Source organism: Pedobacter hiemivivus, from assembly GCF_004331685.1.
GTDB lineage: Bacteria > Bacteroidota > Bacteroidia > Sphingobacteriales > Sphingobacteriaceae > Pedobacter > Pedobacter hiemivivus.
In genome coordinates this window covers 1-115,343 of record NZ_SJSM01000013.1, presented here as the reverse complement: position 1 = coordinate 115,343, position 115,343 = coordinate 1, and the positions used below count along the sequence as shown (strand labels likewise).

General features: G+C 37.0%; 107 protein-coding genes and 1 tRNA gene (1 of these 108 running past the window's edge). 42 read left to right on the top strand and 66 right to left on the bottom strand.

The genetic code is table 11. The features are described from left to right. The 3 genes from EZ444_RS18690 to EZ444_RS18680 form a co-directional block, all read right to left on the bottom strand. Positions 1–702: the 5' portion of an efflux RND transporter permease subunit gene (locus EZ444_RS18690; RefSeq protein WP_131610666.1), read on the bottom strand. The gene continues 2,490 nt to the left of window position 1, outside the view; only the first 702 of its 3,192 coding nucleotides appear in the window; the start codon lies at positions 700–702; its stop codon lies beyond the left edge, outside the window. Positions 703–707: 5 nt separating this feature from the next. Continuing rightward, positions 708–1,910: an efflux RND transporter periplasmic adaptor subunit gene (locus EZ444_RS18685; protein WP_131610665.1), complete on the bottom strand. Its 1,203-nt coding sequence runs from the start codon at positions 1,908–1,910 to the stop codon at positions 708–710. Positions 1,911–2,013: 103 nt separating this feature from the next. Next, positions 2,014–2,616 (bottom strand): TetR/AcrR family transcriptional regulator, encoded by a 603-nt coding sequence (locus tag EZ444_RS18680; RefSeq protein ID WP_131610664.1) that lies wholly within the window; start codon positions 2,614–2,616, stop codon positions 2,014–2,016. Positions 2,617–2,780: 164 nt separating this feature from the next. Between EZ444_RS18680 and EZ444_RS18675 the strand changes: the two genes are divergently transcribed. Then, positions 2,781–3,815 carry a LacI family DNA-binding transcriptional regulator gene (locus tag EZ444_RS18675; RefSeq protein WP_131610663.1) on the top strand — a complete coding sequence of 345 codons (1,035 nt, stop codon included), beginning with the start codon at positions 2,781–2,783 and terminating at the stop codon, positions 3,813–3,815. Here the strand turns inward: EZ444_RS18675 and uxuA are convergent. Both uxuA and EZ444_RS18665 read right to left on the bottom strand, forming a co-directional pair. Beyond that, positions 3,812–4,987 carry a mannonate dehydratase gene (gene uxuA / locus EZ444_RS18670; RefSeq protein ID WP_131610662.1) on the bottom strand — a complete coding sequence of 392 codons (1,176 nt, stop codon included), beginning with the start codon at positions 4,985–4,987 and terminating at the stop codon, positions 3,812–3,814. The two genes, EZ444_RS18675 and uxuA, sit on opposite strands and share 4 nt — an antisense overlap. 21 nt (positions 4,988–5,008) lie before the next feature. Next, positions 5,009–5,830, bottom strand: a complete 822-nt coding sequence (locus EZ444_RS18665; RefSeq protein WP_131610661.1) for an SDR family oxidoreductase — start codon at positions 5,828–5,830, stop codon at positions 5,009–5,011. Positions 5,831–6,004: 174 nt separating this feature from the next. Here EZ444_RS18665 and EZ444_RS18660 point away from each other — a divergent pair, with 174 nt between their 5' ends. Both EZ444_RS18660 and EZ444_RS18655 read left to right on the top strand, forming a co-directional pair. Further along, on the top strand, positions 6,005–7,000 hold the full coding sequence (locus EZ444_RS18660; protein WP_131610660.1) for a sugar kinase: 996 nt from the start codon (positions 6,005–6,007) through the stop codon (positions 6,998–7,000). 43 nt (positions 7,001–7,043) lie between these two features. Continuing rightward, a complete protein-coding gene (locus EZ444_RS18655; protein WP_131610659.1) occupies positions 7,044–7,694 on the top strand; it encodes a beta/alpha barrel domain-containing protein in 651 nt (216 codons plus the stop codon). A gap of 74 nt (positions 7,695–7,768) precedes the next feature. Here the strand turns inward: EZ444_RS18655 and EZ444_RS18650 are convergent, their stop codons facing one another. Together EZ444_RS18650 and EZ444_RS18645 are read right to left on the bottom strand one after the other, a co-directional pair. After that, the gene (locus EZ444_RS18650; protein WP_131610658.1) at positions 7,769–8,098 is read right to left on the bottom strand and encodes a helix-turn-helix domain-containing protein; all 330 of its coding nucleotides are present in this window, start codon (positions 8,096–8,098) and stop codon (positions 7,769–7,771) included. A gap of 541 nt (positions 8,099–8,639) precedes the next feature. Next, on the bottom strand, positions 8,640–9,995 hold the full coding sequence (locus tag EZ444_RS18645) for a Gfo/Idh/MocA family protein (RefSeq protein WP_131610657.1): 1,356 nt from the start codon (positions 9,993–9,995) through the stop codon (positions 8,640–8,642). A gap of 212 nt (positions 9,996–10,207) precedes the next feature. Here EZ444_RS18645 and EZ444_RS18640 point away from each other — a divergent pair, with 212 nt between their 5' ends. Together EZ444_RS18640 and EZ444_RS18635 are read left to right on the top strand one after the other, a co-directional pair. After that, positions 10,208–11,230 (top strand): LacI family DNA-binding transcriptional regulator, encoded by a 1,023-nt coding sequence (locus EZ444_RS18640; RefSeq protein ID WP_131610656.1) that lies wholly within the window; start codon positions 10,208–10,210, stop codon positions 11,228–11,230. A 76-nt stretch (positions 11,231–11,306) separates the two neighbouring features. Then, positions 11,307–12,335 (top strand): phosphotransferase enzyme family protein, encoded by a 1,029-nt coding sequence (locus tag EZ444_RS18635; protein WP_131610655.1) that lies wholly within the window; start codon positions 11,307–11,309, stop codon positions 12,333–12,335. 66 nt (positions 12,336–12,401) lie between these two features. Here the strand turns inward: EZ444_RS18635 and EZ444_RS18630 are convergent, their stop codons facing one another. The 4 genes from EZ444_RS18630 to EZ444_RS18615 form a co-directional block, all read right to left on the bottom strand. Next, positions 12,402–14,000, bottom strand: coding sequence for a SusD/RagB family nutrient-binding outer membrane lipoprotein (locus EZ444_RS18630; protein WP_131610654.1), 1,599 nt, complete (start codon positions 13,998–14,000; stop codon positions 12,402–12,404). An 18-nt stretch (positions 14,001–14,018) separates the two neighbouring features. Further along, positions 14,019–17,297, bottom strand: coding sequence for a SusC/RagA family TonB-linked outer membrane protein (locus EZ444_RS18625; protein WP_225874769.1), 3,279 nt, complete (start codon positions 17,295–17,297; stop codon positions 14,019–14,021). A gap of 181 nt (positions 17,298–17,478) precedes the next feature. Continuing rightward, the gene (locus EZ444_RS18620; protein WP_131610653.1) at positions 17,479–18,546 is read right to left on the bottom strand and encodes a FecR family protein; all 1,068 of its coding nucleotides are present in this window, start codon (positions 18,544–18,546) and stop codon (positions 17,479–17,481) included. Between the two features lie 130 nt (positions 18,547–18,676). Next, the gene (locus EZ444_RS18615; protein ID WP_131610652.1) at positions 18,677–19,231 is read right to left on the bottom strand and encodes an RNA polymerase sigma factor; all 555 of its coding nucleotides are present in this window, start codon (positions 19,229–19,231) and stop codon (positions 18,677–18,679) included. Positions 19,232–19,365: 134 nt separating this feature from the next. Between EZ444_RS18615 and EZ444_RS18610 the strand changes: the two genes are divergently transcribed. Then, positions 19,366–19,833 carry a hypothetical protein gene (locus EZ444_RS18610; protein ID WP_131610651.1) on the top strand — a complete coding sequence of 156 codons (468 nt, stop codon included), beginning with the start codon at positions 19,366–19,368 and terminating at the stop codon, positions 19,831–19,833. A gap of 108 nt (positions 19,834–19,941) precedes the next feature. Here the strand turns inward: EZ444_RS18610 and EZ444_RS18605 are convergent, their stop codons facing one another. Next, positions 19,942–21,567, bottom strand: coding sequence for an NADP-dependent glyceraldehyde-3-phosphate dehydrogenase (locus EZ444_RS18605; protein WP_131610650.1), 1,626 nt, complete (start codon positions 21,565–21,567; stop codon positions 19,942–19,944). Positions 21,568–21,599: 32 nt separating this feature from the next. Beyond that, positions 21,600–23,039: an MFS transporter gene (locus tag EZ444_RS18600; RefSeq protein ID WP_131610649.1), complete on the bottom strand. Its 1,440-nt coding sequence runs from the start codon at positions 23,037–23,039 to the stop codon at positions 21,600–21,602. Positions 23,040–23,399: 360 nt separating this feature from the next. Here EZ444_RS18600 and EZ444_RS18595 point away from each other — a divergent pair, with 360 nt between their 5' ends. Then, the gene (locus EZ444_RS18595; protein WP_131610648.1) at positions 23,400–24,203 is read left to right on the top strand and encodes a DUF4350 domain-containing protein; all 804 of its coding nucleotides are present in this window, start codon (positions 23,400–23,402) and stop codon (positions 24,201–24,203) included. 20 nt (positions 24,204–24,223) lie between these two features. Here EZ444_RS18595 and EZ444_RS18590 read toward each other — a convergent pair whose 3' ends face one another. The 5 genes from EZ444_RS18590 to EZ444_RS18570 all read right to left on the bottom strand — a co-directional run bounded on the left by EZ444_RS18590 (position 24,224) and on the right by EZ444_RS18570 (position 30,714). Beyond that, complete coding sequence (locus EZ444_RS18590; RefSeq protein WP_131610647.1) at positions 24,224–27,667, bottom strand: pyruvate carboxylase; 3,444 nt, start codon at positions 27,665–27,667, stop codon at positions 24,224–24,226. A gap of 118 nt (positions 27,668–27,785) precedes the next feature. After that, entirely contained in the window at positions 27,786–28,973 is a 1,188-nt protein-coding gene (fabV, locus tag EZ444_RS18585; protein ID WP_131610646.1) for an enoyl-ACP reductase FabV, read from the bottom strand. A gap of 16 nt (positions 28,974–28,989) precedes the next feature. Then, positions 28,990–29,517, bottom strand: coding sequence for an isopentenyl-diphosphate Delta-isomerase (gene idi / locus EZ444_RS18580; protein ID WP_131610645.1), 528 nt, complete (start codon positions 29,515–29,517; stop codon positions 28,990–28,992). Between the two features lie 38 nt (positions 29,518–29,555). Further along, positions 29,556–29,939 (bottom strand): DUF3037 domain-containing protein, encoded by a 384-nt coding sequence (locus tag EZ444_RS18575; protein ID WP_131610644.1) that lies wholly within the window; start codon positions 29,937–29,939, stop codon positions 29,556–29,558. Further along, a complete protein-coding gene (locus EZ444_RS18570; RefSeq protein ID WP_131610643.1) occupies positions 29,917–30,714 on the bottom strand; it encodes a HipA family kinase in 798 nt (265 codons plus the stop codon). The genes EZ444_RS18575 and EZ444_RS18570 overlap by 23 nt, the downstream gene beginning before the upstream one ends. Before the next feature lie 133 nt (positions 30,715–30,847). On the opposite strand from EZ444_RS18570, the gene EZ444_RS18565 reads away from it, so the two are divergent. Continuing rightward, complete coding sequence (locus EZ444_RS18565; RefSeq protein WP_225874768.1) at positions 30,848–31,189, top strand: DUF488 domain-containing protein; 342 nt, start codon at positions 30,848–30,850, stop codon at positions 31,187–31,189. A gap of 108 nt (positions 31,190–31,297) precedes the next feature. Next, the gene (gene efp / locus EZ444_RS18560) at positions 31,298–31,858 is read left to right on the top strand and encodes an elongation factor P (protein WP_131610641.1); all 561 of its coding nucleotides are present in this window, start codon (positions 31,298–31,300) and stop codon (positions 31,856–31,858) included. Positions 31,859–31,913: 55 nt separating this feature from the next. On the opposite strand, the gene EZ444_RS18555 is transcribed toward efp, so the two are convergent. After that, a complete protein-coding gene (locus EZ444_RS18555) occupies positions 31,914–32,291 on the bottom strand; it encodes a DoxX family membrane protein (RefSeq protein WP_131610640.1) in 378 nt (125 codons plus the stop codon). Between the two features lie 228 nt (positions 32,292–32,519). Here EZ444_RS18555 and EZ444_RS27290 point away from each other — a divergent pair, with 228 nt between their 5' ends. Further along, entirely contained in the window at positions 32,520–32,690 is a 171-nt protein-coding gene (locus EZ444_RS27290; protein ID WP_165503660.1) for a hypothetical protein, read from the top strand. Between the two features lie 22 nt (positions 32,691–32,712). Then, a complete protein-coding gene (locus EZ444_RS18550) occupies positions 32,713–33,153 on the top strand; it encodes a response regulator (protein ID WP_131610639.1) in 441 nt (146 codons plus the stop codon). Between the two features lie 23 nt (positions 33,154–33,176). Here the strand turns inward: EZ444_RS18550 and EZ444_RS18545 are convergent, their stop codons facing one another. The 4 genes from EZ444_RS18545 to EZ444_RS18530 form a co-directional block, all read right to left on the bottom strand. Further along, positions 33,177–34,022, bottom strand: coding sequence for a chemotaxis protein CheB (locus tag EZ444_RS18545; protein WP_131610638.1), 846 nt, complete (start codon positions 34,020–34,022; stop codon positions 33,177–33,179). Between the two features lie 7 nt (positions 34,023–34,029). Further along, the gene (locus tag EZ444_RS18540; protein ID WP_165503659.1) at positions 34,030–35,664 is read right to left on the bottom strand and encodes a PAS domain-containing sensor histidine kinase; all 1,635 of its coding nucleotides are present in this window, start codon (positions 35,662–35,664) and stop codon (positions 34,030–34,032) included. After that, entirely contained in the window at positions 35,609–38,602 is a 2,994-nt protein-coding gene (locus EZ444_RS18535; RefSeq protein ID WP_131610636.1) for a CheR family methyltransferase, read from the bottom strand. The genes EZ444_RS18540 and EZ444_RS18535 overlap by 56 nt, the downstream gene beginning before the upstream one ends. A gap of 64 nt (positions 38,603–38,666) precedes the next feature. Further along, entirely contained in the window at positions 38,667–39,188 is a 522-nt protein-coding gene (locus EZ444_RS18530; protein ID WP_131610635.1) for an RNA polymerase sigma factor, read from the bottom strand. Between the two features lie 337 nt (positions 39,189–39,525). Between EZ444_RS18530 and EZ444_RS18525 the strand changes: the two genes are divergently transcribed. Then, positions 39,526–40,173 carry a response regulator transcription factor gene (locus EZ444_RS18525; protein ID WP_131610634.1) on the top strand — a complete coding sequence of 216 codons (648 nt, stop codon included), beginning with the start codon at positions 39,526–39,528 and terminating at the stop codon, positions 40,171–40,173. Between the two features lie 223 nt (positions 40,174–40,396). Continuing rightward, positions 40,397–42,757 (top strand): mechanosensitive ion channel family protein, encoded by a 2,361-nt coding sequence (locus tag EZ444_RS18520; protein WP_225874767.1) that lies wholly within the window; start codon positions 40,397–40,399, stop codon positions 42,755–42,757. Here EZ444_RS18520 and EZ444_RS18515 read toward each other — a convergent pair. From EZ444_RS18515 to EZ444_RS27280, 3 genes are read right to left on the bottom strand one after another with little or no spacing between them, the layout of a single operon-like run. Further along, a complete protein-coding gene (locus tag EZ444_RS18515) occupies positions 42,705–42,932 on the bottom strand; it encodes a hypothetical protein (protein WP_131610633.1) in 228 nt (75 codons plus the stop codon). The two genes, EZ444_RS18520 and EZ444_RS18515, sit on opposite strands and share 53 nt — an antisense overlap. Continuing rightward, positions 42,913–43,071: a hypothetical protein gene (locus EZ444_RS27285; RefSeq protein ID WP_165503658.1), complete on the bottom strand. Its 159-nt coding sequence runs from the start codon at positions 43,069–43,071 to the stop codon at positions 42,913–42,915. Before EZ444_RS27285 ends, EZ444_RS18515 begins: the two co-directional genes overlap by 20 nt. Before the next feature lie 3 nt (positions 43,072–43,074). Beyond that, positions 43,075–43,248 carry a hypothetical protein gene (locus EZ444_RS27280; protein ID WP_165503657.1) on the bottom strand — a complete coding sequence of 58 codons (174 nt, stop codon included), beginning with the start codon at positions 43,246–43,248 and terminating at the stop codon, positions 43,075–43,077. Between the two features lie 543 nt (positions 43,249–43,791). On the opposite strand from EZ444_RS27280, the gene EZ444_RS18510 reads away from it, so the two are divergent. After that, positions 43,792–44,046 carry a hypothetical protein gene (locus tag EZ444_RS18510; protein ID WP_131610632.1) on the top strand — a complete coding sequence of 85 codons (255 nt, stop codon included), beginning with the start codon at positions 43,792–43,794 and terminating at the stop codon, positions 44,044–44,046. After that, on the top strand, positions 44,012–44,239 hold the full coding sequence (locus EZ444_RS18505) for a hypothetical protein (protein WP_131610631.1): 228 nt from the start codon (positions 44,012–44,014) through the stop codon (positions 44,237–44,239). Before EZ444_RS18510 ends, EZ444_RS18505 begins: the two co-directional genes overlap by 35 nt. 102 nt (positions 44,240–44,341) lie before the next feature. On the opposite strand, the gene EZ444_RS18500 is transcribed toward EZ444_RS18505, so the two are convergent. Then, complete coding sequence (locus EZ444_RS18500) at positions 44,342–46,897, bottom strand: adenosylcobalamin-dependent ribonucleoside-diphosphate reductase (RefSeq protein WP_131610630.1); 2,556 nt, start codon at positions 46,895–46,897, stop codon at positions 44,342–44,344. A 546-nt stretch (positions 46,898–47,443) separates the two neighbouring features. Between EZ444_RS18500 and EZ444_RS18495 the strand changes: the two genes are divergently transcribed. The 3 genes from EZ444_RS18495 to EZ444_RS18485 all read left to right on the top strand — a co-directional run bounded on the left by EZ444_RS18495 (position 47,444) and on the right by EZ444_RS18485 (position 49,007). Beyond that, positions 47,444–47,893 (top strand): SRPBCC family protein, encoded by a 450-nt coding sequence (locus tag EZ444_RS18495; RefSeq protein WP_131610629.1) that lies wholly within the window; start codon positions 47,444–47,446, stop codon positions 47,891–47,893. Between the two features lie 112 nt (positions 47,894–48,005). After that, complete coding sequence (locus tag EZ444_RS18490) at positions 48,006–48,671, top strand: class I SAM-dependent methyltransferase (protein ID WP_131610628.1); 666 nt, start codon at positions 48,006–48,008, stop codon at positions 48,669–48,671. Between the two features lie 129 nt (positions 48,672–48,800). Then, positions 48,801–49,007, top strand: a complete 207-nt coding sequence (locus EZ444_RS18485) for a hypothetical protein (protein WP_131610627.1) — start codon at positions 48,801–48,803, stop codon at positions 49,005–49,007. A gap of 28 nt (positions 49,008–49,035) precedes the next feature. Here the strand turns inward: EZ444_RS18485 and EZ444_RS18480 are convergent, their stop codons facing one another. From EZ444_RS18480 to pncB, 5 genes are all read right to left on the bottom strand, one after another. Then, positions 49,036–49,266 carry a hypothetical protein gene (locus EZ444_RS18480; protein WP_131610626.1) on the bottom strand — a complete coding sequence of 77 codons (231 nt, stop codon included), beginning with the start codon at positions 49,264–49,266 and terminating at the stop codon, positions 49,036–49,038. Positions 49,267–49,360: 94 nt separating this feature from the next. Continuing rightward, the gene (locus tag EZ444_RS18475; protein ID WP_205945305.1) at positions 49,361–51,592 is read right to left on the bottom strand and encodes a B12-binding domain-containing radical SAM protein; all 2,232 of its coding nucleotides are present in this window, start codon (positions 51,590–51,592) and stop codon (positions 49,361–49,363) included. A 62-nt stretch (positions 51,593–51,654) separates the two neighbouring features. Beyond that, entirely contained in the window at positions 51,655–52,437 is a 783-nt protein-coding gene (locus EZ444_RS18470; RefSeq protein ID WP_131610625.1) for a leucyl/phenylalanyl-tRNA--protein transferase, read from the bottom strand. A 467-nt stretch (positions 52,438–52,904) separates the two neighbouring features. Further along, positions 52,905–52,977 (bottom strand) — tRNA-Lys (locus tag EZ444_RS18460). Between the two features lie 140 nt (positions 52,978–53,117). Further along, a complete protein-coding gene (pncB, locus tag EZ444_RS18455) occupies positions 53,118–54,296 on the bottom strand; it encodes a nicotinate phosphoribosyltransferase (protein ID WP_131610624.1) in 1,179 nt (392 codons plus the stop codon). Positions 54,297–54,485: 189 nt separating this feature from the next. Between pncB and EZ444_RS18450 the strand changes: the two genes are divergently transcribed. The 5 genes from EZ444_RS18450 to EZ444_RS18430 all read left to right on the top strand — a co-directional run bounded on the left by EZ444_RS18450 (position 54,486) and on the right by EZ444_RS18430 (position 60,755). Beyond that, entirely contained in the window at positions 54,486–55,238 is a 753-nt protein-coding gene (locus tag EZ444_RS18450) for a polysaccharide biosynthesis/export family protein (protein WP_131610623.1), read from the top strand. Positions 55,239–55,264: 26 nt separating this feature from the next. Beyond that, complete coding sequence (locus EZ444_RS18445) at positions 55,265–57,577, top strand: GumC family protein (RefSeq protein ID WP_131610622.1); 2,313 nt, start codon at positions 55,265–55,267, stop codon at positions 57,575–57,577. 112 nt (positions 57,578–57,689) lie between these two features. Further along, positions 57,690–58,223 carry a UpxY family transcription antiterminator gene (locus tag EZ444_RS18440; protein ID WP_131610621.1) on the top strand — a complete coding sequence of 178 codons (534 nt, stop codon included), beginning with the start codon at positions 57,690–57,692 and terminating at the stop codon, positions 58,221–58,223. A gap of 46 nt (positions 58,224–58,269) precedes the next feature. Continuing rightward, complete coding sequence (locus EZ444_RS18435; protein WP_131610620.1) at positions 58,270–59,451, top strand: DegT/DnrJ/EryC1/StrS family aminotransferase; 1,182 nt, start codon at positions 58,270–58,272, stop codon at positions 59,449–59,451. A 56-nt stretch (positions 59,452–59,507) separates the two neighbouring features. After that, the gene (locus EZ444_RS18430) at positions 59,508–60,755 is read left to right on the top strand and encodes a DegT/DnrJ/EryC1/StrS family aminotransferase (RefSeq protein WP_131610619.1); all 1,248 of its coding nucleotides are present in this window, start codon (positions 59,508–59,510) and stop codon (positions 60,753–60,755) included. Positions 60,756–60,859: 104 nt separating this feature from the next. Here the strand turns inward: EZ444_RS18430 and EZ444_RS18425 are convergent, their stop codons facing one another. The 23 genes from EZ444_RS18425 to tviB form a co-directional block, all read right to left on the bottom strand. After that, positions 60,860–61,222: a helix-turn-helix domain-containing protein gene (locus EZ444_RS18425; protein WP_131610618.1), complete on the bottom strand. Its 363-nt coding sequence runs from the start codon at positions 61,220–61,222 to the stop codon at positions 60,860–60,862. A gap of 67 nt (positions 61,223–61,289) precedes the next feature. After that, entirely contained in the window at positions 61,290–63,242 is a 1,953-nt protein-coding gene (locus tag EZ444_RS18420; RefSeq protein ID WP_131610617.1) for a polysaccharide biosynthesis protein, read from the bottom strand. A 33-nt stretch (positions 63,243–63,275) separates the two neighbouring features. Further along, a complete protein-coding gene (locus EZ444_RS18415; protein WP_131610616.1) occupies positions 63,276–64,316 on the bottom strand; it encodes a GNAT family N-acetyltransferase in 1,041 nt (346 codons plus the stop codon). 69 nt (positions 64,317–64,385) lie between these two features. Continuing rightward, positions 64,386–64,796: a GNAT family N-acetyltransferase gene (locus EZ444_RS18410; protein WP_131610615.1), complete on the bottom strand. Its 411-nt coding sequence runs from the start codon at positions 64,794–64,796 to the stop codon at positions 64,386–64,388. A gap of 32 nt (positions 64,797–64,828) precedes the next feature. Beyond that, positions 64,829–65,893, bottom strand: coding sequence for a GNAT family N-acetyltransferase (locus EZ444_RS18405; RefSeq protein ID WP_131610614.1), 1,065 nt, complete (start codon positions 65,891–65,893; stop codon positions 64,829–64,831). A 63-nt stretch (positions 65,894–65,956) separates the two neighbouring features. Further along, the gene (locus EZ444_RS18400; RefSeq protein ID WP_131610613.1) at positions 65,957–66,982 is read right to left on the bottom strand and encodes an O-antigen ligase family protein; all 1,026 of its coding nucleotides are present in this window, start codon (positions 66,980–66,982) and stop codon (positions 65,957–65,959) included. An 82-nt stretch (positions 66,983–67,064) separates the two neighbouring features. Beyond that, positions 67,065–67,562, bottom strand: a complete 498-nt coding sequence (locus EZ444_RS18395; RefSeq protein WP_131610612.1) for a GNAT family N-acetyltransferase — start codon at positions 67,560–67,562, stop codon at positions 67,065–67,067. Next, a complete protein-coding gene (locus EZ444_RS18390) occupies positions 67,559–68,530 on the bottom strand; it encodes a hypothetical protein (RefSeq protein WP_131610611.1) in 972 nt (323 codons plus the stop codon). Before EZ444_RS18390 ends, EZ444_RS18395 begins: the two co-directional genes overlap by 4 nt. A 29-nt stretch (positions 68,531–68,559) precedes the next feature. After that, complete coding sequence (locus EZ444_RS18385; protein WP_131610610.1) at positions 68,560–69,363, bottom strand: phytanoyl-CoA dioxygenase family protein; 804 nt, start codon at positions 69,361–69,363, stop codon at positions 68,560–68,562. A 17-nt stretch (positions 69,364–69,380) separates the two neighbouring features. Beyond that, complete coding sequence (locus EZ444_RS18380) at positions 69,381–70,433, bottom strand: GNAT family N-acetyltransferase (RefSeq protein WP_225874766.1); 1,053 nt, start codon at positions 70,431–70,433, stop codon at positions 69,381–69,383. A gap of 13 nt (positions 70,434–70,446) precedes the next feature. Continuing rightward, complete coding sequence (locus EZ444_RS18375; RefSeq protein WP_131610609.1) at positions 70,447–71,595, bottom strand: glycosyltransferase family 4 protein; 1,149 nt, start codon at positions 71,593–71,595, stop codon at positions 70,447–70,449. 89 nt (positions 71,596–71,684) lie between these two features. After that, the gene (locus EZ444_RS18370; RefSeq protein ID WP_131610608.1) at positions 71,685–73,088 is read right to left on the bottom strand and encodes a pectate lyase family protein; all 1,404 of its coding nucleotides are present in this window, start codon (positions 73,086–73,088) and stop codon (positions 71,685–71,687) included. A 214-nt stretch (positions 73,089–73,302) separates the two neighbouring features. Then, positions 73,303–74,424, bottom strand: a complete 1,122-nt coding sequence (locus EZ444_RS18365) for an NAD-dependent epimerase (RefSeq protein WP_131610607.1) — start codon at positions 74,422–74,424, stop codon at positions 73,303–73,305. Between the two features lie 54 nt (positions 74,425–74,478). Then, positions 74,479–75,561: a glycosyltransferase gene (locus tag EZ444_RS18360; protein ID WP_131610606.1), complete on the bottom strand. Its 1,083-nt coding sequence runs from the start codon at positions 75,559–75,561 to the stop codon at positions 74,479–74,481. Then, positions 75,558–76,454: a glucosamine inositolphosphorylceramide transferase family protein gene (locus tag EZ444_RS18355; protein WP_131610605.1), complete on the bottom strand. Its 897-nt coding sequence runs from the start codon at positions 76,452–76,454 to the stop codon at positions 75,558–75,560. The genes EZ444_RS18360 and EZ444_RS18355 overlap by 4 nt, the downstream gene beginning before the upstream one ends. A gap of 32 nt (positions 76,455–76,486) precedes the next feature. Then, complete coding sequence (locus tag EZ444_RS18350) at positions 76,487–77,602, bottom strand: glycosyltransferase family 4 protein (protein ID WP_131610604.1); 1,116 nt, start codon at positions 77,600–77,602, stop codon at positions 76,487–76,489. Positions 77,603–77,619: 17 nt separating this feature from the next. Next, positions 77,620–78,216 (bottom strand): sugar transferase, encoded by a 597-nt coding sequence (locus EZ444_RS18345; RefSeq protein ID WP_131610603.1) that lies wholly within the window; start codon positions 78,214–78,216, stop codon positions 77,620–77,622. 14 nt (positions 78,217–78,230) lie between these two features. Then, positions 78,231–79,337, bottom strand: a complete 1,107-nt coding sequence (locus EZ444_RS18340; protein WP_131610602.1) for a glycosyltransferase — start codon at positions 79,335–79,337, stop codon at positions 78,231–78,233. A gap of 46 nt (positions 79,338–79,383) precedes the next feature. After that, positions 79,384–81,231: an asparagine synthase (glutamine-hydrolyzing) gene (gene asnB, locus EZ444_RS18335; RefSeq protein ID WP_131610601.1), complete on the bottom strand. Its 1,848-nt coding sequence runs from the start codon at positions 81,229–81,231 to the stop codon at positions 79,384–79,386. A gap of 3 nt (positions 81,232–81,234) precedes the next feature. Then, on the bottom strand, positions 81,235–82,116 hold the full coding sequence (locus EZ444_RS18330; protein ID WP_169472394.1) for an O-antigen ligase family protein: 882 nt from the start codon (positions 82,114–82,116) through the stop codon (positions 81,235–81,237). Positions 82,117–82,429: 313 nt separating this feature from the next. Then, a complete protein-coding gene (locus tag EZ444_RS18325) occupies positions 82,430–83,293 on the bottom strand; it encodes a glycosyltransferase family 2 protein (RefSeq protein ID WP_131610599.1) in 864 nt (287 codons plus the stop codon). A 51-nt stretch (positions 83,294–83,344) separates the two neighbouring features. Next, the gene (locus tag EZ444_RS18320; protein WP_131610598.1) at positions 83,345–84,793 is read right to left on the bottom strand and encodes a lipopolysaccharide biosynthesis protein; all 1,449 of its coding nucleotides are present in this window, start codon (positions 84,791–84,793) and stop codon (positions 83,345–83,347) included. Positions 84,794–84,799: 6 nt separating this feature from the next. After that, positions 84,800–86,092 carry a Vi polysaccharide biosynthesis UDP-N-acetylglucosamine C-6 dehydrogenase TviB gene (gene tviB, locus EZ444_RS18315; RefSeq protein WP_131610597.1) on the bottom strand — a complete coding sequence of 431 codons (1,293 nt, stop codon included), beginning with the start codon at positions 86,090–86,092 and terminating at the stop codon, positions 84,800–84,802. Between the two features lie 637 nt (positions 86,093–86,729). On the opposite strand from tviB, the gene EZ444_RS18310 reads away from it, so the two are divergent. Beyond that, the gene (locus EZ444_RS18310; protein ID WP_131610596.1) at positions 86,730–87,149 is read left to right on the top strand and encodes a helix-turn-helix transcriptional regulator; all 420 of its coding nucleotides are present in this window, start codon (positions 86,730–86,732) and stop codon (positions 87,147–87,149) included. A gap of 33 nt (positions 87,150–87,182) precedes the next feature. On the opposite strand, the gene EZ444_RS18305 is transcribed toward EZ444_RS18310, so the two are convergent. The 3 genes from EZ444_RS18305 to EZ444_RS18295 form a co-directional block, all read right to left on the bottom strand. Beyond that, entirely contained in the window at positions 87,183–87,830 is a 648-nt protein-coding gene (locus tag EZ444_RS18305; protein WP_131610595.1) for a YceH family protein, read from the bottom strand. Between the two features lie 19 nt (positions 87,831–87,849). After that, entirely contained in the window at positions 87,850–88,839 is a 990-nt protein-coding gene (mgrA, locus tag EZ444_RS18300) for an L-glyceraldehyde 3-phosphate reductase (protein ID WP_131610594.1), read from the bottom strand. 63 nt (positions 88,840–88,902) lie between these two features. Then, positions 88,903–89,082: a histone H1 gene (locus EZ444_RS18295; RefSeq protein ID WP_090778888.1), complete on the bottom strand. Its 180-nt coding sequence runs from the start codon at positions 89,080–89,082 to the stop codon at positions 88,903–88,905. Between the two features lie 216 nt (positions 89,083–89,298). Between EZ444_RS18295 and EZ444_RS18290 the strand changes: the two genes are divergently transcribed. From EZ444_RS18290 to EZ444_RS18275, 4 genes are all read left to right on the top strand, one after another. Further along, positions 89,299–89,661, top strand: coding sequence for a response regulator transcription factor (locus EZ444_RS18290; protein WP_131610593.1), 363 nt, complete (start codon positions 89,299–89,301; stop codon positions 89,659–89,661). Positions 89,662–89,725: 64 nt separating this feature from the next. Continuing rightward, the gene (parS, locus tag EZ444_RS18285) at positions 89,726–90,184 is read left to right on the top strand and encodes a type II RES/Xre toxin-antitoxin system antitoxin (protein WP_131610592.1); all 459 of its coding nucleotides are present in this window, start codon (positions 89,726–89,728) and stop codon (positions 90,182–90,184) included. Positions 90,185–90,186: 2 nt separating this feature from the next. Further along, positions 90,187–90,639 carry an RES family NAD+ phosphorylase gene (locus EZ444_RS18280; RefSeq protein ID WP_131610591.1) on the top strand — a complete coding sequence of 151 codons (453 nt, stop codon included), beginning with the start codon at positions 90,187–90,189 and terminating at the stop codon, positions 90,637–90,639. A gap of 360 nt (positions 90,640–90,999) precedes the next feature. Next, entirely contained in the window at positions 91,000–91,377 is a 378-nt protein-coding gene (locus EZ444_RS18275; protein ID WP_131610590.1) for a GreA/GreB family elongation factor, read from the top strand. 39 nt (positions 91,378–91,416) lie between these two features. On the opposite strand, the gene EZ444_RS18270 is transcribed toward EZ444_RS18275, so the two are convergent. After that, on the bottom strand, positions 91,417–92,187 hold the full coding sequence (locus EZ444_RS18270) for a queuosine precursor transporter (RefSeq protein ID WP_131610589.1): 771 nt from the start codon (positions 92,185–92,187) through the stop codon (positions 91,417–91,419). Positions 92,188–92,255: 68 nt separating this feature from the next. Here EZ444_RS18270 and EZ444_RS18265 point away from each other — a divergent pair, with 68 nt between their 5' ends. Genes EZ444_RS18265 through EZ444_RS18250 form a run of 4 tightly spaced genes read left to right on the top strand, consistent with a single transcriptional unit; the run spans position 92,256 to position 96,983 of the window. After that, positions 92,256–93,401, top strand: a complete 1,146-nt coding sequence (locus tag EZ444_RS18265; protein WP_131610588.1) for a methionine aminotransferase — start codon at positions 92,256–92,258, stop codon at positions 93,399–93,401. A gap of 23 nt (positions 93,402–93,424) precedes the next feature. Further along, complete coding sequence (locus tag EZ444_RS18260; RefSeq protein WP_169472395.1) at positions 93,425–94,228, top strand: nitrilase family protein; 804 nt, start codon at positions 93,425–93,427, stop codon at positions 94,226–94,228. 30 nt (positions 94,229–94,258) lie between these two features. Further along, positions 94,259–96,046: a translation elongation factor 4 gene (gene lepA, locus EZ444_RS18255; protein WP_131610587.1), complete on the top strand. Its 1,788-nt coding sequence runs from the start codon at positions 94,259–94,261 to the stop codon at positions 96,044–96,046. Positions 96,047–96,101: 55 nt separating this feature from the next. Next, on the top strand, positions 96,102–96,983 hold the full coding sequence (locus EZ444_RS18250; RefSeq protein ID WP_131610586.1) for a bifunctional 5,10-methylenetetrahydrofolate dehydrogenase/5,10-methenyltetrahydrofolate cyclohydrolase: 882 nt from the start codon (positions 96,102–96,104) through the stop codon (positions 96,981–96,983). A 10-nt stretch (positions 96,984–96,993) separates the two neighbouring features. Here the strand turns inward: EZ444_RS18250 and EZ444_RS18245 are convergent, their stop codons facing one another. Then, positions 96,994–97,335, bottom strand: coding sequence for a Rieske (2Fe-2S) protein (locus EZ444_RS18245; RefSeq protein WP_131610585.1), 342 nt, complete (start codon positions 97,333–97,335; stop codon positions 96,994–96,996). A gap of 78 nt (positions 97,336–97,413) precedes the next feature. On the opposite strand from EZ444_RS18245, the gene EZ444_RS18240 reads away from it, so the two are divergent. Then, a complete protein-coding gene (locus EZ444_RS18240; RefSeq protein WP_131610584.1) occupies positions 97,414–98,037 on the top strand; it encodes a 7-carboxy-7-deazaguanine synthase QueE in 624 nt (207 codons plus the stop codon). A gap of 59 nt (positions 98,038–98,096) precedes the next feature. Beyond that, entirely contained in the window at positions 98,097–99,992 is a 1,896-nt protein-coding gene (locus tag EZ444_RS18235) for an OmpA family protein (RefSeq protein ID WP_131610583.1), read from the top strand. Between the two features lie 8 nt (positions 99,993–100,000). Here EZ444_RS18235 and kdsA read toward each other — a convergent pair whose 3' ends face one another. Next, the gene (gene kdsA / locus EZ444_RS18230; protein WP_131610582.1) at positions 100,001–100,816 is read right to left on the bottom strand and encodes a 3-deoxy-8-phosphooctulonate synthase; all 816 of its coding nucleotides are present in this window, start codon (positions 100,814–100,816) and stop codon (positions 100,001–100,003) included. Between the two features lie 15 nt (positions 100,817–100,831). Then, entirely contained in the window at positions 100,832–103,021 is a 2,190-nt protein-coding gene (gene recQ, locus EZ444_RS18225; RefSeq protein WP_131610581.1) for a DNA helicase RecQ, read from the bottom strand. A gap of 89 nt (positions 103,022–103,110) precedes the next feature. On the opposite strand from recQ, the gene EZ444_RS18220 reads away from it, so the two are divergent. The 3 genes from EZ444_RS18220 to EZ444_RS18210 all read left to right on the top strand — a co-directional run bounded on the left by EZ444_RS18220 (position 103,111) and on the right by EZ444_RS18210 (position 106,545). After that, positions 103,111–104,076 (top strand): KpsF/GutQ family sugar-phosphate isomerase, encoded by a 966-nt coding sequence (locus EZ444_RS18220; protein ID WP_131610580.1) that lies wholly within the window; start codon positions 103,111–103,113, stop codon positions 104,074–104,076. A gap of 15 nt (positions 104,077–104,091) precedes the next feature. Continuing rightward, positions 104,092–105,183, top strand: coding sequence for a mannose-1-phosphate guanylyltransferase (locus tag EZ444_RS18215; protein ID WP_131610579.1), 1,092 nt, complete (start codon positions 104,092–104,094; stop codon positions 105,181–105,183). A gap of 90 nt (positions 105,184–105,273) precedes the next feature. After that, the gene (locus tag EZ444_RS18210; protein WP_131610578.1) at positions 105,274–106,545 is read left to right on the top strand and encodes an Hsp70 family protein; all 1,272 of its coding nucleotides are present in this window, start codon (positions 105,274–105,276) and stop codon (positions 106,543–106,545) included. Positions 106,546–106,569: 24 nt separating this feature from the next. On the opposite strand, the gene rlmB is transcribed toward EZ444_RS18210, so the two are convergent. Beyond that, positions 106,570–107,334, bottom strand: coding sequence for a 23S rRNA (guanosine(2251)-2'-O)-methyltransferase RlmB (rlmB, locus tag EZ444_RS18205; RefSeq protein ID WP_131610577.1), 765 nt, complete (start codon positions 107,332–107,334; stop codon positions 106,570–106,572). A 164-nt stretch (positions 107,335–107,498) separates the two neighbouring features. Here rlmB and dnaB point away from each other — a divergent pair, with 164 nt between their 5' ends. Beyond that, complete coding sequence (gene dnaB / locus EZ444_RS18200; RefSeq protein ID WP_131610576.1) at positions 107,499–109,070, top strand: replicative DNA helicase; 1,572 nt, start codon at positions 107,499–107,501, stop codon at positions 109,068–109,070. Between the two features lie 4 nt (positions 109,071–109,074). On the opposite strand, the gene chrA is transcribed toward dnaB, so the two are convergent. Together chrA and EZ444_RS18190 are read right to left on the bottom strand one after the other, a co-directional pair. After that, positions 109,075–110,259, bottom strand: a complete 1,185-nt coding sequence (chrA, locus tag EZ444_RS18195; protein WP_131610575.1) for a chromate efflux transporter — start codon at positions 110,257–110,259, stop codon at positions 109,075–109,077. Positions 110,260–110,286: 27 nt separating this feature from the next. Further along, a complete protein-coding gene (locus tag EZ444_RS18190; RefSeq protein ID WP_131610574.1) occupies positions 110,287–110,622 on the bottom strand; it encodes a tetratricopeptide repeat protein in 336 nt (111 codons plus the stop codon). A 90-nt stretch (positions 110,623–110,712) separates the two neighbouring features. On the opposite strand from EZ444_RS18190, the gene EZ444_RS18185 reads away from it, so the two are divergent. The 4 genes from EZ444_RS18185 to EZ444_RS18170 all read left to right on the top strand — a co-directional run bounded on the left by EZ444_RS18185 (position 110,713) and on the right by EZ444_RS18170 (position 114,526). Next, positions 110,713–111,450, top strand: coding sequence for an electron transfer flavoprotein subunit beta/FixA family protein (locus tag EZ444_RS18185; RefSeq protein ID WP_131610573.1), 738 nt, complete (start codon positions 110,713–110,715; stop codon positions 111,448–111,450). Between the two features lie 43 nt (positions 111,451–111,493). Further along, a complete protein-coding gene (locus tag EZ444_RS18180; protein WP_131610572.1) occupies positions 111,494–112,465 on the top strand; it encodes an electron transfer flavoprotein subunit alpha/FixB family protein in 972 nt (323 codons plus the stop codon). A 71-nt stretch (positions 112,466–112,536) separates the two neighbouring features. Then, entirely contained in the window at positions 112,537–113,151 is a 615-nt protein-coding gene (locus tag EZ444_RS18175; RefSeq protein ID WP_131610571.1) for a bifunctional nuclease family protein, read from the top strand. Continuing rightward, positions 113,141–114,526, top strand: a complete 1,386-nt coding sequence (locus tag EZ444_RS18170) for a nucleoside permease (RefSeq protein ID WP_131610570.1) — start codon at positions 113,141–113,143, stop codon at positions 114,524–114,526. Before EZ444_RS18175 ends, EZ444_RS18170 begins: the two co-directional genes overlap by 11 nt. 241 nt (positions 114,527–114,767) lie before the next feature. Here EZ444_RS18170 and EZ444_RS18165 read toward each other — a convergent pair. Next, positions 114,768–115,343 (bottom strand): transposase (locus tag EZ444_RS18165; RefSeq protein WP_205945303.1); only part of this gene is annotated, 576 nt, incomplete at its 5' end.

Below are 115,343 nucleotides of genomic sequence, written 5' to 3'. Positions count from 1 at the left end.
AATTACATATTCAAAAACCTCATTGCTACGTTCTCCAAAACGTCCGGGTGCAGCTTCTAAACTTTTATCTTGTATCGCAGCCATCACTTCATTAGGTGTGATTTTATAGCTTGCCATTTGAGTTGGATTTAACCAAATCCGCATCGAGTAATCCTTAACACCACCAAATATACTGGCAGATCCTACACCGGGAATACGTTTGATTTCAGGTATAATGTTTATTTGTGCATAGTTGGCTATGAAAGTCTGATCGTATTTACTTTCATCCTCGGTGTACATTCCGATAGCCATGATAAAGCTATTTTGCTGTTTCGCCGTAATGATCCCTTGCTGTACAACTTCCGATGGCAATTGACTGGTTGCTTGTGTAACACGATTTTGTACGTTTACAGCAGCCTGATCCGGATCCGTTCCTAGCTTAAAATAAACGGTGATGGCCAAAGTACCGTCGTTACTGGCTGTTGAACTCATGTAACTCATGTTTTCGACACCATTGATGGATTCTTCCAATGATGGCGCCACAGAGCGTAGCACGGTTTCGGCATTGGCACCAGGGTAATTGGCCGTAACCAATACAGAAGGCGGTGCAATATCCGGAAACTGCTGTAAGGGTAATTTAGTAAGGCTTAATACTCCAAGTATGACCAATAAGATGGAGATTACAGTAGCCAACACCGGCCTTTGTATAAATATTTTGAACATGATTGTTAATGTTTTAAAGTGTAATTAGTTTTTAGCGACTTTGTCAGTGCTCTTTGTGGCGCAATCACTGCGCCCTCCTGTAGGCGGTCTAGACCACTTAACACAATCTGATCACCGGCTTTTATACCATCCTTTACCAGGTAATTGGTTCCTGTTTTACCAATTACAGTAATGGCTTGTTTTTTAACCTTGTTGCTATCTGCAAGTGCAAATACGAATATCTTATCCTGCACTTCTATCGTAGCAATCTGTGGCACCACAAGCATATTGTCGTGTTGCAAGCTCAATCGTATTTTTCCGGTATTGCCTGATCTTAATAAGCCTTGTGGATTAGGGAATTTGGCCCGTACCGTAATGGCACCTGTAGTTTTATCAAACTGACCATCTATGACATCTATTTTTCCTAACCTGGCATATTCAGTATTGTCCGCCAGAATCAATTTTACTGCAGGTAGTTGTTTGATCTTATCATTTAGCGTTTGTCCGGGATATTGTTCTTTAAAGTTCACAAAATCCTTTTCGCCAAGCGCAAAATATACATGTACATCATGCACATCCGACAATTGAGTCAGGGCATCCACATCAGCTGGGGCCACCAAGCTACCTTGTTTTTTAGCTAATCGGCCGATATAACCACTTACAGGAGCTTTAATTAGTGTATAGCCAAGGTTTATAGAAGCTGTAGACACGTTTGCTTTTGCCTGCTCTATATTCGCTTTTGCAACTTGTGCGGTAGCTTTGGCTGATTTTAACTGAAATTCAGAGATTACTTTATTCTGAACCAGTGGCGTTAAACGCTCTACTTCTAACTGTGCGTTAATCAAAGCAGCTTCTGCCGAATGCTGTGCTGCAACTGCATTATTTAAAGAGGCACGATATTGTTGATCATTAATTTTAAATATCGGCTGCCCGGCATTTACAAAGGCACCTTCATCAACATACACTTTCTCTAAGCTTCCGCTAACCTGAGGTCGAACTTCAACATTAACAGTACCCTCTATAGCAGCTGGATACTCTTGAAAGGTTGTCTCTGTACCTGAAGTTACACTTGCTACCGGTAAAGCTGGTGGTGCAGGTGCTGCAGCCTGAGGAGTTTTACTAGTGCAACTATATAAAAAAAGGGCAAATATCAGGGCTATTGCCTTTGCAACGTTATTAGATGATCTAACAGCGTTAAGTAATAATGGGTAAAAGGATTTATATTTCATGAGAATTGATTTTATTAATTTATGATTATAACGTATGTAAGTGATTTAACAGTGTTAAGTAGTTCTAGAAAAAAACAGGCTTTCTTGTAAAGCCTGCAAAAAATTAATCGTTTATGTATTTAATAATACCTTTTAAAGCGTCTTTTAAAATATGCTGATTCATCTCTTCGTCTCTTCCTTTATTTACCATATTGATAGAGATCAGACCATGTATAATAGACCAAAAAGTATAATACTTCCTGCATATTACCCCTTCTTCTGGCTGTTCAGCTTTCATCAGGTCTTTAATGGTGTCAAAAAACAAATTATCCAGAAACTCCATTTCCGGCACCTTTGCTTTCTTTTGTTCGCAGCAAACCATATCTACGCCGAACATTAACTGGTAATACTCTTTGTGTTTAAAGGCAAAATTCCAGTAGGCAGTCCACATGGCTTCCAATTGTTCCTCAGTTTTTTCGTATTTGCCTTTAGCAGCTTTAACATTTTTACCAAGTAATATGTACCCCTGTCGGGTTAATTCAAGTAAGATTCCTTCTTTATTGGTAAAATACTCGTAAATAATTGGGGCTGTATACTCTATCTTATCTGCAATTTTTCTCATGCTTAGCGCTTGCCAGCCATCCTCTTTAACGATTTGTAAGGCTGCTTCAAGGATATTGGTCCTCGTTTCTTCTTTTAGCCTTTGTATGCGTTCTTTACTTCCCATTACATTTTGTCAAGATGTATAAATAATCTAACACCGTTAAGCAAATGTAAAAACAGTTATTCAAGAATCCATCATTCATTTGTCAATAAATGATTTATTAAAATAAATTTAAGCTTATCGCCTTAATAATCGCAAATTAGCGTTTCTATTTAAAGAGGAAGAGTATGACCGTTACATTAAGAGATATTGCTAAAGCGCTTAATTTATCTATTTCTACAATTTCAAAGGCTTTAAATGATAGTCATGAAATTGGCTCCGAGACGAAGAAAAAGGTTTTAGATTATGCTAAACAGCATCATTATTCACCCAATAGAATGGCTAAGGGCCTAAAAGAAGGCAAAAGCAGATCTATTGGTGTGGTAGTATGTTCTTTAGATAATAATGTAATTTCCCAGATGTTGGATGGAATACATAAAGCGAGTAGTGATAAATCTTATCAGATCATTATCATGCAAAGCAAGGAATCCGAAAAACTGGAAACTGCCTGTATTGAATTGCTTTATGCGGGTGGCGTTGATGGAATACTGATCTCTCCGGCTTATGAAACGATAAACTTTAGTTACCTGAATTCTTTACAGGCTTCAGGTTTACCAGTAGTTCTTTTTGATCGCTTAATTGATCAGGTTAATACACATAAAGTTGGCGCTGACAATTTCAAGGGTGCTTACGATGCGACTATGCACTTAATTCATAACGGCTACAAAAACATTGCGCACTTAAATACAAATACAATTCTTAGCATTGCTACAGACCGTTTAAACGGCTATAAACAAGCGCTTGAAGATAGTGGAATAAAATACAGACCTGAATTGTTGCGTTCCTGCAATTATACGGATGCAAACAAGTTGAATGAAGACCTGGAACAGGCCATAAAATATTATATGAATTTAGCAGATAAGCCAGATGCTATTTTTACAGCGACTGATCAAATCAGCACCAGATGTTTAGTATGGTTGAATAAATTGGGTTATAAAATCCCTGACGATGTGGCATTGATAGGCTTTACCAATACAGAACTGGCTGATGCAATGAACCCAGCTTTGAGTACAGTACATCAGCCAGCTTTCGAGATTGGTCAGCTTGCTGCTGAGAAACTAATCTCCCTGATTGAAAGAAAAAACCTTGACGATGGTTACGAAACGATTATGCTACCCACCCATATTAAAGTCAGAGCTTCATCGCAACCTCATTCTCTTTAGTAATTTCCGGTAACACCCAGTTCCAATCCGCGTAATTCTGCTAATCCACGTAAACGCCCAATTGCCGAATATCCTGGATTGGTCACTTTGTTTAGGTCATCCAACATCTGGTGGCCATGATCTGGTCTGAATGGTATTGGCTCTGCCCTACGCGCATTTTCTGCAGTAACAGCTTTCATAATTTCATACATATTTACGTCGCCACCCAAATGGTCTGCTTCATAAAAGTTGCCTTCTGCATCCTTGGTTACATTACGAAGGTGTAGGAAGTATACCCGTTCTTTTACCGCTTCAAATATCTCTGGAAGATTGTTTGATACGCCCGCACCCAATGATCCCGTACAATAACAAATACCATTAAAAGGTTTGTCTACACTTCTCAAAATATCTACTAAATCTTCTTTTGTGCTCACAATGCGAGGCAAACCTAGTATGGCATAAGGTGGATCATCCGGGTGGATGGTCATGTTTATCCCAGTTTCTTCACATACGTCTGCAATTCCATTTAAGAAATAAGCCAGGTTTTTCTTTAGTCCCTCTCTACCAATGGTTTTATATTCTTCGATACTGGCACGTAAAGCTTCCAGTTCAATTCCTTTTTCGTTGGGTATCCCCATCAGTACATTGATTTTCAACTCATTTAGCTCGTCAGTATTCATCGTAGCAAAACGCTCTTTCGCCCTGTCTTTCAGGCTATCAGAATAATCAGCACCTGCACCTTCCCTTTTCAGGATAAAAAGATCAAAAACAGCAAGGTCCAACCAATTAAAATATAGCGCCTTTGAACCGTCGGCCATGGTTAGATCCAATTGCGTACGTGTCCAATCAAGCACTGGCATAAAATTATAGCATACTGTTTTGATGCCACATTTAGCCAGGTTTCTTAGTGATTCTCTATAATTCTCAATATAGTGATCTGCATCAGCTCTGCGCGTTTTGATGGCTTCATGAACAGGTACACTTTCTACCACTGCCCATGTTAATCCAGCAGCTTCAATAATTGCTTTTCTTTCGATGATGTCTTCCAATGGCCATATCTCGCCATGCGGAATATGGTGTAATGCGCTAACAATTCCTGTAGCACCTGCTTGCTTTACATCTTGCAAACTAACTGGATCTATTGGTCCATACCAACGCCAGGTTTGTAATAACTTATGTTTTGCTGTATTCATTTTATATCGTTGTTATCAATTTTAAACGCCACTGTAAGCATTAAATCCGCCATCAACCAAAATGGTTTCTCCATTTACAAAGGCCGATGCATCACTTAATAAATAAATTAATGTACCATTTAGTTCTTCTGGACTACCCAAACGGCCAAATGGAGTATGGTTTACAAAGCGTTGTGCACGATCTGTAAAAGTTCCATCGGGATTGGTTAGTAACGAACGGTTCTGCTCTGTTAAGAATACGCCCGGTGCTAATGCATTTACCCTCACTTTATCTCCGTAACGCTGCGCCAGTTCAACTGCCATCCACTTGGTATAACCTTCTATCGCATTTTTGCCCATTGTATAGCCTAAAACACGTGTTAAAGGACGTTGTGCCGCTAATGATGAGATGTTAACAATAGATCCTTTACCTTTCTCGGCAATTACCCGTCCAAAAACATGTGTAGGGTAAACTGTACCAAATAGATTTAATTCAACTGCTTTTTGAGTATCGGCAATATTTATATCGAATAGGTTCTGATCAGGAGAGATAGTTGCACCCGGAATGTTTCCACCTGCTGCATTTACCAATCCATCAATTGTACCCCAAGTACTTAATATTTGATTTTTAGCCTCTATTAGTGCTGCTTCATTCAATACATCTGTGATCACCGCAATCGCTTCACCTCCATTTGCTGTAATGGCTCTCACACGCTCATTGGCTTTCTCCTCATTTCGGCCCAGAATGGCAACCTTTGCCCCTGCTGCTGCAACGGCCAATGCAAAAGATTCTCCTAATACACCTGTCGCTCCTGTGATTACGATTACCTTGTTTTCCAGCGAAAACAGATCTTTGCTCTTCATATAATCTATTTAAAATGGGTTAATTAATTCTATCAATGTTAATGAAATTTAATGTTTGATGTCAATAATCAGCACTAAATATTTACGAAATCGTTTGAAATTTATTAAATAAATTACTTTACTTCTATTTAATTGCAAGAACCTGTATTATTGCAATCTGAAATTATTATATATATGCTAAATCAAGAAAACATATTGGTGTTTGGTGAATTGCTACTGCGGTTCAGTTCTACTGAAGATCAATTTATTTCTAAAAATCACACTGTTTCTTTATTTCCTGGTGGCTCTGAAGCAAATGTTTCGGCCTCATTAGGTCAATGGAATATTCCATGTGCTTATGTAAGTTGTGTACCAGACAACGCATTGGCAAACAATGCACTTCAGGCTTTGCAAGACTTGGGCGTAAATACAACTAAAACTGTACTACAAGGAAGTAGACTAGGTTTATACTTTTTGCTTTCAGCTAATGGTTTAACCAGTGGAGAAGTTGTTTATGACAGGAAATTCTCCTCGTTTAGCAGCCTTACTCCTGGAACAATTGATTGGGAAAAGGTACTGGATGGTCATACCTGGTTTCATTGGACCGCTTTAACCCCTGCGCTGAGTGAAAACATGGCTGCTGTGTGTAAGGAAGCCCTAATCGCTGCAAGAAAAAAAGGACTAAAAATATCTGTAGATCTAAATTATAGAAGCAGATTGTGGGATTATGGAAAGCAACCTATTGATGTGATGCCTGAATTGGTAGCGTACTGCGATGTAATTATGGGTAATATCTGGGCTGCAAATAAAATGCTTGGTATCCCCGTAGATGAAAAATTAGATCGTCAAACTTCTCCTGAAGATTATGCAATTCATGCCAATGCTTCGGCAAAAGCTGTCTTCAACCGTTTCCCGCAGTGTAAACATATAGCTAATACCTTCCGGTTTATGGACAATCCTAAGCATAATTTGTTTTATGGAACTTACCATACACCTGATAACAATTACATTTCTTCTATATTGGAAACGAATGAAGTTGTGGATAGAATTGGTAGTGGTGATGCTTTTATGGCAGGTTTAATTTATGGATTAACCAGCAGTAATGATGGTCAGGAGATTATAGATAAGGCAACCTCATCTGGTTATAAAAAGCTTTTTGTAAAAGGCGATTTTGGTGACGGCTCTATTTAATAAAAATAACAACAGATTGTAACGATAAAATAATCATATACAGATGAAAACAGAAACAAACCCTTTAAAAGTCATTCAGGAATACCCGGTTATCCCGGTTTATTATAATGAAGATGCTCAAACCTGTATAGAAGTAGTAAAGGCAAGTTATGCTGGTGGTATTCGCGTGTTTGAATTCACAAACAGAGGACCGAAAGCGCCAGAAAATTTTAAAGCATTATTAGCTTATAGAAATGAACACTTTCCTGATATGAAGCTTGGGATAGGCACTATAAAAACAGTAGCACAGGCGGAAGCTTACATCGAACTTGGTGCTGATTTTATCGTTAGTCCTATTGTAAGAGCAGATCTTGCCGAAATAACAGCTTTGCACAATATATTATGGGTACCGGGATGTATGACGCCTACTGAAATTAATTTGGCTGAAGAACTTGGTGCACCATTGGTTAAGCTTTTCCCGGGAGATACTTTAGGTATAGGATTTCTAAAAGCAATTAAGCCATTGTTTCCTAATCTTAAATTTATGCCAACAGGTGGTGTTGATGTAAATAAGGAAAATATTGACAATTGGTTAAATGCAGGTGTTACTGCTTTAGGCTTTGGTTCTAAATTGTTTCAGCAACCTGAAAATGCCAAAGATTATAATTGGCTAACAGAACGTTGCCAGTTGCTTATTACCTTAGTTAAAGGTTAATTTAGGTATAAATTTAAAGAACCTTGATCAGCTGTTAAGTTGACAAGGTTCTTTAAATTTATTGAAAGCCTTAATTACTTCTTTTGATCTTCTCTATCGTAGAGGTCAATCAATTTACTCTGTAACCGGATCACAGAATTTTCCAATGTGGTAATCTTTTCTTTTAGCTGCTGGATAAGCTGCTCTTGTTCGCTAGCACCCTCTTCCCCAATATCAAGGAATTCTCTAAGGGTTAGACCATGAACCTTCGCTATTTGATTTATCCTGCTAAAGTTTGGATCTGTGATGCTAGTTTCTAGTTTTGAATACGCCGGGATTGATATCTCCAATTGGTCAGCCATTGCCTTTTGGTTAACTCCCATCTTTTGACGTAAGATCCTAAATTTTTCACCTAAAGTTTTCATAATTTACGAAGTATATCTTTGTGAACTTTTTTATATAATAAAATTAAGAATTATTTAATAAAATATTGTAATATTCTTATAATATTGTGAAATAAAACACGAAATTCTATTTCTCAGATTAAATAATTATCCAATAATCCTTTAAAGGGAAGGTATACACACAGAATATAAGTGTATCGAAATTTACTTTTTAGATTGTCTGAAGATAAAAGCTGCGAGTATTATAGCTACCGAAAGCCCTGAAAGCCCGGGGAAAGTGATAAACAAGAATAGTAAAGCAGAAACTGCGCACAACGCGAGAATAAACAGAAAGCCCTGTAAAAAAGTATCCATCTTAAATGCTGCAAGTAGTGCGAACAGGACAAATGTAATCGCCAGAATATTTATAAACATATGCAAATATGCATATTCAATGTTAAGTTAATGTTAACAGGAATGTTTTTTGATGTTTTGTGAATAAAAATGACAAAAGCCCTGCGTAGCGTAGCATGCAGGGCTTTGTTTAAAACACAAGAAGAAATTAAACTGAGGTTAAATGTGATTAATAATCGTCATTTAAAGCAAAAATAGGCTTTCTAGACATCCACTTTCCGCTTGTAAAATCAGGAAAGTCAACTGTCTCATTACCCATTTCTATAGATTGTTCGCTTAAAGGCGTAATTGCACTCCATGCAGCCGCATCGTATACATCCATTGGTGTTGGTTCGTTACGCTTTGCAGCTTCAATAAAGGCGTGTATAACAAAGAAGTCCATGCCACCATGACCAGCACCTTCAGCATCGCTACCATACTTTTTCCATAGCGGGTGGTCGTACTTTGCCAACCATTTATCTTGGCCATCCCATTGATGTGGTTTGCTCACTCCCTCTACGTAGATACTTTTATTTACATCCATCCAAAGTCCTTTAGTTCCTTGCACTCTAAAGCCTAAAGAATATGGTCTTGGAAGATTGGTATCGTGTTGCAGAATTATCGTTTCTCCATTCGCGCAATCAATTGTAGTGGTTACAATATCACCCAGGCGGAAATTAATTTTCGCATTTGGATGATTTTCTCCGCCTTTCTCCACGATATAGTTGTGTAATCCCCTTGATTTTGTAGCAAATGAGTTTAGTTTAAGGAATTTATTTCCCCTGTTGATGTTAATACAATTGGCAACCGGACCAATACCATGCGTTGGATAAAGATCTCCATTACGGTGTACAGAATGGTTGGTTCTCCATTTTGCTTCAGAGAAGCCTTTCTCATTAAACTCTACACCCCCACCATAAGGTTTTACACCATCATTAAATTTAACTTCTCTCAAATCATGTTGGTATCCACCTTGCAGATGAAGGATTTCACCAAACACGCCTTGTCTTACCATATTTAAAGCAGCGAGTACATCTCTGCGATAGCAAACATTTTCAAGCATCATTACATGCGCGTCATGCTTTTCTGCTGCCTGTACAACATCCCAATGATCTTGTAGTGTAATACCTAAGATAACTTCGGTGGCTATATATTTAAGTCCTGATTCCATAGACTTAATGATCATTTCTTTATGCCATTCCCACGGAGTGGATATCACTACCGCCTTCAGTCCTTTAGTTGTTTCCAACATCTTTTTCCAGGCGTAATCATCACCCGTAAAAATTTTAGGCATTGGCTTTCCGCTTTTAGCGATCATTGCCTTAGCACTGCTCAACATACGATCATCTATATCACATATAGCAACCAAATCAACATCGGATCTCTTTAACAACAGATTTAAATGGTTCTGACCACGTAAACCTACGCCTATCATTGCTACTTTTATTTTATCAGCCCCGGTACTGGCAAATAAAGAATTACTTGGTAAAACTGTCGCAGCAGCAGCGGTAATGCTACTGTTCTTAACAAATTCTCTTCTGTTCATATTATTTAGTTCATTTTATGTGTTTAGCTACGCATATTATTCCTACAAATGAATAATAACCCCAAGTTATAGAACTATCTAGCTAACCCAATAAATTAATAGCTAAAAAAACACACAAACGTTTGCGTGACATCTCCTGCATTTTACCCTTAAAATTAGGAACTGATTGCAGTTTTTTATTAAAATGTTAAAGTTTATTTTAATATTTGAAGATGATGCCGGACAAACCAACCACTATTAAGGAGATTGCCAAAATACTTAAGATTTCAGTTTCTACCGTATCAAGAGCATTACATGACCATTCTAGTATCGGTTTAACTACGAAAATGCGTGTCAAAAAATTGGCCGCAGAACTTAACTACGAACCAAATCAGCGGGCCATTCAGTTTTTACATGGCAAATCATTTGTAATCGGTGTTATTTTACCCGAATTGTCCGAATCCTTCTTCTCTACTGCTATAAGCGGCATTGAAGACATTGCCTATAAACGGAACTATACTGTGCTATTGGCACAATCTCATGATGATGCCGAAAGAGAAAAACTCCTTGTAGCCAAAATGAAATCCCAAGGTGTTGATGGCTTACTGGTTTCTGTAGCTAAAACCACCAGTACATACGAACATTTTGAGGTTTTTAAAAAATTAAACATTCCCATTGTATTTTTTGATCGCATCCCTCCTATTAAAGACATACACTACGTAAGTTCTAACCTGAAGACAGGTACTTTCGAAGCGGTGAATTTTCTCTTAAAAAAAGGCCATCGCACCATAGGTATGATTAATGGACCAGGTACGCTTGTCGCTACTCATGAAAGAAAAGAAGGATATATCCGGGCGATGACCGCAAACCGGTTAAAGTTTGATCCTTCGCTTATTGTAAGCTGCGATTTGTCTGAAGATGGTACAATTAAAGCAATGGATACCTTGTTAAATCATAAACGAAAACCTACTGCGGTGGTAACGTTTAATGATTATGTAGCCTTATTTGCCATGCGATATGCCAAATCTATTGCACTCACTAACCTGGATTTTGTGAGCTATGCCAATCTTCCAATTATTAATTATATGGACCATACGCCAATAGCTTCTGTTGAGCAGTTTCCATATAAGCAAGGTAAAAAAGCCGCCGATATATTGATAGATCTGATCAACAAGCCAAAAAATGAGTCTGGTTCAGAACAGGCCTACTTTAATATTGTGGTCGAATCTGAATTGGTATTGAGCAATCGTAAGTAATTTCGCGCAAACGTTTGCACATCTTTTTAGCCACTTAAATATTTAAGTTTGGTTTATCAACTAGTATACGAAGCACATGTTCGAGAATATTTTAAGTGTCTACGGTTTTGATTCCGATAAAACAATTGTCCAGCCATTTGGTGATGGTTTGATTAACCATACCTGGAAAGTAAATATAGATCACAAAAACTACATTTTACAGCAGGTAAATAACGAAGTGTTTAAGCAGCCTTCGGACATTGATGAGAACCTTACTTTGCTTAGAGATTATTTGAGCAAAGAAAATCCTGATTATCTTTTTGTATCACCTGTTAAAGCCACAAATGGCCAAACTTTAATACATAATGATGCTGGATATTATAGGTTGTTCCCTTTTGTAGAAGGCTCAACTTCCCTCAATGTCTTACAAAATAAGGAAGAGGCGTATGAAGCGGCAAAGCAATTTGGGAAGTTCTCTAGAATCTTAAACGGCTTTAAAGCAGAGGATTTAAACATCACCATTCCAAATTTTCACAACCTGATATTAAGATATGATCAATTTACTCAAGCCTGCAAAAAGGCATCAGCAGAAAGATTAGAAAAAGCGGCTGATGGTATTCAATTTATTAAGGATCACCAGGGAATTGTGGACATTTTTCGTGAGATCTTAAGTGATAAAAATATCCCACTAAGGGTAATTCATCATGACACAAAAATCAGCAATGTACTTTTTGATAGTCAAAATAAAGGTATATGTGTGATTGATTTGGATACCGTTATGCCTGGCTATTTCATCAGTGACGTTGGTGATATGATGAGAACCTATTTGTGTGAAGCGAGTGAAGAGGAAACAGATTTAACTAAGATTAGCATTAGAAAGCCTTTCTTTAAGGCTATATATGATGGCTATATGGCAGAAATGGAATCGGTGTTGACGGCAGCCGAGAAAAACTATTTTACCTATGCTGGTAAGTTTATAATTTATATGCAGGCCATTCGTTTCCTGGCAGATTATCTGCAGAATGATATTTATTATGGGGCTAAATATGAGGGCCATAATTTCAACAGAGCCATGAATCAAATCGAATTGCTAAAAGCATATCTTGAACTAGAGAAAGAACTGTAAAAAAAGGGCCTTTCATATCGTATGAAAAGCCCTTTTGCAATTATGAGAGGATATTAATAAAGGATGTTATTGCTTATCCCACCAAACTCTACCTGTTAGTTTATCTCCACCAGGAATAATAGCAGCAGCAGCCTGTTGATTGGCTCCATTTTTAACCGCTTCCTCTACTGGATAAGGAAAACGACGTGGTATTGTTCCATTTGTCGCATTACCAGGATAAACCACAGGTGTTAAAACTGGGAAACCAGATCTCCTCCAGTTACACCATGTTTCGTAAAAATCTAGCATTGTACTGGTATGCAGCCAATATTGGGTATTAATCATCTGCAAACCGTTTACAGCATTATATGGATTTGCAGTAGCAAATGTTTCAGCAACACCTTCCGTTATAGCAAGATTTGCATCATATTGTCCCAAAAAAGTAATTGCAGCCTTTAAACCCTCTTTATAATGTGGGGCAGGAGTACCAGCAATGCCCCATCTTTGTGCGGCTTCTGCAAGCAGAAACTCACTTTCTGCATAGGTTAAAATAAAAGTTATCCCGTTCTTTTTAATCATACCTGGATTTGGAGAAGAGTAATCCGGGAAAGTAGTAAAAGAAGCGTCTTGTCTAATATCCCTACCTGCCTGTCCACTTAAATCTTTACCATTAGGCATCCCCTTCTGAACTGCAGGATTAGTAATGTAAGCTGGATTTTGGAGCTTTGTTCCATCTGTCAAATACAATTGAGTTACGGCAACTTTACCTAAACGTGGATCATTAGCGCCTTTTAACAAATCAATAAACGTTTTAGACCATTTGGTATAGTAATTTTCTTGCCCACCATCGCCTTGCAAAACCTGGCTATTCCTATTCTGAGTTACTCTTGATCCTGAAACATCATGAGTCACAAAGGCATTGTCATCATTATTTATCATTGTTTTGCCCACAACTTTCTGAGCATAAGCCTTTGCAGTGTTTTCATCAACCTTCGTCAATCTCATAGCAAGACGCAATAGTAAGGTATTACCGAATCGCTTCCATTTATCAATATTCCCCAAAAAAATCACATCACCTGTCACTTTATCACCGCTTGCGTTAAGTGCATTTGTTGCTTCTTCTACTTCTTTTAACAGGTCTGTGTATATAGCTTGCTGACTGTCGTACTTTGGTGTGAAACTGCTTTTATAATAACCCTGACCTGCTTCCGAGTATGGGATGTCACCGTATAAATCTGTAATACGCGACATGATAACGGCCCTCCATATACGTGCCACCTGATGTACATTTGCATATTTTGCATTACCCCTAGTAAACTCCACTACATCAACAACCGGTCTAACCTGTTCAATGTATGCACCAACAGCACTTGTGCCCCAATAGGCCGCTGTATAACCTTCATTAAGTAGGTATTTATCGCCGGCCCAGTAACTTACAACGGTCGAAAAGCCTTGCATCATCGTAGACGCATAGATAAGGTTACCTCTCCAGGTATCGTAAGCAAAATCAATACTTCCTGTATAATTTAACTGTGCTGAAGTCAATAAAAAATTAGGATCGAAACTCGTAGGCCCGTAAGCCACTGGATTTGTATTGATTTCTTTAAAATCTTTTGTACATGATGTGCCCATTAAAATACCAACAAGAGCCACCAGAATATATATATTGAATTTGTTCGTTTTCATTTTTCTGTTTTTTAAAAATTATAACTTAACGCTAAGGTTTAAACCAAATGTTCTAACTGGTGGCACACCCCCAAGTTCTAAGCCTGGAAATGTTGCGTTATAGCTTGATTCTGGATCGATATTGTCCGTTTTCTTCATTAAAATGAATAGATTACGTGCAACCAGGCTAACATTTAAGCTTTTGATTCTATTATTGAACATTTTAGCAGGAAAATTATAACCCAATGTCAATTGTCTGAATTTGATAAAGCTAGCATCCTGAACAAATATATGAGAAGCGTTATTTGCGGTGTTTTCATAAAACTTAGCCGCTGTGGTACCTAATGATTCACGGTTTTCAAGAGTAGCTTTATGTAGACCAAAAATATAACCATAGTAATCAGTTGCAGAGAATACCTTGCCCCCCCATTTACCGTCTATAAGTACCGAAAGCGTTGCACCTTTATAACTAAATTCATTATTCCATCCGGCAAACCATTTATTAAATGCAGATCCATAGGCTTTTAATGCACCTCTTTCAGGTGCGCCCAGCGCATCTTTTAATATATTGCCATTGGCATCATATTTAAAATCAAAAGCCACAACCTGTGCTGCTGCTTTACCTGGGATATTTTGTAAAAATCCAGCTCCAGAGCGTGATGTAGCGATAGGAAGCACATCTAAGCCTGGGGCTAATGACAATACGGTATTGTCATTATAAGTCCCATTTAAAGATGAAGTCCACCTAAAATCATTTTTTCTAATGATCACTCCAGAAATCAAGGCCTCAACGCCCTTATTTTCAATTTCACCAGCGTTTAATACGGCCCCGTTATAACCTGTTGTTGGAGAGGTTGAGATATAGGTGATCTCTTTTTTAGAGTGTTTTTTATATACTGTTGCATCTAAGCTTAACCTGTCATTAAAAAACCTAAGCTCAGCACCAATCTCAAGCTCGCTAGCTGTAGAAGCCTTTAGACTTGAATTAGGAATGAACGGATTATTAATTATCCCCAGGGGGTTACCATTTAAAGTTTCGCTTTTAAAACCATAAGTTAATAAAGTTTGATAGGCATCTGTTGCCTGACCAACGACAGCATAACCAGCTCTTAATTTACCAAAGCTTAAAAATTGTGGCTTCCATATTTCCGAAAATACAAATGAACCACTTACTGAAGGATAAAATACACTGGGATCATTGTCTCTTCCTGGCGTTGCAAGTGTAGAGAACCAATCTTGTCTTCCGCTACCTGTTAAATAAAGAATGTCTTTATAAGCTAATTCCAATGTACCATAAGCAGATTGAGTTTCTACCTCAGTTTCGGTGTAACCTACTGATTTATTTTTAGCGTTCAAGATATTGTAAACACCAAATACAGCATAATCAGTCCCATTATTAGTAAGCTGATTAATCTTTGTATTTCTGTAGCTGGCCCCTAAGTTTGGTGTTATGGTTAAATTTCCTCCTACCACAAATGACTTACCCAATAATACATCCGCATTCACATCTGCAAATTTCGTCTTCTGTTCTGCAATTTTACCTGCCGGGTAATAAGCGGTACCAGATGGCACTACATTTTTATAACTGTCAGTATAAGCATCCCTACCTGCCCGGCCTTGCAAAAACAATCCATTATCAAAAGTATAACGGGCATTAACAGAACTGATCAATCTGTCACGTTTAGTATTATTGATAAATTCATAGGCCGCAAACCAAGGATTAGTAGCAAACGTATTTCCAGTATTGTACTGCACCTCTGCCCCTGCAGCATTTTTCCATGGTTTCAGGTCGTTCACATTGATACTGGTTGGAAGAAAGGCAACATTGTAATTGGCATTACCCGCACCGTCAGATACCATTGGTCGATTTTTCACCTGTTCCAAAATGTAATTGGTACGGACATCAAGAGTTAACCGCTTGATAGGCTCAAAAGTACCTACCAGATTAAACGACTGCCTGTCAAGACCAGAATTAGGAACCACAGAATTGTTCTTTACATCATTAGCGGAAAAACGAATTGTACCACCTTCAAATGCTTTATTTAAGGCAATAGTGTTCGACCAGGTACTTCCATTTCTGTAGAAATCTTCAATATTATTCTTTTGAGCAGTATATGGTCTCGAATTGCCATCAAACTGAACTACATTACTACCATCAAGTTTTGCGCCCCAGCTTGAGCCACCAACTTGTCCGGCTCCTAAGGCGGTTATCGGTTTTGCCCCATCAGCGCCCTGTCCGTAAACGTACTGCCAGTCGGTACGATCCATCACCTGCTCTATAACATAATTGCTGTTAAAGTCGATACTGTTGCCTTTTCCACTCTTTGTAGTAATCAAAATCACACCACCTTTTGCCCTTGAACCATATAATGCAGAGGCAGCAGCCCCCTTTAATACGGACATAGTCTCTATATCATCAGGGTTCAGGTTACCAATCGCATCACCAAGATCTGGAGCATTGTCCCACTGGCTACCCGAATTACCATTTGGATTGAGATTATTCAAACCCACTGGTTTATTTTCCATTGGCACTCCATTAATAACATATAAAGGCTGATTGGATTGACTTAAACTGGAAACCCCGCGTATAATTACACTTGTTGCCGCACCTGCCCCACCAGCGGTAGAACTAACGTCTAAACCTGCAACTCTACCCACCAGCGAGTTGGCTACATTATTTTCTCTTGCTTGCGTTAGTGACTCTCCCTTTACCTCAGTAACTGAATAACCTAGAGCCCTACGTTCCTTTTTAATACCCAGTGCAGTAACCACAACTTCACTCAATAGCTTGGTATCTTCGGCCAGTTCTATCTCGAAGTTTATTTTATTGTTAACAGCTATTTCCTTACTTTCAAAACCTGAATATGAAATCACAAGGGTTGCATTAGGCTGTACCAAAATGCTAAACCTGCCATTGATATCAGTTGAAGTACCAGCAGCACTACCTTTTATACGTACACTCGCCCCCGGAAGTGCAGAGCCATACTGGTCCTTAACAATACCTGTAACTTTAATATCCTGAATACGACTGATTACAATTAAACCTGCATCCGAGATAGAGTATTTTAAATTCGTATTGCAAAAAATTGTTGAAAGGATTTCCGATATCGGTGAATTTTTAACACTTAATGTCACATCCTTATTTACTGGAACATTAGCCGAGCTGTAAACAAAATGAAATCCACTTTGTTCTTCGATGATTTTCAACACCTTACTCAACTTGGTCTTCTTAACATCCATAGAGATCTTTTGCTGCGAAAAGACTGTTGCAGATACATTTAGACACGCGACGAAAATGAAAATACACGTTAATTTCATTATGACAATGAATTTTAGGAGCACTTTATAATTAAAGAACTCTTGCACTAAGTAAGAATTAATCATATTTTTGTTTTTTTGGTTGCTTTAGTAATTGGCAGAGATCTGTTTGCGCATAAACTGCCATGCTTTATATCAAAAAAATTAATGGGGGTAGTGCGTCAACACTGCCCCTTATTTTTTATTTCGATATGATAACTTTATTTCCTTTTATTTCATATTTAAAATGTTCTGCACTTTGAAGTGCACGTAATACTTCTACTAAATTCTCATTCTTAAATGTTGCCGTGAAATGGTACCTTTCTATTTCATCGTCAGTAAATACGATCTCCACATTATACCATCTTTCTAAAGTTTTTTTCAGCTCAGCAAAACTCTGGTCCTGAATTTCAAGGCGGTTTTGTGTCCAGGCCATTTCTACAATTGTACTATCACTCGATTTTGTATAGCTATTGATTGTGATTTCCGGACGTTTTACTACAGGACTTGATTGTTTTATATTGGGCAAAACCGGCAAATTTTTATAGAAGATCACTTTCTGACTCGGTTTTAAGGTAATTGAGTTACCACCATTCCCCCGACCTTCCATCACGATAATTCCCTTAATCAGCACAGCTTCTGATGTAGGCTCATCTGGATAGGCCTTTACATTAAATGTTGTACCCAAAACATTAATATTAAAATCGGAAGTAATTACCTTAAATGGATTGTTCTTATCGTGCGTTACATCGAAAAATGCCTCACCAACTAAAGTGACTTCCCTGTTTTTGACATTGAAATTTTTATTTAGCTGTAATGTACTCCTGGCATTTAATAAAATTAACGTGCCATCAGGAAGTGTAATCTTTTTACGTTCCGCTCCATTTGTACTGTAGTTGGTTACTAAGTTGGCTATTGGTTTTACGCTTACTGTGTTGTTGTAATAAACCAGCGCAATACCTGAAATTAGTAAAATTGCAGCGGCAACCTTTAACCAGGTATAGGATTTGCGAATTTGAAGAGTAAAACTTTCCTGATCAAAATCCATACGCTCCCGCATCGAGTCGACCTGGCTATTTAATGGTTTTTTATGACCACTTAAGATTCCATATAAGCGCTTTGCGTCATTAATAGTGGCTTCTTGTTCTGGATGTGCTTTTATGTAGTTTTCCCAATAGCTAATGCAAAGTTTATCTTTGCCTGCACAATATAGCTGGAAAGTATTGTCTACTAGAAAGTCTTCAATATTGAAAAGACTACGATCAATCATAATGTTTGGCTTTTATAATACCAGTGCCTAAAAATTTCCTTTTTGCCTAAGAAAATTTTACTTTTTTTTTACTTCTTCTGTTTGGTGGAAGAAATTAATGGCACAGTTATCCTAAGAAACCGTAATATTTCTAATCTTTGAGTTCTTTCCTAAGTATTTTTAATGCGTCGTAAACCGTGTTATAAGCTGTTTTTATAGTTTGTTCCGTTTGTTCTGCAATTTGCTCATAACTCAATCCATCAAAAAACTTGAGGTGAATTAATTGTTTCTGCCTGTAGGTCAATTTCTCTAGCGCGGTCTTTAGTTTGTACCTCACAAGCTCATCGGTTTGAACTTTAACAATGAATTCTTCATACGACATTTCCATCCATTCGCCTTCGGCACCTGCATTTGCCAGCGCATCATTAATCTTACGCTTACGTTCCAGTAAACGTAAAATCTTTCTTTTTAGAAACGTGCGGAGATAAGCTGGGACATTATCTACCCTATTTAACTGTTGGTGCTTCTCCCAAATGGTGGTAAACACCAAATCAGTAGCTTCACCAGAGGTTTCGGCATCACCGCAGACACGTATGCCAAAATTCACAAGATCATAGTAGAGAGCTCTATAAAGATCAAAAAATGCATCATGATCTCCTATCCGCAAACGCTCCCACAACAGATGATGCACAAGTTTATTATCCATTTGGTTAGTTTAGGTAAAAGCAATGTTAAGAAAAAAAATCAATAATACATTCAGATATTAAGCGTACTTAATTTAAAAATCTATGATTGGATTTCATATAAAATGTTTAATTTACAGGCATATATATAGATATTATGTATACATCTAAACTCAAACTAACTCTCCACTGGTTACTATTTACTGCAGGATTTTATCTATTCTGGGGACTTGCCTATCTCGTTTTGGCGAAATTTGCTATTTCTGAATTTAATAGATTTAAACATACTGAAGGGAATGGATGGACTCAGTTAACGGCGACTGACATTTTTTGGTACGCCATGTTTATTTTCGGAATTGCAATATCAATTTTTGTGATCAGGGTATTTATCAAATATGCACCTAATCGAAAAATAGCGGCGGCGATTTATGCCTTATTAATGATAGTATCTGTAGGGGTATTGGTTGATAAGCTTTTAGAGACAACAACATTCTACCTCATTCTACCTCATATCATCATTAATGTAGCTTTTCTAGTGCCAATAGTGCTAACGTTCTTTAAAGAACCGGAAATTATCGATGAAGAGGAAGAACTGGATCAGGATGATGAAGCACATAAAGAATAGCATAAATAGAAAAAGCGTTGTATCATTACCCGATACAGCGCTTTTTTTATATCGTCATCCTGAATTTATTTCAGGATGACGAGGAGCATATCATGCGATTGTCACCAATTAGAAAAGGTATTTAGTGCTCAGGAAATTAGAACTGTTACTATCTACTATTTCATTAATCAAATGCTTGTTACTTTCATTTAATTTTGTCGCTACCAATGACCTGATAGAGAAGGAACGTAAGGCATCTACAACTGATAAGGTACCTTCAGCACTATCTTTTCTACCTGTAAACGGAAATACATCCGGTCCACGCTGACATTGACAGTTGATGTTCACTCTACTTACCTGGTTAACCAAAGGATCAATCAGAGCAGCTACTTCTACATCATCATCGCTAAACACACTAACTTGTTGTCCATGCGTAGATTCTATTAAATATTGAATAGGCTCTTCCAGATCATCAAATGCAACTACTGGAATTATTGGGCCAAATTGCTCTTCAGCATACAGTTTCATGTTCTTATTAACCGGGTAAACTATTGCCGGATAAACGAAAGATTCAACTGTTTCACCACCATTTTCATTAATCACTTTAGCACCATGCGCTATCGCATCATCAATACATTCTTTAAGATAAGCAGGTTTCTGAGGCTCAGGTAGCGGAGTTAAAGCAACACCATCTTCCCATGGCATACCAAATTTAAGCTTGGCTACAGCAGCAGAAAGTTCTTTCAAAAATACATCAGCAAGACTACGGTGTATAAAAATGATTTTAAGTGCTGTACATCTTTGTCCGTTAAATGATAAAGAGCCCAACACAGTTTCTTGTACCGCCAGCTTAATATCAGCTTTAGCGGTGATGATAGCAGCATTCTTAGCATCCAAGCCAAGTATAGCACGTAGCCTGTTTACTTTAGGATGTAACTTTTTAAGTTCGTTGGCTACTTTACTAGAACCGATTAAGGTTAAAACATTAATCTTACCAGATTTCATCAAATCGGGAATGATCTTATTTCCACGACCGTAAATCGTGTTTACCACTCCTTTAGGGAAACAGTCTCTGAAAGCCTCTAATAAAGGATAATGTAATAAAGTACCATGCTTAGGTGGTTTAAATAATATTGTATTACCCATGATCAGGGCAGGGATCAGTGTAGTAAAGGTTTCATTTAAAGGGTAATTGAATGGTCCCATACAAAGCACTACGCCAAGTGGCGAACGTCTGATTTGCGCAACAATTCCTTGCTCAATGCTAAATTTAGACGATTGTCTGTCCAGGTCTTTTAGGGCATCAATAGTTGCATAAATATATTCAACTGTACGGTCAAACTCCTTAACAGAATCTGCATAGGACTTGCCTATTTCCCACATCAGCAATTTTACTACAATTGCCTTCTTTTCAATAATCTTATGGGTAAACTGCTCAACACAATGAATGCGGTTTGCCACACTCATGGTAGGCCATTCTCCTCTCCCGTTATCATAAGCTGCAACAGCCGCATCAAGCGCTTCGCTAGCCTCCTTTTCACTACATAATGGATAAGTACCGATCACCTTTCGCTTCAAACCGTTCTCGGTTCTAATACAAATTGGCGATAATACTTCATGCACCTCCCCATTCCAGGGCCGCATTTCTCCATTACTTAAGTACTCCCGTTGGTGTACTTCTTCTGCTAATTTAAATTCTTGTGGAATATGGTTCTCTTCCACAAAAATCGCATCAAGCTGATCTTTTAATAACATTTAGGTAATTTAATTTAGGTATAATTTATTGGTTATAAATCCGTAATCGGTCTATATTTGGGTACAAGGGTTTTCATAATTGTCCAGCCAATTAAATAACAAACAGCGCAGATAGAGAAGATGATGAAATAACCTGCTTCTTCACCTTTAAAGCCCATAAATACCATTTGATTTTGACCTGCATAATCGAATAATACGCCCGAACCTTTATTGATGATCATTGCGCCAATTCCACCGGCCATACCGCCGATACCTGTTACAGTTGCAATTGCTTTTTTAGGGAACATATCACCTATTGTCGAGAAAATGTTTGCCGACCATGCCTGATGCGCTGCTCCTGCAATACCGATAATGATAACTGGAATCCAGTAAGTAATATAACCTAAAGGTTGCGCCAATAAAGCTAGTAATGGGAAAAAGGCAAATATCAACATCGATTTCATACGACCAGCATAAGGATTCATCCCTTTCTTCTCTACAAAATAAGTTGGTAACCATCCTCCGATAATCGAAAGCAAGGTTATCGTGTAAAGTATAAACAATGGCAATGCACTTTGTGTAGAGTCCATACCATAAACAGAGCTTAGATAAGCCGGCATCCAGAAAAGGAAAAACCACCAAACACCATCTGTCATAAATTTACCTGCCGCAAACGCCCATGTCTGTTTATATCTGAAACAGTCCTTAAATGACACTTTAGTTGTGCTTACTTCTACGTAATCCACTAGTTTTCTATCTGCAATTATATCTTGCTGGATATAAGCAAGTTCAGCAGCATTAACTTTCGGATGTACTTCAGGTTTTTGGTAAACAAATATCCAAAAGCCCATCCATACAAAACCTAAAGCACCAATAATGATAAAGGACATTTCCCAACCATAGGCAGCTGCTATAAAAGGAATAGTTAGCGGTGCTGCTAATGCACCTACAGTTGCACCTGCATTGAAAATACTAGTCGAAAATGCTCTGTCTTTCTTTGGGAAATACTCTGCAGTAGCTTTAATTGCTGCCGGAAAATTTCCTGCTTCTCCTACTGCTAGCACGAAACGTGCAAAAATGAATAAACTAACACTTGTTGAGATAATTAGCGACGTATCACTAACCTTTCCAATTGCTTCTTTAGCACCCTCAAATCCTACAAACCATTCACCTGTAAGGATACCTGATGTCGCTATTCCGCAGAATGCATGAATTACTGCACCGATAGACCATACGCCAATAGCCCATAAAAAACCTTTCTTGGTATCCATACGGTCAACAAAGCGACCTGCAAATAACATAGATACTGCATAAAAAATAGAAAAGAGTGCAGTAATATTACCATAATCATTATTTGTCCAATGAAACTCTGGAGCAATAAACTCTTTCCAGGTAAGCGAAAGAACTTGTCGATCCAAATAATTTATCGTGGTAGCAAAAAATAACATCGCGCATATTGTCCACCTGTACTTTCCAATTTTTTCTTGGTTCATTATATCTGGTTTTATTTAAACTTTTGTGTAATTAATAATTTGTTTTTTCAGCTCGTAATACCTTAAATGATATCATTTAAGGCCTCAATATATGTAATTCCCCGTAATTACGTGTGTCAAAAATTCTTTACGTATCAAGTATTGCTTTCCTAGCAGGGGCCCATTCTCGTTTAAAAAGCCCATGGCGGAAAGCAATTCTACATAATAATTATAAGTAAAAACACTCTTCATTAGAAAATATTTACGCAATCGTTATCGTGGTTGAGCCGTGTTTAATGTTCTTTTGGCCAAGGAGTAAACTATATTATCTTTTCTACAAAAGGCCTCAATGATGTGTAAAATAATTTCATAGATTTAGGCATGCAACTTAAAAATCCATTACCTAAATGTGCTGCAGTATTCCTCATTTGTTTTGCAGCAAATATTTCTGAAAATTATGCTCAGGAAAAAACAGTTTTACTCGATTATTACTACAATCATGAAGTAAAGAAGGATAAATCAGGAAAAGAAAACAGATTCCATTATACCTGGGAAGATCAAACATTAAACGGTTTTTCTATGCTGGGCGATGAATTTAAAAAAGCCGGATTTCAAACTAAAAGCCTGGATGCAGCCCCTACTTCCGCGAACCTAAAAGGAAGCGATGTATACATTATTGTTGATCCGGATAACCTTAAAGAAAGTCCTACCCCCAATCTGATTGCGCCAGATCATATCAAAGCCATTGCAGACTGGGTAAAAGCTGGTGGTGTGCTGGTGATATTTGCCAACGACAGTTCAAACACAAACCTTGTTCAATTAAACGACTTAACTGGCAAATTTGGAATCACCTTCACCAATAAAAGCAGGAATATGGTTAAAAATGGAAAACTTGAAATTGGAGAGGTTCATGTACCAGCAGGCAATGAAGTATTCCCTACATCCAAAATTTTCTATTTGAAGGAGATTTCTATTCTTAGCCTTAGGCCACCTGCAAAGGCCTTAATTACCGAACAAAATGATGTGATTATGGCTACCGCTAAATATGGTAAAGGGACCGTATTTGCTGTAGGCGACCCATGGTTATACAATGAGTATGTAGATGGTACACGTATACCTGCAACATACGAGAATTACAACGGTGCCGTTGAATTGGTAAAATGGCTGAAAAAGCAAGCGCTTTAACAGCCATTTTATAAACCTTACTAATCTGCTAATTCAAGTACCAAATCATCCGTATTTACCATTGTTCCGGCGCTTAGTGTTATTGATTTTATAACTCCATCTGCAATTGCAGAGATGTTTGATTCCATTTTCATGGCTTCAATCATAAAAAGGGGTTGATTCTTCTTAACCTGATCGCCGGCTTTAACAAATACCTTTGACAACAATCCCTGCAAGGGTGAGCCAATATGGTTTACAATATCCTTATCCACTTTTCGGTTCTCTAGTTTAACAACTTTAACCGATCTGTCCTGAATTTCAATATCTCTGGTTTGCCCATTTAATTTAAAGAATACGGTACGCATCCCATTGTCATCAGCAGGGCCAATAGAAAGTAACCGAACCAATAAAGTTTTTCCCTTTGCAATCTCAATCGTAGTCTCCTCTCCGGGCTTCATTCCATAAAAGAAATACCGCGTCGGAATAACAGAAACATCACCATATAATCTAAAGGTCTTTATGGCATCGGTTGTCACTTTAGGATAAAACTTATAAGCCAGGTACATCGTATAACTTAGGTCGTCCCCAAACTCCTTTTTAAAGGCTTCATATTCCAATTCCAAATTAAGCGGAGCCAGGTGTCTATTCGGACGATCTGTAAAAGGCGTTTTTCCCTTTAATAAAATACGTTGAAGTGCTTCAGGAAAACCACCTTCAGGCTGGCCAATTTCTCCCATAAAGAAGGAAACCACAGACTCAGGGAATGAAAGTTGCTCTCCACGCGTAAATATGTCTTCAGGAGTGATTTGATTGGCGACCATAAACTGAGCCATATCGCCTACCACTTTAGAGCTTGGCGTAACCTTCACAATATCACCAAAAAGCTGATTCACATCCGCATATCGTTGTTTAATCAATTCAAACTGATCTCCCAATCCAAGTGCAATAGCTTGTGGCTTTAAATTAGAATACTGACCGCCAGGAATTTCATGTTGATATACCTCGGCCGAACTTGATTTTAAGCCGGATTCAAACGGATAATAATATTCTCTTACCGCTTCCCAGTAATTGGAATAAGCATTTAATGAGGCTTGATCATACGGATTTTCCCGCTCATGGAAGCGCATCATTTCTACTATCGCATTAAAATTAGGTTGCGAAGTAGTACCTGATAACGAACCTAACGCACAATCAATTACATCTACACCAGCTTCAATAGCCATCAGATAAGTAGCTGGCTGCAAAGAAGATGTATCATGGGTATGTAAGTGGATTGGTATCTTAACGGTATCCTTTAGAGCCTCTATCAATAATTTAGCGGCATAAGGCTTAAGCAAACCAGACATATCTTTAACACCAAGAATATGACTACCTGCATTTTCCAGGTCTTTGGCAAGCTTTAAATAATACTCCAGACTATATTTAGTTCGTTTTGGATCTAATATATCTCCTGTATAACACAATGAACCTTCGGCCAGACCTTTGGTTTTCTTGCGTACCATTTCAATACAAGGCGCAATGTTCTCCATCCAGTTTAGCGAATCAAATATCCTGAAGATATCTACACCTTTTTCCCAGCTTTTCTCTACAAATGATTCGATCAGATTATCAGGATAAGCAGCATAGCCAACGCCATTGCAACCTCTGATTAACATCTGAATCAATATATTAGGCATAGCCTCACGTAGTTTCTCCAGTCGTCTCCATGGGTCTTCATGTAAAAACCTTAAACACACGTCAAAAGTTGCACCGCCCCATGCCTCCATGCTGAAGGTTTGTGGGTGATGCTTGGCGAATCCTTCTGCAACTTTAAGCATATCATAGGTACGCATACGCGTAGCCAATAAGGATTGATGTGCATCTCTAAACGTCGTATCCGTATAATGAATCTTCTTTTCAGCTTTAAGCCATTTAGAGAACCCCTCAGGGCCTAATTCCGTTAAAAGATCTTTTGTTCCTTTAGGATATGGACTATAATGATCTACGGCTGGTACTTCTGGCTTTTCCAGACGCTTATTCTCGTCTACAAACCTCACGTCGGGGTTTCCATTTACAGATACATCAGCCAAATAGGTTAAAATCCTTGTTCCTCTATCTAATCGCTTCTTAGATTCAAAAAGCTCGGGATGCTCCTGTATAAAATTAACGGTAGCTTCACCATTGATAAATGTAGGGTGGTTGATTAGATTCTCAAGAAATTGGACGTTGTTTTTAACCCCTCTGATTCTAAATTCACGAAGGGCCCGGTTCATCTTTCTCGAAGCATCTTCTAAAGTAGCACCGCTGGTACTCACTTTTACCAACATCGAATCAAAGAAAGGACTGATCTTCATTCCGGGATAAGTACTGCCCTCATCCAGTCGGATACCAAATCCAGTAGCATTTCTATAGGTAATTAAAGTTCCGTAATCCGGCTTAAATCCATTAGCAGGATCTTCTGTAGTAATGCGACATTGCATCGCAAAACCATTGCACATAATGCTTTCTTGATTCTTTAAACCAATCTCTGGGTCTGAAAGATGATAACCATCAGCTACAAACAGTTGAGTTTTTATCAAGTCAATACCGGTAATCATTTCAGTAACCGTGTGCTCGACCTGGATTCTTGGGTTTACTTCAATAAAATAGATATTTTCCTGTTGATCGATTAAAAACTCTACCGTTCCAACATTATTATATTTTACCGCCTGTGCTATTGAAGTAGCGTAATGGTATAGTTTATCTCTGGTTTGCTGCGTTAAATTTAAAGAAGGTGCAACTTCTACAACCTTTTGAAAACGTCGCTGTACAGAACAATCACGTTCATAAAGGTGTAACACCTTACCATGATTGTCCGCTACAATCTGTACCTCGATATGCCTTGGGCGGTCAATAAATTTCTCCAGAAATACCGTATCATCACCAAAAGCATTTTTTGCTTCACTACGGGCTTCAAAAAAGCCCTTTTCTAATTGCTCATCATCCCTAACAATCCGCATACCCCGGCCACCGCCACCTGATGCAGCTTTGATCATCAGTGGATACCCAATTCGTTGTGCTTCGGCAAGTGCAATTTCTATGGATGTTAAATCCGCTTCGTTGCTCTCTATAATGGGTAATCCTGCCTTTTTGGCCACCGTTTTTGCGGTTACCTTATCGCCAAGGGCCAACATCACATCTGGTCTTGGACCGATAAAAATGATTCCATTTTCGGCACATTTCTTCGCGAATTCTTCATTTTCAGATAAAAAGCCGTAGCCTGGATGTATGGCATCTGCTTCACTGTATTTGGCCATTTCAATAATGGCAGTTATATCAAGATAAGGTTTGAGTGGTTCATGGTCTTCCCCTATCTGATAAGCTTCGTCGGCTTTATACCGATGCAACGAGTACCTATCCTCATAAGTATAAATCGCGACTGTCTGAATGTTTAATTCGCTACAAGCGCGCGCTATACGAATGGCAATTTCACCCCGGTTGGCAATTAGAACTTTCTTAATATTCATTGGCTTTAGTGTTTTGCCCAAAAATATTACATTACTTTGAAAGCGCCGCATCTAAATGCATTTATTATCAAGGCTTTATAGTGTAAAATATACACCATAAAGCCCTAAAAACGGCATATTAAGCAGGCATTTCTACCATTTCATTAACATCCTTTTTATAATCAATTCCCGCTACATCGAAGCCGAAGAGATTTAAAAAATCTTTTTTATAACCAGCGAGGTCACCTATAAGCGGTAAAGTCTCTGCTGTGGCTTCTGTCCATAATTGAGCTACCCTTTCCTGAACATCAGTACGCATTTCCCAATCGTCGATACGGATTCTTCCAGCTGCATCAATTGGCGTTTCCTCAGCAGTATACAATCTTTCCGCAAACAAGCGTTGAATCTGTTCAATGCAACCTTCATGAATGCCTTTTTCTTTCATCACCTTATAAAGTAATGAAATGTAAAGTGGAATTACGGGGATGGCAGAACTTGCCTGTGTAACGAGTGCTTTGTTTACAGAAACAAAGGCTTTTCCGTTGATATCTTTTAATTTATCAGTAATGGTAAACGCTGTGGCTTCTAAATGATCTTTAGCCCTACCAATAGTTCCTTTTCTATATACAGCTTCAGTTAATGAAGGACCTATATAAGAATAAGCTACCGTTGTAGCGCCTGCTGCAAGCAAATCGGCAGCTTTCAACGCATCAATCCACAATTCCCAATCTTCACCGCCCATCACAGCAACAGTATTTTCTATTTCTTCCTCATTAGCAGGCGAAATCGAAACCTCTGAAACAACTCCGGTATGAAAATCTACAGTCTTATTCGTAAAAACATTGTCCCCAATCGGTTTTAGTACGGAATTATGTACAACACCAGTTTTAGGGTGCAACCTTTTTGGCGAAGCCAAACTGTAAATAACAAGATCTACCTGACCCAGGTCATTTTTAATCAAATCAAGCGTTTGTTGTTTAATTTCATCTGAAAAAGCATCACCATTGATACTTTTAGCATACAAGCCAGCTTTGTGGGCATGTTTTTCAAATGCAGCACTATTATACCATCCTGGCGAAGCAGGTTTACCAGGTGCAGATGGTTTTTCAAAAAAAACACCAATCGTAGCCGCATCAGCGCCAAAAGCACTCGTGATTCTGGAAGCCAGACCGAATCCTGTAGAAGCACCAACAACCAGCACTTTCTTTGGACCAGCAATGGTTCCTTTGGATTTCACGTAATTAATTTGATTGATTACATTTTGTTCACATCCGTCTGGATGCGCTGTAAGGCATATAAACCCACGCATTCTAGGTTCAATAATCATATAGTATTTTTTTAAGTTAGAATATTTTACGATGGCATTCCATCACTTTTTCGAAACAAATTTTTAACCATTTGGTATATTTATCGGGCTCAGCATTTAACTCATCAGCTAAATCTTTCATGGAGACATACCGATAAGCCGACGCTTCGGCAGGATTTAGAACAGGCAGCACATCAGTTATCCCTATATATACGTGGTCGTACTCATGCTCTGTAATTCCCGGCATAATTTCGGTGTCATATAAAAAGCTAAAAGCTTTAGAGATATCAGCCTCCATCCCCATTTCTTCCCCTAATCGCCTATTTGCGGCATCCTCAGTTGCCTCCCCTGGTCTAGGGTGACTGCAACAGGTGTTTGTCCATTTGCCAGCAGAATGGTATTTATCTGCAGCACGCTTCTGTAACAGCAACTCCCCTTTTTTATTAAACAAAAAAATTGAAAATGCCCGATGACGCTTACCCTGGATGTGTGCCTCCATTTTCTCCATTACGCCTATTTCGTTGTCATTTTCATCAACAAGTATCACACTTTCTTCAGCCTTCATCACCTATTAATCATTTAAAATACTGCAAAATATAACAATTAAAGTACCATTTGATTGTATAATTTCAATAAGGTCTCATTTGCATTGGTACATAAGCCTGCATGTGCCCTGGATGTTTGTAAAACCGTACTTCGGGTAGCTGTTAACCATCGAAATCTAGATGCCATATCCAACTTCCCAATTGTACCGCCCTGTTCGGCACCTTCACAAATCCGCTCAAAAGCACACAAATTGCCTTCCAACACCTCCAGATCCAAATCCTGACAGAACATACTTAATTTTTCCGTATTCAGGTTCATTAAAACCCCCAGAAATTTTTCTTTGGAGCAATACACAACAACGCCCACATTCATAAACTCCTCACGCTCTACCCTGGGTACAACGCGAATTACGGCATACTCAAATAAGTGCTTTTCTTGCATCTTGTGCTGCTTTTACAAAAATATTTGAATTGTCTAATCTGGTTTCAAGAAAATGAATATAAGCTTGTCTATGCTCTTCCGGACTTTCAAACGAATATTCATCAACCAACCATTCATCAGGTATTAACGCCGCTATTGAGGCTATAAGTGCCGGTGTCAGTATCGCACGAAAAGCTTTGTCTACCGCTTCAAGTTCTGAAGCATAAGGCAACAAAACATGGTCTTTAATCAATATAAAAGGGCGTAACGCTTGTTCCTTCCAATTTTGCCAGGAATGATGAAAGTAAAGAGATGCACCATGGTCTATTAACCAAAGCTCTCTGTGCCAGATCAACATATTTGTATTTCTTGCTGTACGATCCATATTGGTCAGCAAACAATCAAGCCATACGATCTGTGAAGCCAATTTTGAATCTACTACAGTAACCAGTGGGTCAAAAGTAATCGCTCCAGAAAGATAGTGTAAAGCCAGGTTGAGGCCCTCACTTGCCCGCAGCAAATCTTGTATCTCTTCATCTGGTTCTATCCTTCCAAATGCCTCATCTAAACTGGCAAATACAATTTCAGGTACCTTCAAACCAAGTGCACGCGCAATTTCGGCACCAAATATCTCTGCAATCAGTGCTTTTGCACCTTGCCCCGCACCTCGAAATTTAAGCACATATAAAAATCCATCATCAGCCTCCGCAATTGCAGGCATCGATCCCCCTTCTCTTAAAGGAGTGACATACCTGGTTACATTAACCGATCGCAATGCCAGCTCTGTATTATTCATAATACGCATTTAATCGTTCTAAAATCAGGCATAAAGATATAGAAACTCTGCAACCTGCAGGGTACTGAATGTCTTTTATTCCTTTACAATTAATTACATTTAATATAATTAAGGTTTAGTACGCATGATTAAGATGAAAAGAATTTATGAGCCAGCATCAAAAGATGACGGCTTCCGTATCCTGGTTGATCGACTATGGCCCAGAGGTTTAAAGAAAGAAGATGCTCATATCCAGCTTTGGTTGAAAGAAGTTTCTCCATCTACCGAGCTTCGTAAATGGTTTGATCACCAGCCTCAAAAATGGGAGATCTTTAAAAAAAACTATTTGGAAGAATTGGCGACCAATAAGGGTGTAAAAGAGCTTCTAAAAATAAAGGAAACCCAACCAATTATTACCCTGTTGTATGCTGCGCATGATCAACAGTACAATCACGCTTCTGTATTGCTTGAATTTTTAAAAAGAGAAATTGGCTAAGCTGATTAGGTAAAATTTATCTGAATAATTGCAGGTGGCTTAGGAGTTGATGGTATTTTATCAAAAAAGCGTATATCTTTACGCTCAAATTTTACAATTAAATCTTTTATGGCAAAAGCATCTGAAATTAAAGTAGGAAACATTTTACGTTTTAACGGCGAGCTGGTAACAGTTACGGAAATCTTACATCGTACTCCAGGTAAAGGTGGAGCTTTCTACTTAGGCAAATTTCGTAACATTAAAACAGGGAAAATTGTTGAGGCCCGTTTAGGGACTGACGAGCAGGTTGAAATTTGCCGTGTAGAAACGAGTGATTATCAATATTTATATGAAGAAGGTGATTATTTTGTGGTTATGGATAATGTCACTTTTGATCAATTCAATATTCCTAAATCTCTATTTGGACCTTCAGCTAAGTTCTTAAAAGAAGGTATGGACGTGATCGTTTCTATAGAAAGTGAAGAGCCTATCATGGCACAAGCTCCAAACTTTGTAGAATTGGAAGTTACCTACGCTGAGCCAGCTGTTAAAGGTGACACTTCTTCTGGTGCATTAAAAACTATTACAACAGAAAATGGTATCGAACTAAAAGTACCTTTGTTTGTAAATCAAGGTGATAAAATTAAAGTAGATACACGCACAGGCGAATATGTTGAACGTGTTAAATAAGTAAATAAGACCTTTTGAAGCGGCTCACAGAAATGTGAGCCGCTTTTTTTGCCCTTTATTTTATCATTGGTAGGTACTTTTCACGATTTTCAATGATTACCCAAATATTAATTGCAAACAATACAAGAGCCATTGGTAAACCCGAAGGAGCTAAAGTAAGGTGTGTTAAAATTATACCTATCATAATAGGAAGGATAATTATTGCACCGAGCGCTCTATATTTAGGGATAATAAAAAGCACGCCACCAACAATTTCTGCAACTGCAATAAGCGGCATCAACCAGCCTATGGTCATAAAGGCAGTCATTACTTTCATCATACCTTCAGGCAAATCTTTAGGTACAGGCATATAATTAAAAAACTTATTCAATCCTGCGTTTATAAACATCAGTCCAAAAAGGAGACTTAGGATAAATAGAATGATCTTCTTCATAGTTTATTAGGTTAGTGTTAATCATAGGTAATTTACATAACAATTTTGACATGGATTAGTTCAAAAAATAATAGGCAACAATAATGGTCAAAAATGGAATTTATCTCCAATTGCAAAAACACGTATTTAGTCGCTTAAAAAGGCGTATAAACCTCATTGCGCAACAAAACCATTGTCCTTAGCTTTATAATCCATTTTGTAGGTTATGAAAAAATAAATCAAAAAGCTATGAAGACAAAAGCAAACGAAGGGAAACGCCACAATTTTCCGAAAACTAGTGTAAATGGTAATCCTAGTTATTATTTCCATGCGGATGAAGACTTTAAGGAAGATTGGGATTGGGGGAAAGAAAAGACTAGCTCATTAAAATCGCTTCCAAGAAAGAAAAAATCAATTTAATATGTAATTAGTGTATTTATCTATGAAAAACATGATTAGTGCAGATTTTACTGATATGGCTATCAGCGCCGCTCCTCCCCTACAATCTTCAAAAAGAATTCTGATTGTTGAAGATGACGAACTTTGTGTAAAGTTACTTGACCGGATTCTTACCCGGGTAGGTTATACTGTTCGGGCTTATCGATGTACTGAAAATATACTAATATTGATTGAAAACTTTAAACCGGACCTCGTTTTATTAGATTATAGTTTACCCATTTTAAATGGTGAAATACTTTGTAATCAGATTAAACGATGTGCAAAAACCCGCTTGCTACCAGTAATTATCTGCTCAGCATACAATAATATGTTCTTATCTGTAAGCCGATATGGTTGTGATTCCTTTGTTGGAAAACCATTTAACCCAACTTATTTAGTTCAAAAAATTAAAAACCACTTGCAAAAGGCAGAGATGCGCTTTTGACAAGCGTATCCTGACCGTAGGGATTAAGATTTTTTTCCAATTTCCTGAAGCATCTTTTTTAAGCGTGCAATATGAGTGATCATTTGATCAGCCATTTCTTTTGCCTCTTCATTTTGATCACTCATAGAATTTAACAAATTTTTTCTTTCTTCCATCATCCTTATGGCCACCCAAAGTGACTCTTCCACTCCTTTTAGCTGTTTATTGACTAAATCGCCAAAATTGTTGTTCATGCGCATGGTAATCTCATTTTCTAGCAATACATCAGTTGGTGTATCATACACGTCCGAGTCTCCACGACTCAATAGATCAGAAAGAATATACCCCATATCAGCTATTGGCACGTTATAGTCGACAGCAACATTTTGCAGCACATTTCTGGGCATATCAGGAAAATCAGCTTCAACAGGATCCTGAACAATGCAGGTCCCGCCACTCTTTTTGATAGCTGACATACCGGAAGTACCATCATCTAACAGCCCAGTAAGCACAATGCCGGTAACATTGCAACCATAAGCAGCAGCCGCAGAACGAAACAATACATCAATTGATGGTCGCCAATGATTTTCGAGCGCCCCTTTTCGAATTAAAATCTTACCCCGCTTAACCATCATATGGCAATCAGATGGGGCGAGATAAACAATCTGATTTAATATGTCCTCGCCATCTTTAGGAATCACACATTTAAAGGCAGTATATTTCTGTAATTGGGTTAGGATAACATCAGTGCGCGATTTTTTGGAAATGTGAATAACAACAAAAAGCGCAGCATTCAGGTCCTTATCTACTGTCGACAGTAATTTTGTAATGGCCACAATTCCACCGGCAGATGCGCCAATCGTAACGATATTTTTAACCGTTGTCTCCATCTCCTGTTTAACTATAAGATGAAAGCCCAAGCGCAGGTGAATCTTTCTTAAATTTAATGATAACCTGAGTGCCTGATTTTGAAGTATCAATATCCATGGTCCCGTTTAGCAGAAAAACTCGATTTTTAATAGATCTTACGCCAGATCCCTTTGCTAATGACTCATCAATTCCAACCTGAAAACCCTTTCCATTATCCGAAACTTTTACATTTACCCATTCACCTTCTGCACAAACTATAATTTTAACGATTGTTGCATTAGCATGTTTAATACAGTTATTCACTAATTCCTGGATCATTCTGAAAACATACAATTGAAGATCCGGGTGAAGCAAGTCAGCCGATGCATCTAAAGAACTCTTAATCTTGAATCCCGATGTACTTAAACGCTGAATCATCTCCCTTATCCCCTCTTTAAAACCATAGTCTCTGAGCACGGAAGGGCTAAGTTTATAAGACAATTCCCGAGTCTCGGTGATTGCCAGGGCAAGCAGCTGGTTGATATTCTGAAATTCAGCATTCAAATTTTGGCTATGTTGGATATTCTGAACATTAAGCCTGATTCCGTAAAGAATTTGACATACACTATCGTGTAGCGCATTACTTATTTTATTTCTTTCATTTTCTTGCGCTTTAAAAGTCGCAGCAAGTATTAACCTTTGTTGTTCACTATCACGCTGTTGAGCCTCCTGGATTAACCTTGTCTTTTCTGTAATATCCATCACAATACCAGCAAAATAACTATCAGCTCCAGCGCTATTGATCTGCTGTCCTTTAGCAGATACAATTTTGGTTTTACCACTTTTAGTTACAATCCTAAATTCCATTTCAACATCCCCACCATAGTGGGTTGCATCAGACAAACTTTGTCTAACTAGGTGTTGATCATCTGGATGGATAAATGAGATAAATGATCTGGTGCTACCATCAAATTCCCAGGGATTAATTTCGAATAAATACAAACTAAATTCATCAAGAAATACCTGGTTTGTAGCTACCGTCATGGTCCAGGTACCCGTTCCTGAAGCTTTAAGCGTCAACTCCAGCCTTTTGGCAGTACCTATCAGCTTTTGCTGGTCAGCTCTACTTTCAGAAATATCGATAACAGTGATATAATATTGAAGTCTTTCTGTGAAAGGGTTCACAATCGCGACACCTTCCATTCGGGTATAAATCTTAAGATCTCCGGCAATTAAAAGTTTAATTTCACAATTCTGCTTACCTATATTGATTTGCATTTTATGTAAAAAACCATAAAAAAGTTCCCACATTTCAGGCGCAATGAAACTCTGAAAACGTTTTTCCAAAATGTCCCTTTTAGAAATCCGCAATAAATCAGCGCCTGTCTGATTGGCTTCCTCTACCAGGCCAAGATGATCAAGAATAAAATAACCTACCGGTGCCCGATTAAAAAAACCTGCAAATTTTGCACGTTCTGTTTCCAGCAATTGATAAGAGGCAGACAACTCATCGTTCTGCATTTCGAGTTCAAGCTGAAAAACCTCCAGTTCTCCTAATAGTAATGCCAATTGATCATCGTTAACATATTCGCCAGATAGCGTTGAGGCATCTCCTGAATTGTCAAGTCTAGCTCGGAGTAGTGAAATTATCTTCTCCTTGTTCCCGACTTTTTTTGGTTTCATTTTCTTGCTCTTTAAAAGTAACAATTGTGGCCCCATTTTTTTCTGATTCCTCTATTGACAGGTAATTAACACCGACCATCAATTTCAAAACGCCCAAACCACGGAATTCATGCTGCAAATACATTTCCTTATCTTCATAACCATCCAGTAAGGTATCCAACTTCTTCGTATTCCATCTATTATGAACAAAATCTATCAATAATAGTTCTTTAATTTCAAATTCCCTAAGATTAAACATCGTTAAGAAGAATTTATTCACTACCAGCACTTTCCCTTCATGATCTAATAATACCGCAGCCTCATTCATGCTGTTTATTGATTTCCGGACATACGACAATAAAGTCGACAACCGATCTTCCAAGGCTTTAACAGGAGTTATTCTAGTAAATGTCAATACAGCACCACTGATAAAATTATCAATAGTTCTATAGGGCATGATCCGGAGGTTGTACCAATCATTTTTACGGGTTCTTACTTCTAATTCCTTGCCACTTAACTTTTCAATCACTTCTACAATTGTAGCCTCGATAGCAGGGTAGTCAAAGTTTGAAACAATATGGGTAATAGAACGACCAATATCAGAAGAAATCACGTTAAACAATTTGGTTACCTGAGGTGTAAAACGCAGAATATTAAGGTGATTGTCTAAAAATATAGTACCTATTTCCGTACTATCCAGCAAATTCTTCATATCATTATTTAAGCGGGTCAATTCTTCCGTCTTGTTTTGATATTGAAGATTAATCGTCATTAATTCTTCGTTTAAAGATTGCATTTCTTCCTTTGTCGTCAGGGCCTCCTCATTTGTGCTCTGCAATTCTTCATTGGTACTTTGTAATTCTTCATTGGTTGATTTCAATTCTTCCAACGAGGTTTCCATTTGCTCAATGGTGGTATGCAATTGTTGCTTGGTATACACCAATTCATTTTCCAGTTCCTTAACAGCTTCTCCCCTAATCGAATCTATGGCACGAGACCGTTTCTTCTTCACAGGACCTTTTTCCTTAAATGACAGTACAAATAGCCCTTGCAAATGATTTGTGGTGATATATTTCACCGTTAAATCAACAAGCGTAAATACCTCTTTTTCCTGCAACTTTAAATCTGTAAATTCTACTGATCCTTTTTGGACAGCTGCCTGGTGAATGGCATTGCTAATTACGTATTTCAGTTCCTCTTTCACCATCTTATAGATGTTCATAGTGGCCTCACCAGAAGTAACCTGCAGGTACTTATCCATTATACCATTGATATATAGGATATCGCCCTTCTCATTAACTAGTAAAGAAGCCGGTGTATACTCCTCTAATAAAATTCTATGAAAGTTCTCTGCTACTACATTTTTGATTATTGGGATCTCTGGAATTTCTTTCGAAATTTTTGCTGGTGCATTGGATATATGGAACGGAAAATCAATTATTTTCGCCATACCATCTGTACCTTCCTTGCGCTCATATATTTTCCATTTAGGCTCAATCAAATGGAAAGCATCACTAAAAACACCTACAGATTCGGCTGGCCCCAAAAACAGCAAGCCATTGCGGTTAAGTGAATAATGAAATATAGGCATTAGCTTTTTCTGTAAATCTGCCGTCAAATAAATCATTACATTTCTACAGCACAACAGATCCAACTTGGTAAAGGGTGCATCTTTAATCAAATTGTGTTGAGCGAAGACTATCATTCCTCTAACGCTCTTTTTGACCACATAGCCGTTATTTTTGGCTACAAAAAAGCGGTCCAGTCTTTCGGCTGAAATTTCAGAGATTATATTTGAAAAGTAATAACCAGATCTCGCCTGCTCTATCGCACGGGGGTCCAAATCCGTGGCAAAAATCTGCACCTTTGGTGGGCTATCTGATTTTAAAGAGTCCAGATACTCAAGCAATAAAATCGCCAGAGAGTATGCTTCTTCACCTGTCGAACAGCCTGCAATCCAAATCCGAATAGGCTCATCATTATTCTTCTGAGCCAATTTTGCATATAAGTGTGGTTTGAGCGCATCAAACGCCGCACCATCCCTAAAAAATTTAGTAACTCCAATAAGTAGTTCATTAAAGAGCGCTTCAATTTCATGAGGATTTTCGCGCATATAGTTTACATAATGCATATAATCTGGCAACTGATGAAATGCAATCCTCCTTTCAATTCTTCTGCTGATGGTATTTTTTTTATATAAAGTAAAATCGTGACCTGTATGCGAACGAAGTAGCATCAGAATCTTTTGGATATGGGTGTAGTTATTACGCTCAAGCAACTGCTCCTCCGAAATTGGTTCTTGAAGCGCCGGATGGTTCAAGTACTGAATCAACCTCAGGGGCATTTCTTCAGGAATTAAAATATAATCCACCATCCCTGTTTTAATTGCAGCAGCTGGCATACTCGGGTATTCTGCACTTTCGGGGAACTGCGCCATCGCCATCCCTAGCTTCTCCTTAATCATCCTGACTCCATTTTCCCCATCAGCACCCATTCCAGAAAAAATAATGGCTACGGCGTGGTTCCATTGATCTTCTGCCAGGCTCTGCAAAAAGTAATCGATGGCCATATGTGCCCCCTTGGAGCGTGATATATTAAACATCAACAAATTTCCGTTATGCATCCCCATATCCCGATCTGGTGGGATGATGTAAACATGATTAGGTACAATTTGCAAACCATCCTCTGCCTCCTGGACAGGCATGGCTGTGAACTTCTGAATTAAATCAGCAGCTTTTAAACCTGTATTGGCTTGCAAGTGCATCACAATCACAAATGCAAAACCACTGTCGATTGGCATATGGAGAAAGAATTGTTCAAATGCATGGAATGAACCGGCAGACCCGCCTAACGCCACAATCGGAAAAAAAATGCGTTGATTACTTTTCTTTTCCAGTTGCTTCAGTTCCTGAGACAAGTCTTCTGCATTCGTATTTTGAGTCAATTTATTCTTCTTCATTAACCGGGGTATTTTCAGAACCAAATTTACGTGCTAAAAACTTTATCCGGTTAATATTTTTGAATTAGAAATTTAAAGCCCTCGATTTGTACATTTTTAATTGACTTTTTAATAGCTGTCGTGCTATATGTATCCTGGTTTTAACCGTCCCCATAGGGATATCCATTTCAACAGCAATTTCATGGTATTTATATCCTTCAAAATACCTCAAAAAAGGAGTAGAATACTCAGGCTCCAGATTGGCTAAAGCGGTGTGAATATCTTTCAAAATGAACTTATCCTCACCAACATTTGCAGCCGAATTTTTTTGAGTCTGATACATCAGTAGATTGTCGGTCGAAATTACAACAGCCCTCCTTCGCACATTATAGCGGTAATTGTTAATGAAAGTATTTTTCATAATGATGCACAACCAGCCAGCTAAATTGGTTTCTTTCCTGTAAAGATGCATATAGCGAATAGCTTTCAAGATAGTATCTTGTACCAGATCATTCGCATCTTCCACATCACCTGTGAATTTAAGTGCGAATGCTTCAAGACTGGATCTATAGTTACAGATCTCATCATCCAAATTTAATACGCTCATAGTGTTTATAGTTTAGTTACCCCTTATACCAAAAGAGGTAGAAACAATGTGCCAAAAAAATCACATAAGTTACCTACACATTAGATAATGTCATTTAAATCAAAAATCAAGAGGTTTTCATACAAAATATCGGTACTTACCGTATACTAAAACACGTAGAAACAACCAGTCAAACCGTATTAAACCGCCCAGTTAAAATGCCCAATCTGGTTATTGAAGGGCCCTTATTGAGTAGTATATTATACATTTTAAAAAAAAACAATGTGACAGAAGCTTTGTTACCTCACCGATAAATAGTAATATAGCATTGACAATCAAATATTAAATTCCGAAAAACATGATTAGCATTGTATTGGCTGACGATCACTCCATCGTACGCAGTGGACTTAAAAAATTGGTAGAGCAACCTGGAAATATAAAAGTGATCAAAGAATGTGCAAATGGCTTGGAGGTGCTCGAATTTGTTAAAACAGGCGAAAAAATCGACATTGTCATATCCGACTTGAATATGCCAGAAATGAACGGTACAGAGCTAACTATAGCATTACAACGACTTGATCCAAGTATTAAAGTAATTATACTTTCTATGTATGACGATCTAAATCATGTTTCGACAGCTTTTAATGCAGGTGCAAATGCATATCTCTTAAAAAGTGCTGACACAGAAGAGCTGGAGTTCGCTGTAAAAATGGTGAACAAAAACCGAAAATATATGGGGATCGAGCTAATAGAAAAACTTATAAAGTTCCAAATTAACCATCTATGTCAAGATCAGGAGCCCAAGAATCTTAGCCAATATTCTGAGCGCGAACTTCAAGTCTTAGAACTGATTGCCGAGGGATTGACTAACAACGAAATCTCCAACAAACTATTCCTGAGTAAACGTACCATTGAAGGACACCGTCAGAGCCTATTGCAAAAGACTAGCCAAAACAATACAGCCTCATTGATCCGTTATGCCATAAAAAACCGCTTGATTACCTGAAGGCCCTAAAATAAAAATGGGCACGTGTTACGAATAACACGCACCCATTAACGCTCTCATATATACATACGTAAGAATGCAGTAAATAGTTTTAAAAATCTAAAAAAAAATAATAAAGCTAGTATGCAAGAATGAAAACTAGAGCAAATCTTTAACTATTTTTGAAGAATCCAATGCATATTTATGCATCCCGAATATCTACTCAGCACTTCCTATAGATCAAATGATAGTAAAAAAACCTTTTTCAATAGCAATTCGCAATGCGATAGTCTTACTAATGGCCTTGTGCTTTTCCATTCCAACGCTTGCACAGAAAAGTAGGCCAATGGATAAAGGTCAGGACGTTTCCATCCTCTCCGACTCAGCAACCTTGACAAAGGGCGATTACCTTATTCATCTCGAGAAAGTATTTGAAACGATAAACAAAGTTCCCGTTACCGTAGGCTCTTTCAAGAATCTAAAACCGATAGCAGTACATTTAACACAAGATGAGGCTGCCCTTACCCTTCTAAAAAGCAGGCTTACGCAAGGAGATAGAGGTCTGAATCTTCAAAACCTGCAAATGGACCAGACCTTACTTGAAGAGCTTCAAACCAACAACAAGGATTGCCTGGCGGATCTCGATGAATATGAAAAACAATTGCGGGAGTTGAAAACGGAGATCCTCAACCTGCGCAAGGATACGGTGTTGATTAAACTTTTTACGCTGCCCGCTATGCGAATTATGTTTAAAGATCAGTTTGCAAAACTGCAGAAAAAACGGCTGGTAATGGATAGCCTTCTGAAGACGACCACATTAACAATTAACAACCTCCAGGCACGAACTTCATCCAACCTGATAAACATTAAAGAATTAATGTACCTTACAGATAGCCAGCTTGATGCTGTAAGTATAAAAGCTTTCGGGAAAGAGCGACGTTACCTTTGGGAATCAGTAAACCGTAAGGCTAATAGAGGGATTGGATTCCGTAAGTTTATCGGTGGTGAACAGGAAATATCAGGCTATTATTTTGTGTACACCCGCAGTAGTCGCATGTTACTGCTCCTTACTTGTGTCACTTTCTTCCTCTGGGTATTTTTCAATTACAGGAGTATGAAACAACGCGACCGATTGGAAGCGCTTGACGATTTCTCCTTACTCAAACCAAAGCCTTATCTGATTACCTTTATCATGCTCTTTACCCTGGCACCGATCTTCGACTTAAGGGCCCCGGCACTTTATATCGAATCGGTACAGATCTTACTTGCCATTTTACTGACTGCATTTTTCTATAAAAAACTGCCCACAAAGCTATTTTACTATTGGTGCATATTTGTACTATTCCTTCTTGCGCCGGTTTTCCTGCGTCTTTTAGGAATGCCTCCAAGATACCAGCGTTGGCTTCTTCTTTTCTTGAGTCTTAGTGCTACCACTTATGGCATCATTATCCTGAGGAAACTGGATGAGAAAGCCAGAAGGTATAGGATGATCCTGATTACCGGATTTATCTATGTAGTCTTCGCATTCATTGCTACTTTATGCAATATCTTCGGACGTTTTACGCTTACCCAGATTTTCTATTCTACCGGTGTAAACTCCTTGTTAAACGCAATATCCTTAACCATTCTGGCAAAAGTACTGGTAGAGGCTTTCCTGCTTCAAATGAAAAGTAGCAGAATCCGTAAAGGATACCCTGAATATTTTGACTGGCTGCCGGTAACATCAGGTCTTAAGCGACTTACTGGTGTTGGGGCTACAATTATTTGGTTTGTGATATTTACTACGAACCTCAATATTTTTAATGGCCTGTATGAGTCTGTCATGGAGATCCTTATTGAAAAAAGAACTATAGGAAACTTCTCTTTTACCTTTGGGGGTATCACGCTCTTTTTAGGAATCATTTGGACAGCTAACTTTTTACAGAAATACATTGCCTATTTCTTTGGTGATACCGGCGATGATGGCATCGAGGATAATAAAGGGGAGCGCTCGAAATTATTAGTTACACGATTGGTATTGCTCATTGGAGGATTCCTTATCGCTGTTGCTGCATCCGGACTCCCGATCGACAAAATAACCGTGATCCTTGGTGCCCTTGGTGTAGGTATCGGACTGGGTTTACAGAATATCGTGAGCAATTTTGTATCGGGGATCATCCTTATTTTTGATAAGACTATCCGTATCGGTGATGTTGTAGAGCTAAGCAACAAGAAAGGAAGAGTTAAGGAGATCGGTGTCCGCGCCAGTACATTGCTGACTGATGAAGGTGCAGAGATTATTATTCCCAATGGTTCCATTTTATCAAACAATATCATCAATTGGACCCTTAGCAATAACCAAATGCGCATAGATATTTCTTTAACTATTGCTAAGCCTTTCAATTCAACTGAAGTAGTGAACCAAATCAGGGATATTATTACTAAAAATGACAACGTCTTTATCAATAAAGAACCAGTGATTATGATCAACCCTGTTAGTAAACTAAACAGCAATATAAAAATATACTTTTGGTGCAAAGATATCTCCGATGCAGATCTGACAAGAAGTATAATCATTGCACAAATATTTGAGGCGTTTGAAGAGAAAGAAATAGAGATTTCATAGTAGGAAGAAAGGTAATTAGAAGAAGGATAGGTACATAATGTGCATCCCCCATACGCTCAAGTAAAGCGTCAAGCGATTTTGCATCTTTCAGCAGATCCGTTTGCTCTTTTTGAGCATTTACACTAAATTCCATGGCATCTCTCCTTTCTGGTGCATTAAACATGTTTATCATCATGTTTTTTTGGATCAATTTCCGACTTCTTAATTTCCTCCTCCATTTGTTTCTGATCTTTCCTATTCTTGCTGATCAGAAAAATGATCAACAATATCACCAAAACGACAACCACCCCTTCTATTATGCTATTCCTTTCCATGACTTAAGAATTCTCACCTTTCATTCGTTTTCGCTGCTCTTCTTCTGCCTGTTTTACCTCATCCTTTTCAGCAAGAGGTAAATCAGTTTGTAGCTTTTTATTTTTAGGAGGAGTTACGCTGCCCACTTTAGCTAACGCTTTATCCGTATCCTGACCAGATCTCCTTTGCCTTTTCATAACTATATAATTAGTAACTAAGAACAACGTCAATCCAGAATTGATTTGAGTTTTTAATAAAATGACATATCGGTTCTCCTGAGAAAACAAGAAAATCTATCAACCATAAAAGTTAACAATTGTTAATGAAAACAAACTTTCTATGACATAACTAGAATGTTACAACTAGTGACTTCCCCACTAAAAATTTCTTTTCAGTTAACCACTTGAAAGCAGTCTGCAACCCCTACTTACCCGGACATTACCCGGACATTACTCGGACATTACTCGGACATTACCCGGACACTACTTGGGTGGAGCCGAGTAGTGTCCGCTTAACAGCCGAGTAACATCCCTTAATACGTGGTGAATTAAATTACCTCAAAGTACAATCAAATAAAAACATGCAAATTGACAATCAGCATCTTTTGCATACATTAAAAAAAATGGTAACCTTTTTATTCATAAAACAATCAGTTATTACCTGTGTTTCATATATGGATAATAACTGATTGTTATGAGCATTAAAATATCAGCATTCACATTTTTAAAACACCTATTCCAATGAAAAATCGTGAAACACCAAAACCAGGTTCAAAGCAATACGATGTTGAAAAAACAGAGAATTTAACGACACCTAAATATCATAGCAGCACAGATCGGAGAAGCAGCCACGAACTACCAGCAATTGAAAATCTTAATGACCAGTCCGAAAACAAGTTCAATGAAAACATAATGGAGGAAGACGTTCCAAAAACTAATTTAGGTAACAAAAGAAAAGACAATGAAAAACAACGAGAACAGATCATTAGACGCTAATCATATCTTCCAACAGCACACTCCCCCAGTTGACCCAGAGGATGATGAAGAGTACGGAGAAGACGAGCAAGATTTCGAGGAAGATGGACAAGATGATGAGGACCAATTCCCTGTTGAAGAGGATTTGGACGAGAAGGATTTTGACCTGAACGAGGACGACGAAGATTTTAATGATGATATCGACGATCTTTAAAAGCTCATTATATTGCAGAAATTACATATAAAAAAGTCTGCATCATTAAACATGAGCAGACTTTTTATATTTACTTGAGGAGTATATACCTGAGGGCTTGGCTTAACCGCATTTTGACGAACCGCAGTCCTTACAGGTTAAGCAGCCTTCCTGGTAATGCAAGTTGGTAGAATTACAGTTTTGGCACTGTTGTTTGTTCGCTACAGTTCCATCAGGAACATAACGTTTCAGTGCACGAGCCACCCCATTCTTCCAGGTGTTTATGGCTTCATCTAACTGCAAGCTGTTAATTAGATCTACCACTTTCTCAATAGGCATGCTATGTCTTAATGTACTTGATATCAACTTGGCGTAATTCCAATACTCAGGATTGAACTTATAAGACAATCCTTCGATAGTTGTTTTATGACCACGTTTATTCTTATATTGAAAGTCATATCGTGAACTGCCGTCTGCTTCTCGACTCTTAATAATTACACCGTCATTTACCCATCTTGGCAATAAAATACCGTCTTCATCATCCACAAAACCAGTGAAAATTTCATACGGTTTACCATCCATCAAGCCAATAAAGGCAATCCATTTGTCTTTACTATTCTGAAAACGAACTACATCAGCTTCCAAAATCGCAGGTCTTGTGGTTGAAAACGTGTGTTGAGCTTCCGCTTCAGTCTCTTCAGTTTTAGGTGCATCATTAGAAATCAGTACTCCAGAACGTGAACCATCCCTATAAACAGTCACCCCTTTACAGCCTGATTTCCAAGCTTCCATATAAACTGCACCAACGAGTTCTTCTGTTACATCTGAAGGCATATTGATCGTTACACTGATGGAATGATCGATCCATTTTTGGATTTCACCCTGCATCTTCACTTTTTTCAAATAATCAACATCATTTGAAGTAGATTTATAGTATGGTGACAGTTCCACAAGTTTGTCCAACTCTTTTTGCGCATAGTTTTTAGTAAGGTCATGACCATTAACTTCCATCCATTGCTTAAAACGCGGGTGGAAAACCACATACTCTTCCCAGGAATCTCCCACCTCATCTATGAAATCTACACGTGCATCTTTATCGTTCGGGTTTACCTTTCTTCTTCTTTTGTATACTGGCATAAACACCGGCTCAATTCCCGAACTGGTTTGAGACATCAGACTGGTTGTTCCTGTTGGAGCAATAGTTAACAAAGCGATGTTACGTCTGCCGTACTCCATCATGTCATTGTACAAGCTTGGATCTGCAGTTTTTAGACGCTGTATAAATGGATTATTCTTTTCCCTATCTGCATCAAATATGGCAAAAGCACCTCTTTCTTTTGCAGTAATCACCGAAGAACGATAAGCTTCGATAGCAATGGTTTTATGAATCTCCACAGCAAATGCTGTACCTTCATCGCTACCATAACGTAAGCCCATTGCTGCAAGCATATCACCTTCAGCAGTAATGCCAATACCTGTCCTTCTTCCTTCTTTAGCTTTGGTTTGGATATTTAACCAGAGATTCATCTCTGTACGCTTAATATCTTCCCCTTCAGGATCTTCAGCAATCTTTTCAAGAATTGCGTCTATCTTCTCCAACTCCAAATCGATGATGTCATCCATCATACGTTGTGCCGCATGGATATGTTTTTTAAACAACTCCCAGTTGAAATAAGCTTCGGATGTAAAAGGCTTTTCTACGTAAGAGAAGAGATTAATAGCAAGTAAACGACATGAATCATAAGGACATAATGGGATTTCTCCGCAAGGATTAGTAGAAACCGTTTGATAACCTAGGTCAGCATAACAATCAGGCACAGACTCTCTTATAATGGTATCCCAGAATAGAATACCCGGCTCTGCAGAACGCCATGCATTGTGAACAATCTTATTCCACAATGCCGTTGGCTCTATGGTTTTCTGATAAACAGGATTGTTGCTGTTTATTGGATATTGTTGCTGGTAAGATTCGCCTGAAGCGACTGCTTTCATAAATGCATCATCGATACGCACAGAAACATTTGCCCCAGTCACTTTACCCTGCTCCATTTTTGCATCAATAAAATCTTCTGCATCTGGATGTTTAATCGCAACAGAAAGCATCAACGCGCCTCTCCTGCCATCTTGTGCCACTTCACGTGTAGAGTTGGAGTAGCGTTCCATAAAAGGAACAATACCAGTAGAAGTTAATGCCGAATTTTTTACGGGCGACCCTTTAGGACGGATATGCGACAAGTCATGTCCCACACCGCCTCGTCTTTTCATCAACTGCACTTGTTCCTGATCAATCTTCATGATCCCACCATAAGAGTCGGAATCACCGTCATTACCAATCACAAAACAGTTGGAAAGTGAGGCAATTTGATGTGGATTGCCAATGCCAGTCATTGGACTACCTTGGGGAATAATATATTTAAAACTCCGGATCAACTCAAATACTTCGGTTTCTGATAAAGGATTAGGATATCTTTCCTCTATACGAGCTATCTCAGCTGCAATCCTATGGTGCATGTCATCAGGTGTACCTTCGTAAATTACACCTGCAGAATCTTTCAATGCGTACTTATTTACCCATACACGGGCTGCAAGGTCATCGCCCTGAAAATAGTCAAGAGATTTGCGATAGGCTTCATCAGAAGTATAGGTGATTTGGGCTTGTTCCAGGGCTTCGGCTTTCATATTATATAGCGTTTTTTTTTAATGAAGAATAGAACACAAAGATACTTATTTGAAAACTGAACGCAAGTACGAAATAAATAAAGTTTCAAAAAACAACAACCAAAACATTGAATTACAATTATTTATATTTTTTAAGATTACAAAAAGTTTACAAATTTTTAAAATATATAAAAATTAAAACAAGCGATTTAAACCTTAATAACCAATTAGCCAGTCTATTAATCTATTCTTTTGTACCGCACTGTTATTTGCAACGGCATGCAGCAAAAAAGAAATTCCTAAGACTAAACAACCAGCAATCCTACCGAGTCTAACAGCTAACTAGAATAATTAAACTCCCAATACAATAAACAGACTAATACAAACCTGGTCGCAATCCCCCCCTTATATTGTCATATCCACACACTATCAAAATCAAATTTTCAAACCAATTTTGTAATGCTGATGTTAATTAACAAAATAATCCCAGCAAAATTGGAGCAGCAACCATTAAAAACGGGCGAAACCGAAAAGCCAGACGAGTAGGAAACGAAAAAAAATGATGTTATGTCAGACAATAATGTTTCATTACACAGAATCCTAAAAGCATCTCCAGAAAAAGTATACCGCGCATTCACTGAAGCCTTAGCAATTTCTTCATGGCTGCCCCCGTACGGCTTTCTTTGCACCGTTCATGAAATGAATGTAGAAATAGGAGGTTCATTTCGAATGTCTTTTCAAAATTTCAGCACTGGGAACGGCCACTCATTTGGAGGAAAATACATTGAACTTAAACCTAATGAGTTTCTTCAGTACACAGATAAATTTGATGACCCTAATTTACCGGGCGAAATGATCACTTCTGTGTGGCTTAGGAAAACTATAATGGGTACAGAAATAAAAATAAAACAAGAAGGGATTCCTGTTGTTATACCCGCTGAAATGTGTTATTTAGGATGGCAAGAATCCCTGGAGAAGCTAGCTAAGTTAGTAGAACCTGAGATACCAGATGCCTGATTCAGCAATTATTCTAGATTTTTTTTAAGAAGCCATCAGGATTGGTTTTCCTGGTGGCTCTACCAGTCCCTCCTTTAAGCACATTTTTTATTTTTTATTTAAAATTAAAAATATGCTTAAATTAAAATCTTATTTTCAAAGACCAGAAAAGGGTTACGACCCAGTCCCACTAGCATACGCCGCAGGATATACTGATTTTGAGTTCAAAAAAATTGACACAGAATTGGTAAATAAAATCGGAATATTTTCTGATGGATTTACAAATAAAACACTACTTGATCTTGGAGGGGGACCGGGTCAATACAGTATTGAGTTTGCAAAACAAGGCGCGGCAGTTACCTGGCACGACATCAGTAAAAATTATTTGGACATCGCAAGTCAAAAGTCAAAAACCGAAGATGTAGATATTAAATTTTCACTAGGCTACCTAGAAAGTGCTAAGGGGAAATATGACATCCTCTTTAATAGAATCTGTTGGTATTACTGTTTCAATGATTACAAATTTGCCGATTTAATAGTTTCATTAGTTAATGACGGAGGGTATGGCTACATTATCGTTAATAACGAGAATTGGCTATTCAGCAAAATAAAAAAGGAAAAATTGGTGAAAAAAATTTATTTAAGCCTAAATTATTGGTTTAACGAAATCTTTGACATTAAATTCATTCACATCCACCCCTCACATAAAAAATTGAAAAAAGTCTTTTCAAAATTCAATTTTTCTTACCTTAATGTGGAAAGAGAGAACTTAAATACAGTCATTTCATTTAAGAAGTAATTATCATTTCCTAGAAGAGACCTATTATTACCTAGAAGGGCCGTCACTTGTAATTAAATGCTAAACAATCCGCGAAAAATAATTGTTATACCATTAGATAACGCCAGTAGTTGCGTTAAAGAATTAGATATGAGCGAAGCTAAAAAGAAGAATGAAAATCCAAGCAGCAACTTCAGAGAAGAGGCCAAGGATAAAGTTCCAGTTGGAAATAAGGCTGTAAAAAAGCCTGAGGATAAAGATTACAACAAAGAAGAAGCTAACTTTAAAAACCCCGCAAAAAAAAGGGAGGAAAGTGAACAACCGATACACCCAGTAAAAAAAGCCCCTAAGGAATAGATCCAACCGTTTGGATTAACAGAACTCCTTACAAGCGATACCGAAGCTTGATGTTTCTTCCTATAGCTTTAAGCAGGCCAGGATGATCGTTTACAGTCGCATCAACAGCATCCCAATCTCCTTTTGAATTGCAAACCAGCTGATATTCCATACCATTCAGGTTAATATGGATTGCAGTGGTTTCTTTTGTTATTCCCTTCGTAATGATAATGTAGGTATAGTCTTTTTCATCAAAGTTGATGCGCATCGGTAAACTCATAGTGCAAATATAGCGTCGAAAATGCGTTTTTATTGTGTATGTTCTTATATATTCAAAATTTTCGAAGCATAAAACATTTATCCGATCAACCAAGCTACAAAACCAACAGCCCGAAATCTCTTAAATTATAAATGGGTTCTGAATACCAGAACAATTCAAAATGTTCTATTGTCCTTTCAAAATCAGCTTTAATTTCCTGAAACGTATAAACCTGCGTATTGGAAACTGATATTTTCTGTACGATTGAAGCCAGCCATTCCCCTTCAGGTTTATTAACCTCGATATTAAAGGTTTCCTTTTTATCGTAAAAGGTTAAAATCAACATTTCCTGTGGCTTATTCTTCTTATACTTTGTAAAGACTTCTATATCAGGCTTTCCTCCTAACCAAATTACTTTAGCCGTTGGCTTAGTATTCAGCTTACTATCCTCACCTATAGCCTTCTCAATAAAATCCGAAGGAATCGCTGTTTTAGGGATCTTAAAATCGAACCAATCCTGCAATTTGTATTCGAAACAAATGCCATGCATAAAATTAAAAAGCGATTTCTTTAAACCGAAACTAAATTTATCATGATCTATTCCTGTTTTATCGATATAGTTGATGTCATTATTAGCGAAGGTCCCGATAGTCTCGGTCTCTTTAACTACGCCAAATCTTTCTGGATGCATGCCAACAGGACTATGTGCAGTCATTGCAAACTGATGCCAGAAGCCAGATTGTAAAACGCCCGCCTCAAACAATTGCCTAACCATTTCCAGACTGTCTACGGTCTCTTGAATAGTTTGCGTTGGATAACCATACATCAAATAAGCGTGAACCAATACTCCTGCTTCCGTAAAATTTCGGGTAACCTGAGCTACCTGCTCAACAGTTACACCTTTATCAATCAACTTTAATAATCTATCCGATGCCACTTCTAGCCCTCCAGAAACAGCAATACAACCTGATGCTTTAAGTAAAATGCATAAGTCCCTCGTAAAGCTTTTCTCAAACCGAATGTTTGTCCACCAGGTTACAGAGATTTTTCTTCTTAAAATCTCCAGCGCAACCTCCCGCATCAAGGCTGGCGGAGCAGCTTCGTCGACAAAATGAAAGCCGTTCTGGCCAGTTTTTTCGCTTAATTCTTCAATGCGGTCTACAATCAATTTAGCGGCTACAGGCTCGTAAACCTTTATATAATCCAGTGAAATATCACAAAATGTACATTTCCCCCAATAACAGCCATGCGCCATCGTCAACTTGTTCCAGCGACCATCACTCCACATCCGATGCATTGGGTTTACAATCTCTATAACTGAAATGTATCGATCCAATTGTAAATCACTATAATCTGGTGTTCCTACATCAAATTGCTTATAATCGCTTCTTAAAGCATCATTCTTATAGACAACGGCTCCATTCTCCAATAGAAAGGTTCTTTTATACAGGTGAAAGGCCCCACCTTTTGTGATTGAATCATAGATCAATTCAATTGGCAACTCCCCATCGTCTAAGGAAATATAGTCGAAAAATTCAAATACTCTTTGATCAGAAAGGGAACGTAACTCGGTATTAGCAAAACCGCCACCCATTGATATTTTAATTTCGGGATAAGTCCGTTTCACATATTGTGCGCAACGAAAAGCGGCATACAAATTACCAGGAAAAGGAACAGAAATGATGAATAGCTTAGGTTGAACAATAGAAATTCTCTCTTCCAGAATATCGATCAGGAGTTTATCCATATAGGTATATTCCTGATTTAAAGCTCCATAAAGCTCATCAAATGAATTTGCACTCCTACCCAATCTTTCGGCATAGCGACTAAAGCCAAAATTAGGATCAATACATTCAATGATAAAGTCAGAAATGTCCTCAAGATACAGTGTCGCTAAATGCTTACCCTTATCTTGCGTTCCCATTGTGCCAAATGCCCAATCCAACTCATCCAATTGCTCAAACCTTGAAGCTTCAGGCAAATAATCCTCCTGACAAATTTGCAAGGCTAAGGTTGGATTTTTGCCTTGTAAGAAAGCAATTACCCCATCTATGGTTTTAATATAATCGTTCTTTAAAGCAAGAATCCGCTTTGCATTTAAGCTTTTTGACTGATCCGTCAGGCCCTCTGCATGCACGAAAAGATCTTCCAGGCCTTTCCTAGAAAACAAAGCCAGAATCACTTCAATGCCTAAATCTGCCTGAGTTGAAGAAATATTTTTAGTATTTAAAAAACCTTTGATATATGCAGTTGCAGGATACGGTGTATTTAGCTGTGTAAAGGGTGGCGTAATAAGGAAAAGATCTGTCTTCAAAATGGAATTGTATTTCGATACAAAAATATCCATAATTATTTTAGTATTTATGCCTTATTTTAAACAGAAAAGCCTCAGGAGCTAAATATTCAAAGCTATACTACGAGTTCTGGCATTCGAGAAGTAAAGATAACTGGTGCAGTAATCGCAGATATCAGCTCTTGTCTAAAATCATTCTTTGTGACATTAACTGCCCCAAATTGAGCAAACCAGCTATTGGCATCTCCGGTAATGTGCAACTTAAATCCATCTTCCTTAAGCTTGGTTAATAGATAACAAAAAGCAACTTTACTAGCGTTATCAACAGTTCTAAAGAGACTTAAAGTGATAAAATAACCGTTTAAAGCAACTCCCAAAACACCCCCTACAAGCTCACCGTTTTGATAAGTCTCAAAACTATGGGCTATCCCCATTTTATGAAGCTCTAACATGACCTTAATATATTCAGTGGATATCCATGTGGTTGTTTTCTCCCCCCTAGGTTTCGAACAATTTAGTATGGTTTGTTCAAAATTAACATTCACCTTTATTTCAAATCGTTTGTCTGACTCTTGTAGCTTGTCTTTTTTTAAGCAACGCAATAAATCATTTCTTATTTTAAAATCAGCAACAGGTATAACTGCGCGGGGATCGGGATCATGCCAAATAAAGATTTTATTATCATCGACTTTAGGCATAGGAAAGGTACCTTGTAAAAATCCCTGTATCATCATATATGGGGTTAATTTAGCTTGTGCAGAGGACCATAATAAAGCATCTTCGCGACCTCCAGACACCTTTACCAAACCCGAATGAAATAACTTTTGAAGCAACCTTTTTGTCGGGCCTTTAAGTCCTGTAGGAACGATGGATGATATTACTTTTGGCAAAAGTCCCATATTTCATGATATTTTAACAAAATAAACAAAAAACCTTTCCCTAAATCTAATTATTTAATCTCCAACAAACCAGACGGTTAAAAATATTGTATAACGCCTTCACACAATGATAGGTTTGATACAGATTTTGCTTTACAACATTAATCACGAACTGGATGGTGAATTATAAAATCGTTGAATAAAAGAGTAAATCTTCTATATCATTTGGTAAGCTAGAAGGTACTATTCGATTTTACGTTTCTATCTCCTATAAAACGAATCCACTTGGGGGTATTGAACAGTTCTAATATAAAGGGAGCATCTTCAATATCTGTGGCTTTTAAATACAATCTGACTGTTTCGATTTCTTTCAAAATGGTATATTGTTCAATAATTCTTTCAATTCAGTATGACAGACTAAAATGAAATTCAAAAATACCTAAATTAGATCTTAATGCAAAAAGCCTCACATTTCTGTGAGGCTTTCGTGATCCCTCTGGGATTCGAACCCAGGACCACTACATTAAAAGTGTAATGCTCTACCAGCTGAGCTAAGGAATCATCTATCGTTTGATGAGGGTGCAAAGATAGAATTATTAATTTATTCTGCTAAATATTTTTTCAAAAAAAAGGAACACATCCCTTAAGAGACTTATTACCAGAGAGATTATTTCCAATTAACTTCAAAAAACAACCTAAATTCAACTATGAATGCCAAGAATAATTTTAGCAAGATTGATCATTTCTGCATTTCCGGTGTATTTACCTCGTTCATCGGACAATTTAACCACCTCGGTCCATTCCCCATCTTGTGGATGTGCTTCGGTCATTTTAATTACAATATTCATCGGCTCAGGTCCGGCATCATTGGTAAAGTTGGTCCCTATACCAAAAGACATCCCTATCTTATTACGACAATGATCAGCAATACGGGCTACTTTATCATAGTCCAATCCATCGGAGAAAATAATCGTTTTAGATTTAGGATCGATGCCCATGCTCCGGTAATGTGCAATTACCTTATCTGCAAATACCAGCGGATCGCCACTATCATGCCTCACCCCGTCAAACAGTTTAGAGAACATTTTATCAAACTGCTTAAAAAAAACATCTGTAGTATACGTATCAGATAATGCGATACCCAAATCGCCACGATAAACCTGAACCCAATGCTCCAATCCCATCGCATTAGCCATTTTGAAGCCATACCTTGCTGCATGGAACATAAACCATTCGTGTGCATGTGTACCTATTGGCTTTGTTTGATGTAACATAGCCATATGCACATTACTAGTGCCAATAAAAGAGCCTTTTCCATAGATGCTTAACGATTGTAATACCAAACGTTGCACTTGATAAGAATATCTTCGGCGCGTACCAAATTCGGCTACTGTTACCCCAAGATCTCTGTAGCTCTCTATTTTATGTCTCGCTAAATCAATGACCGCCTGGTCGCCAATCCTGCTAGCATTGTTTAAAACATAATACAATTCGCAGATTAGGGACATTAAAGGAACTTCCCACAAAATTGTCCGATACCATAAGCCTTCGATGCTTACCTTCAATTGGTCTCCCTCCTGCTCAATGTGCACTTCATCGGGATTGAAACGGTAGCCTTCCAGAAAATCAAGGTACACAGGATCGAGATAAGGACAGTTAAGCTGCAAAAAACGTTTTTCTTTAGGACTTAGCTTTAATAAGGCCATACTATTTACAGCACTTCGTAAAGCTGTGGCAAATCCGGGAGGAAATAAATGCTTTCCGCGGTTTATAAATTGATACCTCGCCTTTGCCGCTGGGAATAAACGAATAACTCCTTGCTGCATGGTCACTTTATAGAAGTCGTTATCAAGGATGGAGGATAACGGGAATGTAAACATTGCACCCATACAGTTGTCAAACTTGTAAAACCTGTGAACAATTTACCATTCTTTTTCGTAAAAATCAGTGTAAACATTTACAATTTAAAATACAACATAGTGCCCCTCGTGTATACTGGTTTATTATTTCTATAACTTTATTAAACAAATTAAAGATTATCATTTAGTGAAATTCTAAACCAGATCAAAATGAAAAAAATATGCTTTGCTTTGTTAATATCAACGGTGTTAATGGCCTGCGCACCGCACAGAAATCTTGTTTACTTCAGTAACCTCAACGACGTATCCAGTAGTCAAATCCAGAATGTTCCCGAACTTAAACTTCAAAAAAACGATCAGTTAAGTCTGTCGTTGACGAGTTTAAATGCGGAGTATAACGTTTTATTTGCCAGTGCTAATAATAGTACAAGCAACAACACTATAAGTAGTAGATCAGGATTTAGAATAAACAACAATGGAATGATCACTTTACCATTACTAGGTGACTTAAAGGTTGAAGGACTAACTGTTGAAGAGGCTCAAAACCTAATTACAAGAGAGCTTAAAAAACAGATTAAAAATCCAGTAGTGGATCTTGAACTGGTTAATTTTAAAATCACAGTAATTGGAGAAGTAAACCATCCAGCGTCGCTAACTGTCCCAGGTGATCAGGTCAATTTACTAGAAGCATTGGGTATGGCTGGCGACATGACTGTGTACGGCAAAAGAGAGAATGTTTTGGTGATTCGAGAAACAAACGGGGTTCGAAAAATGACCAGGCTAAATCTTAATGATAAGAATGTATACGATTCGCCCTATTTTCACTTAAAACAGAATGACATTGTATATGTTGAGCCCGACAAATCTAAAGAAAAAGAATACAATCCAAACGTCCGCGCATTACCTATCATAACTACCTGCATATCTGCCATAGCTGTATTACTAACTGCATTATTAAGATAATTAGTTCAATTTATAATCGCTAGCATATGAACACTTCAGCTTATCAAAACACGGTAACCTCAGTAGACAATTTGAAGATTATTTTACAGAAATTTTTAAAAAACTGGCCCATCTTTTTGCTCTGTATTGGACTATGCTTTTTAGGGGCATTCTTATACCTGCAAACCACGACCCCACAATATAGAGTAAGCAGTACATTATTAGTTCAGGATGATAGAAAAGGTGATGGGGAACAAAAGGGAACTGCATTTAGCGACCTTAACATGTTTAGAACGGATAGAAAGGCAAGTAGTGAAATGGAGGCCTTGCGTGCCAGAGAGCTTATTTTTAAAACCCTAAAAGGGCTTTCTCTTGATGTCGCTTATTTCCAGAAAGGTAGTTTAAGGGATGAGGAATTATATGGAAACGCTTTACCAATAAAAGTTAAGCTAATCGGTGTAGATGGCAGAGGCTATAAAAAATCATTAAAAATAACTGCTTTAAATGACCATCAATTTGTCCTGACAGACAAAGACCAGGAATCTATACTGCCCTATGAAGCGTTAATCAAGAAACCAGGGTACCAAATAATAGTAAGCAAAGGGCCCGCATTTAAAAGAAATACGGATCCTGTTATACTGAAGTTTAAAAACCTGTTTTTAACGGCTGAATCCTATAACTTATCGGGCTTAACGATTATGCCTGTTGAAAAAGAAGCCAATACAATTATAATCAGCCTTAATGACAACGTCCCTCAAAGAGGCGTAGATATACTCACTAATCTTATTAATACTTACAACGAGGAAAATGTAGTTAAGAAAAACACTATTGCAGTAAATACGATCAACTTTATTGATAAGAGATTGAAACACTTAAATAATGATTTAACGAGTGTTGAGCAGGATGTAGAAGATTACAAACAAAACAATATGATCACTGATGTGGACATGGACGCTAAAACAAGCATAGAGAAAGCAAGCGAATATGGCCAAATGTTGTCTTCCGCAAATGTACAACTTAATGTTTTGGCATCCCTCGAAAAATACCTCAACAACAACAGTTTAAACCTGGTGCCGAGCTCATTGAGCATAAACAACTCGACCTTAAATGAGCTAACCAGCAAATTTAATATGATACAACAGGAGAGAAATCGCATGTTGCGCACTTCTGAAGAAGGTAATCCACTGGTGCAGAATCTAACAGCTCAATTGACTAGCTTAAAATCAAATATTCAGGAAAATCTTCAAAACATCAAGCAGGGCTTAATCATTGAAAGAAATAATCTACGATCAATGACTTCCAATTTTAATTCTAAAATCCATCTGGTGCCTGCAGTAGCGCGGGGATTACAGGAAAGAAGCAGAGAGCAAATTGTAAAAGCAAATTTATACAATTACCTATTGCAAAAAAGGGAAGAAACTACACTTTCACTTTCTGGAACTGTACCAACTTCTCAAATTGTTGATAAACCAGCTTACAATAGTACACCTGTAACACCGAAAACGCAATTGGTTTATCTTTTTGCAGTCTTTTTAGGCTTTTTTATACCAGGAGCTACCATCTATGGCCGATCGGCATTGAACAATAAAATAGTAAACATAAATGAAATTGAACTACTTACAGGGGTACCAGTTTTAGGAGTTTTAAATCACCTCGAAAAAAATGAGGCTTCTGTAATAGAACGCAATAGTAGGTCAACAATTTCTGAACTGTTTAGATACATTAGAAGTAACCTGCATTTTATGAATTCTGGCTCACCTGACCAGGTGATGTTGGTCACCTCTTGTATGAAGAATGAAGGAAAAACCTTTTTCTCTATTAACCTGGGTATGACTTTAGCCTCAGTAAATAAACGGGTTGTTTTGCTGGAGTTTGATATGCGGGAGCCACAACTGCTTCAAAAAATGCATTTGAATTCGAAAATTGGCATTACTGATTATTTATTGAGGGATGAAATCACTATTGATGATCTCATTTTAAACTCAAGAAAGTACCATGATTTGCTAGTAGTAGATTGTGGCCAAGTAGCAGGGAATCCGGCGGAGCTGATGATGCACCCGAAAATTGGACAAATGTTGGAAGAATTGAAGCGCAGATTTGATTATGTGATTATCGATACTGCTCCAGTTGGACAGGTTGCGGATGCCTTTAGCTTGTCTAAATACATTGATGTGAGCATATACCTTGTACGCTATAATTATACAGACAAATTGCAACTTAATATCTTGAAAGATATCCTCTATTATAAAAAACTAAATAACCCAATGGTAGTTTTTAACGATGCGAAAATTGATAATAGTACGACATACGGATATGGCGGGTTTGGATATGGATACGGCTTAGAAGTCTCGAGAAACTAACGAAAATCATCCCTGATTTACTTATGAATAAACTGTCATGTAAGTGAGGTAGCGAAGCTGTGCGTGTTTGACATTTTTTTCCAATTAGCTTTTGTAATCAAATAATTCTCATATGGAAAATCAATTCGGCTCCAGACACCCTTGGACCAGACGCTGGTTAGTTGTTTACACCCGTCCGAGATGGGAGAAAAAGGTAGACAGATTATTAAAAACGCAGGATATAAAATCCTACTGCCCAATTAGGCGGGTGAGCAATCAATGGGCGGACAGAAAGAAAATTGTTGATTTACCACTTTTTAGTGGTTATGTGTTTGTATGGGTTAGTGAACGTGAGGAATATAAAGTGAGGCAGACGCTAGGGGTGCTGAATTTTATCTATTACATGGGAAAGCCCGCTGTAATCAGGGATAGTGTAATAGATAAAATTGAGAATCTGATCAGCACACATTCTGATTATGAGGTCATCAATTCGCAAGAAATAAATCATGGCGACCGCATCCGCATTAAGAGCGGCATCTTTTACAACCAGGAAGGAACAGTTATCAAGGTGCATGGTAAAACTGTTTTAATGGTTTTTGATCATTTAAACTGCGCCCTGGTCTCCAATGTCCCCCTGGCTGATGTAATGTTGAACACGGCAATTTAGTTCGACTTACAGCAACAACAGATTTCAAACATTTAATCTTAAGCAAATGATTCCTGTAACCAAACCATTTCTTCCAAAGGAAGAAGAATTTAGAGAATATCTTGATAGTATCTGGGAACGTCAATGGCTCACAAATAATGGCCCTTTACTAAATGACCTTGAATTAAAACTTAAGGAGTACTTAGATATAAAACACTTGTTATATGTTTGTAATGGCACTTTTGCATTACAACTGGCCATTAGGGCCTTACAGCTTACCGGTGAGGTAATCACTACGCCTTTTTCTTATGTTGCTACCACAAGTAGTATTGTTTGGGAAGGCTGCAAACCTGTGTATGTTGACATAGACCCTGAAACTTTTAACATCGACCCATCAAAAATTGAAGCGGCAATCACATCTCATACTTCGGCTATACTGGCTACCCATGTTTATGGAAATCCATGTGATATAGATGCGATCCAAAAAATAGCTGACAAATATGGTTTAAAGGTTATTTACGACGGAGCACATTGTTTCGGCACGAAGTACAGGAATAGATCTGTATTTGAATATGGTGATATTAGTACTACGAGCTTCCATGCGACTAAATTGTTTCATACGATTGAGGGTGGGGCTGTTTTTACTAAGGATCCGGACTTGTTGAAAAAGATGTTGTACATGCGAAATTTTGGACATAATGGTCCGGAAACATTCGAAGGTCTTGGTGTAAATGGTAAAAATTGTGAGTTTCATGCCGCTATGGGGCTTTGCAATCTAAAACACGTTGACCAAATACTGGAAAAAAGAAAGGAACTTTCGCTACATTATTTTGAAAGATTAGAAAATGTAAAAGCAACTTTTCCAAAGCTAAATCGCGATAAAGATTATAATTATGCTTATTTCCCAGTATTGTTTGAATCGGAAACACTGAGACAAAAATGTATGGTGAAACTCGAGCTCGCTAAAATATATTGTCGCAGGTACTTTTCGCCATCTCTTGCCACCCTACCCTACGTTAACCATACGGATGTACCCATATGCGACGATGTAGTGAAAAAAATAGTTTGTTTGCCACTTTACCACACTTTAACGCTTCCAGATCTGGACTTGATTTGCCGTATCATCCAAAGAACACAAAATTATGAATTGGCAGCTCCTGCAGAGAAGAAAGATTTCGGACTGCAGATCGCGGATAAAATTGAAACAGAAATTAACGAACTCCTCCCCAAAAAAGATTCTCTCTCTTAAGTTTCTGCCATACAGGCATCTTACAAAATTCTATTCACCTTTTAAAATATAAGAATATGAACATTTCATTTTCACCGCCGTTTATTGACCAAAATGTAATTAATGAGGTAGTAGATTCGCTTAAATCAGGATGGATTACTTCGGGGCCAAAGGTAAAAGAGCTTGAGAAAGAGGTTATTCGCTTAACAAAATCCAAAACTGCGATCTGTGTAAATTCATGGACTTCGGGCGCAATCATGATGTTAAAATGGTTTGGCGTAAAAGAAGGGGATGAAGTTATTATACCTGCATATTCTTATAGTGCCACTGCGCTGTGTGTAATGCATTGTGGCGCCACTCCGGTTATGGTTGATATATCAGATGACCTAACCATAGATCCGCAGCGTATAAGGCAGGCTATTACTTCAAAAACAAAAGCAATAATCGCTGTTGATATTGCTGGTTGGCCATGCGACTACAATATGATCAAAGCTTTACTTAAAGGCCCCAAGGTTAGAAGTTTATTTGTACCGGATTCGGAAAAACAAAGAAAATTGGGTCGAATACTTTTAATTTCGGATGCAGCCCATTCTATTGGTGCAACATATATGGGACATTCTGCTGCAGTATGCTGTGACATTACCATATTTTCCTTTCACGCTGTAAAAAATATCACTACAGGAGAAGGCGGATGCATATGCCTAAATTTACCTGGTAATTTTGATCACGAAGAGGAATATGATTTCTTAAAGATATTCTCGTTAAATGGCCAAAACAAAGATGCTTACACCAAATCTAAAGGTGGTAACTGGAAATATGATATTTTATATAAAGGCTTAAAAATCAATATGCCAGACGTTTGTGCAGCAATAGGCCTGGCACAGATAAAACAATACAAAAATATTTTATTGCCAGCGCGTAAAACCATCGCCACAAAATATTGCGATGTTTTTAGTAGCTATAGTTGGTTCATCCCACCATCACTAGAAGATTTTACAAGAGAGACTTCTTATCATATTTTTCCTTTGCGCATAAAGAATATTACGGAAGCCCAAAGAGATCAAATTATTGAAGAAATCGTTAGCCATGGGGTAATTGTAAATGTCCACTTCATACCTATGCCTATGTTAACTTACTTCAAGAAAACTGGGTATAATATTGCCGATTATCCAAACAGCTATAAACAGTATGCTTGCGAGATCTCATTGCCTATTTATCCCAATCTAACTAATGAAGATACCGATTACGTTATTGATGCTGTGATCAGTGCAGTACAATTACAACTTAAAAACAACAAATTACAGCAATTATTACACGTGGAGTAATCAATCTACTTGAATCATAATTACACAAAAAAGGGGGCTGTATCATCTAAAAATGATACAGCCCCCTTTTTTGTGTTTTATAAGGCAAAAAGCACGCAAGTAAATCAAGTTGGAAATTTATGGCTTAACAACTCATTGTATTTTTCGAGTAGTTTGATGTACTTGTTCATCCAATAATTGACGGAGCTTGAAAAAGATTCCGGTGAACTGTTGTCTCCATTTGTAAATTGATTCATATTGCTTCCTATTTCGTCGTCAATACGAGCAAAATCGTCCGGAAATTCCTTTGAAAAGTCATACTTAATGGCATTCCCAATCTTACAGATAATCTCAAAGCTTAAAGATTCCTGATCAAACCAATTGTATATGGTTCTTCTACTAACATGTAATTTTCTTGATAGCGCACTTATTCCCATATGATCTCTCCTAACAGCGCGCTCAATTACTTTACCTACATTTAAATCCATGACAAATAATTAATTTAGTTCATAAATTGATGATATTAGAATTCACAGGGATGAATCTCTCTTGTAGTTAGTTAATAATGTAATAGTCTATTTTTTCATATCTCGAGTTTTTACTTTTATAATCAGGTATTATTTCTTTCATCTTTTTAACCATAGCATAATCGTTATTTAGGTTGTTAAGAAATAGTAATTCTTCAATTACCTCCTGCACATAACGAATGCTAAGACTAATTGTTTTAGATATTTTAATTTTTGGATGATAAGTAGCGATTATTTGCTCCTCTACAAGTAATAACTCTTCATATAACTTCTCGCCAGGCCTTAATCCAGTAAAAATAATCTTAATATCCTTGTCAGGAGATAGGCCCGCCAATTTGATCATATTAGTCGCTAAATCAACGATTTTAACGGGTTCACCCATATCAAAAATATAGATCTCGCCCCCATTCCCCATGGCCGCGGCTTCGAGCACCAATTGAACCGATTCCGGTATAGTCATAAAATATCTTGTTATTTCCGGATGCGTAACTGTAACCGGTCCGCCACGTTCTATCTGTGCCTTAAATCGAGGTATTACTGACCCGTTAGAACCTAATACATTGCCAAATCTGGTGGTAATAAATTTAGTTCTATTTTCGACTTTAGCATCTACCTGCTCTACTTGATCACTCGATATGGACAAAGCCCTATCATTGTTTAAGGATTGTATATACATTTCGGCAAGACGTTTGGATGCGCCCATTATATTTGTAGGCCGAACGGCTTTATCTGTTGAAATCATTATAAACTTTTCTACGCCAGACTCTATGGCTAAATCCGATAAGTTTTTTGTCCCAAGTACATTGGTTAATATGGCTTCAGACGGATTATTTTCCATCATTGGTACATGTTTATAGGCTGCTGCATGAAAAATGATTTGTGGATGATATTCATCAAAAATGGCTTTCATTCTGGACCTATTCTGAATATTAGCCATTACTACATGTGTTTTTGCATGAGGAAAATCATCTTCAATCTCTAATTGCAAATCGTGCAAAGGTGTTTCTGCCTGATCGCAAAGGACAACGAACTCCGGATTAAAGTTTACAATCTGACGGACAATTTCTGATCCTATTGAGCCCGCAGCCCCAGTAATCAAAATCCGTTTTCCAACCATCTCTCTCAAAATATTACTTTTTGTAAGTACAATGGGCTCTCTATCTAATAAATCCTCTATTTTTAAGTCTTTAATTTGATTTGGCGTTAATTTACCATACAACCATTTATTAGATTGTGGTACAGTGACTACTTTTATGCCTAACTCAATGCATTTATCTAAAGTGCTTTTTTTACCATTTACGTTTAAATCATCACTTACAAAAAGGACCTTACTAATATTGAATTTATTCCTTAAGGTCTCAATGGATTTGGAATGATATACTTTTTTTTGTTCGATATATTTGTTTAGTTTGTCTTCATTATCATCAACAAAAGCGATTACATTTAACGCATTACCTTGACTGCCCTCTAAAGCCTTTTTAACTAAAATTGAATCACTACCGGAGCCATATATTAAAATATTCTCTTTCTTCTCGGTAGGCTCCAGTGCCCTTATGAAAACAAATAAGCTCTTTACAACGACTCTTAAAATAATTAATAATGATGATGATACGAAAAAATTCATAATCAATACTTCTGGAACCCATTTAGATGGCGCATAGAAGTGTAAGACTGAGCATACTTTGATTACAATGGCAAAAACAAAATTAGTTAACAATACTGCCATAAATATTCGAATAATATCTTGTGTATTAGAATACCTAATGATGCCAGTATGTATGCGCATGCTCATGAATACACCAACAGAGACTAAACTATATAACCCAATATAGATAAAGGTATTTATATAAAATAGCTGCGTATACTCGAACTTGTTAATTAACAAGAAAGACATAAAAAGAGTCCAAATAATAATAATTTGATCTATCAATAAGATCAACCAGCGCGAATACGTTTTGTCGCCGAACATTAGTTTTTTCATAAAAAAATAATTAGATTATTAATTGAAACAACTTCACGCTAAAACCTCAACCACAGCGCGATAAAGTGGAAAGAAATCAACATTCGCATCTTTATCAATCCCTTGTTGTTTAACCAACAGGTCATAAACAGAATGATTAACGATATGTCGTAAACTTCTATAATCCAGAAATAGATCTGAGAATGAAGATTTCCATTTGAATAATGAATCTTCTTTTAAGCCAAGCCCCCCTCCAAGGTGCATATATTTCATTCCTTCATTTCGCCCCAACAGGCTAATTTCATCCACTAAAAATTTAGCAGGAGATTCCCTTAAATATGAACTTTTGGTTGCAATCAAATGTCCCTGAATAATGCCATGGGTAAAAGTAACAATCGTCCCACACATGATTTCATTATTGACACAAACCAATAATAAGCGACAATCAAATTCAGTTGAATTAATTAGATCAAGGAAGTACTGCCGATTAAACAAGTAATAGTCTGTAGATTCAATACGTTGCATATTTTCTGCATACATTTCAATAAAGACATCAATATCCCCAAGCTCCTTACTTTCCCTAATAAAAAATCCCTTTTTCCAACTTCTTTTTACCGAACGATAGGTGTCTGAACTATATTTTTTGCGTTGAAAATCAATAGGCAAAGTTAAGTCTAGCGCCACTGTCCTCCCATTTTTATAAACCTTGTTAAAACCACTAACCAGTCTATCCTGATCAAAAAAAGGATGCAACCTGGAGAAGACCGAAACAATTTTCCCCGTTTCAAGGAAGTTTGAAAATGCTTTTTTAAAGTTATTTATCAGAACCTCACTTAAGTATTGATTCTCCTTATTGGCTATTGGTCCCACATAACCGTATACGGAACCTAAATCAAAAAAAGATGAGTCTGGAATCTTCCTCTTTAAGCAAGGAAATGCAATATAATCGCCACCTTCCTCGTAAACCAAAAGGATACCAATACCACTTTTGTCCAAGGCATGATAATGCCAGGTATGATAAAAATCATAAACAAATGCATTTTTGACATAGAAATCCCATTCCTTTTTTTGAGATAATGTAATTACTTTAATCATAACGCTAGTTTTTTCAGTACTACGGACACTATTCTTCTTGTTGAAGGGATCCCCCTCCTATTAAGACAACTACGACAACAACTTTTCCAAAACTATATATTTACCTTTTCTTTCAAATTCATTAAATCCAAGCTTCTTACAGGCATTCAATGCAGCTTGATTGTTCGCATTTACTTCAGTAAGGCATCTTTTAAAGCCTTTATAAATTAAATCGACAAAACAAAAATCAACCAGCCTTCTTCCATACCCCATTTTTCGTGTTGAAGGTGAAACTACCGCCATTGATACAAACGCAAGTTTATTTTCGTAGTCGTTGGCGTAATATGCCAAGAAAGCAAGTAAAACATCGTTCTCCATTATAGAGATTAAACATCCCTTTTCGATGATTTTATCAATGTAACCATTCAAATCACCAAGTTCATATGTTCCACTGCCATCATTGATCAATGGATACATCATGTCGTAAATTTTTGATTTCATTTTGAGATTGGGTTTGAAATATAACAGAACAATCAGATTATTAACTCAAAACAGTTGTATGCTAAAACCTTAGCTACAGCACGATAAAGTGGAAAAAAATCAATAGTTGCATTTTTTTCAATTCTTTGTTTCTGAACCAGAGTCTGATAAACGGAATCATTAACGATATGTCGGAAGCTTTTATAATCCAGAAAAAGGTCGGAGAAAGATGATTTCCAATTAAATAAAGTATCTTCTCTAAAGCCTAGCCCACCACCGAGATGCAAATATTTCATTCCCTCTTTACGACCTAAGACCGTAATTTCATCTATTAAAAGTTTAGCTGGGGATTCAATTAGGTAGGCTTCTTTAGTGCCTACCAGATGCGCCTGAATAATGCCATGCGTAAAAGTAATGATCATACCACATACGACTTCATCTTTTAAACTCACCAACAGCAAACGACAATCGAAATCATTGGAGTTAATCAGATCAAAAAAGTATTGCCTGCTAAATAGGTAATAATCTGTAGAGTTAATGCGCGCCATGTTTTCCAAATAGATATCAATAAACGTATTGACATCTGCGTCCTGTTTTGTTTCTCTTATTGAAAAGCCTCTTTTCCAACTTTTTCTAATAGCACGATAGGTCGAGGAACTATATTTTTTACGTTGAGATACAATAGGCAAAGTTAAATCTAGTGCTACTGTCTTTCCATTTTCATAAATTCCGTTAAAACCACTCACCAGTCTATCTTGATCAAAAAAAGGATGTAACCTGGAGAAGACCGAAACTATTTGCTCATTTTTCAGAAAGTTTAAAAATGCTTTTTTAAAATTGCTTATCAGAGCTTCACTTAAGTATTGATTTTCTTTGTTAGCTATTGGCCCTACATAACCATATACGGAACTTAAATCAAAAAAAGATGAGTCTGGGATCTTCCTTTTCAAACAAGGAAATGCAATAAAATCTCCATCTTCCTCGTAAACCAGAAGAATGGCAACACCGCTTTCATCCAAGGTATGATAATGCCAGGTATGATAAAAATCATGAATAAAGGCATTCTTAACATAGAAATCCCATTCCTCTTTTTGGGATAAGGTAATTACTTTAATCATAATACTAGTTTTTGCAGTAAATAATACGGTTACAATTTTCCGCGTTAAAAAGGCCGACCTCCTTTAATTCAAGCTGTAGTGCTTCAGGAGATTTTCTTTATTTGATTCTTTATTCTTTTTCGTGGATCTAGTGAATATGACTTCTTTTTGCCGCCGGGCATCCCTCAACTTATATGTTTCATGATATAGCCATAGTGAAATAAACAATACTAAATAATTATCAAAATAGCTATGTTCTGTTAACATAAACAGGACCAACGAAAATGATAAGAAGAAAATTATTGGATTATCTTTAAAATAATGTACGCCCTTAACCAACAGGTATCCATACATCCACATGAAATAGAGTAAGGCAAAAATTCCTGCTTCACCCATGATCATTAAAAATGTATTGTGCAGGCTTTCTTTGCTAAACGAATGATATCCATTGCCCCAAATTGGATTGCTTAGAATTTTATCGTAATAGTATCTCCATGTTTCTGTACTGCTGGAGAAATCAAATTTATCGCCAAAAACTAGAAATACAACAAACAAAGCCACGCACATGGCTACTTTATAAATGTTCTTATAATGTACAAATACAGACAAAAGATTGATCAATAACCATATCAACAAAAATGTTCGTGAAAAAGTAACCAGACCAGCAATAGAAAACAAAATTTGCCCGGCTATTTTAAGCTTTTGATTTTCTATTGACAAACCGAAAATATAACCTAAAAGGCAGGCATAAGCAGCAAAATTTGCATTTAAATAAAAACCAGTGCTCCCCATTCCTATACCTACTACAAAAATAGCTTCGTAAATTATGCTTAAACTCCCAATAAGTAGCAGACAATATATATCCGTGTTTTTGACATCCCTTACTAAATTGGACACCATTATTATAAAAACAAAATACTTCATAAAAGTGACCAAAAGCATCTCGAAGAAGTGGGAGCTAACGATCAGGCAAATCAAAGAGAATAAAAGTCCAAATACAATAAAGGGGATTACGGGTTTATGATGATCTGTAGATAAGTAATAAATAATGATCAATAAAAAAGTGCTGTAACTTAAAATCGATCCAACTGCAGGGTTGATATGGACCATTAAATAACTCGGTAGATTGCAGAAAATTAATAGCAAAATGAGTAACCTAAGATATTTCATGTTCGCATTTTTTTTAAATTGACTACAGTATGGTTAAAAACTCATTTTTGCTGATTGCCATCTTCATAAACCCATTTTTTTTATTTTCGCCTATAGATTCAAAACCTACTTTTTGATAGGCTTTCCAAGCTGGTACATTTAACGGATTTACTTCCAATGAAACGTTTTCCAAATTCAATTCTGAAAAAGCATAGGCTAATATGAGTTTTGTGGCACTTTGCGAAATACCCCGCCCCCAAAAGCTCTTTTCTCCAATAAATATATGGTAAGAGGCTTTTTCGCCATCAATATCGAGTAATTGAATATTGCCTATGTATTGATCATTTTCTTCTAAACAAATTGCAAATCTTTTTTCATTTACTCTGCTTAATTTAGCTTTCAGCCATTCTTCTTCTAGCTCTGGCGATATATACAGATCGGGCTGGTACTCGGTGTACTCCCATACTTCAGGATCATTACGCCAGTTAAATGATGTTTTGGCATCAGCTAATACCAATGGTCTTATGTATATAGGAGTCATATAATTTTAGTTAAAACAGCTAGCATATAAGCCATATCCTCTAAATCATAACGATGATCCATCGGTAGGTAAATTACGTTTTTGGCTAACTTATACTCTAGTGTATCCTGGGTAGTCCATCTAAAAACATTAGGCCAATAGGTAGGAACAAATATTTTTTTCTCTAAGAGTTTTGCTTTTACATCAGCTTTTGAAATCAATAAAGGATAAAGCATCGCTGGTGTTGAAGTTGGAAACTCCATACCTAACTCATTAATAGAGGATAATTTTTCGTGTAAGTAGGTAAAATTTTCGATGCGTCTATTTTTGCAAACTTGGTAATCAATATTTGAAAGAACAGCTTGTGTTAACGAAGACATTGATTTAATTTCATTACCGATAAAGTCCAGCTCATTCTCTATAAAATCGGCATAACCATGCTCTATACTATGATCAATGCTTGTAATCAAATGAGAGAACCGATTGGTAGAAACATCGTTTTCAGGGGATAAGCGTTCATCCGAATTGATTTGAAGATAGGCGCCATCTGGAACGCCGAAAAATTTTCGACAAGAATAAAAAGTGTCTATTTTAGGGACTGGTTCTGAAAAAAAGGCCTGCGCATTATCAATAATCAAATGAGGAACAGTATCGCTTAATTTCTTTACAGCATCTTGTTTTAGCCCAAAATAGTTATTGTATACAACACATTCTGTTGATCCAACTTCAAAATCAAATATGGGTTCCAGTTGTGCATCAATATGGTAAAATTGATATGGAATATTCAATTTTACCATAGGCTCCAGTAAAACTTCGCAAGTAAAGTATGGGATATATACTTTCGTGTACTTTTTAACTTCAAGAATGTACTGCAAAGCATTTCTTGAGGTATTTAACTTGATGAGATCTGGATAATATTCCCTGCCATTAGCGAGATGTAGTTGAAAATACCCGCCCATACTTTTAGTTTGTGACTTTTGCGCTTGCATACCATCAATTTTGATTAGCTTTTCTTTATTTAACCTTGTCCAGGTTGATACATTCTTAAATGAACCGGTTGATAAAATTCATATAGATTTGCTGGGATGCGTGCATTATAACCAACAACTTGTCTCAAATCTTCGCTAAGCGTTTCTCCAAATTCGTACCCTAAGAATCTCGGAAAATCAAATTGAGGCTTAAAGAAGGGTTTAGTAAAACTTAGCGTAATTACTCTCCGTGGGTTTTCTGTATAATTTTTACCCGCAGCATGCCATAAATTAGAGTCAAATAAAATAATACTGCCTCTTTTTGCAATTGCCCGATCAGCATGTTTATAGAAATATTCATCATCGGGTTTAACATCCTCTTTATGTGAACCAGAGAGTAAATAAGTTGCACCATTGTCAAGAGTAAAATCATCTAACAACACAATCATTTGTATCATCATTTTTAAATTGCCAGTAAAGGTTCTTAAATCACGATGTACATTTTGAACATATGGACGGTCATTTTTCATATTAATAACCCCACTCATTCCGTTTAAAATATATTTTCCATCTAAAAAATGGCGCATTTCTTTGTCACAAAACATTTGTTCTAAAAAATATAATCCAAAATTGTCTCGCTCTAATACGTGATGGAGTGTTCCCTCCATACTGGTATCAATGCCATTTTCTATTTGAATCTGACGCCTTGTATCATAAGCACCAGTAAAGTCATTTATTATTCCATCTACCAATTCCTCACTTAAAGCATTCTCATAAACAACCCAGCCATATTGACCAACTGCACTTTCGAAATCAGCTACAGTAGCTTCCGCGTAGTTAAATTTATTTTTCATGAGTATATAATTTAGTTCTAAATACTTCTGTACAAGGGGAAATAATTACTATCGGGATTGACCTTTTTTTGCTCAACCAATTGATCATAGATCTGTTCATCAGCAATATAACACCAGATATAGTCTTTTAAAAAGAGATCAGAAAATAGTGATTTAAACATAAATAGAGTATCTTCCTTACCTCCAACACCACCACCCAAATGAAAATACTTCATACCAAGCGTTCTCCCAATTACACTAATTTCATCCGTTAATAGCTTACTTGGAGATAAGTGGATGTGTGACGCGCTAGTTGCCGATAAGTGATTTCTAATAATGCTGTCTGTCCATATTATGGTGGATCCGCAAATCATTTCATCACCATCGTATATCAATATTAAGGTACATTTTAAGTCTGGATTATTAAGTAAGGAAGTAAAATATGCTTCGTCAAAAAAATAGCTTTTATCGGCTGAAAGCCTTAACATATTTTTATTGTACATGCTGGTAAATAGTCGAATCTCTTCCTGGGTATTGGCTTCTTTTATGAGGTATTCCTTTTTCCGAAGTTGACGGATTTGCCGATATAATCTTTTATCATATCTTGCTCTTTGCTCTTCTAATGATTGCGTCAAATCCATATATATAGTTCTTCCGTTGCTCCTGAGCCCCCCTATTTTTTCTAATAAGAAAGATTGATTGATAAATGGATTTAATCTGGAAAACACACTTACAGCTTGATTATCCTTCATAAAACTGAAAAAAGAATTCTTAAAGTTTTCAATCAAGCTGTTGCTAAGTAACTCAAATTTTTCATTAGAAATAGGGCCAGCATATCCATAGCTTGAAGTAAAATCGCTATAATTTACAAGCTCAATCCTTCTTTTTAGAAGAGGTAAAGCAATGAATGTTTCTCCCTCTTCGTAAACAAAGAGAATTGGGTCTCCTCTTTTATCTAAAGTGTGATAATGAAGGGTATGGTAAAAATCATAATTAACTGCTTTTCTGACATAATTAAGCCATTTGTCAGGGCTTTCACTCGTAATTACTTTGTATTCCAGAGCGGGTAAATAATTTTCTATATGAGCCATTTTCGTGTATTTTTTAGTCCACTTGCATGATTTTAAGCATTTCTGCATTTACCAGATTAACATCAAACTTTTCCTTTGCAAAGCTTCTTCCGTTTAGTCCGTAAGTGAGAATATTTTTCGTATGTTTTAAATAGTACTCCATTTTCGAGGCAAGGGCAGCTACATTCTTTATAGGAATTAAAAAACCATTACGTTGCTTAGCCGCAGTATTTACAGTTTCTCTACACCCCACAGAATCGCAGGTAATAATTGCTCTACCCATGGCCATTCCTTCCAATATACACCTGGGCACCCCCTCACCATAGTAAGATGGTAATACCAAGATAGAAGCCTCTTTAATATATGGTCTTACATCATCAACTGGTCCTAAGTACTCAATTACTTCTCCGGACCTTATACTGGCATATAACTCTTTATTTATCGAATCAATATTATCATCGTAAGAACCAATGAGTTTAAATCTTACATTGGAAAATTTTTGGCGGATTAACTTGGCAGCTTCATAAAACTCTTTAATGCCTTTAGCATTTATTAAACGCGAGATCATCAAGAAACTAATCTGTTTAATTTCGGGAGGAGAATAATCGTAATGTGTTAAATCTACACCGGAACCGTTAACGACAAAAGCCTGATGTTTTACGCCAATTATTCCAGATGCCATTAATTTTTGATAATCATCTCTATTTTGAAAAATGATTCGGATTCTTTTGCTTGAACTTAGGCTAAACTTTAACAATACTCTGGTTATCGTACTTACCAGCCGCTTCTTAGGGGGCTTATCGGCAAAATTATAACCTAATCCAGTTAGCATAGGAGTAATACGACCTATTTTACACAATTTCGCTACAATGGTTCCATATATTACTGGTTTAAATGTATATGGAAAAAATATATCCGGTTTAATTTCTTTGATCAGATTATACAACTGTATGATGTATTTAAGATCAGACAAAATAGAAACATTACTGCCATTTAGCTTATTCTCGTGTACAGTGACATTCATGATTTGTAACCTTTCCCTAACATGTTGTTGTGAAATTTTTGGCGTAAAAACATGTACATCATTTTTCATAAGTAGCTCTTCAATGAGCTTACCACGAAAATCCAGTAGGGTTCTCGATGAATCACAAGCAATCAGTACTTTCTTTCTGTTATCTATCATGACAATGAATTAAAAAGGTTGTTAAACCACAAGGCCACCTGACTTACAGTCAGATGGCCTTGCACAGCTATTTAAATTTGTTCTAGATATTATAATGTTGCACCTGATCCATTGGTAACAACCGCTGGAACATTTGCTGCAGTATTGAATCCAGTTTTGTATTCGTAAGTTGGCACCCAGCTTGAAGCAGCGGTAGTAATGATATTTTTACCACAGTTATCAAATATATTGGTGCTTAAACCACTAATAACGCCAGCTTGCGGACTAAGCTCCGTTCTGATTGGAAGCGTTGTATTTTTGAAATAATTGTTATCCACTCTAACTGTTGCACCCATCAATGAGCTCATAAATCCAGCATTGTCAAGGTAGTTATTGAATACGTGAACAGTTCCATATCTTACATTTGGACAACGCTCTGAAACATTATAGAAGTAGTTATTATGTACGGTAACATGAAGTTTACCAACAGATTCTGGTTCAGTATAGCTAAAGCCAATTAGCATTGCTTTATGATTATCATGTAGTTTATTCCATGATAAAGTAATATAGTCAGCACCAGTTCCAACATCTAGCAATCCATCGTAATAATCCCAGTCACTTACAAGCTCTGATGAAAGTTCATTATGATCTACCCAGATGTGGTGAGAACCTTCTTTTATAATAATGTTTGAATAGGTCTTCACTTTACTGATATTCATATTTCTGATAATAATATTGTTCTTTCCGTAAATAAACAAACTTGCACCGATCAACTTTGATCCTTTAAGGCCAAGTATAGTTTTATTTGAAGCTACACGAAGTAATCCTGTACCAGTAATTGTTCCTGAAACCTGGATAATCATCGGTGAGCTCGAAGCTACAGCTGTTTGTAGTGCAGCAAAAGTTGTTACTGTTACAGTTTGACCACCTTTACCACCGGTTGTTTGACCATTAACAGATGCATAACCAATTGGCACGTCTCCCGTAACTGGAGCAACTGGAGTTGTAGGATCTGTTGGAGTTGTAGGGGGTGTTGTGGGCGGCGTTGTAGGAGTTTGTCCATTTACGGTATAAGTATATTTCTTACCGTTTGTTTTCGGATTTGAATTGTCCGAAGCCGATAGGAATAAGAAACCTGTTTTATGACTGAAACGTCCTTTTCCTTTAGTTCTGATCTCTTCATGTGAAGTATGCGCAGGGCCTATTTCAACACCATTTTCAAATACTTTAACAGTAGATACTGTAGGTTTATCATTCGTATCACTAATTAATTTAGAATCCATTGGAATTCTAACTGCAAAACCTCCGTCAGATACAGCTTGTGATACATTTACTGTCATCACTGACGTACTAGATGACCCATCTCCACTCACATATCCGGTATCATTAATACTACCAGACAACTCTTCAGGAACTGCAGGGCTATCTTTTTTACATTGACTAAACATTAAAACTGCTGACAGCAATACACTTAGTACACACACGTTTTTCAAATTTTTTCTCAATCTTTCCATTAATACAATTTTTTTAATACCCCTTTAACGGGGGGTCCAAAAAAAAATTGTATCTTAAAAGTTACAGAGAACAATGTAACAAATGTACTCACATTGGGGAAAATTGTCCCCACATATAAATAAAGGCCGCTTTTCAGCTAATATAGCAAGTGTAAAGTAGATTTACAATTAATCTCAAATGACATTAAAATGACTATTTATGGTGAAAGAAAAGTTAAATTCTTGTGCTAAAAATGGAGTTTTGGTCTGATATTTTGATCCTTGAACGCTTTTTCACCTCCTTATCAGGGCAATAGAACATTTTATACCATTCCACAAAATTACGTACCCCTTCTTTTACTGATATTTTAGGTGTATAGTTTAATTCGTTCTTTAATCCTGAGATATCAGCCCATGTATCGGCTACATCACCATCTTGCATCGGTAGATATTCTTTATTAGCTATAACACCAATGTTACTTTCTATTTCATTGATAAATTCCAAAAGACTCACTGGAGCTCCTCTTCCTATATTAAACACACTGAATGGAGCTTTCGAACTTGCAGGATCAGGCTCAAAGGCATTCCAGGTTGCATTGTGCACTGCCGGTTTGTCTATTAGATGCACTATGCCTTCTACTATATCATCAATGTAGGTAAAATCTCTGCTCATGTTTCCATTGTTAAAAACCCTTATTGGCTTGCCTTCCATTATTGCTTTGACAAAAATAAATAAAGCCATATCGGGTCTGCCCCAGGGACCATAAACAGTAAAGAAGCGTAAGGCTGTAGTTGGCAGATTAAAAAGATGGCTATAAGCATGTGCCATGAGCTCATTACTTTTTTTAGATGCTGCATATAAGGATATAGGATGATCTACATTATTATTGACAGAAAAAGGCATTTTCTTATTTAAGCCATAAACACTTGAAGAACTTGCATACAACAGATGCTTAATTTTTGCGTGTCTGCAACATTCTAAAACATTCAAGAATCCAACAATATTCGATTCAATGTAGGCCTCGGGGTTGGTAAGACTATATCGTACCCCTGCCTGTGCGGCTAAATTACAGACAGCATCTATCTTGTATTCACTGAATATGTTTTGCAACGCTGTTTTATCTGTCAGATCGGCCTTAACAAATTTATAACCAGGATATTTTACACTTTCTACTTCTTTTCCATATTGGATTTGACTTTGCGATATCCCATGTTCGTTTAATCTGGAATATTTTAAATTTACGTCGTAGTAATCATTTATGTTATCAACCCCAATTACCTCATCCCCTCTTTCTAATAAATGTTTTGCTAAATGAAAACCGATGAAGCCGGCTGTTCCTGTTACTAAAATTTTCATAATCTGTTGGTTTTAGAATAATTTTCGAAATGCATATCACCAAGCCGAAGAGAATTAGGAATGGAGTTTATCGGCTTCCTTTAAAATAGAATCAATATAATTTTTTGGCGTACGACGTTTAAAGTAATACTTTACATCATTATCTTTAGAATAGCTGTGTAAGACAGAATCCATTGCTGCTGCTAAGGCTATAGCATCATTAACCTTTACTTTTACTATACTGGGAATATCTTCAATCCCCCCTGCACATAAGGTTGAGATTACAGAGGAAGAGCTTACCGCCATCATTTCTAATAAAACATTTGGGAATCCTTCTTTAATGGAAGAAACTACACATAGTTTTGCTTTTTTAAAATAAGGTATGGGATTATCAACGTGGCCCATTAGAATTACCCGTCCCTCGAGACCCGTTTCTTTTATTAAACTATTAAGATTGTTACGCTCTTTGCCTTCTCCTAATATCAATAGTTTTAAATTATTATGCTGCTGTGCAATATTTACAAATGCACGGATTAATATTGAAAAGCCTTTTTCAGCAATCAATCGTCCTGCTGAACAAATAAAATCCGAATTATGGTTACTATCGTTTAAAGGCTCCTCTGCTTTTTTTAATATATGATTCAGGTCAATAGGATTTTCTTTAGTCAACGCTTTGTTCATCGGAATAAATTTGTTTTCCTCCAGAAGTTGACTCCGCATTATTTCTGTTTGGCAGATGATTAAATTAACAGCGGGATAACCTAATCTATATGCAATCTGATAAGTCAATTTTTTAATTCCTGTGTAACGCGTAAATACTGAGGTACATTCACGGACAATCAAATTCGATTTTATATATCCAACGCGCTTGAGCAAGCCTAAATACGAATTGAGATAAGGATGTGTACTAATTATTGTATAGTCTTTTCTGTAAGGATAAAGCGCCTTAACAAGCTTAAAAAAGCCCAACAGCATAGACCCATTGGTTAAATATTTAACTTTCAAAAACTTAGGTATCTGCAATCTGGAATTGTAGATGTGCTTTAGAAAAACTAAAGGACTATCCGTTACACTTGCAACCATACACAAAATATTTTCTGCGCCGCCTGCAGTATCAGACATGGATACGAATAATAATCGATGTGGAATTAATTTCATGAACACTTTTTTCTATAAAGCACCTTTTTTAGTAACCTGTGTAGCGGTGTAATTACGGAATGTCTCCTTCTTTTCCCATCTACAACAATCAAATCCCTTCCAAAACTAATGTTATGCATACCTTCTAAATAAGGGGCTTCAGGTAACAATTCGAAATCAACCTCAGATTTAAACGACTGCTCTGAAAGTTCGGAAATCTTATTGATCATTATCGATCCTCCATAGCGAACTTCGAGGTTTTGAGTAGGTCGGTAAAGTTCTCCCCCGACTGTAAACAAATTACCAGCACCCCTGCAATTTTTTGAATCAACATGAATAGGATTTAATTTGTGTGGCTTAAATTCACCTTCTAATGAGTCTGAATGATATATGTATATATCATTCAATTTGCCATCTATATTTGTAAACAACCAATACTTCCCATTATAGTTGATTATAGAAGTGTCAACATAGCGTGGTCCTTCCAACAAAATTCTCTTTTTATTAAGTTCCGTATAATTTTCATGGTTGAATTGATACAGACTTACTTCACCTGCATCTGCTGTTTCCGGAATGCAATAAAAATTAGACTTTTCTTCAAAAATATATGGGTACGAAAAGTGGATCTCTTTTGGACTAAAGCCTGTTACCCTTTGCTTAGTATCAAAATTAAAATTTTTGATTCGAGAAATCTTGCCTTTAATCTTCCAGAAATCAAGTTCTTCGTAGTAAATGAAAAGATTGGAATCTATATTGACAACAAATGGATCAGCTGAATAATCGGCCTTATCCTCCTCTAGCCAAACTACTTTCTTACTGAATTTTTTTCTGACAATTAAATCTTCAACAGATTGTTTCACAAATCCAATGTTCCATTTATCTGCACCAAAATATCTATCTATTACCTTGTTCATGTTAAGCTCAGGATTAAATAACAAGAATTACATTATCTTTTTAAACCAAGACTATAGGCATGGAAATGTTTCTCACCCGAAGCTCCTATATGGTAATTCTGTTTAAATGAGTTAAAACTATTTTCCTTAATCCTTTGCTTGTCCGGATAAAAAATAGCTTTCTTCATCGTTTGATAGTATGAATCTACACTGTTATCCATACTTAAAAAGCCATTTATTTCGTTTTCTATCATGTTTTTAATGCCACCAACCTTGGTGCAAATAGATATACAGCCAACCGACAATGCCTCGATTAAAGAAATTGGCATTCCTTCATGGAAACTGGATAGACAGAAAAAATCAGCTATGTTTAAATAATCAGCGATGTTATCTTTCCCCCCTAAAAATTCAATAAATCTATCTTTTCCTGCCTGTGCATACAATTCTTGATATAAAGATTCATCCCGTATATCTCCGATGATTAACAACTTGCATTTTTTTTCTTCTATAGTATTAAACTTTTGTACAGCTTTAATCAATAACAGTTGATTTTTTACTTTGATAATTCTTCCCACATGAATTAAAAGAAAAGAATTCTCATCTTTTTTGTATTCTTCAATCAACAAAGGAGCTTTATCGGTTAGATTTAAAAATGGACGACCATTTTCAATTACAGTTTCATTATCCAATCCATAGTATCTTCTAAACGATTCGCTTCCATCTGCTGAAACCACTATCGGAGTTACCTTATGACTTCGGTAAAGGATTTCTCGAAATGATTTGATAAGAAAATTAGGACACTCAGCTTCGGCTATGGAATGGATGGTATGAAAAAACCTACAACGACTGCTCCTGAACGTGTATAACAGCAAATATTCCAAAGCATTTAAATGAGAATGAACTACATCTGCATTTTGTTTCACTAACCAGGATGTCAATCTTAAAAGTACCTTTAAGCTTAACCCTCTTTTCTTATGAAATGATAAATAATTGACTTTATTACCCACTTCATTAAGAAAGGTTGTATCTACACTATTATCACAAAGAGAAACCAAATATATTTCATACTGGTCATTTTTTGCTAACTCATTACATAAGTCAACCACAAAACGCTCCGCTCCTCCTCTTCCAAGTGCACCTATAATATGAACAATTTTTACTTTGGCCATGAGTCTATTTTATTATTTTATCTAACTATAATTTTTCTTAGCGTCAGAAGTATTATTTTCAGATCAACCCATAAATCATGATTATTGATATACTTAAGATTCTGTGTAGTTTTTAAACGAATCAATTCATTTATGTAAAAATTATCAGGGTCCTCAGATTGCGCCAGAAGTTCACTTTCATTTGAAAATTGAATCGATGCCCAGTCTGTAATTCCCGGTTTAACCGAAAGCACCATTAGTTGGTCATCATTGTACAGATTTACATATTTACGTACTTCAGGTCGAGGACCAACGAAGCTCATATGACCTTTTAAAACATTCAATAGTTGAGGTAACTCATCCAGTTTATATTTTCTCAACCAATACCCAACTTTTGTCACTCGGGCATCGTGATCACCAATAGTAAGTAATTGTTGGTCCTTATCATGCACGTACATTGTTCTGAATTTATAAAGTGGAAAATCTTCGACATTCTTTCCTACACGAATCTGCCGATAGAATACTCCTCCTTTTGAATCTATGATAATGAGCAGACCAACCACTGCAAAAACAGGACTAAGTATAATTAATCCCATAGAAGAAAATAGGATATCAAATGTGCGTTTTGCGTCCATGGCTATGTTTTTTTTTAAACTGTTGTATCAGACAAAATCAAATTTTTCCACTGCAGAAAAACCCCATCCAAAGAATTAGTTCGATGGATTAATTGTGCATTTATGGCTATCCTTTTTCTCAGCTCAGCATTAGTTAGTAAACTTTGAATAGCAGCGGTAAGCTTCAGTACATTATCAGCTTCTATTAAGATTCCATTTTTTTCATTTTCTATTAATTCTGATGGGCCAAATTCACAATCCATCGCAATACATGCACATCCAAAACTCATAGCCTCTATTAAAGCATTGGGAGACCCTTCGTTTCTAGAAGGTAAAACAAACAATTCAGCCTGGCTATAATAGTCTTGTAAGTTATCTTTGGTACCAATCAGTTTAACCCTATTTTGGAGACCTAATTTTTCAATCTGAATTGACAAATTCGCGTGCTCGTCTCCATCCCCAACAATTATTAAATCAATATCATCTACTCCAATACTACTGTAGGCCTCTATTAGCCGATCGAAACCTTTAATGTAGGAAAGACGACCTACGCCAAGAATAAACTTTCTACCATATACATTTACATCAGAAGGAGACTGAAAAGTATTTATCGGATTGCAAATAATTTTAATGTTATTTAATTTTTTAAAAGTGTGGTTTCTTTTGATGCAATCTTCAATTCCTTTTGCTGGGAGAACTACGGTTTTAGACTTTTTATAAATCAAAAAAGTGAGTTTTCTCAAAAAATAATTAAAAGAATTAATGGTATTGTCGGGTGTGGTTCTTTCAGATACGATGTATGGAATATTAATTAAGTTACAAACCAATCCTGTCCATAGATTGGATGTGGTCATGAAAGAAACAACACAAATTGGCCTTTCCTTAACCAGCAATTTGAATAGTCTTAAATAGATTAATGATGCATATTTCAATCTGTTAAAAATATGTTCTTTACTTCGCTCTTTTAAAAGGTTTACGATGGTAATTTCAGGAGAAATGTGATAGCCTAACTCAGCCTGGTTCAGACAAACGATAAAAACATTAAATCCCTGCTTACTAAATTCGTTGGCGAGTGTAGACACCACTCTTTCTGCTCCTCCGCTGTACAGGTTATTAATGACAAAAAATAACTTTTTTTCCATTTTATCAGCCTTAATATTTGATGGGATACTATATATCAGCTATTAATTAGCTGGTGTAAACAAGCACACGCTCTTTGGCAGTTTTTCTAGTATAAAATCCGAATTCCTGGTACCATCTCGACAACACATATAGTCTCCAGATATGGGATGAATAATCGTACTCTCCATCCAAATGTTGCCGAAACATCGATTTAAACTTTTTTATGTTCAAGTTGGGAACCAGATGTAAAAAATCATCAGTTAAATTTTCTTCAAAATCTTTACGTAGTTCATTTCTTATCCATCCATCCAGAGGTACGGCAAATCCTTTTTTGGGCAAATCAAATACTTCTTCCGGGATGTAGTCTTTAAGAATGTCTTTTAATATTCTTTTTCTATTTCCTTTTTCATAGCGAAATGCGACAGGAAGTGTTCTTGCAAACTCTATAATATTATAATCTAAAAATGGGCTTCTTACCTCCACTGAATAAGCCATGCTTGCACGATCAACTTTCGCATTGCTATCGTTTTCTAACCACAGTTTGATATTCAAATCGGCTGTTGCCTGTAGCAAATTTTCTGACCAGGTTTGATAGCCTTTATAATGAGATAGCCATTTAAAATCACGTTTTTTTAAAAGCGAATCAAAACCTACAAATATTCCGGCAATAAAATCATACTTAGAACCCACATTTAATATCCCTTTACACGATTGATTTCTACGCCCTAAGATATTTAAAACCAACATTTTTGACGCTAACTTTCTTAACAACCTCGGAACAAGCGTAACTTTACTTGCATAAGTAACTAATCTGAAATGATTGTAACCAAAAAAGCTTTCATCCCCGCCATCACCAGATAAAGCCATGGTAACTGATTGCTTAGTTACTTTATTTAACAACAAGGAGGGCAAGGCCGAACTATCTCCAAAAGGCTCATCATACACTGCTATCAATTTTGGTATCATCTCTAACACATCAGTTGGCTTGCAAATGGTTTCTGTATGATCAGAACCTATAATCTTAGCATAATTGGCAGCGGCTTTACTTTCATCATATTTAGCATCATCAAATCCGATTGAAAATGTACGAATCGGATTTTTTGAAATTTTAGCCGCAATACTCGATACCAAAGCTGAATCTATCCCACCGGAAAGAAATGTTCCAAAAGGAACATCAGATTCCAATCGTATTTTCACTGCTTCTTTTAACAAATCATGTACTTTTTCCTTAGCTTCTTCATAAGACAAGTCTGTATCCTTTACCTTCTTTAAATTCCAATACTCTTTAATTTCATATTTTTGCTCAGTCAAATCAATTTCAAGATTATTTCCTGGAGGCAGTTTATAAACGTTCTGGTAAATGCTATAAGGGCTTGGAATATATCCACAGTCTAAATACATCGAAATGGCTTCTTCATTTATTTGCTTGTTGTGACTTATGGGCCTTAATTGACTACAGATTTCAAATTGTCCATCGATCCATGAGTAATAGAATGGTTTTACCCCCAATCGATCCCTTGAACAAAATACTTTTCTTGATGTGGAATCATATATTGCAAATGCGAACATTCCATTTAGTTTGCTGACGAGGGCTGCTCCCCATTCTTTATAACCTTTTAGCAGCACTTCTGTATCGCCAGTTGTACTAAAGGAATATCCTAAACTGATCAGATCATTTCGTAGCTCATGAAAATTATAAATCTCCCCATTAAATACAATTACAAGATCTTCAAATTGCATAGGTTGATTAGAACGAACATTTAAGTCCAAAATAGCCAACCTTAAATGCCCAAAAGTTAAATCAGATTGTTTTTGAATGCCCATATAATCAGGCCCTCTAAACTGTATCGTTTTTAATTTTGACTTTACCTCATCCTTTGTAAAAGGAATGTTCGTTAAATAAATTCCGCACATAAGCTAAATACTTTGATTTGATAAGTTTAACTTATAACCAAATGTTGTCTCAACCTCATTGTTTTTCCACTTATCTATTTGAATATAGATCCACATGGAAACAAACAGCACCAAGTTATTTTCAAAATAATTATGGTTTGTGAGCATGTACATTATTAAGGAAAATGAAACAAAAAAAATTACTGGATTACTGCCAAACATCCTAAAACCATTAACTAAAAAGCCTCCGTAAATCCATGTAAAATATAATAGCACAAAAAATCCAGCTTCACCCATTATCATTAAAAATGTATTGTGTACACCATTATGAATGGTGAATGTATTGTTTCCCCGCCCAAACGTTTCTCCACTAAAAGAATGGTAGCCATTGCCAAGAACAGGGTTAATTAGAAGCTTATTGTAATAATGTGACCAAGTTTCTTCTCTGGACTCTTCTTTTAAATCATCATTTACTTTTCCCTGTAGTATACCTGAAAAAGCGTGCAATCTTTTAGCACTTAAATCTAATTTACTACCAAAAGAAAGAAACAAGCTAAACAAAACCACCCCCACAATAATTTTATAAACATTTTGATAACTAATAAATAATGAAAACAGATTAATTAACACCCAAATCAGCAAAAATGTCCTGGAGAAAGTCATAAAGCCCGCAATGGAAAACAACAATTGACCAGCAATTTTTAGTTTTCTATTATCTATAGAAAAGCTCAAACAGTAACCCAATATACAAGCGTAACCTGCGGCATTAGGATTTAAGTAAAATCCCCTATACCTACCACCTATGCCCTCTATAAACATAGATTCGTAAATTATACTTAAACATCCTAGTAAAAGGACTATATACATTTCTTCCTTAGTTGTATCACTTACTACAATTGCGCCCATAATTACGACAATAAAATACTTAACTAGAGTTACTAGATAAGTCTGAGTATTATCTGCACTTACCAATATGGAGATCAAAAAGAATAAAAATCCTAAAACAACAAATGGAACTATTAACTTCTTAGTTTTACTAAAAATATAATACACTATTATAAGAAGAAAAGTGCTATAGCTGAAAAGCTGACCTAAGGACGCACTACTCTTAGCCAAAAAATAACTTGGAAGATTACAGAAAATTAAAAATAGAATAATTATCCTAATGTATTTCATCTTGAAAAACTTTTTGAATCACCTTTAAATGTAACAACCTGATTTACAGTATAGTCTTTATTGTGCTAAAAGCATTTTGAATGCTATGGTCTTTAACTTCGAACAGAAAGTAATTTTTAAGGTAATATAGCAGCAGCTTAAATTTCTGAACTCTTGAATATTTAAAAATTTTAATTATCAGATATAAATCGCTAAGTGTCTTTTGCTTTATGATTTTAGGATGTAGCGTACTCCAGATCCCCCCGGTATGTTTTCTGTAACAACTCATTATTTCGGGCAAAACATAAATATCTTTCCCTGATGTAAAAGTTGCATACAGCTTGAGAAATCTATCTGGAGCATTACTTTGAAAGAACCAATCAGCTTTATACATCTGATTGATTTCTGGGGTATTTCTAAAAACAACAGAAAGAAGAACCGTTTCAAAATCATTATCAAACAATATATCCTCAAAAGAATAGGTTATTGGTTTGGGATTCAAATTCATATAATATATCTCATTATTTTCTTTAATTCGCTTTGAATAATGACAACACATTATGTAATCTTGATTTTGTTCCAGAAAATCAACTTGTTTTTGTAATTTTAAAGGATCTGTCCAATAATCATCGCCATCGCACAGAGCGACATATCTCCCCTTCACCTTACTAAATATCCTCACTGCATTTTTATGAGCGCCAACATTAACTTCTGAAGTAACCAACGTTATTTTATCAGGATATTTCAACGCATATTCATCTACTATTTTTCTTGTCTGATCGGTAGAACAATCTTCACCAATTAACACCTCGAATTTAAAAGTCGTTTTCTGCATTAAAAAACCTTCAATCGCTTGAGCGATATACTTTTCGTGATTATAAGTGACACAACAAACACTAAGCACGATTTCTTCACTACTTGTTTCCATTCTATACAATTAAATTTTTCATTATATACACCCAATAACATACCTATGCTGTTACTGGTACAATCTTTTTAAGATCAAGTGTTTAAAATCAATGATCGCTGATAATTTAAAGAGGAAGCTCAAGGAAAAATAACTGACGAAGTAAGTGAGTCCCACGATTATAATTCTGAAGGCATCATTAAAATTGGATGCAACTAATAGTTTGTCTAAAAAATAACAACTTACACCAATTAAACCAGAAACAAATAAAATTGGTAATATGTCCTCAACCTGTTTAATAAATGGGTAATTGATAAATCTAACCGTATAAATGGAATTGATATAGAAACCTAAAAAACTAAAAATCAACTGAAAGTATAAGAGGCCGTAAATACCGAATGGAAAAACACAAATAATACCAATAACGCAAAGCACTTTTTTTATGATCTCAAGCCTTAAGAATAAATTGCTATGTCCTTTTACTTTTAAAATATTTAGATTGTAGGCATGTATTGGATAAGTTATACCTGAAATACATAAAATTTGAAAGTAAGGAACAGCCGGTAACCACTTGTCAGTTAACATCAATCTAAATAATGGTTCTGCTATTACACACAATGCTACTAAAGATGGTGCCATCCAAAAAAGAACCTGCAACATTACTTTCCTATATACGTTTAAAAGCTGTTCGCTATCATGTGCTATATTAACAAACATTGGAAATGTAACTTTATTTATCGCTGATGATATTATTCCAATAGGAAGTTGACTAATAGAATCAGCTCTGGAATAAAAGCCCAGCTGAGCAGGCATATAAAATTTACCAATGATTATGGTATAAATATTTTGATATAACCTATCAATTAGTCCCGACAGTGTTAATTTATAACCGTAGTTAAAATGATTTTTAAAGCTATTTGAATCGAATAAAAAGATTGGTCGCCATGCAGAATAACCCCAATGTAATACGGTAGATATAAACGAATTAAGTAAACTCATCCATACTAAACTCCAAACTCCATAACCCAATGTGGCCAAAAAAACTCCTAGAATACCGCCACCTATAACCGATGGTATCTGAATCATTGTCATTGTTTTGAACCTCATCTCTTTAACCAGGAGTGTTTGCTGAATTCCAAAAAAAGCATTTATGATTACCGCAATACCATAAACACGAACTACATTGGTGAGCACTGGTTGATTATAAAAATTAGCTATTAAAGGCGCTGAGAGAAACAAAAGTAGATATATAACTATACTCCCAATTAAATTAAAATAGAAAACCGTTGAGCAATCCTTTTGTGTTATCTCAGTTGTCCGAATTAATGAAGATGTTAAGCCTCCGTCTAATAATGAATTTCCTATTGCAATAAAAATGGATAGCATGGCTATTAAGCCAAATTCGGCTGGTGACAAAATCCTGGCGAGTATAATTGTGATAAAAAAGCTTATAAACTTAGAGCTTAATTCTTGACTGATTGACCAAAAAACTCCGTAAACCGTTCTCCCTTCTAAATCCATTATTTTTTACAATCTAAAATCTACTGATTCATCAGGGAGCATTGATTTCACATCATATATTACTCCATTTTTTTTACACAATTCTCTCAAATCAATGCTTTTAAACTCTTGATGCGCAACTGCTAATAATATTCCATCATACTTTCTGGTTTTCGATTCCCCATTCTCGCATACAATCCCATATTCATGTTTCGCATTCTCTACATTTGCCCATGGGTCGTGAACGGTTACATGAACATTGTATTCTTTTAAGCGGTTAATAATATCTATTACTTTGGTATTACGTACATCCGGGCAGTTCTCTTTAAATGTAAAACCCAAAACCAGCACTTTAGCACCAATGATCTGTGTATTTTTTTGAATCATCTGTTTAATCAACTGATCAGCGACATAGGCCCCCATTCCATCATTTACCCTACGTCCGGCTAAGATAATTTCGGGATGATAACCAACCTCTTGTGCCTTTTGTGCCAGGTAATAAGGATCCACTCCAATACAATGCCCACCAACTAAACCAGGTCTAAAGTTCAAAAAATTCCACTTTGTACCAGCAGCATCTAATACTTCATTGGTATTAATTCCTAGACGATTGAAAATCATAGCCAACTCATTTACAAAGGCAATGTTGATGTCACGTTGTGCATTTTCAATGATCTTAGCGGCTTCTGCAACTTTAATAGAGGAAGCTTTGTGAGTACCTGCGGTGATAATAGAATTGTAAAGCTGATCAACAATTTCGGCTATTTCTGGAGTAGAACCAGAGGTTATTTTAAGAATGTTGGCTACGGTATGGCTTTTATCCCCCGGATTGATACGCTCTGGCGAGTAACCTGCAAAAAAATCAATATTAAACTTTAAACCCGATGTTTTAGCTAAAACAGGCACACATTCATCTTCTGTAACACCAGGATAAACGGTTGATTCATAAATTACAATATCACCCTTTTTAAGAACCTGACCAACGGTTATACTTGCTTTTACTAAAGGTGTTAAATCGGGGCGATTATTTTTATCTACAGGCGTTGGCACAGTAACAATGTATACGGAGCAATTTTTTATTTTTTCATTATCACCGGTACAATACAAACCCAGCGGAAATGTACAATCATAGGTAAGTACATGATTTAAGTCATCCGAACTAATTTCAAGTGTATGATCAAATCCTGAATTGAGTTCGGCGATGCGCTCTTCATTAATATCAAAACCGAATGTTTTATACTTTTTTGCAAATTCTACGGCTAATGGTAGGCCTACATAGCCAAGGCCAATGATAGCGATTTTAGTGTGCGCGTCTAACATTTTATGAGGTTTATAATTTGATCTTGAAAAGGATTATGAGGATTCTGGTCCCAAAAGAGTCCATCTTTAACTCCTATTGTATATAGCTTCGCTACATCAGTTACATCGGCTGATTCTTGAATGAAAATAGCTAATAAAATATTTTCTCTTCTATTATAATTTATCTATCAGATAATTAATAACTCAACTATACATTTATATATAGCTTTCAGTTTAGAAACATCTGCTAAACAATTAATTTCATGAAATAAAGCTATGCAAAATATCACAAGAAGATAAGTGATTTTTAGAGTTGTCGTACAATTGTATAATTTATACACATGGGTTTACAAAAGCTTTACAATTAATTTTATAAAAGATTAAAAGAATCCATTTATCACTTCTTTTAAAAGAGAAAAATCAACACCTTTAGCCTCGTAAAGCCGTAATTACCTCTATTTACAACAAAACCATTTCGATTAATTGAGACTTTCAACACTTGTATATGTAGACAAAAGTTGACAATGTTTATAAAAAAAAAATAACTCTTGTTTCATTCATAATATTTTACTTAACTTTAGATAGAGATTAGCACATCCCTCTAGTCTTGAGCATTTTTTTAGAGTATAGTAAGTTTCATCTAAACTATAGACTAATTATGACATCTAATAAAGGGGATGTGATAGAACGCATTGTTCGAACAAAAATCGGAATCAGTGAACTATCACGAATACTACATGTTAGTAGAACATCCATTTACAACTGGTTTGAGCACGGACATTTAAATATTGAAACTATTTGCAAGATTGGGCAAGCAATAAACCATGACTTTGCAAATGAATTTCCTGAAGAATTTGCCAATGCAAAACATCATGCTACACTAGATGTAGTGAGTAATAAAACAGATCAAAATGAGGATTGTTCCATCCAATACTGGATGACTAAGTATATCACACTTTTAGAAAAGTACACTGAATTACTTAGTCAATACTCCAAACCTGAAGCAAAAATAGATTTTGGAAGCATTAAACCAAGCTCTTCGGTAATGCATGCTCATGAAAGAGTATATCATCATTGACAAAACAGATCATAGTTTAACCTACACCTAACCTCAATACAATTCTTTCATCAGTTTTTCGAAAGCTTCTTTCAATTCTGCTAGTTCCTGCTCTACTTTAGCAAGTCTTGTTTCTAATTCAGTAGCAGGCCTTGTATAAGCTTCATCTTGATCAATCTGGCTAAGATCTGGAATGCCAGCTAATAAATGAACATAGCGTACCTCTTTCTGTCCTGGGCGCTTTGGCAACTGTAATACATAAGGCATTTCTGGATCAGAAAGTCTTTCAAGCACAGCTTGTACCTCATCAAGAGATTCAAACTCATACATCCTTCCAGAATTCGTATTTAATTCGCCTGGAGTTTGGGGGCCCCTTAATATTAACAAACAAATTACAGATACTTCTGGTGGGGTAACAGGAAACACAATAGCAAAATTATGTTTGTATTTTACACTACGGCTTGAACCGCCAGTAGCTGTAGAGACAAGGCTTTTTCTTTTTAAAGTGTCCAATGCCAGTATTACGGTTTGATCATCGTATTGCACAACCGGTTTTCTGGATGTTTTTTGGTTACAAGCAAGCGTAATCGCGTTGATTGTCATCGGATAATACTCTGGTGTTGTTTTCGATTTCTCCATCAGCACGCCTAAAACGCGGAGTTCGACACCATCAAGAATTGGTAAATTTTGCGAAGATTCCATCCCTAAATATAGGAATAAATCATATAAGGATATTTTCTATTTGATCAAGCTCGATTTTGCTGAAGCTTATATTGCTTAAACAGGCTAAGGAATCAGCCAATTGTTCTGGCTTGCTTGCACCAACTAAAACCGAGGTAATACGGTCATCACGTAGTATCCATGACAATGCCATTTGGGCTAATTTTTGTCCACGGCTCTCTGCAATTGCATTTAATTGATTTAGTTGCACTAACCGCTCTTCAGTAATTTGGTTTTGTTGCAGGGCACCGTGCGCTTTTGCAGCCCTTGAATCACTTGGAATTCCTTTCAAATACTTATCAGTTAGCATCCCCTGGGCCAGAGGTGAAAATGGAATACAACCTACACCTTCATTTCCTAACAGATCCAACAAGCCGTCTTCTATCCAACGTTCGTACATGGAGTATTTGGGTTGATGAATGATACAGGGAGTTCCGAGTTCTTTTAACAACTGGATTGCTCTGGCTGCTTCAATAGGTCCATAGTTTGAAATCCCCACATATAGCGCCTTACCTTGACGGACAATTAAGTCAAGCGCTGCCATGGTCTCCTCTAAAGGGGTTTCAGGGTCAGGTCTATGATGGTAAAAAATGTCAACATAATTAAGATTTAATCGTTTTAAACTTTGATCAAGACTAGATACCAGGTACTTTTTAGATCCCCAATCACCATAAGGTCCATCCCACATAGTATAACCAGCTTTGGTAGAAATAATCATCTCATCTCTATATCCTGAAAAATCTCGTTTTAGTAAACGACCGAAATTTTCTTCAGCTGAGCCTGGAGGCGGCCCATAGTTATTGGCTAGATCAAAATGAGTAATTCCCCGATCAAAAGCCAACTTTAAAATATTACTACAATTTTCTAACTGATCAACATGGCCGAAATTATGCCACAACCCCAACGAAATTGCAGATAATTTTAATCCACTTTTGCCACATCGGCGATATTGCATCTCTGAGTATCTAGAACTGTTGGGTGTATACGACATATTTTTTATTAAAAATATCAGTAACCAACAACAGCTCGTTACTGATATTTAGAGCATCAGATATTATTTACCAGTATTTTTCTTTTCTGTTACTTCGGTACGGATCTCTTGAGCAAGTACTTTTAAATCTTGCATAGCTTTACGTACTCTTGTACCTGCAGCATTGTTTCCTGCACTGTAAAATTTCTCTGCATCAGCTTCAACAGAAGCTAATAATTCTTTAACTTTTGAAAATTTTTCCATGTTTTTTGTGTTTTTTCTTTTAATAATATGGAAGCTGCTTATACCGTTCCCATTTTAATTTAAGCCAAATATATATTTTTTTACAAATAATCGTACAGAACTTGCCTTGTATTGCATTTTTCTATTCAATCTTTATTATTTTAAAACCTTTTGAGCCCTAAAAGGGTTATTTTCTAAGTTATCCTATTCAGAATTATCTCGCAGCAAACATCAATTATGGCTAAATTTATACACCTTATTGAAGATGATGAAGACATTCGGTTTATTATTGAGTATGTACTTTTAGAAGAGGGGTATGAGGTCGAGGCTTTTGCGACTGCAACTGCATTCTATAGAAGTTTGCATAGGCAAAAACCAAATCTGATTATTTTAGATGTAATGTTGCCGGATGGTAATGGCATTAATATATGTCGCACACTAAAATCAGATACAGAGACATTAAACATTCCAATCATCATCATGTCTGCCCATGCGGCTGAAAAGTCGGCATTAGATGAAGCTGGAGCAGATGATTTTATTAGTAAACCATTTGACCTTAATCATTTTATTCATCAGGTTAAAGGGCAACTATCCGCTTGAAGAAAAAATTCTAATAATATAAGAAAAATTTCTTAAATTTGAATAACCTTAAATACGAGAAATTATGGCTGCTACTCAAAAACCTTATAAAACCAAAACTAAATTATCCGTTGTTGCCGAGCTAATAGCACCATATCAATCCCTATACGGCAATTCAATAAGTCTACTTACAAATTCTAAAAAAGGCTTACCTGCGAAAGCGGCGCTTGATTTTTTAACACTATCCGGCTTTAGCAAAGAAGAATTTCAAGATACTTTCAAAACCAATGTTAAAACCATACAAAATTACGTTTCTAATTCTTCAAAATTAGATGCCCCTTTAAGCGAAAAGCTTTTAAAGTCGTTTTCTTTGTTTGATAAGGGCATAGCTGTGTTTGGTTCTGCAGATGCATTTCATCAATGGCTAAATACACCTTCATATGGCCTTGGTAATAAAATCCCCTTTGATTTGATGGATACAATTACCGGTATTTCTCTTATAGAAGAAGAACTAATCAGAATAGAATACGGTGATTTAGCCTAGTTATGCAGGTATTCCGTATTGCACTAGCTAAATATGCGACTACATTAAACGCCTCGGGCAGAGCTGCCCGATGGAATCCCAATGATGTTGAAATGATCTACACTGCAGGCTCACGTTCGCTAGCTTGCCTCGAAAATGTGGTTCACAGAAATCAGGTTGGATTGAACCATCTTTTTAAAGTAATGACCATTGTAATACCGGATGACCTCTGTATTCTGACTATTGAACAAAAAAAACTCCCAGCAAACTGGACCGAATTTAGTCAAATACCAATTACTCAAAAATTAGGGGAAGATTGGGTAAAGGAAAAAAAATCTGCTATCCTAAAAGTTCCATCTTCCATCATCCATGCCGAATACAATTACATCATCAATCCACTCCATCCGGATTTCAAGTCTATCAAATTGTTAAAATCCGAGGATTTCATTTTTGATAAAAGGATAAAAATGTCATAATATTCATTTTACTTTGAATTTTAGAAAAAGCTGACGACATTAGCAAAAATGGAACAAAAAGGGATTCATAAAGCTTTAGTGGTGACTTACAATAAAAGTCAATTGCAGGCCTATGCCCTATTCAAAAAGTTTTTTAGAGAAAACTATCCATTAGGCTTCACCTTTCAAATCACGAGTAAGGACTTTATCATTTAAGCCCCGAATCATTCCTTTTACCTTCTTCGATTCAGGGGCTCAGATTTTTTCTGATAAACTATTCTATACATTTTTTTAACGGAGCATTATAGCAGCCTGTAAATCGGGTTATCGTTCAGTTTGCGTTTGAGCCTAGTTCAATAATTATATTAATACATATAAATCATGGAAACAAAATCATTATCACTGTCAAAAAGCGACTTCAAACTTTTAAAAGAGCATTTGGAAAAATCAAATATGAGCGCTTACAATAAAGAAAAACTACAAGCAGAGCTAAAAGCAGCCACAATTTATTCTGAAGACGAGCTCCCATCAGATGTTGTATGTTTAAAATCGGAAGCCAGGATAGCAAATGTAAAATCAGGAAAAGAATTTACATTTAAGCTAGTCATGCCCGAAGAAGCAAATATCAAAGTTCAAAAAGTATCTGTATTCGCACCAATAGGCATTGCCTTATTTGGCTACAGAACAGGCGACAGTATCAATTGGGAAATGCCTGATGGTATACAGGAATTCAAAATTCTTGAAGTTAACAGACTCTAATTGGCTTAAAACATCACTCAGGAGATATTGGGAACCGCCCTATCTCCTTCCAGCCATTTTAATCATTCGTTGCGCCAGGTCCTTTCCTAAGAAATTATCAATAATACCATGCACCAGGTACAGTAAAGGTGTCATTAAAATGGCTACAATAAACTTATATGTATAATTAACCAAACCGATCGCGGCTACCATTTGCCAACTCCAGTGGTATTGCGGATTCAAATAGAATGCGATAAAGATTACTACAAAACTATCAATACATTGTGAAACAACTGTTGAACCAGTGGCACGCAACCATAAAGCTTTATCACCAGTAATCACCTTAATGCGATGAAAAATAACTACATCAGCTATCTGGCCCACTAAAAAAGCAATTACAGAACCAACAATAATCCACATTCCCTGCCCAAATATACCCGCAAATGCAGCATTCATATTCACTTGTTGTCCGTTAATATTTTGATTTATCCAAAAACCTGAGGGTGTAAGATGCATGGCTGCCCCTACTACAATAAAAGCATAGGAAATTAAAATGGCGGTCAATACAGATAAAAAACGAACCTGCCTAACGCCATAATATTCGTTAATAATATCAGTCATGATAAATATCAAAGGCCAGGTTAACACTCCCGCCGACATGTTAAAAGATAAATTAGGTACACCCAATAAACTAATGTCAAATTGCTTGATTCCCAGGGTTCCCTCTACCGTAAAGATCTTTACTCCTATAAACTCTGATAATATGGCATTAGCTACAAAAAAGCTCCCAAGAACGAGCAATAACTTACTCTCTTTTGTTTTAAAACTCATAGCAGGTTGAAATTATTAAATAAATCTGACATAAGGTGATAAAATATTATTTCTATTTTCGCTGTAACATGATATCAATAAATTCAAAATTACCACACACCGGCACTACTATATTTACTGTAATGTCGAAATTAGCAGAAGAGCATAAAGCAATTAACTTGTCTCAGGGTTTCCCTGACTACGATTGCAATCCCAAACTATTAAATTTTGTGAACGATGCCATGCAAAAAGGCTTTAACCAATATGCTCCAATGCCGGGTTTACCAGTTCTTAGAGAACTGATTGCCGAGAAAGTCAGTAATTTATATGGAGCCAGTTACCATCCAGATACTGAAGTAACGATTACTGCAGGTGGTACTCAGGCAATTTTTACAGCTTTAAGCTCTTGCATTAATTCTGGCGATGAGGTGATCATTTTCGAACCTGCTTATGATTGTTATGCCCCAGCTATTAAATTATTAGGGGGCTTGTGTAAGCCTTACGAACTGGCTCCGCCCAATTATGAAATAGACTGGGAAATGGTTAAAAAACTATTTACAGCTAACACTAAAATGATTATCCTGAACAGCCCGCAAAACCCTACAGGCTGTACTCTATCAGAAAAAGACATAAAAGCACTGATTAAATTAACCAAGAACACTGACATCTTGATTTTAAGTGATGAGGTATATGAACACATTATATTTGATGACAATAAACATCGAAGCATTGCTTTATACCCTGAATTAAGAGAAAGAAGCTTTATTGTGGCGTCATTTGGAAAACTACTGCATGCCACGGGTTGGAAAATGGGGTATTGCCTTGCTCCCGAACAACTAATGAAGGAATTTAGAAAAGTACACCAATTTAATGTCTTTAGTGTAAATACTCCTATGCAACTGGGAATTGCCAACTACCTCAAAGATCCGGAGACTTACACAAGCCTTCCTGGGTTCTTTCAACAGAAACGAGATTTCTTCCGCTCCCTGCTCATGGAAACCAACTTTAAATTACTACCTTGTAACGGATCTTATTTCCAATGTGTTAGCTATGCTCACCTAAATAAAGAAAAGGATACAGACATGGCTATAAGGCTGGTTAAAGAATATGGTGTCGCTAGTATCCCTGTTTCAGCCTTCTATATTAGGAGTACAGATCATCAGGTATTGCGATTTTGTTTTGCAAAAAAGCAAGAAACACTGGAAAAAGCCGTTGAAAGACTAATGAAATTATAATTTAATCCCTATAAATTAGAATAATGGATAGCCCAAATTACTTAAACATAAATAACCTTAAAGTTACTATTTTTCAGGCATACCTGTTCTGGGAAAATATTGATAAAAACCTGCAAAACCTTACTTTAAGACTATCATCTGGTGTAAAGGAAAAAACGGATCTAATTGTTTTACCTGAAATGTTCAACACAGGCTTCAGCATGAATGCCGCCGAACTTGCAGAAGAAATGAATGGAAAAACTATGCAATGGATGCACTCAATAGCCAATAAATATGATTGCGTAGTTACCGGAAGTCTGATCATTAAAGAAAATGGGAATTATTATAACCGCCTGATCTGGATGCTGCCAAACGGCGATTCCAGTCACTATGACAAAAGGCACTTATTTGGATTGGGTGATGAAGATAAAACATATACTCCAGGAAAAGATAAAGTTATCGTGGAATTAAAGGGTTGGAAAATACGTTTAGCAATCTGTTACGACCTTCGTTTTCCGGTTTGGTTACGTAATCAAAATGAAGAATACGACATCTTATTGTTAATCGCCAGCTGGCCTGATAAACGATCAGCACACTGGAAGGCACTAATTCCCGCCAGAGCAATTGAAAACCAAAGCTATGTAATTGCAGCCAATAGGATTGGCCATGATGGCAAAGAGGTTTATCATAGTGGGCACTCTATGTGTATTGATCCAATGGGCAAAACCGTTTATTATAAACCCGAGGATGAAGACCTGTACACTTTTAGCATTGGCTACGAAGAATTGGTAAAAACCCGTAGAAGTTTCCCTTTCTTAAAAGATGCTGATCAGTTTAATATCGTATAATCAAGGCAAAATGCTATATTTGCGCCACTGATGAAGCACATACGTAATTTTTGCATAATTGCACATATTGATCACGGAAAAAGCACTTTAGCTGACCGTCTATTAGAATACACTAATACCATTTCTCAACGTGAGTCTCAAGCTCAGTTGCTTGACAATATGGATTTAGAACGTGAGCGTGGGATCACAATAAAAAGCCACGCCATACAAATGAATTACAAGGTTGGTGAAATTGAATACAATTTCAACCTGATTGATACACCTGGACACGTAGATTTTTCTTACGAAGTTTCGCGTTCTATCGCAGCTTGCGAAGGTGCCTTGCTTATTGTTGATGCCTCTCAGGGAATTCAGGCGCAAACAATTTCAAACTTATACTTAGCATTAGAACACGACCTTGAAATTATCCCAATTTTAAATAAGATGGATTTACCTGGGGCAATGCCTGAGGAAGTGAAAGACCAGATTATTGATTTAATAGGATGTAAACGTGAAGATATTATTCCAGCATCGGGTAAAACGGGGCTTGGTATTCCAGATATCATTCAGGCTATTGTAGATCGTGTCCCTGCTCCTGTGGGTGACCCTGATGCACCTTTACAAGCCCTAATTTTCGATTCAGTTTTTAACCCTTTCAGAGGAATCATCGCTTACTATAAAGTAGTAAATGGTGAAATTAAAAAGGGCGACAAAGTTAAATTCATAAACACTGGTAAACAATATTTAGCTGACGAAGTTGGTATCCTGAAACTGGATATGTCGCCCCGTAAAGTTGTTAAAACTGGTGATGTAGGTTATATTATTTCCGGGATCAAAGAAGCTCGTGAGGTAAAAGTTGGTGATACAATTACTACCGTTGATAGACCATCATTGGTGTCAATTCAAGGTTTTGAAGAGGTTAAGCCAATGGTTTTTGCTGGTATTTACCCTGTTGATACTGACGAATTTGAAGAATTGCGTGAGGCAATGCACAAGTTGCAATTGAATGATGCTTCTATCGTTTTCGAACCAGAAAGCTCTGCGGCATTAGGTTTTGGTTTCCGTTGCGGATTCCTTGGCATGTTGCACATGGAGATTATCCAGGAACGTTTGGAGCGTGAATTTGACATGACGGTTATTACAACCGTACCCAACGTATCTTATATTGCATACACCACCAAGGGCGATAAAGTTATTGTAAACAATCCATCTGATTTACCAGATCCAAGTAAATTGGATTCCGTGGAAGAACCTTTTATAAAAGCAAATATCATTACTAAAGCCGAATTTGTTGGACCGGTAATGTCACTTTGTATTCAGAAAAGGGGAATCATTGCAAATCAGTCTTACCTCACATCAGACCGGGTAGAATTGGTTTTTGAAATGCCAATGGGTGAAATTGTATTCGACTTTTATGATAAATTAAAAACGATTTCCAAAGGTTATGCATCATTTGATTATCATCAGATTGGTTATCGCAAGTCGGATTTAGTAAGACTGGATGTGTTATTAAATGAAGAGCCTGTGGATGCTTTATCTTCATTGATTCACCGTAGTAATGCTTACGATTTTGGAAAGAAAATTTGTGAGAAACTGAGAGAATTAATCCCTCGTCAACAATTCGAAATTAAGATACAAGCATCTATTGGTGCAAAAGTTATTGCCCGCGAAACGCTTAGTGCTTTACGTAAAGATGTTACCGCCAAATGTTACGGTGGAGATATTTCTCGTAAGCGTAAGTTACTTGAAAAACAGAAACAAGGAAAGAAACGTATGCGTCAGGTTGGAAACGTAGAAATTCCTCAAACGGCCTTTATGGCGGTACTTAAACTGGATTAAGCTCCTACATTTAACTTTACCTAAATTTATAACCAAAAAACAACACGATCACTACATGCAATTACTAGACGGAAAATTCGCATCTGAAAAAATAAAACAGGAAATAGCAGTTGAAGCTGCAGATTTTTTAGCTAAGAGTGGTAGGAAACCACATCTGATAGCAATTTTAGTTGGTAATGACGGTGGTAGTGAAACTTATGTTGCTAGTAAAATGAAAAACTGTGAAAAGGTTGGATTCCAATCTTCGCTGATCAGATATGAGGTTACAGTAACAGAAGAGGAATTACTACAGAAAATTGAAGAGATCAATCAGGATGCAGGTGTTGACGGCTTAATCGTACAACTTCCGTTGCCTAAACATATCGATCCGGAAAAAGTAACTGAAAAAATAGATTACCGTAAAGATGTAGATGGTTTCCATCCTGTGAACTTAGGCAGAATGATGCGTAATCTTCCTTGCTTTATTCCTGCTACGCCTTATGGTATCTTACTAATGCTACAAGCTTACCAAATAGACACTACGGGTAAACATTGTGTAGTGGTGGGCAGAAGCAATATTGTTGGCAGTCCAATGAGTATTTTAATGGCACGTAATGCAAATCCAGGCAACTGTACTGTAACGCTTACACATAGTAAAACGGCTAATTTAAAAGAATTGGCACTACAGGCTGACATCATTGTCGCAGCAATTGGCAAAAAGAACTTCGTAACGGCTGATATGGTGAAACCAGGTGCTATCATCATTGATGTTGGTATAAACAGAGAGACTTCAGATCAGACTAAATCTGGTTACAAGCTATATGGTGATGTTGATTTTGAAAATGTGGCCCCTAAATCTTCATGGATCACTCCGGTTCCCGGAGGTGTAGGCTTAATGACTATTGTAGGTTTACTTAAAAACACACTAGCTTCTGCAAAAGGAGAAATTTATAGCTAAGGCGATTAATTTAACTACCAAAAAGCCTTTTAATCCAACTTTTTTTAAACCCGACGTACAACCCGTCGGGTTTTATTTCTACAGGGTACTTCTCAATATAATCCCCCTGTCCTTCTGCGCCCATGCCAGTATGTAAATTATACTCCCAGCGATGAATTGGACAAATCAAATATCCATTTTTGCACCAACCACCACTCAAAACACCTCCTGCATGAGGACAATAATTTTGCACAACGAAAAACTCATCCTTATGACTTACCAAGCATAGTTTTTTTCCATCAACAATAATTTGCTTAACAAATTCCCCTTTCTCAATTCCTGTATCAATTTTATGCCAAATCAATTTATTCATAGGTCAGTCATATATTGAGCTTAAGATACATATATTCTCATTTTGATTGATATTTATTTACCTTTGCAATTCTTAAATATGGCACATCAAATACCAGAAGACGGCACACTACTTCCTTTAATGGAAGAATTTTACACGATACAGGGAGAAGGATTTAATACCGGAAAAGCCGCTTACTTTATCCGCTTAGGCGGTTGTGACGTCGGCTGTCACTGGTGTGATGTAAAAGAAAGCTGGGATGCAGAGTTACATCCACTTACTTTATCTGACGATATTGCTACAAAAGCAGATAGCTTCCCTGGAAAAGCTGTAGTGATTACTGGTGGTGAACCATTAATTTATAACCTGGACTACCTGACAAAGGAACTTCGTAAAAAAGGGATATTAACCTTTATTGAAACATCTGGGGCCTACCCTCTTTCGGGCGAATGGGATTGGATCTGTTTATCCCCTAAAAAGTTCAAAGCTCCTCGTCCTGATATCACTCCATTTGCTAATGAGTTGAAAGTAATCGTATTTAATAAAAGTGATTTTGAATGGGCTGAAAAATACGCCGTGACCGTTTCACCTCAGTGCAAACTATATTTGCAACCTGAATGGTCAAAATCAAAAGAAATCACACCTTTGATTATCGATTATGTTATGGCTAATCCTAAATGGGAAATCTCATTACAAACCCATAAATTTTTAAACATCCCTTAACTCGCTTATTTATTTTTTCGCTACATTTAGCATCATAGTTAATCTATTTAGTAGCATTGATGAAGAAAACTACGCTTTTACTCTTCCTATGTTTTATCATTCAAGTTGCTGGTGCTCAAACCTCTACTGTAAAAAAAGCACAGACTAATTTTGATAAGGCGCAAGACTTCCTTAGGGCCGACAATTATGATCAGGCCATTACCTTACTTCAAGAAGCGGTTAAAGCTGATCCTGGTTTTCAGTTCGCATTTATACAACTTGCTGATATCAACCGTAGGCTTAAATCTTATGAGCTAGCAAAACAAAATTACGCCAATGCACTGGCTTTGGGTGGCAATCCAGAACCAAGGGTTTATTATGGCTTTGCCGAGGCAGAAATTTTTAGCGGAGATTACGAAAATGCCTTAAAAAACATTAACCAATTTATAAAAACCTATAAGGGTACAGATCCCGACTTTATGAACAGGGCTAAAAAATATTTAAAAGATTGTGAATTTGCCATTGAGGCATTGAAGCATCCCGTAAAATATGAGCCAATAAATATAGGTTCTGAAATCAATTCAACTTATCGTGATTACTTTCCTTCTATCACCGCCGATGGAACTCAACTGATTTTTAGCAGGAATATTGAAGGAAATGAAGATTTTTTTATTTCGGCACTGAAGGATAAATCATGGGGCAGCCCAGTTCCACTAAGCGACAAAATCAATACATCAAAATACAATGAAGGCGCCCAATCCATTACACCCGATGGCTTATACTTGTTTTTCACAGGCTGCAACAGACCAGATGGACTAGGTCGCTGCGACATTTATGTCAGTCATAAAAGCGGGAAAGAATGGGGAGAGCCATTTAATCTGGGTGCTCCAATTAATTCCCCATATTGGGAGTCGCAACCTGCTATCAGTCCCGATGGTGGTACTTTATATTTTGTAAGCAACAGGCCGGGTGGTCTGGGTGGTTACGACATTTGGAAAAGTTCATTAAAAGCTGATGGTTACTGGAGTGTTCCCGAAAATCTAGGTCCGGAAATTAACACACCTTACGATGAGCACACACCTTTTCTTCATCCCGATGGAAAAACATTATACTTTTCTTCAGATGGGTGGCCAGGAATGGGGAATAAGGATATTTTTATGAGTCGTGCCGACGAAAATGGCAAATGGTCAAAACCAGAAAACCTAGGTTACCCTATTAATACTTTTAATGAAGAGACAGGTTTAATTGTTACACCGGATGGTTCATCGGGTTTGTTTTCTTCTAATTTAAAGGGTGGTTTTGGTGATATGGATATTTATCAGTTTAAAATACCTCACAATAAAAAGCCACTCCCGATTACATATGTAAAGGGAATTGTAACGGACAAAGTGAATAATGCATTTTTAGAGGCTAATGTTCAAATAGTCAATTTAAAAACAGGTAGAATAGCATACAATGACATGACCTCTAAAGAAACTGGTGACTTTCTGGCTGTAATGCCTATTGGAGGAGATTATGCTTTTAACGTAACTGCAAATGGTTATCTTTTTTACTCGGAAAACTATCAGCTAGACAGTGCTTATGGGAACAAACCTTTCCTTGTAACGGTCTCCCTTGAAAAGCTGACAGCTGGAAAGAACATGGTGTTAAAGAATATTTTCTTCAATACCAACGAGTATGCACTTTTACCAGCCTCTTTAACAGAACTCAGTACGCTTAAAGATTTACTCAAAAACAATCCAAGTCTGCAGATAGAAGTTCAAGGCCACACCGACAATATTGGTAATGACCAACAGAACGAAAAACTATCTTTACAACGTGCTAAAGCTGTTTATGATTACCTTATTGAAGCAGAAATTGATCGGGAAAGATTAACGTTTAAAGGTTATGGAAAAACCAAACCAATTGCTCCTAACGATACAGAAACACAGAGAAAACAAAACAGAAGAACCTCTTTTGTCATTACTAAAATCTAAAAAAGCGGTTAAATAACCGCTTTTCTTATTCTAACTAATTTAACTAATAATTGCTCCAGTAAATCCAGATGAAGCATATTTGCACCATCCGATTTAGCATTTGCAGGATCGGGATGTGTCTCAATAAACAACCCATCTGCTCCTACGGCTATTGCTGCTTTTGCAATAGTTTCAATCAATTCAGGTTTACCGCCTGTAACGCCAGAGCTTTGATTAGGCTGTTGTAAGGAGTGCGTACAATCCATTACTACAGGAACCCCAAAGCTCTGCATCTCAGGAAGTCCACGGTAATCAACGATTAAATCCTGATAACCAAACGTGTTCCCCCTGTCGGTAAGAATTACCCTATCATTTCCAGATTCTACAATCTTTTCGACAGCAAACTTCATTGAGCCGGCAGAAAGGAATTGCCCTTTTTTCACATTGACCACTTTATTGGTCTTTGCAGCTGCAATTAGCAAATCTGTTTGGCGACACAAAAAGGCAGGAATCTGCAAAACATCAACATATGCCGCTGCCATAGCTGCCTCTCCACTTTCGTGAATATCAGTAACTGTAGGTACATTAAAAGTCTGCCCTATTTTTTCTAGTATTCTAAGCGCTTTTTCATCTCCAATACCAGTAAAAGAACCGCCTTTAGAACGATTTGCTTTACGATATGAACCTTTAAAAATAAACGGAATTTCCAGCTTATCAGTAATGGTTATGATCTTCTCAGCAATTCGCATGGCCATATCTTCTCCTTCTATAGCACATGGCCCAGCCATTAAAAAGAAATTACCAGAGTTTGTATGTTTTAATTTATCTAATGAAAGGTTTATCATTCTAATCTTTTACTATTAATTACCTAATTCGGACATGAATTTAATACGCATCAGCTGTATCTCTTCACGTGAATAATCTGTTTCGCCCAATTCTCTTAATGCTTCATCAATTGAATCATTTTCGGCCGATTGAAAATAATCAAAGACCTCATCCTGACGATCTTCATCAATTACTTCATCAACAAAATAATTCAAGTTCAATTTGGTTCCAGAATTCACAATGGCTTCAATCTCTTTTAAGATATCATCATAGGTAATCCCTTTAGCTCTGGCAATATCTTCCAGGCCAATTTTTCTATCAATATTCTGAATGATGGATACTTTTAACTGCGATTTATTTGCCTGAGTTTTAATGATTAAATCTATCGGACGTTCAATATCATTATCTTCAACATACTTCTTGATCAACTCAAGAAATGGTGCCCCAAACTTTAGGGCCTTACCGTTACCGACACCAGAAATTTGTTTGAGCTCATCCATGGCAATCGGGTAATGCGTACACATCTCCTCTAATGATGGATCTTGAAAAACAACAAACGGAGGTACATTTTTCTGCTTGGCTATTTTCTTACGTAGATCTTTCAGCAATTGCAGCAACTGGATATCTAAAGTCCCCGTGCCATGCTTCACATCATCCTCATCGTCATCAGCGGCACTCTCAATAGGCTCGTTCAATATAAATTTAAGACTGTATGGATTTTCTACGAAGCCACGACCATTGTTGGTTAAGCTTAGCAATCCGTAATTGTCAATATCCTTTGAAAGGAAGTTATTTAATACAGCTTGTCTAACCAACGATTTCCAGTAATTCTCGCCTTCAACAACACCTAAGCCAAATTCAGGCAACTTACTATGTTCGTAAGCTATGGTTTGCGCGGTTTCTAATCCCATTAAGACATTAATGATGTGAGTATCATCAAATTTCTCTCCTATTTTCTGGATCAGTTTTAAAAGCACTTGCAGCGACTCCTCAGCTTCAAATAACTTTTTAGGCTTTTTACAGTTGTCACACATGCAATTACAACCGGTTTCGTTAAAGTTCTCCCCAAAATAATGAAGAATTTGCTTTCTCCGGCAAACGCCAGATTCAGCATAATCAATTACCTCCTTTAGTATTTGTGTGCCGATCTCTCGTTCCGATACCGGCTTATCTTTCATAAACTTGGCCAGCTTATCTACATCCTTCTGCGCGTAAAAGGCAATACAAACGCCTTCACCACCATCTCTGCCAGCCCTACCAGTCTCCTGATAATAGCCTTCCATACTTTTTGGAATATCATGGTGGATTACAAAACGAACATCCGGTTTGTCAATTCCCATTCCAAAAGCGATAGTAGCTACAATGACTTCTACATCTTCCATCAAGAACTTATCTTGAGTGTCTGCTCTTACTTTTGGTTCCAGACCAGCATGATAAGGTAGAGCCTTTATCCCGTTCAGGTTTAATGATTCAGCAACTTCTTCAACCTTTTTTCGGCTTAAACAATAGATGATGCCAGATTTCCCTGTATTGTATTTAATGTACCTGATGATCTCTTTAAGTACGTCACGCTTGGGACGGATCTCGTAAAATAAGTTAGGCCTGTTAAATGAAGACTTAAACAAGGTGGCATCACTCATCTGAAGGTTTTTAATGATATCCTGTTGAACCTTAGGAGTAGCAGTTGCAGTTAGTGCAATAATAGGAATATCATCACCCAAACCACTGATTACCTGTCTAATCTTACGGTATTCAGGTCTAAAATCATGTCCCCACTCAGAAATACAGTGAGCCTCATCTACCGCTACAAAAGATATTTTAATTAATCTAAGGAAATCAATATTATCCTGTTTAGAAAGCGACTCAGGAGCTACATACAGTAACTTGGTCTGTCCACTTAATAAATCACTTTTAACCTGGGCAATTTCGGTCTTATTTAAAGACGAATTTAAGAAATGTGCAATACTATCACTCCCACCAAAAGCCCTCAGTTGATCCACCTGATTTTTCATCAAAGCGATTAAAGGGGATATAACAATTGCAGTTCCTTCATTCATCAATGCTGGTAACTGATAACATATGGATTTTCCCCCACCTGTAGGCATGATCACAAATGTATTCTTCTTCTCAAGAACATTGGTTATAATTGACTCCTGATCACCCTTAAAATTGTCAAAACCAAAAAAGGTTTGTAAGTTGTCAAACAACGACTTTTTCACATCCATTTCGTGTATAAAATATTCAGTGCTATTTTTACTTCAAAATAACATAATTTTGCACTAATTCAAAGCATCAATATACTAATTAATTCTGTTTGAAAAGTAAAAAATCTATTATCGAGGCTGGGGTCAGCACGTTACAGTTGGAAGCTGAGGCCATTTTAGGCTTAATTAAGAACATAAATGATGATTTTGTTAAGGCAGTTAACCTAATTATCGAAAGTCAGGGCCGTGTGATCGTCACAGGAATTGGCAAAAGCGCCATTATTGCGCAAAAAATCGTTGCAACTTTTAACTCTACAGGCACACCAGCCATTTTTATGCATGCCGCAGATGCCGTCCATGGCGACCTCGGCATGATCCAAAAAAATGACATTGTGATCTGCATATCCAAAAGTGGAAATACACCAGAAATAAAAGTACTTGCCCCCTTACTTAAGCAATCAGGTAACACCATGATTGGCATGATCGGCCAGCTAAACTCTGAGTTAGCCAGACAGGCTGATCTTGTATTAAATACCTATGTTGAAAAGGAAGCTTGTCCACATAACCTTGCTCCTACGACTAGTACAACCGCTCAGCTCGCCATGGGCGATGCGCTTGCGATATGTTTGTTACATTCACGAGATTTCAATGAGCAGGATTTTGCTAAATATCACCCAGGCGGTTCGTTAGGCAAAAAACTATATTTAAGAACTGGAGATCTAGCCGTAAAAAACCAAAAACCATCTATTAGTCCTGATGCATCTGTAAAAGATGTCATCATAGAAATTAGTCAAAACCGTTTAGGTACAGTAGTTGTTGTTGAGGAAGATGTTATCTTAGGCATAATTACAGATGGAGACATCAGAAGGATGCTTCAAAAACATTCAGATTTAACCAATATAAAAGCGAGCGACTTAATGAACCCAAATCCCAAAAGAATTGAGAAAGATCAATTAGCAATTCATGCACTTGAGATTATAAAAGAAAACAATATCACTCAATTATTAGTTACTGATGCTGGAAATTACTTTGGTATCGTACATTTGCACGATCTATTACAAGAAGGCATAATTTAACACTTTCTAATTAGCATGAATAAAAATAATTACGCATTAATAATGGCTGGTGGAGTTGGCAGCCGTTTTTGGCCAGTAAGTAGAACTGATTTTCCAAAGCAATTCATTGATTTCTTTGGTGTCGGAAAGACACTGATTCAGAGTACTTACGAACGTTTTTTAAAAATATGTCCACCCGAGAATATTTTTGTCGTTACCAACGAAATCTACACCAGTATCGTTAAGGAGCAATTGCCAAATCTGAATGAAAACCAGATTCTAGCAGAGCCAATCATGCGTAACACTGCGCCATGCATCTCTTACGGCTCCATGAAAATTGCCAGCCTTAATCCTGATGCTACGATAGTTGTTGCCCCTTCTGATCACACCATAACCAATCAGGATGCTTTTATAGCAGCAATAGAACAATCTTTAAAAGCTGCATCAGAAAATGACTGCCTGATTACCTTAGGTATTAAACCCAGCAGACCGGATACAGGATATGGTTATATTCAATATGTAGAAAACACTTTAAAAACTGATAACCAAATCCACAAAGTAAAAATTTTCACAGAGAAACCTAATATTGACCTGGCGAAATCGTTTATACAAAGTGGTGATTTTTTATGGAATGCAGGAATTTTTATATGGTCTGCTAACTCTATAAATAAAGCTTTCTCTAAACATCTTCCCGAAATGCACGAAATATTTTTGCAGGGAAATCCAATGTACAATACAGAAAGTGAAAAAGAATTTATCAGCGATGCTTATCAGCAATGCACCAATATTTCGATAGACTTTGGAATTATGGAAAAAGCTGATAATGTTTATGTATTACCTGCTGACTTTGGCTGGTCTGATTTAGGCACCTGGGCCTCAATATATGACATTGCTGAACATGATTACGTAGGAAATGCAGTAATACCTGCACAACATGTGATGATGTTCAACTCCTCTAACTGCATGGTCAATGTGCCTAAAAATAAATTGGTTATCCTACAAGGCCTGCATGACTATATTGTTGTAGAGTCTAACAATACACTAATGATTTGCCCAAGAACAGAAGAGCAAACCATTAAACAAGTAGTTGCTGACGTAAAAGCCAAATTTGGAACAAAGTACATTTAGTTTTCTAACTTAATTTTATAGACATCCGGATCCGGGCTAAACCAGATCCGGATGTCTTTTTTTAATACCTTTAAACATTTTGCCTTTACAATGAGTAAGTTTTTATATGGAATTGATTTTGGAACAACCAATTCTGCCCTGTCTATCTATGATGAAGAAAAAAAAGAAATCGTAGACACCATTATCGTTCCCTCTATCTTATATTTCCAAAGCGAACAACCTGCTGCCGAGGCCTTAAAATATGTTGTTGGTGAAGAAGCTATTGCCTCTTACCTGAGTGATGGGATGAAAGGCCGTTTCATGAAATCGATTAAGCGTATCCTACCAAGGAGCAGCTTTATTGAAACCCGTATTCACAACAAAAGATTTAATGCATCGGATCTGGTTACGCTAATCTTAAAAGAATTGAAAAGCAGAGCCGACCTAATTACCGGCTATGATTGCCGTAAAGCCGTTATAGGCAGACCAGTATTTTTTGATGATGAGAACTCATCAAAAGATGCCTTAGCACAAAAAAGACTGAATAAGGCAGCAGAGAATGCAGGCTTCGACGAGGTAAGATTTCAGTTTGAACCTATAGGTGCTGCCTTCGCTTATGAAAAAACCATTAATAAGCAAGAAAAGGTATTAGTTGCCGATTTAGGTGGCGGAACAACTGACTTTACCTATCTAGAATTAGATCCAGCTAAAATTGGCAGCAAAGACCGCAGAAAAGACATCATAGCCACTGGGGGTATATATATCGGTGGAGATAGCTTCGATTCTGCATTTATGTGGGAAAAGGGAACACCTTATTTTGGGAAACATACCATGTATGAAGCAGCGCCTGGAAAAATGTTAAAAGTACCAGTATCTCTATTTGCGAATATCTGCTCATGGGAGCAAATGAACTTTTTTAACGGTCAAAAGATAAAAAATGATCTGCAAACCTATTATCATTATGCTAAGCAGGATAAAATCTTTAAAAATCTTATTACCCTGACGGACAATAACCTTGGTTATTCTGTATTTCAGTCTATAGAGAAAACGAAGATAGAGTTATCTAAACAAACCTCATCAACGTTTAAGTATTCGAAAATGGAAATAGAGATCGATGAGGAAGTTACTATTGATCAATACGAAACAATTATAGAAAAAGACTTGACGAAGATCAGTCGCTATTTGGAAGAGTTTTTGTCTACCAATAACATTAAACCAGAAGAGATCAACAGTTTGTTTTTAACTGGCGGAACCTCGATGGTTTGTGCGGTTAAAAACTTATTTGAAGCTAGATTTCCAGCTACCCCTATCCATACTGGCGACAACTTTATGAGTGTTGCAAAAGGATTAGCTTACAGCGGTTATTTATTTGATGAAGAATAAAAACCTTTACAGGTCATCAGTCAGCTATTGTCGCTGTCTGATGGCCTCATAAAGAATAACTCCTGCCGACACAGATACATTAAGAGAACTAATCTCCCCTATCATTGGAATTTTAGCCAGGTGATTAGCCATACGCATGATCTCATTTGAGATACCCTCATCTTCCGCTCCCATTACAATTGCAGTTGGAGCCGTGTAATCCGGCGCATAAATCAAATCGTTTGTTTTTTCAGTACAAGCTACAATCTGTAAACCACAATCCTGCAAATACAAGGCTACTTTATGTAAATTTTGGTGTCTACATACCGGAATGCTAAACAAAGCACCAGCAGAAGTCTTAATCGCATCGGCGTTAATTTGTGCCGAATTTTTCGAAGGCACAATAAGTGCATGTACCCCTGCACAAGCAGCTGTCCGCGCAATAGCTCCCATATTCCTCACATCAGTAACCCCATCCAATATCATTACCAAAGGAACTTCACCTTTTTCATAGATCATTGGAATTATATCTTCAATTTTTTGAAAAGTAATAGCAGAAATTACTGCAATTACACCCTGATGATTCTTCTGAGTCATCCGGTTTAGCTTTTCAATCGGCACATTATGTACCGGAATGTCAGTGTCTTTTAATAAGGCCTTTAGCTCTAAAATTAGCTCACCAGTTAGTCCGCGTTGTATGTATATACTTTCTACTTCTTTCCCAGCTTTAATAGCCTCTATTACAGCACGTATACCAAATACAAATTCATTATTTTCTTTAGGTCTTGAAGGTCTTCTGGAATTTTCCATTAAATATTAAATTGAAGCGCAAAAATAGGTATTCTTTTCCACATAGTTTTGTTAGCAAAAATCAAAAATTTATCGAAACGGTATTGCAAAGCGGATATTCAGGAATGTCGAAATGTGTATAAAGAATTACACAAACGACTTTTTTTTTGTATAATTTTGTACCCATGAGTAACGATCACGCATCCCAAGGACAAGATAAGGCAAGCTTTAGTGCACGAAAAAATAGATTGAGTAATACAATCAGCACTGCAGGAAGAATACCCCCTCAGGCTACCGACCTTGAAGAAGCTGTTTTGGGAGCCTTAATGCTTGAAAAAGACGCGCTCTCTACCGTTATTGATATTCTTAAGCCTGAAATGTTTTATCACGAAGCGCATAAGAAAATTTTCGAAGCCATTCAGGGACTTTTCCAAAAATCAAAGCCAGTAGATATTTTAACGGTTACGTCAGAGTTACGTACACTAGGTTTATTGGAAATGATTGGTGGGGCTTATTTCATTACCAACCTTACAAACAGAGTTGCTTCGGCAGCCAATATTGAGTATCACGCAAGGATTGTTTCTCAAAAATATATTCAAAGAGAACTGATCCGAATCTCATCAGAGATCATAACGAATGCTTATGAAGATACGACTGATATTTTCGACCTACTAGATCAGGCCGAAAAGGGCTTATTTGATATTGCTCAAAACAACTTAAGAAGAGATACACAAAAAATGGATGAGATTGTAAAACAATCTTTAGCCACCCTGGAAGAGCTTCGCGGCAAGAGCGATGGTTTAACAGGTGTACCTTCTGGCTTTACGGACCTAGACCGTATTACCGGTGGATGGCAGCCTTCAGATTTGGTAATCATTGCAGCCCGTCCAGCGATGGGTAAAACAGCCTTTGTATTAACCTGCGCCAGAAATGCCGCTGTTCAATTCCACCGTCCGGCAGTAGTATTCTCCTTGGAGATGTCCTCTGTGCAGTTGGTAAATCGTTTGATTTCTGGAGAAGCAGAAATTGAACAGGAAAAAATCAGAAAGGGAAACCTTGCAGAATGGGAATGGCAACAATTACACAGTAAAATAGGTGGACTTACAGAAGCTCCACTCCTGATAGATGATACCCCTGCCCTAAATATCTTTGAATTCAGGGCGAAATGCAGAAGATTAAAAGCTCAGTATGACATCCAGTTGATCATCATCGATTATTTGCAGCTGATGCATGGTAAAGGTGAAGGACAAAGTGGTGGTGGAAACAGGGAGCAGGAAATCGGTAGTATTTCAAGGGCTTTAAAATCTGTAGCCAAAGAATTAAACGTACCGGTTCTGGCACTATCTCAGCTAAGTCGTGCTGTGGAGAGTAGACCAGGTGTAAACGGAAAAAGGCCTATGCTATCAGATTTACGTGAATCGGGATCTATTGAGCAGGATGCGGATATGGTACTTTTCTTGTACAGGCCAGAATACTACGGTATCACCGAAGATGAGCAAGGACGTTCTCAAGCTGGTGTTGGTGAGGTTATTATCGCTAAACACCGTAACGGTGAAACGGGTATCGTACCACTTCGCTTTATTGGTAAATATGTGAAATTTGCCGATTTAGAAGAAAGCTTTGCGGCTCCAACTTCATTCTCAATGGACAGTCCAAGTGCCGGAATGGCCCCTTCACAGGATTTTGATAGACCAGCAGGAAACGTAATCATTAAGCCGTCACGTATGGATGACATGCATGATGATGCTCCTTTCTAGTGTACTACAAAAAGTACCCTAAAAGGATGCCCGCAAGCACAATAAAAGGTGGGCTTATTTTGGTGTAATTGAGCACCAAAAAAGTAACGATCATTACCCCTATTGCCATTGCGTTTAAGCCTACAGGCACAAGCAATAACACAAATGCAGCAATAATAAATCCCACACTCACCGCATTAATACCAGTTAAAGAGTATTTAATGCGCGTGATTTTTTTCAGGTCTTCCCAAAATGGAACGATAAACAAAACAAGGATTAGCCCTGGCAAGTTAATCCCTAACACGCCTACCAATCCTCCCAAGACTTGACCAGTAACACCAAATCCGAAATTCCTCATAGTTAATGCACCTACATAACTGGTAAACGAAAATGTAGGTCCAGGTAAAGCTTGCTGCAAAGCAAATCCAGATAAAAAACCTGAAGAGCTTAAGTACTGCTTCATTTGTACAAATTCCGTAAACATCAAAGGAACTAGCACCTGCCCACCCCCAAAAATCACAATACCATTACGATAAAAATTCTCAAATAACCTGATCGGTAAACTAAAGGGCGAAGTTCTATTGATAATAGCACCCATTAAAGCTAAAAAAAGCAACACACCAAAAAAGTAGGTCAGTTTTTTCGGATTAATATTCGAAAAAAGCTTCAATCTAATATTACTCTCTTCAGTAGGCGTTCCAATAGCAGAAGAAACCATTCCACCCATCAATATGGCGAGTGGAAATACATAAGCATTTCTCAAAACCAATGTTACAATAGCAGCGGAAATAGCTAAAAAAATAGTAAGCTGCGATACTAGTACCCTTTTTGCCAGGTTAAATGCACCATAAGCCACAATTCCCAACGCAATAGGCTGTATATATTCTAAAATTTCAACAAACTCTTCCTTATGATCAACCCGGGCAAAACTAATTGCTGCGAAAGTCATAATCGCTGCCGATGGTATAATCCAGATCAAAAAAGTAACAATCGCAAGCTTTAACCCGCCTACCTTATAAGCAACACCTACAAGCGTTTGAGTAGACGCTGGTCCGGGTAATACCTGAGCCAAAGCATTAAGTTCAAGCAACTCCTCTTCAGATACAAACCGGATGTTTATTACAAAATACTTCAGTAAAAGGGCTAAATGTGCCTGCGCCCCCCCAAAAGCGGTAAAAGTAAAAAGGATTACATTTCTGATAAATAACAATTGCCTTTTTTTGCCCACCTGCTTTAATTAATCATCTTCATAATCTAAACCTGCTGCCGAATTGTATGCGCCCTGAAGCTCAGAAAAGGCATGCATATCTCTTTTGTTTCTTGCTGCCACCATACCTTTCTGATAGATGTCAAGCGCTGGCTCTGTCTGTCCTAATTTTTGATAAAGTTTACCAAGATGATAATAGGTACCTACATAATCCGGGTGGTCTGTAATCAACTTCAAATAATAATCAAGTGCTTTTTCAGTATCATTTGAAGTATTATATTCTGTAGCTAACGCATACAATACGAATGGATCATTAGGATCACTTTGTAAAAACTCCAATAACTTTGCTAATCGGGTACTTTGCATTTTAAATCCCTGCTTTTTTAATTAGATTTGCAAAAAGACAATTTGAAGTCTTACGACTTCCTGACCTTTAACAATCAAATATATAAATCTATGAAAATATTAGTTTGTATCAGTAACGTGCCCGACACGACCACAAAAATAACTTTTACTAACGATAATACACAATTCAATACTTCAGGAGTACAGTTTATTGTAAACCCTTATGATGAAATCGCTTTGTCAAGAGCAATTGAGCTATGTGAAGGTGGAAAAGGTACAGTGACTGTAATCAATGTAGGCGAAGTTGCGACAGAACCAACCATAAGAAAAGCATTGGCAATAGGTGCTGATGATGCGGTAAGAATCAATGCGGCACCAAGAGACGCCTATTTTACTGCATATCAGATCGCTGAGTACGCTAAGAGCAGTGATTTTGATGTGATCCTTTGCGGACGTGAGTCAATCGATTACAACGGCTCTCAAGTAGCAGCAATGATTGGCGAGTTTTTGAACATCCCTTCTATCTCTATCATTAAAAAATTAGACTTTGACGGAAGTACTGCAACAATTGAACGTGAAATTGAAGGCGGTAAGGAAGTTATTTCAGTAACTGGCAAGTTTATTGCGAGTTGTGCTGAGGGTACAGCTGAACCTAAAATACCTAACATGAGAGGTATCATGTCTGCACGTACCAAACCTTTACAAGTTGTTGAAGCGAAAGAGATCGCTCAGCTTAGTAAAGTACAACAATTTGAAACCCCTGCCCCACGTGGAGCAGTTAAATTAGTGCCAGCAGAAGATGCTACTAAATTAATTGACCTGTTGCACCAGGAAGCAAAAGTAATCTAACCATTTCTGTTTCAAATTTAAAAATCATTTAACAAAAGATCTTATGTCAGTTTTAGTATATGTAGAGCAAGTAGATGGTAAGTTTAAGAAGTCTGTATTCGAAGCAGTTTCTTATGCAAAAGCCATTGCAGATAAACAAAGTAGCAATTTAACCGCCATTTCTATTGGCAATGTTGGCGAGAACGAACTTAAAGAATTAGGTAAATACGGGGCTTCTAAAGTTTTAAATGTATCAAACGATCAATTAAAAAACTTCGTAAACCAGGCGTACGCAGCAGTAATTGCTGAAGCCGCAAAAAAAGAAAATGCAGATGTAGTAGTGTTATCTAATTCTTTCTCAGGAAAGGGCTTAGGACCACGTATTGCAGTAAAACTTGAAGCAGGTTTGGTTGATGGTGCTGTAGAATTGCCTCAGCTTGACGGCGGAAAATTCCTGGTTAAGAAAACTGCCTTCTCCGGAAAAGCATTTGCCATCACCGAATTAACTTCAGCTATAAAAGTAATCGCACTTAACCCTAATGCTTTTGGTACTAAAGAAAATGTTACCGATGCCACAATAGAGGCCTTCAATCCGGAGGTAAAGTCAACTGACCTTGCTGCTATTGTAAAAGAAGTAATTAGAGCAACTAACAAAATATCATTACCTGATGCAGAATTGGTTGTATCAGCAGGAAGAGGATTAAAAGGCCCTGAAAACTGGGGAATGATAGAAGAGCTAGCTTCCTTATTAGGCGCAGCAACAGCCTGCTCTAAACCAGTATCAGACGCTGACTGGAGACCACATGAAGAACACGTAGGACAAACTGGTATTGCCATCAGTCCAAATTTGTATATTGCAATTGGTATTTCAGGAGCAATCCAGCATTTAGCCGGTGTTAGCTCATCAAAAGTAATTGTTGTTATCAATAAAGATCCAGAGGCTCCTTTCTTTAAAGTGGCTGATTATGGGATCGTTGGTGATGCATTTGAAGTAGTACCAAAATTAATAGAAGCATTAAAAGCACATAAAGGGTAATATTTTGTCATCCTGGGCTTGTCGGGCTATCCCTTGATATTTCGACAAGCTCAACATGACATCGCTATATAATGAAAAAAGTAAAACTAGACATCGTTGGTTTATCATATAGCCAAACCCAATCAGGAGCCTATGCCCTTGTACTGGGAGAAGTAAATGGCCGAAGACGCCTGCCAATTATAATTGGTGCGTTTGAAGCGCAGGCTATCGCCATAGAAATAGAAAAGATGACCCCGAGCAGGCCCTTAACCCACGATCTGTTTAAAACCTTCGCTCAAATTTACAATATTGAAATCCAGGAGATTTTAATCTACAATTTAGTTGAAGGGGTCTTTTATGCCAAACTAATTTGTACGGATGGCAAAACCATCCACGAAATCGATGCTCGAACCTCTGATGCGATTGCATTAGCAGTTCGTTTCAACGCAGAAATTTATACCTACGAATTTATTCTTTCCTCAGCAGGTATAGTTATAGAAGGAAACGACTTTCTTTTCCTTGAAAATATCGACAGTCTATCCAAAGAACAGGGAACAGAAGATATTTCATCCATTCCATCATCAAGTTATAAATCCTTGAGCCTAGAAGAACTAAATCAAAAACTTCAAGAAGCAATAACTGAAGAAGCCTATGAAAAAGCAGCCCGCATTCGAGATGAAATAAATAAGAGAAATAATGAACGTTAAGTTTCGCTTAACCTTAATGAGTTTTTTACAATTCTTCGTTTGGGGAGCATGGCTCATCACCATCGCAAATTATTGGTTCGGGACAAAACAATGGGATGGCACACAATTCGGTGCCATATTTGCAACAATGGGATTTGCTTCCCTTGTTATGCCTACGCTTACAGGTATTATTGCTGACAAATGGGTAAATGCTGAAGTACTTTATGGAATTCTTCACATTCTATACGCTGGAGTTTTGTTCTATATACCCCAGGTTGATAGTCCCAACACCTTCTTTTGGGTAATGCTACTGGCTATGTGCTTCTACATGCCAACCATTTCATTGAGTAATTCTATATCTTATACGACCTTAAAATCTGGGTCATTTGATGTGATCAAAGATTTCCCACCTATAAGGGTATGGGGTACAATAGGCTTTATTGTCGCCATGTGGACAACCAACCTAACCGGAAATAAGGCTACGGCTTACCAATTTTACATTGCTGGTCTTGCTGCACTTGGATTGGGAATATATGCATTCACCTTACCCAAATGCCGCCCTCAAAACTTAATAGATGAAAAGAAATCCTTTGCACAAACTTTAGGACTGGGAGCCTTCAAGTTGTTTGCTAACTATAAAATGGCACTATTCTTCATCTTTTCAATGTTTTTAGGTGGTGCCCTTCAGTTAACAAATGCTTATGGTGATGTATTTCTTGATGAATTCAAATTATTTCCTGTCTATGCAGATTCGTTTGTAATCAAGTATTCGACCATCATCATGTCCATTTCTCAGGTTTCCGAAACCTTATTTATTTTAGCAATTCCTTTCTTTCTAAAGCGTTTTGGTATTAAAAAAGTGATTGTTATTGCGATGTTAGCCTGGGTGCTGCGCTTCGGCTTCTTTGCCTTTGGCGACCCTGCAGGCAACTTATGGATGATTGTACTTTCTTGTGTTGTTTACGGAATGGCGTTCGACTTCTTTAACATTTCCGGATCTCTTTTCGTTGAAACTTCTACTACCCCAAAGACGCGTTCTTCGGCGCAAGGAATGTTTATGATGATGACAAATGGATTCGGTGCTGTATTTGGTAGTCTTGTATCCGGCTGGATGATCGACAAGTACTTCACTAAACATTATACCGACATCCAATCCTTAGCCACTGTTGTAAATTCAGATCCTAAAAATGAACACTTACTTACATTTCTAAAAAATAAAGGCATAAGTGTATTGTCTAACGGTGATTTGAGCCGTGCCTTAGATGTAAAAAACTGGCATCATATCTGGCTCTCTTTTACCATATACGCACTGATCATTACGGTTGCATTTGCCATTATGTTTAAACACAAGCATAATCTTGCAGAAGAAAAAGCCATAGAGGAAATCGTACACTAGATGACGATCGAACAAAAAAAAGGGGGGCTGTATCATGAGAGGGCACTGAAAAAGTTCCTCATTTATGAGCCAGCTTAAGGAACGATCAAGTAGAACATGTTTTTTACTTGATCGTTTTTTTTATTGAACAAAGTTGAGATTTCGTTATACTGATTTTTTGATCAATATATACCTGTCTTTTTCGAAGGATAAATAAGCATTTTGGTTGCAATTGACTGGATTAACTCAGATTTATTGAATATTAGATCAGTTTTAGGATTCTTTTTAAGTTTACGGTAAAAATTGCCATAGCCCCCTGCATTTCCATATTCTGTATTCCATAGGAAGTCGCACGTCTGTATCCATGGACGTTTTTGAGCTCGCTGTTCTTTGCTTCTATCTTGTATCGCTCCTTAGTTTTCTCCTTATAATATTCGGTTTTCTGAAATGCTATCTGTTCTTTGTGAAGATCGGATTTTATGGTTACCGAATAAGTCTTACTCTTGGCTCCAGGTTTGTAGCAGTTCTCCCTCAGGGGGCAGACCTTGCACTTTTCCACGTCGAAGTAATAAGTGGTCGCTTGATTTTCTCCAATATTTTTCTCGCCTTGTCTGGCCTTCCTGATGGCCATATGTCCAGCTGGACACACGAACATACCGGCATCTTTGTTATAATCGAATAGGTTTTCATCCTTTCTGAATCCCTGACTTATAGAAGAGACCATCTTGGCAACGATCTTGATGTTCTGCTCGTCTGCTAGCTTTAGGTTATCCTTGCCTGAATAGGCACCATCTCCGATGACTGTATCTATTTTGATGCCATTCTCCTGGCTGATTTC

Bases quoted from the DNA above. Each gene is read 5' to 3' on its own strand.
- EZ444_RS18685 (WP_131610665.1), bottom strand. From the start codon at position 1,910: ATGAAATATAAATCCTTTTACCCATTATTACTTAACGCTGTTAGATCA.
- EZ444_RS18680 (WP_131610664.1), bottom strand. From the start codon at position 2,616: ATGGGAAGTAAAGAACGCATACAAAGGCTAAAAGAAGAAACGAGGACC.
- EZ444_RS18675 (WP_131610663.1), top strand. From the start codon at position 2,781: ATGACCGTTACATTAAGAGATATTGCTAAAGCGCTTAATTTATCTATT.
- uxuA (WP_131610662.1), bottom strand. From the start codon at position 4,987: ATGAATACAGCAAAACATAAGTTATTACAAACCTGGCGTTGGTATGGA.
- EZ444_RS18665 (WP_131610661.1), bottom strand. From the start codon at position 5,830: ATGAAGAGCAAAGATCTGTTTTCGCTGGAAAACAAGGTAATCGTAATC.
- EZ444_RS18660 (WP_131610660.1), top strand. From the start codon at position 6,005: ATGCTAAATCAAGAAAACATATTGGTGTTTGGTGAATTGCTACTGCGG.
- EZ444_RS18655 (WP_131610659.1), top strand. From the start codon at position 7,044: ATGAAAACAGAAACAAACCCTTTAAAAGTCATTCAGGAATACCCGGTT.
- EZ444_RS18650 (WP_131610658.1), bottom strand. From the start codon at position 8,098: ATGAAAACTTTAGGTGAAAAATTTAGGATCTTACGTCAAAAGATGGGA.
- EZ444_RS18645 (WP_131610657.1), bottom strand. From the start codon at position 9,995: ATGAACAGAAGAGAATTTGTTAAGAACAGTAGCATTACCGCTGCTGCT.
- EZ444_RS18640 (WP_131610656.1), top strand. From the start codon at position 10,208: ATGATGCCGGACAAACCAACCACTATTAAGGAGATTGCCAAAATACTT.
- EZ444_RS18635 (WP_131610655.1), top strand. From the start codon at position 11,307: ATGTTCGAGAATATTTTAAGTGTCTACGGTTTTGATTCCGATAAAACA.
- EZ444_RS18630 (WP_131610654.1), bottom strand. From the start codon at position 14,000: ATGAAAACGAACAAATTCAATATATATATTCTGGTGGCTCTTGTTGGT.
- EZ444_RS18625 (WP_225874769.1), bottom strand. From the start codon at position 17,297: ATGAAATTAACGTGTATTTTCATTTTCGTCGCGTGTCTAAATGTATCT.
- EZ444_RS18620 (WP_131610653.1), bottom strand. From the start codon at position 18,546: ATGATTGATCGTAGTCTTTTCAATATTGAAGACTTTCTAGTAGACAAT.
- EZ444_RS18615 (WP_131610652.1), bottom strand. From the start codon at position 19,231: ATGGATAATAAACTTGTGCATCATCTGTTGTGGGAGCGTTTGCGGATA.
- EZ444_RS18610 (WP_131610651.1), top strand. From the start codon at position 19,366: ATGTATACATCTAAACTCAAACTAACTCTCCACTGGTTACTATTTACT.
- EZ444_RS18605 (WP_131610650.1), bottom strand. From the start codon at position 21,567: ATGTTATTAAAAGATCAGCTTGATGCGATTTTTGTGGAAGAGAACCAT.
- EZ444_RS18600 (WP_131610649.1), bottom strand. From the start codon at position 23,039: ATGAACCAAGAAAAAATTGGAAAGTACAGGTGGACAATATGCGCGATG.
- EZ444_RS18595 (WP_131610648.1), top strand. From the start codon at position 23,400: ATGCAACTTAAAAATCCATTACCTAAATGTGCTGCAGTATTCCTCATT.
- EZ444_RS18590 (WP_131610647.1), bottom strand. From the start codon at position 27,667: ATGAATATTAAGAAAGTTCTAATTGCCAACCGGGGTGAAATTGCCATT.
- fabV (WP_131610646.1), bottom strand. From the start codon at position 28,973: ATGATTATTGAACCTAGAATGCGTGGGTTTATATGCCTTACAGCGCAT.
- idi (WP_131610645.1), bottom strand. From the start codon at position 29,517: ATGAAGGCTGAAGAAAGTGTGATACTTGTTGATGAAAATGACAACGAA.
- EZ444_RS18575 (WP_131610644.1), bottom strand. From the start codon at position 29,939: ATGCAAGAAAAGCACTTATTTGAGTATGCCGTAATTCGCGTTGTACCC.
- EZ444_RS18570 (WP_131610643.1), bottom strand. From the start codon at position 30,714: ATGAATAATACAGAGCTGGCATTGCGATCGGTTAATGTAACCAGGTAT.
- EZ444_RS18565 (WP_225874768.1), top strand. From the start codon at position 30,848: ATGAAAAGAATTTATGAGCCAGCATCAAAAGATGACGGCTTCCGTATC.
- efp (WP_131610641.1), top strand. From the start codon at position 31,298: ATGGCAAAAGCATCTGAAATTAAAGTAGGAAACATTTTACGTTTTAAC.
- EZ444_RS18555 (WP_131610640.1), bottom strand. From the start codon at position 32,291: ATGAAGAAGATCATTCTATTTATCCTAAGTCTCCTTTTTGGACTGATG.
- EZ444_RS27290 (WP_165503660.1), top strand. From the start codon at position 32,520: ATGAAGACAAAAGCAAACGAAGGGAAACGCCACAATTTTCCGAAAACT.
- EZ444_RS18550 (WP_131610639.1), top strand. From the start codon at position 32,713: ATGAAAAACATGATTAGTGCAGATTTTACTGATATGGCTATCAGCGCC.
- EZ444_RS18545 (WP_131610638.1), bottom strand. From the start codon at position 34,022: ATGGAGACAACGGTTAAAAATATCGTTACGATTGGCGCATCTGCCGGT.
- EZ444_RS18540 (WP_165503659.1), bottom strand. From the start codon at position 35,664: ATGAAACCAAAAAAAGTCGGGAACAAGGAGAAGATAATTTCACTACTC.
- EZ444_RS18535 (WP_131610636.1), bottom strand. From the start codon at position 38,602: ATGAAGAAGAATAAATTGACTCAAAATACGAATGCAGAAGACTTGTCT.
- EZ444_RS18530 (WP_131610635.1), bottom strand. From the start codon at position 39,188: ATGAGCGTATTAAATTTGGATGATGAGATCTGTAACTATAGATCCAGT.
- EZ444_RS18525 (WP_131610634.1), top strand. From the start codon at position 39,526: ATGATTAGCATTGTATTGGCTGACGATCACTCCATCGTACGCAGTGGA.
- EZ444_RS18520 (WP_225874767.1), top strand. From the start codon at position 40,397: ATGATAGTAAAAAAACCTTTTTCAATAGCAATTCGCAATGCGATAGTC.
- EZ444_RS18515 (WP_131610633.1), bottom strand. From the start codon at position 42,932: ATGATGATAAACATGTTTAATGCACCAGAAAGGAGAGATGCCATGGAA.
- EZ444_RS27285 (WP_165503658.1), bottom strand. From the start codon at position 43,071: ATGGAAAGGAATAGCATAATAGAAGGGGTGGTTGTCGTTTTGGTGATA.
- EZ444_RS27280 (WP_165503657.1), bottom strand. From the start codon at position 43,248: ATGAAAAGGCAAAGGAGATCTGGTCAGGATACGGATAAAGCGTTAGCT.
- EZ444_RS18510 (WP_131610632.1), top strand. From the start codon at position 43,792: ATGAAAAATCGTGAAACACCAAAACCAGGTTCAAAGCAATACGATGTT.
- EZ444_RS18505 (WP_131610631.1), top strand. From the start codon at position 44,012: ATGAAAAACAACGAGAACAGATCATTAGACGCTAATCATATCTTCCAA.
- EZ444_RS18500 (WP_131610630.1), bottom strand. From the start codon at position 46,897: ATGAAAGCCGAAGCCCTGGAACAAGCCCAAATCACCTATACTTCTGAT.
- EZ444_RS18495 (WP_131610629.1), top strand. From the start codon at position 47,444: ATGTCAGACAATAATGTTTCATTACACAGAATCCTAAAAGCATCTCCA.
- EZ444_RS18490 (WP_131610628.1), top strand. From the start codon at position 48,006: ATGCTTAAATTAAAATCTTATTTTCAAAGACCAGAAAAGGGTTACGAC.
- EZ444_RS18485 (WP_131610627.1), top strand. From the start codon at position 48,801: ATGAGCGAAGCTAAAAAGAAGAATGAAAATCCAAGCAGCAACTTCAGA.
- EZ444_RS18480 (WP_131610626.1), bottom strand. From the start codon at position 49,266: ATGAGTTTACCGATGCGCATCAACTTTGATGAAAAAGACTATACCTAC.
- EZ444_RS18475 (WP_205945305.1), bottom strand. From the start codon at position 51,592: ATGGATATTTTTGTATCGAAATACAATTCCATTTTGAAGACAGATCTT.
- EZ444_RS18470 (WP_131610625.1), bottom strand. From the start codon at position 52,437: ATGGGACTTTTGCCAAAAGTAATATCATCCATCGTTCCTACAGGACTT.
- pncB (WP_131610624.1), bottom strand. From the start codon at position 54,296: ATGTTTACATTCCCGTTATCCTCCATCCTTGATAACGACTTCTATAAA.
- EZ444_RS18450 (WP_131610623.1), top strand. From the start codon at position 54,486: ATGAAAAAAATATGCTTTGCTTTGTTAATATCAACGGTGTTAATGGCC.
- EZ444_RS18445 (WP_131610622.1), top strand. From the start codon at position 55,265: ATGAACACTTCAGCTTATCAAAACACGGTAACCTCAGTAGACAATTTG.
- EZ444_RS18440 (WP_131610621.1), top strand. From the start codon at position 57,690: ATGGAAAATCAATTCGGCTCCAGACACCCTTGGACCAGACGCTGGTTA.
- EZ444_RS18435 (WP_131610620.1), top strand. From the start codon at position 58,270: ATGATTCCTGTAACCAAACCATTTCTTCCAAAGGAAGAAGAATTTAGA.
- EZ444_RS18430 (WP_131610619.1), top strand. From the start codon at position 59,508: ATGAACATTTCATTTTCACCGCCGTTTATTGACCAAAATGTAATTAAT.
- EZ444_RS18425 (WP_131610618.1), bottom strand. From the start codon at position 61,222: ATGGATTTAAATGTAGGTAAAGTAATTGAGCGCGCTGTTAGGAGAGAT.
- EZ444_RS18420 (WP_131610617.1), bottom strand. From the start codon at position 63,242: ATGAAAAAACTAATGTTCGGCGACAAAACGTATTCGCGCTGGTTGATC.
- EZ444_RS18415 (WP_131610616.1), bottom strand. From the start codon at position 64,316: ATGATTAAAGTAATTACATTATCTCAAAAAAAGGAATGGGATTTCTAT.
- EZ444_RS18410 (WP_131610615.1), bottom strand. From the start codon at position 64,796: ATGAAATCAAAAATTTACGACATGATGTATCCATTGATCAATGATGGC.
- EZ444_RS18405 (WP_131610614.1), bottom strand. From the start codon at position 65,893: ATGATTAAAGTAATTACCTTATCCCAAAAAGAGGAATGGGATTTCTAT.
- EZ444_RS18400 (WP_131610613.1), bottom strand. From the start codon at position 66,982: ATGGTCCATATCAACCCTGCAGTTGGATCGATTTTAAGTTACAGCACT.
- EZ444_RS18395 (WP_131610612.1), bottom strand. From the start codon at position 67,562: ATGACTCCTATATACATAAGACCATTGGTATTAGCTGATGCCAAAACA.
- EZ444_RS18390 (WP_131610611.1), bottom strand. From the start codon at position 68,530: ATGCAAGCGCAAAAGTCACAAACTAAAAGTATGGGCGGGTATTTTCAA.
- EZ444_RS18385 (WP_131610610.1), bottom strand. From the start codon at position 69,363: ATGAAAAATAAATTTAACTACGCGGAAGCTACTGTAGCTGATTTCGAA.
- EZ444_RS18380 (WP_225874766.1), bottom strand. From the start codon at position 70,433: ATGGCTCATATAGAAAATTATTTACCCGCTCTGGAATACAAAGTAATT.
- EZ444_RS18375 (WP_131610609.1), bottom strand. From the start codon at position 71,595: ATGATAGATAACAGAAAGAAAGTACTGATTGCTTGTGATTCATCGAGA.
- EZ444_RS18370 (WP_131610608.1), bottom strand. From the start codon at position 73,088: ATGGAAAGATTGAGAAAAAATTTGAAAAACGTGTGTGTACTAAGTGTA.
- EZ444_RS18365 (WP_131610607.1), bottom strand. From the start codon at position 74,424: ATGAAAATTTTAGTAACAGGAACAGCCGGCTTCATCGGTTTTCATTTA.
- EZ444_RS18360 (WP_131610606.1), bottom strand. From the start codon at position 75,561: ATGAAATTAATTCCACATCGATTATTATTCGTATCCATGTCTGATACT.
- EZ444_RS18355 (WP_131610605.1), bottom strand. From the start codon at position 76,454: ATGAACAAGGTAATAGATAGATATTTTGGTGCAGATAAATGGAACATT.
- EZ444_RS18350 (WP_131610604.1), bottom strand. From the start codon at position 77,602: ATGGCCAAAGTAAAAATTGTTCATATTATAGGTGCACTTGGAAGAGGA.
- EZ444_RS18345 (WP_131610603.1), bottom strand. From the start codon at position 78,216: ATGGACGCAAAACGCACATTTGATATCCTATTTTCTTCTATGGGATTA.
- EZ444_RS18340 (WP_131610602.1), bottom strand. From the start codon at position 79,337: ATGGAAAAAAAGTTATTTTTTGTCATTAATAACCTGTACAGCGGAGGA.
- asnB (WP_131610601.1), bottom strand. From the start codon at position 81,231: ATGTGCGGAATTTATTTAACGAACATTCCTTTTACAAAGGATGAGGTA.
- EZ444_RS18330 (WP_169472394.1), bottom strand. From the start codon at position 82,116: ATGGGCGCAATTGTAGTAAGTGATACAACTAAGGAAGAAATGTATATA.
- EZ444_RS18325 (WP_131610599.1), bottom strand. From the start codon at position 83,293: ATGGAAACAAGTAGTGAAGAAATCGTGCTTAGTGTTTGTTGTGTCACT.
- EZ444_RS18320 (WP_131610598.1), bottom strand. From the start codon at position 84,793: ATGGATTTAGAAGGGAGAACGGTTTACGGAGTTTTTTGGTCAATCAGT.
- tviB (WP_131610597.1), bottom strand. From the start codon at position 86,092: ATGTTAGACGCGCACACTAAAATCGCTATCATTGGCCTTGGCTATGTA.
- EZ444_RS18310 (WP_131610596.1), top strand. From the start codon at position 86,730: ATGACATCTAATAAAGGGGATGTGATAGAACGCATTGTTCGAACAAAA.
- EZ444_RS18305 (WP_131610595.1), bottom strand. From the start codon at position 87,830: ATGGAATCTTCGCAAAATTTACCAATTCTTGATGGTGTCGAACTCCGC.
- mgrA (WP_131610594.1), bottom strand. From the start codon at position 88,839: ATGTCGTATACACCCAACAGTTCTAGATACTCAGAGATGCAATATCGC.
- EZ444_RS18295 (WP_090778888.1), bottom strand. From the start codon at position 89,082: ATGGAAAAATTTTCAAAAGTTAAAGAATTATTAGCTTCTGTTGAAGCT.
- EZ444_RS18290 (WP_131610593.1), top strand. From the start codon at position 89,299: ATGGCTAAATTTATACACCTTATTGAAGATGATGAAGACATTCGGTTT.
- parS (WP_131610592.1), top strand. From the start codon at position 89,726: ATGGCTGCTACTCAAAAACCTTATAAAACCAAAACTAAATTATCCGTT.
- EZ444_RS18280 (WP_131610591.1), top strand. From the start codon at position 90,187: ATGCAGGTATTCCGTATTGCACTAGCTAAATATGCGACTACATTAAAC.
- EZ444_RS18275 (WP_131610590.1), top strand. From the start codon at position 91,000: ATGGAAACAAAATCATTATCACTGTCAAAAAGCGACTTCAAACTTTTA.
- EZ444_RS18270 (WP_131610589.1), bottom strand. From the start codon at position 92,187: ATGAGTTTTAAAACAAAAGAGAGTAAGTTATTGCTCGTTCTTGGGAGC.
- EZ444_RS18265 (WP_131610588.1), top strand. From the start codon at position 92,256: ATGATATCAATAAATTCAAAATTACCACACACCGGCACTACTATATTT.
- EZ444_RS18260 (WP_169472395.1), top strand. From the start codon at position 93,425: ATGGATAGCCCAAATTACTTAAACATAAATAACCTTAAAGTTACTATT.
- lepA (WP_131610587.1), top strand. From the start codon at position 94,259: ATGAAGCACATACGTAATTTTTGCATAATTGCACATATTGATCACGGA.
- EZ444_RS18250 (WP_131610586.1), top strand. From the start codon at position 96,102: ATGCAATTACTAGACGGAAAATTCGCATCTGAAAAAATAAAACAGGAA.
- EZ444_RS18245 (WP_131610585.1), bottom strand. From the start codon at position 97,335: ATGAATAAATTGATTTGGCATAAAATTGATACAGGAATTGAGAAAGGG.
- EZ444_RS18240 (WP_131610584.1), top strand. From the start codon at position 97,414: ATGGCACATCAAATACCAGAAGACGGCACACTACTTCCTTTAATGGAA.
- EZ444_RS18235 (WP_131610583.1), top strand. From the start codon at position 98,097: ATGAAGAAAACTACGCTTTTACTCTTCCTATGTTTTATCATTCAAGTT.
- kdsA (WP_131610582.1), bottom strand. From the start codon at position 100,816: ATGATAAACCTTTCATTAGATAAATTAAAACATACAAACTCTGGTAAT.
- recQ (WP_131610581.1), bottom strand. From the start codon at position 103,021: ATGGATGTGAAAAAGTCGTTGTTTGACAACTTACAAACCTTTTTTGGT.
- EZ444_RS18215 (WP_131610579.1), top strand. From the start codon at position 104,092: ATGAATAAAAATAATTACGCATTAATAATGGCTGGTGGAGTTGGCAGC.
- EZ444_RS18210 (WP_131610578.1), top strand. From the start codon at position 105,274: ATGAGTAAGTTTTTATATGGAATTGATTTTGGAACAACCAATTCTGCC.
- rlmB (WP_131610577.1), bottom strand. From the start codon at position 107,334: ATGGAAAATTCCAGAAGACCTTCAAGACCTAAAGAAAATAATGAATTT.
- dnaB (WP_131610576.1), top strand. From the start codon at position 107,499: ATGAGTAACGATCACGCATCCCAAGGACAAGATAAGGCAAGCTTTAGT.
- EZ444_RS18190 (WP_131610574.1), bottom strand. From the start codon at position 110,622: ATGCAAAGTACCCGATTAGCAAAGTTATTGGAGTTTTTACAAAGTGAT.
- EZ444_RS18185 (WP_131610573.1), top strand. From the start codon at position 110,713: ATGAAAATATTAGTTTGTATCAGTAACGTGCCCGACACGACCACAAAA.
- EZ444_RS18180 (WP_131610572.1), top strand. From the start codon at position 111,494: ATGTCAGTTTTAGTATATGTAGAGCAAGTAGATGGTAAGTTTAAGAAG.
- EZ444_RS18175 (WP_131610571.1), top strand. From the start codon at position 112,537: ATGAAAAAAGTAAAACTAGACATCGTTGGTTTATCATATAGCCAAACC.
- EZ444_RS18170 (WP_131610570.1), top strand. From the start codon at position 113,141: ATGAACGTTAAGTTTCGCTTAACCTTAATGAGTTTTTTACAATTCTTC.